The 115,343-nt window shown below is 55.0% G+C and carries 98 protein-coding genes, 7 tRNA genes and 3 pseudogenes (1 of these 108 cut by a window edge); 42 read left to right on the top strand and 66 right to left on the bottom strand.

Annotation, left to right across the window (positions count from 1 at the left end):
* Window positions 1-194: 194 nt before the first annotated feature.
* Window positions 195-479 (bottom strand): YfcZ/YiiS family protein, encoded by a 285-nt coding sequence (locus M2422_RS20780; RefSeq protein WP_045888684.1) that lies wholly within the window; start codon window positions 477-479, stop codon window positions 195-197.
* A 372-nt stretch (window positions 480-851) separates the two neighbouring features.
* Here M2422_RS20780 and fadL point away from each other — a divergent pair, with 372 nt between their 5' ends.
* Window positions 852-2,135 (top strand): long-chain fatty acid transporter FadL, encoded by a 1,284-nt coding sequence (fadL, locus tag M2422_RS20775; RefSeq protein ID WP_064672903.1) that lies wholly within the window; start codon window positions 852-854, stop codon window positions 2,133-2,135.
* 44 nt (window positions 2,136-2,179) lie between these two features.
* Here the strand turns inward: fadL and mlaA are convergent, their stop codons facing one another.
* Window positions 2,180-2,932 carry a phospholipid-binding lipoprotein MlaA gene (mlaA, locus tag M2422_RS20770; protein ID WP_023312585.1) on the bottom strand — a complete coding sequence of 251 codons (753 nt, stop codon included), beginning with the start codon at window positions 2,930-2,932 and terminating at the stop codon, window positions 2,180-2,182.
* 315 nt (window positions 2,933-3,247) lie between these two features.
* Here mlaA and M2422_RS20765 point away from each other — a divergent pair, with 315 nt between their 5' ends.
* Entirely contained in the window at window positions 3,248-4,177 is a 930-nt protein-coding gene (locus M2422_RS20765) for a formate/nitrite transporter family protein (protein WP_029740160.1), read from the top strand.
* A 75-nt stretch (window positions 4,178-4,252) separates the two neighbouring features.
* Window positions 4,253-4,324: transfer RNA gene (locus tag M2422_RS20760), tRNA-Arg, on the top strand.
* Between the two features lie 49 nt (window positions 4,325-4,373).
* Here the strand turns inward: M2422_RS20760 and M2422_RS20755 are convergent.
* The 25 genes and pseudogenes from M2422_RS20755 to M2422_RS20635 all read right to left on the bottom strand — a co-directional run bounded on the left by M2422_RS20755 (window position 4,374) and on the right by M2422_RS20635 (window position 35,737).
* Window positions 4,374-5,705 (bottom strand): VasL domain-containing protein, encoded by a 1,332-nt coding sequence (locus M2422_RS20755; protein WP_259142177.1) that lies wholly within the window; start codon window positions 5,703-5,705, stop codon window positions 4,374-4,376.
* A gap of 103 nt (window positions 5,706-5,808) precedes the next feature.
* Complete coding sequence (locus tag M2422_RS20750) at window positions 5,809-6,279, bottom strand: hypothetical protein (protein WP_064672905.1); 471 nt, start codon at window positions 6,277-6,279, stop codon at window positions 5,809-5,811.
* Between the two features lie 14 nt (window positions 6,280-6,293).
* A complete protein-coding gene (tssE, locus tag M2422_RS20745; protein ID WP_064672906.1) occupies window positions 6,294-6,749 on the bottom strand; it encodes a type VI secretion system baseplate subunit TssE in 456 nt (151 codons plus the stop codon).
* Window positions 6,749-7,294: a type VI secretion system lipoprotein TssJ gene (tssJ, locus tag M2422_RS20740; RefSeq protein WP_074399142.1), complete on the bottom strand. Its 546-nt coding sequence runs from the start codon at window positions 7,292-7,294 to the stop codon at window positions 6,749-6,751. Before tssJ ends, tssE begins: the two co-directional genes overlap by 1 nt.
* Window positions 7,272-8,357, bottom strand: a complete 1,086-nt coding sequence (gene tssG / locus M2422_RS20735; RefSeq protein ID WP_064672907.1) for a type VI secretion system baseplate subunit TssG — start codon at window positions 8,355-8,357, stop codon at window positions 7,272-7,274. The genes tssJ and tssG overlap by 23 nt, the downstream gene beginning before the upstream one ends.
* Window positions 8,321-10,075, bottom strand: coding sequence for a type VI secretion system baseplate subunit TssF (gene tssF, locus M2422_RS20730; protein ID WP_064672908.1), 1,755 nt, complete (start codon window positions 10,073-10,075; stop codon window positions 8,321-8,323). Before tssF ends, tssG begins: the two co-directional genes overlap by 37 nt.
* A 63-nt stretch (window positions 10,076-10,138) precedes the next feature.
* A pseudogene (locus M2422_RS20725) lies at window positions 10,139-10,411 on the bottom strand (PAAR domain-containing protein); the annotation flags it as partial.
* Between the two features lie 31 nt (window positions 10,412-10,442).
* Window positions 10,443-12,044, bottom strand: a complete 1,602-nt coding sequence (tssA, locus tag M2422_RS20720; RefSeq protein WP_064672909.1) for a type VI secretion system protein TssA — start codon at window positions 12,042-12,044, stop codon at window positions 10,443-10,445.
* On the bottom strand, window positions 12,044-15,487 hold the full coding sequence (locus tag M2422_RS20715) for an ImcF-related family protein (RefSeq protein WP_231113497.1): 3,444 nt from the start codon (window positions 15,485-15,487) through the stop codon (window positions 12,044-12,046). Before M2422_RS20715 ends, tssA begins: the two co-directional genes overlap by 1 nt.
* A complete protein-coding gene (locus M2422_RS20710) occupies window positions 15,471-16,646 on the bottom strand; it encodes a hypothetical protein (RefSeq protein ID WP_064672911.1) in 1,176 nt (391 codons plus the stop codon). The genes M2422_RS20715 and M2422_RS20710 overlap by 17 nt, the downstream gene beginning before the upstream one ends.
* A 139-nt stretch (window positions 16,647-16,785) precedes the next feature.
* A complete protein-coding gene (locus M2422_RS20705) occupies window positions 16,786-17,601 on the bottom strand; it encodes a DUF4123 domain-containing protein (RefSeq protein ID WP_134211261.1) in 816 nt (271 codons plus the stop codon).
* A 710-nt stretch (window positions 17,602-18,311) separates the two neighbouring features.
* Complete coding sequence (locus M2422_RS20700; RefSeq protein ID WP_064672913.1) at window positions 18,312-19,055, bottom strand: putative type VI secretion system effector; 744 nt, start codon at window positions 19,053-19,055, stop codon at window positions 18,312-18,314.
* Window positions 19,052-19,267 (bottom strand): hypothetical protein, encoded by a 216-nt coding sequence (locus tag M2422_RS20695; protein WP_064672914.1) that lies wholly within the window; start codon window positions 19,265-19,267, stop codon window positions 19,052-19,054. The genes M2422_RS20700 and M2422_RS20695 overlap by 4 nt, the downstream gene beginning before the upstream one ends.
* Window positions 19,268-19,380: 113 nt before the next feature.
* The gene (locus M2422_RS20690; protein WP_064672915.1) at window positions 19,381-20,343 is read right to left on the bottom strand and encodes a putative type VI secretion system effector; all 963 of its coding nucleotides are present in this window, start codon (window positions 20,341-20,343) and stop codon (window positions 19,381-19,383) included.
* The gene (locus M2422_RS20685) at window positions 20,340-23,135 is read right to left on the bottom strand and encodes a T6SS effector BTH_I2691 family protein (RefSeq protein WP_064672916.1); all 2,796 of its coding nucleotides are present in this window, start codon (window positions 23,133-23,135) and stop codon (window positions 20,340-20,342) included. Before M2422_RS20685 ends, M2422_RS20690 begins: the two co-directional genes overlap by 4 nt.
* 45 nt (window positions 23,136-23,180) lie before the next feature.
* Complete coding sequence (locus tag M2422_RS20680) at window positions 23,181-23,447, bottom strand: PAAR domain-containing protein (protein ID WP_064672917.1); 267 nt, start codon at window positions 23,445-23,447, stop codon at window positions 23,181-23,183.
* Window positions 23,448-23,464: 17 nt separating this feature from the next.
* Complete coding sequence (locus M2422_RS20675) at window positions 23,465-25,837, bottom strand: type VI secretion system Vgr family protein (RefSeq protein WP_064672918.1); 2,373 nt, start codon at window positions 25,835-25,837, stop codon at window positions 23,465-23,467.
* Window positions 25,827-28,487 (bottom strand): type VI secretion system ATPase TssH, encoded by a 2,661-nt coding sequence (gene tssH / locus M2422_RS20670; protein ID WP_064672919.1) that lies wholly within the window; start codon window positions 28,485-28,487, stop codon window positions 25,827-25,829. Before tssH ends, M2422_RS20675 begins: the two co-directional genes overlap by 11 nt.
* Window positions 28,488-28,645: 158 nt before the next feature.
* Complete coding sequence (gene hcp, locus M2422_RS20665) at window positions 28,646-29,137, bottom strand: type VI secretion system effector Hcp (protein ID WP_023325816.1); 492 nt, start codon at window positions 29,135-29,137, stop codon at window positions 28,646-28,648.
* 5 nt (window positions 29,138-29,142) lie between these two features.
* Window positions 29,143-30,849, bottom strand: coding sequence for an OmpA family protein (locus M2422_RS20660; protein ID WP_064672920.1), 1,707 nt, complete (start codon window positions 30,847-30,849; stop codon window positions 29,143-29,145).
* A complete protein-coding gene (tssL, locus tag M2422_RS20655) occupies window positions 30,846-31,535 on the bottom strand; it encodes a type VI secretion system protein TssL, short form (RefSeq protein ID WP_064672921.1) in 690 nt (229 codons plus the stop codon). The genes M2422_RS20660 and tssL overlap by 4 nt, the downstream gene beginning before the upstream one ends.
* Entirely contained in the window at window positions 31,532-32,872 is a 1,341-nt protein-coding gene (gene tssK / locus M2422_RS20650) for a type VI secretion system baseplate subunit TssK (protein ID WP_064672922.1), read from the bottom strand. The genes tssL and tssK overlap by 4 nt, the downstream gene beginning before the upstream one ends.
* 17 nt (window positions 32,873-32,889) lie before the next feature.
* A complete protein-coding gene (gene tssC / locus M2422_RS20645; protein WP_134211255.1) occupies window positions 32,890-34,434 on the bottom strand; it encodes a type VI secretion system contractile sheath large subunit in 1,545 nt (514 codons plus the stop codon).
* Window positions 34,435-34,466: 32 nt separating this feature from the next.
* Entirely contained in the window at window positions 34,467-34,964 is a 498-nt protein-coding gene (gene tssB / locus M2422_RS20640) for a type VI secretion system contractile sheath small subunit (protein WP_033146135.1), read from the bottom strand.
* A 632-nt stretch (window positions 34,965-35,596) separates the two neighbouring features.
* The gene (locus tag M2422_RS20635; RefSeq protein ID WP_162531704.1) at window positions 35,597-35,737 is read right to left on the bottom strand and encodes a hypothetical protein; all 141 of its coding nucleotides are present in this window, start codon (window positions 35,735-35,737) and stop codon (window positions 35,597-35,599) included.
* 12 nt (window positions 35,738-35,749) lie between these two features.
* On the opposite strand from M2422_RS20635, the gene lpxP reads away from it, so the two are divergent.
* Both lpxP and ypdK read left to right on the top strand, forming a co-directional pair.
* Window positions 35,750-36,670 carry a kdo(2)-lipid IV(A) palmitoleoyltransferase gene (gene lpxP / locus M2422_RS20630; protein WP_024907634.1) on the top strand — a complete coding sequence of 307 codons (921 nt, stop codon included), beginning with the start codon at window positions 35,750-35,752 and terminating at the stop codon, window positions 36,668-36,670.
* A 357-nt stretch (window positions 36,671-37,027) separates the two neighbouring features.
* A complete protein-coding gene (gene ypdK / locus M2422_RS20625) occupies window positions 37,028-37,099 on the top strand; it encodes a membrane protein YpdK (RefSeq protein ID WP_099458937.1) in 72 nt (23 codons plus the stop codon).
* Window positions 37,100-37,151: 52 nt separating this feature from the next.
* Here the strand turns inward: ypdK and alaC are convergent, their stop codons facing one another.
* Window positions 37,152-38,390 (bottom strand): alanine transaminase, encoded by a 1,239-nt coding sequence (gene alaC, locus M2422_RS20620; protein ID WP_023308710.1) that lies wholly within the window; start codon window positions 38,388-38,390, stop codon window positions 37,152-37,154.
* Window positions 38,391-38,776: 386 nt separating this feature from the next.
* Here alaC and M2422_RS20615 point away from each other — a divergent pair.
* Both M2422_RS20615 and M2422_RS20610 read left to right on the top strand, forming a co-directional pair.
* A pseudogene (locus M2422_RS20615) lies at window positions 38,777-40,482 on the top strand (LytS/YhcK type 5TM receptor domain-containing protein).
* Window positions 40,483-40,485: 3 nt separating this feature from the next.
* The gene (locus M2422_RS20610) at window positions 40,486-41,217 is read left to right on the top strand and encodes a LytTR family DNA-binding domain-containing protein (RefSeq protein ID WP_033146137.1); all 732 of its coding nucleotides are present in this window, start codon (window positions 40,486-40,488) and stop codon (window positions 41,215-41,217) included.
* A 35-nt stretch (window positions 41,218-41,252) separates the two neighbouring features.
* Here the strand turns inward: M2422_RS20610 and glk are convergent, their stop codons facing one another.
* Window positions 41,253-42,218, bottom strand: coding sequence for a glucokinase (gene glk, locus M2422_RS20605; RefSeq protein WP_064672926.1), 966 nt, complete (start codon window positions 42,216-42,218; stop codon window positions 41,253-41,255).
* Window positions 42,219-42,423: 205 nt separating this feature from the next.
* Between glk and M2422_RS20600 the strand changes: the two genes are divergently transcribed.
* Entirely contained in the window at window positions 42,424-43,659 is a 1,236-nt protein-coding gene (locus M2422_RS20600; protein WP_047060687.1) for an ion channel protein, read from the top strand.
* Here the strand turns inward: M2422_RS20600 and ipdC are convergent, their stop codons facing one another.
* Window positions 43,660-45,318, bottom strand: a complete 1,659-nt coding sequence (ipdC, locus tag M2422_RS20595; protein WP_033146139.1) for an indolepyruvate decarboxylase — start codon at window positions 45,316-45,318, stop codon at window positions 43,660-43,662.
* A 184-nt stretch (window positions 45,319-45,502) separates the two neighbouring features.
* Here ipdC and mgrA point away from each other — a divergent pair, with 184 nt between their 5' ends.
* Both mgrA and M2422_RS20585 read left to right on the top strand, forming a co-directional pair.
* Window positions 45,503-46,501, top strand: coding sequence for an L-glyceraldehyde 3-phosphate reductase (mgrA, locus tag M2422_RS20590; protein ID WP_048980091.1), 999 nt, complete (start codon window positions 45,503-45,505; stop codon window positions 46,499-46,501).
* A 127-nt stretch (window positions 46,502-46,628) separates the two neighbouring features.
* Window positions 46,629-46,982, top strand: coding sequence for a DUF2502 domain-containing protein (locus M2422_RS20585; RefSeq protein WP_023308717.1), 354 nt, complete (start codon window positions 46,629-46,631; stop codon window positions 46,980-46,982).
* A gap of 32 nt (window positions 46,983-47,014) precedes the next feature.
* Here the strand turns inward: M2422_RS20585 and M2422_RS20580 are convergent, their stop codons facing one another.
* On the bottom strand, window positions 47,015-48,253 hold the full coding sequence (locus M2422_RS20580) for an Nramp family divalent metal transporter (protein WP_064672927.1): 1,239 nt from the start codon (window positions 48,251-48,253) through the stop codon (window positions 47,015-47,017).
* 349 nt (window positions 48,254-48,602) lie between these two features.
* Here M2422_RS20580 and M2422_RS20575 point away from each other — a divergent pair, with 349 nt between their 5' ends.
* The gene (locus M2422_RS20575) at window positions 48,603-49,790 is read left to right on the top strand and encodes a NupC/NupG family nucleoside CNT transporter (protein ID WP_008501591.1); all 1,188 of its coding nucleotides are present in this window, start codon (window positions 48,603-48,605) and stop codon (window positions 49,788-49,790) included.
* 44 nt (window positions 49,791-49,834) lie between these two features.
* Here M2422_RS20575 and M2422_RS20570 read toward each other — a convergent pair whose 3' ends face one another.
* The 3 genes from M2422_RS20570 to M2422_RS20560 all read right to left on the bottom strand — a co-directional run bounded on the left by M2422_RS20570 (window position 49,835) and on the right by M2422_RS20560 (window position 52,433).
* On the bottom strand, window positions 49,835-52,027 hold the full coding sequence (locus M2422_RS20570; RefSeq protein ID WP_064672928.1) for an EAL domain-containing protein: 2,193 nt from the start codon (window positions 52,025-52,027) through the stop codon (window positions 49,835-49,837).
* Between the two features lie 213 nt (window positions 52,028-52,240).
* A tRNA-Ala gene (locus tag M2422_RS20565) sits at window positions 52,241-52,316 on the bottom strand.
* A gap of 41 nt (window positions 52,317-52,357) precedes the next feature.
* Window positions 52,358-52,433, bottom strand: a tRNA-Ala gene (locus M2422_RS20560).
* 217 nt (window positions 52,434-52,650) lie between these two features.
* Here M2422_RS20560 and M2422_RS20555 point away from each other — a divergent pair.
* Together M2422_RS20555 and M2422_RS20550 are read left to right on the top strand one after the other, a co-directional pair.
* Window positions 52,651-53,013, top strand: a complete 363-nt coding sequence (locus M2422_RS20555; RefSeq protein ID WP_033146143.1) for a YfeC-like transcriptional regulator — start codon at window positions 52,651-52,653, stop codon at window positions 53,011-53,013.
* 1 nt (window position 53,014) lies between these two features.
* On the top strand, window positions 53,015-53,398 hold the full coding sequence (locus M2422_RS20550) for a YfeC-like transcriptional regulator (protein ID WP_033146144.1): 384 nt from the start codon (window positions 53,015-53,017) through the stop codon (window positions 53,396-53,398).
* 52 nt (window positions 53,399-53,450) lie between these two features.
* Here the strand turns inward: M2422_RS20550 and gltX are convergent, their stop codons facing one another.
* Window positions 53,451-54,866 (bottom strand): glutamate--tRNA ligase, encoded by a 1,416-nt coding sequence (gene gltX, locus M2422_RS20545; protein ID WP_033146145.1) that lies wholly within the window; start codon window positions 54,864-54,866, stop codon window positions 53,451-53,453.
* A 258-nt stretch (window positions 54,867-55,124) separates the two neighbouring features.
* On the opposite strand from gltX, the gene M2422_RS20540 reads away from it, so the two are divergent.
* From M2422_RS20540 to M2422_RS20520, 5 genes are all read left to right on the top strand, one after another.
* A tRNA-Val gene (locus M2422_RS20540) sits at window positions 55,125-55,200 on the top strand.
* Between the two features lie 41 nt (window positions 55,201-55,241).
* Window positions 55,242-55,317: transfer RNA gene (locus M2422_RS20535), tRNA-Val, on the top strand.
* Between the two features lie 29 nt (window positions 55,318-55,346).
* Window positions 55,347-55,422 (top strand) — tRNA-Val (locus tag M2422_RS20530).
* A 4-nt stretch (window positions 55,423-55,426) separates the two neighbouring features.
* Window positions 55,427-55,502, top strand: a tRNA-Lys gene (locus tag M2422_RS20525).
* A 188-nt stretch (window positions 55,503-55,690) separates the two neighbouring features.
* Window positions 55,691-56,029, top strand: a complete 339-nt coding sequence (locus tag M2422_RS20520) for a FlxA-like family protein (RefSeq protein ID WP_064673717.1) — start codon at window positions 55,691-55,693, stop codon at window positions 56,027-56,029.
* Here M2422_RS20520 and M2422_RS20515 read toward each other — a convergent pair.
* On the bottom strand, window positions 56,026-56,961 hold the full coding sequence (locus M2422_RS20515; RefSeq protein WP_064673779.1) for a LysR family transcriptional regulator: 936 nt from the start codon (window positions 56,959-56,961) through the stop codon (window positions 56,026-56,028). The two genes, M2422_RS20520 and M2422_RS20515, sit on opposite strands and share 4 nt — an antisense overlap.
* An 89-nt stretch (window positions 56,962-57,050) precedes the next feature.
* Between M2422_RS20515 and M2422_RS20510 the strand changes: the two genes are divergently transcribed.
* Window positions 57,051-58,046, top strand: a complete 996-nt coding sequence (locus tag M2422_RS20510) for a bile acid:sodium symporter family protein (RefSeq protein WP_033146147.1) — start codon at window positions 57,051-57,053, stop codon at window positions 58,044-58,046.
* Here M2422_RS20510 and M2422_RS20505 read toward each other — a convergent pair.
* The 3 genes and pseudogenes from M2422_RS20505 to zipA form a co-directional block, all read right to left on the bottom strand.
* A pseudogene (locus M2422_RS20505) lies at window positions 58,043-58,258 on the bottom strand (DUF3820 family protein). The gene M2422_RS20510 and the pseudogene M2422_RS20505 overlap by 4 nt on opposite strands.
* Window position 58,259: 1 nt before the next feature.
* Entirely contained in the window at window positions 58,260-60,275 is a 2,016-nt protein-coding gene (ligA, locus tag M2422_RS20500) for an NAD-dependent DNA ligase LigA (protein WP_064673718.1), read from the bottom strand.
* 69 nt (window positions 60,276-60,344) lie between these two features.
* Window positions 60,345-61,328 carry a cell division protein ZipA gene (gene zipA, locus M2422_RS20495; RefSeq protein ID WP_064673719.1) on the bottom strand — a complete coding sequence of 328 codons (984 nt, stop codon included), beginning with the start codon at window positions 61,326-61,328 and terminating at the stop codon, window positions 60,345-60,347.
* A 230-nt stretch (window positions 61,329-61,558) separates the two neighbouring features.
* Here zipA and cysZ point away from each other — a divergent pair, with 230 nt between their 5' ends.
* The 5 genes from cysZ (at window position 61,559) to crr (ending at window position 66,352) form a co-directional block, all read left to right on the top strand.
* Window positions 61,559-62,320, top strand: coding sequence for a sulfate transporter CysZ (gene cysZ, locus M2422_RS20490; protein WP_039263698.1), 762 nt, complete (start codon window positions 61,559-61,561; stop codon window positions 62,318-62,320).
* 163 nt (window positions 62,321-62,483) lie between these two features.
* Window positions 62,484-63,455, top strand: coding sequence for a cysteine synthase A (gene cysK / locus M2422_RS20485; RefSeq protein WP_014884739.1), 972 nt, complete (start codon window positions 62,484-62,486; stop codon window positions 63,453-63,455).
* A 317-nt stretch (window positions 63,456-63,772) separates the two neighbouring features.
* Window positions 63,773-64,030, top strand: coding sequence for a phosphocarrier protein Hpr (ptsH, locus tag M2422_RS20480; RefSeq protein WP_000487600.1), 258 nt, complete (start codon window positions 63,773-63,775; stop codon window positions 64,028-64,030).
* Between the two features lie 44 nt (window positions 64,031-64,074).
* Window positions 64,075-65,802 carry a phosphoenolpyruvate-protein phosphotransferase PtsI gene (gene ptsI, locus M2422_RS20475; protein ID WP_023332954.1) on the top strand — a complete coding sequence of 576 codons (1,728 nt, stop codon included), beginning with the start codon at window positions 64,075-64,077 and terminating at the stop codon, window positions 65,800-65,802.
* A gap of 40 nt (window positions 65,803-65,842) precedes the next feature.
* The gene (gene crr / locus M2422_RS20470) at window positions 65,843-66,352 is read left to right on the top strand and encodes a PTS glucose transporter subunit IIA (protein ID WP_003861316.1); all 510 of its coding nucleotides are present in this window, start codon (window positions 65,843-65,845) and stop codon (window positions 66,350-66,352) included.
* A 44-nt stretch (window positions 66,353-66,396) separates the two neighbouring features.
* Here crr and pdxK read toward each other — a convergent pair whose 3' ends face one another.
* From pdxK to M2422_RS20420, 10 genes are all read right to left on the bottom strand, one after another.
* Window positions 66,397-67,233 carry a pyridoxine/pyridoxal/pyridoxamine kinase gene (gene pdxK / locus M2422_RS20465; protein ID WP_064673720.1) on the bottom strand — a complete coding sequence of 279 codons (837 nt, stop codon included), beginning with the start codon at window positions 67,231-67,233 and terminating at the stop codon, window positions 66,397-66,399.
* 5 nt (window positions 67,234-67,238) lie between these two features.
* Window positions 67,239-68,150: a cysteine synthase CysM gene (cysM, locus tag M2422_RS20460; protein WP_064673721.1), complete on the bottom strand. Its 912-nt coding sequence runs from the start codon at window positions 68,148-68,150 to the stop codon at window positions 67,239-67,241.
* 113 nt (window positions 68,151-68,263) lie between these two features.
* A complete protein-coding gene (gene cysA / locus M2422_RS20455) occupies window positions 68,264-69,358 on the bottom strand; it encodes a sulfate/thiosulfate ABC transporter ATP-binding protein CysA (RefSeq protein WP_008501607.1) in 1,095 nt (364 codons plus the stop codon).
* Window positions 69,348-70,223 (bottom strand): sulfate/thiosulfate ABC transporter permease CysW, encoded by an 876-nt coding sequence (cysW, locus tag M2422_RS20450; RefSeq protein WP_023308733.1) that lies wholly within the window; start codon window positions 70,221-70,223, stop codon window positions 69,348-69,350. Before cysW ends, cysA begins: the two co-directional genes overlap by 11 nt.
* Complete coding sequence (gene cysT, locus M2422_RS20445; protein WP_004123378.1) at window positions 70,223-71,056, bottom strand: sulfate/thiosulfate ABC transporter permease CysT; 834 nt, start codon at window positions 71,054-71,056, stop codon at window positions 70,223-70,225. Before cysT ends, cysW begins: the two co-directional genes overlap by 1 nt.
* Window positions 71,056-72,069 (bottom strand): sulfate ABC transporter substrate-binding protein, encoded by a 1,014-nt coding sequence (locus M2422_RS20440; protein ID WP_064673722.1) that lies wholly within the window; start codon window positions 72,067-72,069, stop codon window positions 71,056-71,058. The genes cysT and M2422_RS20440 overlap by 1 nt, the downstream gene beginning before the upstream one ends.
* 172 nt (window positions 72,070-72,241) lie before the next feature.
* The gene (locus tag M2422_RS20435; protein ID WP_064673723.1) at window positions 72,242-73,141 is read right to left on the bottom strand and encodes a Dyp-type peroxidase; all 900 of its coding nucleotides are present in this window, start codon (window positions 73,139-73,141) and stop codon (window positions 72,242-72,244) included.
* A gap of 92 nt (window positions 73,142-73,233) precedes the next feature.
* Window positions 73,234-73,809: an RpoE-regulated lipoprotein gene (locus M2422_RS20430; RefSeq protein WP_064673724.1), complete on the bottom strand. Its 576-nt coding sequence runs from the start codon at window positions 73,807-73,809 to the stop codon at window positions 73,234-73,236.
* 63 nt (window positions 73,810-73,872) lie between these two features.
* Window positions 73,873-74,322, bottom strand: coding sequence for a DUF2919 domain-containing protein (locus tag M2422_RS20425; RefSeq protein ID WP_064673725.1), 450 nt, complete (start codon window positions 74,320-74,322; stop codon window positions 73,873-73,875).
* A complete protein-coding gene (locus tag M2422_RS20420; protein ID WP_064673726.1) occupies window positions 74,309-74,734 on the bottom strand; it encodes a GNAT family acetyltransferase in 426 nt (141 codons plus the stop codon). Before M2422_RS20420 ends, M2422_RS20425 begins: the two co-directional genes overlap by 14 nt.
* A 212-nt stretch (window positions 74,735-74,946) precedes the next feature.
* Between M2422_RS20420 and amiA the strand changes: the two genes are divergently transcribed.
* Together amiA and hemF are read left to right on the top strand one after the other, a co-directional pair.
* Complete coding sequence (amiA, locus tag M2422_RS20415) at window positions 74,947-75,822, top strand: N-acetylmuramoyl-L-alanine amidase AmiA (RefSeq protein WP_023308739.1); 876 nt, start codon at window positions 74,947-74,949, stop codon at window positions 75,820-75,822.
* Window positions 75,822-76,721, top strand: a complete 900-nt coding sequence (gene hemF, locus M2422_RS20410) for an oxygen-dependent coproporphyrinogen oxidase (protein ID WP_064673727.1) — start codon at window positions 75,822-75,824, stop codon at window positions 76,719-76,721. The genes amiA and hemF overlap by 1 nt, the downstream gene beginning before the upstream one ends.
* 35 nt (window positions 76,722-76,756) lie before the next feature.
* Here hemF and maeB read toward each other — a convergent pair whose 3' ends face one another.
* Window positions 76,757-79,036, bottom strand: coding sequence for an NADP-dependent oxaloacetate-decarboxylating malate dehydrogenase (gene maeB, locus M2422_RS20405; protein WP_064673728.1), 2,280 nt, complete (start codon window positions 79,034-79,036; stop codon window positions 76,757-76,759).
* 289 nt (window positions 79,037-79,325) lie between these two features.
* Here maeB and tal point away from each other — a divergent pair, with 289 nt between their 5' ends.
* Together tal and tkt are read left to right on the top strand one after the other, a co-directional pair.
* On the top strand, window positions 79,326-80,276 hold the full coding sequence (tal, locus tag M2422_RS20400; RefSeq protein ID WP_033146157.1) for a transaldolase: 951 nt from the start codon (window positions 79,326-79,328) through the stop codon (window positions 80,274-80,276).
* Between the two features lie 19 nt (window positions 80,277-80,295).
* Window positions 80,296-82,284, top strand: coding sequence for a transketolase (gene tkt, locus M2422_RS20395; protein WP_064673729.1), 1,989 nt, complete (start codon window positions 80,296-80,298; stop codon window positions 82,282-82,284).
* A 96-nt stretch (window positions 82,285-82,380) separates the two neighbouring features.
* On the opposite strand, the gene M2422_RS20390 is transcribed toward tkt, so the two are convergent.
* The 3 genes from M2422_RS20390 to aegA all read right to left on the bottom strand — a co-directional run bounded on the left by M2422_RS20390 (window position 82,381) and on the right by aegA (window position 86,162).
* Window positions 82,381-83,424 carry a DUF1176 domain-containing protein gene (locus tag M2422_RS20390; protein WP_064673730.1) on the bottom strand — a complete coding sequence of 348 codons (1,044 nt, stop codon included), beginning with the start codon at window positions 83,422-83,424 and terminating at the stop codon, window positions 82,381-82,383.
* A gap of 101 nt (window positions 83,425-83,525) precedes the next feature.
* On the bottom strand, window positions 83,526-84,119 hold the full coding sequence (nudK, locus tag M2422_RS20385) for a GDP-mannose pyrophosphatase NudK (protein WP_064673731.1): 594 nt from the start codon (window positions 84,117-84,119) through the stop codon (window positions 83,526-83,528).
* 66 nt (window positions 84,120-84,185) lie between these two features.
* Entirely contained in the window at window positions 84,186-86,162 is a 1,977-nt protein-coding gene (gene aegA, locus M2422_RS20380) for a formate-dependent uric acid utilization protein AegA (protein WP_064673732.1), read from the bottom strand.
* Window positions 86,163-86,314: 152 nt separating this feature from the next.
* On the opposite strand from aegA, the gene narQ reads away from it, so the two are divergent.
* Window positions 86,315-88,009 (top strand): nitrate/nitrite two-component system sensor histidine kinase NarQ, encoded by a 1,695-nt coding sequence (gene narQ, locus M2422_RS20375; RefSeq protein WP_064673733.1) that lies wholly within the window; start codon window positions 86,315-86,317, stop codon window positions 88,007-88,009.
* A 142-nt stretch (window positions 88,010-88,151) separates the two neighbouring features.
* Window positions 88,152-91,265, top strand: coding sequence for a multidrug efflux RND transporter permease AcrD (gene acrD, locus M2422_RS20370; protein WP_064673734.1), 3,114 nt, complete (start codon window positions 88,152-88,154; stop codon window positions 91,263-91,265).
* Between the two features lie 109 nt (window positions 91,266-91,374).
* Here acrD and ypfM read toward each other — a convergent pair whose 3' ends face one another.
* Window positions 91,375-91,434, bottom strand: coding sequence for a protein YpfM (gene ypfM / locus M2422_RS20365; RefSeq protein ID WP_015572204.1), 60 nt, complete (start codon window positions 91,432-91,434; stop codon window positions 91,375-91,377).
* Window positions 91,435-91,821: 387 nt separating this feature from the next.
* Here ypfM and M2422_RS20360 point away from each other — a divergent pair, with 387 nt between their 5' ends.
* Genes M2422_RS20360 through M2422_RS20350 form a run of 3 tightly spaced genes read left to right on the top strand, consistent with a single transcriptional unit; the run spans window position 91,822 to window position 93,532 of the window.
* Window positions 91,822-92,172 carry an ArsC family reductase gene (locus M2422_RS20360; RefSeq protein ID WP_064673735.1) on the top strand — a complete coding sequence of 117 codons (351 nt, stop codon included), beginning with the start codon at window positions 91,822-91,824 and terminating at the stop codon, window positions 92,170-92,172.
* Window positions 92,173-92,182: 10 nt separating this feature from the next.
* Window positions 92,183-93,310 (top strand): succinyl-diaminopimelate desuccinylase, encoded by a 1,128-nt coding sequence (gene dapE, locus M2422_RS20355; protein ID WP_039263709.1) that lies wholly within the window; start codon window positions 92,183-92,185, stop codon window positions 93,308-93,310.
* Between the two features lie 24 nt (window positions 93,311-93,334).
* Window positions 93,335-93,532 (top strand): YpfN family protein, encoded by a 198-nt coding sequence (locus tag M2422_RS20350; RefSeq protein WP_014171111.1) that lies wholly within the window; start codon window positions 93,335-93,337, stop codon window positions 93,530-93,532.
* A gap of 78 nt (window positions 93,533-93,610) precedes the next feature.
* Here M2422_RS20350 and ypfH read toward each other — a convergent pair whose 3' ends face one another.
* From ypfH to dapA, 6 genes are all read right to left on the bottom strand, one after another.
* Window positions 93,611-94,306 (bottom strand): esterase, encoded by a 696-nt coding sequence (gene ypfH / locus M2422_RS20345; protein ID WP_039263710.1) that lies wholly within the window; start codon window positions 94,304-94,306, stop codon window positions 93,611-93,613.
* A 73-nt stretch (window positions 94,307-94,379) separates the two neighbouring features.
* On the bottom strand, window positions 94,380-96,326 hold the full coding sequence (locus M2422_RS20340; RefSeq protein ID WP_259142120.1) for a tRNA(Met) cytidine acetyltransferase TmcA: 1,947 nt from the start codon (window positions 96,324-96,326) through the stop codon (window positions 94,380-94,382).
* Window positions 96,326-97,195, bottom strand: a complete 870-nt coding sequence (locus M2422_RS20335; protein WP_029739971.1) for a neutral zinc metallopeptidase — start codon at window positions 97,193-97,195, stop codon at window positions 96,326-96,328. The genes M2422_RS20340 and M2422_RS20335 overlap by 1 nt, the downstream gene beginning before the upstream one ends.
* 120 nt (window positions 97,196-97,315) lie before the next feature.
* On the bottom strand, window positions 97,316-98,029 hold the full coding sequence (gene purC / locus M2422_RS20330) for a phosphoribosylaminoimidazolesuccinocarboxamide synthase (protein ID WP_023332985.1): 714 nt from the start codon (window positions 98,027-98,029) through the stop codon (window positions 97,316-97,318).
* A 109-nt stretch (window positions 98,030-98,138) separates the two neighbouring features.
* On the bottom strand, window positions 98,139-99,173 hold the full coding sequence (bamC, locus tag M2422_RS20325; RefSeq protein ID WP_045399727.1) for an outer membrane protein assembly factor BamC: 1,035 nt from the start codon (window positions 99,171-99,173) through the stop codon (window positions 98,139-98,141).
* A 16-nt stretch (window positions 99,174-99,189) separates the two neighbouring features.
* Window positions 99,190-100,068: a 4-hydroxy-tetrahydrodipicolinate synthase gene (gene dapA, locus M2422_RS20320; RefSeq protein ID WP_196350706.1), complete on the bottom strand. Its 879-nt coding sequence runs from the start codon at window positions 100,066-100,068 to the stop codon at window positions 99,190-99,192.
* A 145-nt stretch (window positions 100,069-100,213) separates the two neighbouring features.
* Between dapA and M2422_RS20315 the strand changes: the two genes are divergently transcribed.
* Together M2422_RS20315 and bcp are read left to right on the top strand one after the other, a co-directional pair.
* The gene (locus tag M2422_RS20315) at window positions 100,214-100,783 is read left to right on the top strand and encodes a glycine cleavage system transcriptional repressor (protein WP_045888584.1); all 570 of its coding nucleotides are present in this window, start codon (window positions 100,214-100,216) and stop codon (window positions 100,781-100,783) included.
* Window positions 100,783-101,253, top strand: coding sequence for a thioredoxin-dependent thiol peroxidase (gene bcp / locus M2422_RS20310; protein ID WP_032659360.1), 471 nt, complete (start codon window positions 100,783-100,785; stop codon window positions 101,251-101,253). The genes M2422_RS20315 and bcp overlap by 1 nt, the downstream gene beginning before the upstream one ends.
* A 96-nt stretch (window positions 101,254-101,349) precedes the next feature.
* Here bcp and M2422_RS20305 read toward each other — a convergent pair whose 3' ends face one another.
* Complete coding sequence (locus M2422_RS20305) at window positions 101,350-102,414, bottom strand: AI-2E family transporter (RefSeq protein WP_033146172.1); 1,065 nt, start codon at window positions 102,412-102,414, stop codon at window positions 101,350-101,352.
* 221 nt (window positions 102,415-102,635) lie between these two features.
* On the opposite strand from M2422_RS20305, the gene bepA reads away from it, so the two are divergent.
* Window positions 102,636-104,099 carry a beta-barrel assembly-enhancing protease gene (bepA, locus tag M2422_RS20300; protein ID WP_033146173.1) on the top strand — a complete coding sequence of 488 codons (1,464 nt, stop codon included), beginning with the start codon at window positions 102,636-102,638 and terminating at the stop codon, window positions 104,097-104,099.
* Between the two features lie 18 nt (window positions 104,100-104,117).
* A complete protein-coding gene (gene arsC, locus M2422_RS20295; RefSeq protein ID WP_023308762.1) occupies window positions 104,118-104,474 on the top strand; it encodes an arsenate reductase (glutaredoxin) in 357 nt (118 codons plus the stop codon).
* On the opposite strand, the gene M2422_RS20290 is transcribed toward arsC, so the two are convergent.
* The gene (locus M2422_RS20290) at window positions 104,471-105,295 is read right to left on the bottom strand and encodes a helix-turn-helix domain-containing protein (RefSeq protein WP_064673737.1); all 825 of its coding nucleotides are present in this window, start codon (window positions 105,293-105,295) and stop codon (window positions 104,471-104,473) included. The genes arsC and M2422_RS20290 overlap by 4 nt on opposite strands.
* Before the next feature lie 146 nt (window positions 105,296-105,441).
* Between M2422_RS20290 and celB the strand changes: the two genes are divergently transcribed.
* The 3 genes from celB to M2422_RS20275 are packed head-to-tail and all read left to right on the top strand — an operon-like array spanning window position 105,442 to window position 109,142.
* Entirely contained in the window at window positions 105,442-106,761 is a 1,320-nt protein-coding gene (gene celB / locus M2422_RS20285; protein WP_045355335.1) for a PTS cellobiose transporter subunit IIC, read from the top strand.
* Between the two features lie 3 nt (window positions 106,762-106,764).
* Window positions 106,765-107,721 (top strand): N(4)-(beta-N-acetylglucosaminyl)-L-asparaginase, encoded by a 957-nt coding sequence (locus tag M2422_RS20280; protein WP_064673738.1) that lies wholly within the window; start codon window positions 106,765-106,767, stop codon window positions 107,719-107,721.
* The gene (locus M2422_RS20275; protein ID WP_064673739.1) at window positions 107,721-109,142 is read left to right on the top strand and encodes a M17 family metallopeptidase; all 1,422 of its coding nucleotides are present in this window, start codon (window positions 107,721-107,723) and stop codon (window positions 109,140-109,142) included. The genes M2422_RS20280 and M2422_RS20275 overlap by 1 nt, the downstream gene beginning before the upstream one ends.
* A gap of 89 nt (window positions 109,143-109,231) precedes the next feature.
* Here M2422_RS20275 and M2422_RS20270 read toward each other — a convergent pair whose 3' ends face one another.
* From M2422_RS20270 to M2422_RS20255, 4 genes are all read right to left on the bottom strand, one after another.
* Complete coding sequence (locus M2422_RS20270) at window positions 109,232-109,933, bottom strand: DnaA inactivator Hda (RefSeq protein WP_211438414.1); 702 nt, start codon at window positions 109,931-109,933, stop codon at window positions 109,232-109,234.
* Window positions 109,934-110,029: 96 nt separating this feature from the next.
* Window positions 110,030-111,319 carry a uracil permease gene (uraA, locus tag M2422_RS20265; RefSeq protein WP_029739962.1) on the bottom strand — a complete coding sequence of 430 codons (1,290 nt, stop codon included), beginning with the start codon at window positions 111,317-111,319 and terminating at the stop codon, window positions 110,030-110,032.
* Window positions 111,320-111,402: 83 nt separating this feature from the next.
* Window positions 111,403-112,029, bottom strand: a complete 627-nt coding sequence (gene upp, locus M2422_RS20260; protein WP_023308769.1) for a uracil phosphoribosyltransferase — start codon at window positions 112,027-112,029, stop codon at window positions 111,403-111,405.
* Between the two features lie 226 nt (window positions 112,030-112,255).
* Complete coding sequence (locus tag M2422_RS20255; protein WP_064673740.1) at window positions 112,256-113,686, bottom strand: 6-phospho-beta-glucosidase; 1,431 nt, start codon at window positions 113,684-113,686, stop codon at window positions 112,256-112,258.
* 266 nt (window positions 113,687-113,952) lie between these two features.
* Here M2422_RS20255 and purM point away from each other — a divergent pair, with 266 nt between their 5' ends.
* Both purM and purN read left to right on the top strand, forming a co-directional pair.
* A complete protein-coding gene (gene purM, locus M2422_RS20250; RefSeq protein WP_008501643.1) occupies window positions 113,953-114,990 on the top strand; it encodes a phosphoribosylformylglycinamidine cyclo-ligase in 1,038 nt (345 codons plus the stop codon).
* A protein-coding gene (gene purN / locus M2422_RS20245) for a phosphoribosylglycinamide formyltransferase (RefSeq protein WP_023308771.1) crosses the window boundary here: on the top strand, window positions 114,987-115,343 show its 5' portion. The gene runs 285 nt beyond the window's last position; only the first 357 of its 642 coding nucleotides appear in the window; its start codon is at window positions 114,987-114,989; its stop codon lies beyond the right edge, outside the window. The genes purM and purN overlap by 4 nt, the downstream gene beginning before the upstream one ends.

Raw genomic sequence — 115,343 nt, 5'->3', positions numbered from 1 at the left:
CCTGATAATAGTCTTAACCATTTTTTTACATTCAGCCAATCGGGGAAACGAAAAAGTGCGAGCTAAAACACAGAGAAGAAAAAGAAAATGCCCCCAAGGAAAAAGCAAAACGGTAACCCACAGGTTACCGTTTTTAGTGTTTGCACCCTCTCCCGTGGGAGAGGGCTGGGGGTGAGGGCATCAGGCCGCAGAGATTAACGCAGGCCCAGCTGGAAAATCAGCGTTTCTGCTTCGCAGGCGAAGATAAAGTCGATGTCCAGCTTCACGCCGCCTTCCACTTCGGTAAAGGTAGACTTGATTTCACACGGATCGGATTCAACGTCACGCGCACGCTTGCTCAGAGCGGTCAGGGTCTCTTCCGCTTCGGCACGGTTGGTGAATACACGGCTGTAAGAGGCGGTGCAATCGGTGTTGTCCATGATAGTCCCAACATCCATACAGCAGCAAACCGGGGTTTCATCAGCACTGCATTTACTCATAGCTCAATTTCCTCTGTATTCGCGCAGCGCGCGAGATAGACACGATGCTGATATTTTACGCCCCGGAGCGGGCGCTCTCCAGCCGTTAATGGCGCAAAATCGGATAAGTGACCAATATCACACTAAAAAATGATCTAAAACAAAAACCACCCTTTTGGGTGAGTCGCGATGGTCACAATTTTGCCAACCAGATCTCGTTTCACGAAACATGTTTGAAAATATTAATAAACAAACTTGCAACATTCCGGCTGGTCAGACCTATACTCTGGCCACTGGTCTGATTTGTCTGTCATACCTCAGACCCTACACTTCGCGCTCCTGTTACGGTATGTAACAATTATTGAATAAAAATAACTCAATGAGGTTATGGTCATGAGCCAGAAAACCCTGTTCAACAAGACTGCGCTGGCAGTCGCAGTGGCACTCGTCTCCACTTCCGCCTGGTCAGCGGGCTTTCAGTTAAACGAATTTTCTTCCTCTGGCCTTGGCCGTGCGTATTCCGGGGAAGGCGCTATCGCTGATGATGCGGGTAACGCGAGTCGTAACCCCGCGTTGATCATGATGTTCGATCGTCCTACTTTCTCTGCCGGTGCGGTTTATATCGATCCTGATGTCAACGTTTCTGGTAAGTCGCCTTACACGGGTGCGAGCCTTAAAGCGGACAATATTGCCCCAACAGCATGGATCCCAAACCTGCACTTCGTTGCGCCTATCAACGAACAGTTTGGCTGGGGTGCATCCGTAACGTCTAACTACGGTCTGGCTACCGAGTTCAATAACAACTACCCGGCTGGTGAATACGGCGGTAAAACAGACCTTACTACGCTGAACCTCAACCTGAGCGGTGCGTATCGCCTGAACGATAACTGGAGTTTTGGCCTGGGCTTTGATGCCGTCTACGCTGATGCCAAGATCGAACGTTATTCCGGGGAACAGACTGCTCGCCTGCCTAAAAACAGCAATAAAATTGCCAGTCTTGAAGGTGATGAGTGGGGCTATGGCTGGAACGCCGGTATCCTGTACGAGCTGGATAAAAACAACCGTTGGGGCCTGACCTATCGTTCCGAAGTGAAAATTGACTTCGACGGCGATTACAAGAGCGGTATCCTGACGCCTGTGAACAATCTGGTTCCAGGTGCGGGCACTACCATTCCTTGGGGAACGTCCAACCAGACCGTTCCGGGTTCACTGTCGCTGCATTTGCCAGAAATGTGGGAAGTCTCCGGTTACAACCGCGTTGCACCACAATGGGCTATTCACTATAGCCTGGCCTATACCAGCTGGAGTCAGTTCCAGGAGCTGAAAGCGACCGGTACCAATGGTCAAACGCTGTTCTATAAGGACGAAAGCTTCCACGACGCCTATCGTATAGCGTTGGGTACCACCTACTACTACGATAAGAACTGGACTTTCCGCTCCGGTATCGCATTTGACGACAGCCCGGTTCCGGCAGATAAACGTTCCATTTCCATTCCGGATCAGGACCGCTTCTGGTTAAGTGCTGGCGCGACCTATGCGTTGAACGAGAATGCATCCATCGATGCGGGCGTATCTTATATGCACGGTCAGAAAGTGACGTTCAAGGAAGGTCCGTACGAGTTTACCTCTGAAGGTAAAGCCTGGCTGTTCGGTACGAACTTCAACTACGCGTTCTAATCGCGCTGGAATCAAAAAAGGTGAGCATTGCTCACCTTTTTTATTTACTCCGAATCGATATCTTTTAGTTCGTTTTCGATCGCCTTCGCGTTTGGATTCTCTTCCGGCTTCAGCTTGCCGCCGTTGGCAATAAAGTCATGATTCTGGAAGTACGCTTCACGCACCATAATGTACGGGTCAGAAGACTGGCGCAGCAGACCATCAGAGTCGAGCAGTTGCGCGCGGGTTTCAATCCCTTCCACCGTCCATTTACCCACCGACAGCGGCCAGGTCAGCCACGAAAGGACCGGATACAGCGTATCCACCATATCGCCGCCATCATCACGGAGGGTGAAGCTACCATAGAACGGTAAATGCACGTACGGACCATACCCGACGCCATAGTGTCCCATCGTGCTGCCGAAACGGTGTGGCTGTTCACGCTGCAGTTTCTGGTTAGCCATACCTGCAACATCAATAAAGCCACCCATACCCAGAATGGAGTTCAGGAAGAAGCGGGTAAAGTGGACCATCCCCTGATACGGGTCGCCCTGCAGGAAGTAGTTCACCATTACCGCAGGCTCTTCGAGGTTGCTGGTAAAGTTACTTAACCCGTTACGCGCGGGTTGTGGAACATAATCGCGCCATGCTACTGCCACCGGACGAACCACATACGGGTCCAGTACGTTGTAGTTGAAGCTATACATTGAGCGGTTAAATCCTTCGAGAGGATCGGAGCGTCCCGTTTGCTCACCGGAGCTGGCGCAGCCCACAAGCATCGTCGCGCCAAGCGCAAGCGCCGACAGCCGAAGTTTCATAAATATCTCCCTGTTCAGTATGGCTATCGTTGATTGCCATCCGTAACGGAGCCGTTGACGCTCCGTCTGTAAACGTGCAAGCGATTGTAACAGCACGTTTACCGATGTCTATGAGCACAATTACGGGCAGTAACCACCGTGACTCTGATCTCAGCATAGCCTGGCTTTTGGAATTCGTTTCGCTGGCAATTTTATAATGACTTTGAAAGAGATGTATCACCTTTGTTGTCATTGCCGCCAATTTAAGAGCATCCCCACAGGCATCCCGATAAAAGCCGCTACGCTTAACAGAAAGATCAACCTCCGGGAGCAGATATGAAAGATGTAGGCGAAGAAAAAATTGGCGAGAGCACTGAGGAGCTTGAAATTGAAAGCGAGGAGAAAGCGCGCGGCGAGAAGATAGAAATTGATGAAGATCGCCTCCCCTCCCGCGCAATGGCCATCCACGAGCATATACGCCAGGATGGTGAAAAAGAGATGGAGCGCGACGCGATGGCCCTCTTCTGGTCAGCCATTGCTGCCGGACTCTCAATGGGCGCATCTCTGCTTGCGAAAGGGATATTTCATGTGCAGCTGGAAGGCGTACCCGGTGGATTTTTACTGGAAAACCTCGGCTATACCTTCGGCTTTATTATTGTCATCATGGCCCGCCAGCAGCTGTTTACCGAGAACACGGTGACCGCCGTTCTGCCGGTGATGCAAAATCCCACACTCGGTAATTTCGGTTTATTGATGCGGCTCTGGAGCGTGGTTCTGCTGGGTAATATCATCGGCACGGGCATCGCGGCATGGGCGTTTGAATATATGCCGATCTTTGATGAACCCACCCGGGATGCGTTTGTGAAAATCGGCATGGACGTAATGAAAAACACGCCGGTCGAGATGTTCTCAAACGCCATCATCTCAGGCTGGATTATCGCCACGATGGTCTGGATGTTTCCTTCAGCGGGAAGCGCCAAAATTGTGGTGATCATATTGATGACCTGGCTGATTGCGCTGGCGGACACCACGCATATTGTGGTCGGTACCGTTGAAATCCTCTATCTGGTCTTTAACGGTACGCTTCACTGGAGCGATTTCTTCTGGCCGTTTGCCCTTCCGACGCTGGCAGGAAACATTTGCGGCGGAACGTTTATCTTCGCGCTTTTAAGCCATGCCCAAATTCGTAACGACATGTCGAACAAACGCAAAGCTGAGCTTAAGGCACGGGAAAATGATGATAAATCGACAAAAAAATCGACCTGAATGGTGACTCTTTGAGCAGTCAGGCGGCGATGTGCTTAACGCAAAGTGTAAATAAGGCTATACTCGTGCCGCCTCGTCCCCTTAGTTAAATGGATATAACGAGCCCCTCCTAAGGGCTAGTTGCAGGTTCGATTCCTGCAGGGGACACTTTACCCTCCCGCTTTTTCCAGCACATTCGTCTGTCTACCGCCAGAATTCACTGAGCAGAAGAATCCTGTTTTATTTGAGCGTAACGCGTTGCCAGCTGTTTAAGACGCAACTCCAGTTGAGTCTTTTCTGCTTCAGGAAGCGCATCTCCTGCTGGATGCTGTGACAGGCGCCTGAGTTGTTCTTCAGCCGGTATCGTCTGGTTAAATGACTGTATAGTCGAAAAAACTACCGATTTAAGCTCGCTTACCGTGATGTATTTTCCTTTTTGCTCGTCCAGACTACTCAGCCGATGACTCAGTTGCTGAAGCGTCATCATTCCCTGATACCAGCTGTTCATTGCGTCGACAGGTAACGCTGCCGCGTTAAATTTTTGCTGCCACTGCATTGTGAGCGGTTTCGCCTCCTCCGGCCATAATGTCTGGAGCTGCTTTAACAGCTGAAGGCTGTAGGAAAGATTCCAGTCAGGAGGCAGTTTATCCAAGCGGGCAAGCTGCTGCTGCGTGTCTGTGATAAACGTGGACGGTAAAGTACCTCGCAGTGTTAACGCGTCTTGCTGCACAGGCGTGAGCACTTCAGGTAACGGAGCCAGAGAGGCAAAAGCCTGAGTCGCCAGGGGGTCGGGTCTGGACAAAGAAGCCCATCCCCACGCCACAGCGAAGCACACCACCAGCGTGGAACACATCCCGGTAATAAAGGGCTTCCACTGTCTGACAGGCACGGGGGCTGTCGTACGATCCTCCCCATTCGGCTGATTTTCCTGATGCACAACATATACCCATTTCACTTCTTCGATCGGTTCGGCTTTCTCCAGAGTCGATTCGCTATCGGGCTTCATGTTCACATTCAAATCGGACTTGTCATTACTCCTTTCCAGCCGTTCAGCACTTGAACGTATCAACGTTCGTAACGTATCGAACTGGCTAAGGTGTTTAAGCTCAAAGCGCTGGAGCACCGCGCTCAGGCTGGTAAGTAACGCTTCAGCACGATAAAGCTCACTAAGATGGCTGCTGTTGAATGGCAGCATACGCATGCGCTGCTGCAGGCGCTGGCTAAGGCCGCTAAGGATTTCCATACGAGCGTGTTGCGTCTTCGGCCATAAGATGTCCCACTGGTGGCTAATCAGGGCCTCCAGAATCGCCAGCCCTTCATTCAGGCCAGCTAATCCAGACAGGTGAGTACGAGCAAGGGTGTACCAGGCTGCTGTCTGCAACTCCACACCGTTCTGTTCAAACATTGAGAGACAGAGTCTTTGGACATATTGCCAGTTCACATCAGGGCGAGCAGGATGTGTAAGCTTACTGAGTTCGTCGCTGAGGGCGGCATAATCTGGCAGCGTACGCGGGTCGCCGCCGGTTTTTAACGTTATATGTGTGGTCATTCTGCAGGGCCTGCATATCCGTGTCGGTTAATTTCGTCAGTTGATGTGTAAGGCAGTTTCGCGTGTAAAAACGCAATGAGTAATGAAGGAATGAATGTTATTGCTAGGGCAGCAGCGCTAAAATCAGACCGAAAAAAACACCTTCATCAAATAGTTGTCCTGACTGAGGTGACGTATCAGGGGGAGTAAAGATCCAGTCATATACGCTCCCCACCCGCATTAACAGGCGTCCTTGAGAAATCGCGCTGTACCCGGAAAAAAAAGTCACCTCGACACAGCCTGCAACTCCCTGTCCATACAGAAATATCGGCATAAACTTAACCGCCCGGTTACCATAACGCAGGACGATACCGGAAATATCAAAAGCCCCGCCCTCCACCAGCAGGTCCGGAACGTATACCGTCAGTGGCTCTGCATTCAGTCCGGTATCTGACAGCCAGGCGTCCATTTGCTCCTGAAGCTGAGCCATTCGCATGCGAAACTCTGCAATATCGGCCTGGCTCTTGCTAGCTGCGGGAACAGGTGAAGGTTGTCGCGCCTGCAACTTCTTCAGGAACTGTGATTTTACTGACATGGTGTTAACTGACCTTATATACGAGGTGTTGTGTCGAGATACTGCTGTTGCCTGAGATGCCGCAACAGGACCCGTCCTTCGGGCATAAACTCAGTCCCGTAGCGCACCAGGCCAATCCCTTTAAGTTCAGCGTCAATGGCATAGCGCAGCTCGCCGGGAATGTTCTGCTCAAGCAGAACAACGTCTATCTTTTTCAGGCGCGGTTCATACTTGAGCAGGACGGCAGACAATGTGCCCATGAGCTCATGGGCCGTTCCCGGCATGCCCTGCAGGATTTTTGTCATCTCGGGCAGCCCGTAATCAGGCAGGTGCGCCAGCGTGCCGGCGCGACAGTTGAGAACGCGCTGCATGTTATCCAGAACCGAAAGGATGACCTGATTTTCTTCACTGACCTGTTTAAGGTCGAGGCCACCGCTAAAATTTCCGGTTAGCATTTCATACAGCGAAGGCGTGTTATGTCCCTGGGGCATCAGTCGTCCTTAAGCGGTTGCAGCGTCAGATGGTTCTCGCCGGCTTCCAGAATGCGCGGTTTATCGGGATCCAGATCGCTGCGCTTGATAACCTGCTTCCAGGTGTCGTTGGTCATGTCCGGATGGCGGAACAGCCCTACCACCGCGACAAACTTCGCCTCTTCTTCCATCGGCATATCAAGGCTTGCATCACCCCCCGGTTTTACCACGATATTACGACTGGCCAGCATGTCGTCTTTCAGAATACTGACATCATCCTGAAGCAATTGCTGATAAACCGTCTTATCAAAGGTTTTGCGGTCTTTGAGTTGGTAAACCCTAACCACGACAGGCTCAGACAGCGAGTTATTTTCGCGAGAGTCGGTGTTCAGAGCTTCGCGCGCGGTGAAATCCAGATGCAGGATTTTAATTTTTTTATAGAACACAGAATTAAACGCCGATTTGGTACCGTCGGTAACGCTCTGCGTCACCCCGCAACCGGTCAGAATAAGCGCCATGAGAGGCATCATCCAGCGCGCGGTTTTAGTTAAATTTGTACGTGACACGTCGGTTTCCTTGTTGTGGTTTCGCGGGCTCCAGCCCGCTGTAATAGCCCAGTTCTGTCGTAAAGGTTTCAGGAATGTCATCAGGATGGCTATCATCTTCTGCTCCCAGCACGCCGTTCATTCCCAGCCAGAAAGGGTTCTCACCCAGCGGGGGTACGGCCAGCAGTCGAACAGACGTCGTCAGGGTTATTCTGGCCTTAAACCGCCAGCCCAGATACACCCGCAGCATCACCAGGAAATCCATGTACAACTGGCCATCCGGTTTCCAGCCTTGCGCCTCATGTTCGTTGTCCGTCGCAAGCGCAATCAGCAGCTGGCTGCCGGCATCCATCGCTTCGTCACCCAGCGGCGTATTGCCATCAAGCAGAAAATCTTCGTCACCGTAAAAACCCAGCGGCCTGTCGATCTCTACAGGCCGCAGACAATACGGACTCACCTGCACCGTCGTATCGGGGGCCAACAGGCTCACCAGTGCCTGCATCCCTTCCTGAGTTTTGCCCGGTTGTTGCAGAACTCCCAACAGGGCCAGAAAGCGCGACACTGGCGTGGCAATGTGATTTGCCGTGCCCGGTATTCCAAGCCCCACCAGACCCAATAACGACTGCGAAATGTTGTCGGTTCCGCCGGGCTCAAACGTGGCCGGATAGGAGTATTTACGCCAGACGCGGTAAAACTGCGTCAGGATGCGATGACTGAAAATATCCAGAAAGCCCTGCAGCGCCTCATGCCCTTCGCGATGCTGGGTGATGTCATCGAGATACGCCGTTGGTAATGGGGAATCGACCCCGTACATCCCCATAAAGGTCGTACGGATAACCGGCGGCTTGCTGTCATCGTCTTCATCATGTTCGACAGCCTTCAGTTCACTGACCGGAAACCCCATTCCAGGGTGCGGTGCAAAGCGTACCGGGTCATCTGCGGGGTGGCTGGTCGATCCCATCAGCGGCCTGCCAGGATTGTTTTTCTCCAGCAGCTGACATAATCGATAGAAGTTAATGCGGTGAAGGTCGGCTTCCAGCCGCGGTGTCAGCCGGGAATGCGGCGGTTGTGCTTCTCTTCCCATTCCAGGCGCTCTCCGGTTGGTTGCAGGATAATAATCAGGCGGTTAAACAGATAGATGTCGGTGTAGAGCGCGAAGAAGCGGCTTAGCATCTCGCCGAACAGGCAGATGTCGCCGCGCCCGGCAAAGCCGTAGCTGTCTAGCGTCACTTCAATCTGCACGCCGCGTACCAGGTATCCCTGCTCAAATCGCTCAGTTTCACTGTGCTTCACGTCGATGATGGCTTCCAGACGACGGCGGTTCATCTCGCTGTCGGTCCACTCGTACAGCGCGAGGGTACCGCGCAGCACATCGGCGTTATCCATCATCGACAGGAACCCGCTGCCGAGGTGACTCAGCACGCGCCAGTGGAAACGGTCTTGCGCAGGTGGATAACAGGGCAGTGTCGGCGCACACAGGTTACGCACGACGATGCTGGCCGACGTAGTTTTCATCACCGTATCGAGCACGGTACTTTGCAACGCCCGTCGCGGCAGCTGGCCGTTGGTACCGGTGAGCGTCAACGACAAGCTTTCATCTTCAGGAACGGTGTGATTATCAAATGCTTCTCCACCCAGAATAAGCCAGGTATTGTACAGCCCTGACGAACCTCGCCGCACGCGGGTGTGGTAGTAATATTCCGGGGCTTCATGGCGCATCATTCCGCCTTTGTGGCGGAAGCTTGAGAACGGCACGTAGGTATGCTGGCTCGATGACATCACCGAATCGACCGCGTAAATCTCGGTATGCCCATCCTGCACGCGCATCGGGCGCAGCATGTATTCGGTCTGCAGAGAGTTAAGCGTCAGCGGATCAGATTCCAGCGGGAACAGGTTAATCACCGGCACGCAGTTCAGGCGCAGGTGTTTTTCGGTAAAGTTAAAGTCATGCTCCCAGCGTTCTGCCAGCACCACGTCGATTTCAAACCAGGGAAGCTCAGCCGGGAAGTTGACGCCATCCAGTCCACGCAGGCCAGTGAACATGAATTTTTCGCGAAAGGTGAAGTACTCCAGCAACAGCTGATATCCGCTAAAGCTGCTGTTGCCCTTCGGCCACAGGTCATCGTCATCGCCAAATCCCAGCGCGGCGAAGTACCCGTCGAGCGGTCTTCTGTCCATGTCACCCGGCATCCGCAGCCACAGGCGAGCAACATTCATGGTGAAGGCTTCATGCATGGCGCAGGCGAGAGGTGCGTCAGCATTGAAGTAGAACGGGATCTGACTGAGATCGACACGGCTCCAGTCCGCCAGATGGCTGCAGTTAAAGCGCAGGTTGATGACCGAACGCCCGTCAGGGTCAGTAGACAGGCGAGCGTGTTCCAGCGACAGCGGCTGGAGAGTTATCTCTTTAGTTGTGGTGTACCGACAGCGCGTACCCTTTTCACCAATCGGCCGCGAGTTAATCTCGAAACCTTTGACAATACGCATCTGCTCTTTCATTTCTCGCCAGTCAGGGGTGAACTCCACCACCGACATCGACGGTATGGTGCGCAGGTAATGCGGCCACAAAAGGCTGACCAGCCCTTCGGTCAGTTCTGGAAGGTCATCATCAAGCTTCTCTCGAAGCCGCCCCATCAGAAAGGCAAAGCCTTCGAACAGGCGCTCTACGTAAGGGTCGCGCGCGCCGGCTTTATCGAGATTGAGCATTGCTGCCTGCTCGGGGTGAGCACGGGCAAACTCTTCACCGGCTTCCAGCAGGTAGCGCATTTCAGCGTCATAATAACGCAGGGTTAAATCGTCCATAAGAACCTGAGTGTTGTGTGACCATCCGGCTAAGCGTGCCGGTGAAGAGTGAAGGCTTTAAGCTTCGTAGGTGCGTTCCCGATGGGAGGGTATTAACGTCGCCGCGCACGGGCATCCACTTTTACTGTGTAACGTGCCCGCAAACTTCCGACCATTCACTAAGTTTTGTGGAATAGCGCCAATAATTTTATAAGTGCCGGCATGTTTCCCACACGTCACACTGTCCTGTTCGCGTGTAACTGGGATCCCCTCAATCGTGTTAGTTGGATCGCCCTCGAGGATCTTCCCTCCACAGGTGGTTTTATCCCCCTGCACCAGATAGTAACCTTTCGCCATTTGTCATCCTCCTTGCAAAATTCAGTTCACGCTAACCACACAGCACCGCAGCACTGGCAGGATCAAGTACGATAAGACCAGCCAGAAGCAAATCCATCTCTGGCTGAAGCCGTGCTTTGTCGGTTTCGCTGCGGGTGGCTTTTATACGCAACAGTCTGAGGCGACGCGATTTCACTTCAAACAGCAGCGCCGGTGTCCACTGCGTAAGGGTGATTGATTCCGCCGCACCATCAAGTTCACCCAGCAGATGCAGCGCCAGTTCATTCCTGCCCTTCTGCTCCGCCACGCGAGCCATCAGCAGACGCAGCAGCCATTTGTCTTTCGTGGAGTCCGTACCCGGGCGTGTCTGCAGCCAGTGGAGTGTGGCATCCAGGCCATCCGTATCTGCTTTTTCCAGCGCTTCCGGCTCGAGGGCCAGGATATCGTTATCCTCCACGCTCACGGTACTGACCTGCTCATCACGCCAGCCGGACATATCGTCCAGTACGCTCTGGTTTATCCAGTTCAGAGTGACCTCATCGGCAAACGGCGTACCGTCATTAAAGGCCAGCGTTTCAAGCCCGGTGAGGCGTCGCAGCAGCCCTTTCAGATCGGCGATGATAATGTCGGCCAGCACATCTTGCCCCAACTTCACCAGAGCCTGATGGATATACCACTGCAAATCCAGCCAGAGGTGGTTGGCGCCACGCGAGAAGGTGCTGTCCGCATGTTCCAGTATCTCCAGCCAGCTCTGCTGCAGGTACAACCGTTTGAGCATGGCCCTTTGGTCAGCACGCGGCGGTTCAATGCGCGTTTTCCCCTCGGCATCAGGTGCAGGGATCGCTCTCAGCGTGTCATGACGCAGGCTTTTCATCAGCCGGTGTGCGGAAAGCCATCCATCGGGTTGTTCACGCAAATACCCCGCAAGGGTACGGGCCTGAGTCAACAAATCCTGACCGGACGTGATGCGGCTCAGGGCTGGAGCGTCATGCTCTGTCGTGTGTGCAGAGGTCTGTGACTGAGGGGTGTTACTGGCGTTCTGTGGAACCAAAGCATCCACGCCACCGGCCTTCATCAGGCGGGACTCCAGCGCGCTGTAAAGCGCATTCAGATCCGGACAGGACGCTTCTGGCTCAGCGTCCAGACTGCTGTGGATGAGCAGCAGCGCACCGGTAGTGCGCATAGCATCGTCGCGTACCACTTCAGGCCACAAGGACAGACTATCAAGCAGACGAGAGCCTGCAAGCCACTCCAGCGCCGGTTTACGGCTTCGCTCCCGCTGCGGATAAAGCTGTGCTCCGTAGCGTTGCAGTAATCCCGCCAGCAGTTCAAGCCCTTCGGCAAAGCCAGCTTCTCCGTCCTGGTGCAGACGGGCCCAGCAGTAATAGGTCGCAATACGGATATCTTTGGCGGTGGTGGTCAGCAGTTTTTCAGCAAGCGTACAAATCAGCCCGGTATCGATGCCGGAGAGTTTATTGACCTCCTCTCTTATACGCTGGAAATCATCGTCATATCCCGGCTCTTCCCCAGCAGGACGGGTATCGCTGATAGGGGAAAGCCAGGGATGCCAGCGTTCCGTGCGCGCCTGCGCCTGCTGCCGCAGCTCAGTTTCGTCCGCCTGACAAGCGGCAACCAGATTCTGAAGAGTGCTCATTATTCGATTCCATCCATGTCACTGATTTCCGTATTGGCCATCAGAGCCTGGGCCGTGGCCGCGCTGTCAACGCTGAAAATCTGGTCCGGCAGCGTGAAGCCGCGCAGTGCCAGTAATGCCAGCGGCCCGCTGCCCAGCTGTGAACGCAACACCCACTGCAGCGTACTACCATCCGGGGCGGTAAAACTCACCATCCACTGACTGCGGTCAAGCTGCTGCCGTTTGCCCTGATCCAGCCAGCGAATAAAGCCCCAGGTCCCTCGGTAATCCCCGAACAGACGCGCGCCTGCATTGACGGAGGTCCATGTCAGCATCGTTCCTGGTTTGTAAGTGTCCCCCGGCCAGCGGAAGCTTTGCCAGTCGGCCATCTGGTTGAAGTAGTGCAGCTTTTGTCCATCAATTGTTAGCTGCGTCTCCACTACCCGCGGCACAGGACGCGCCTGCAGATCAAAGCTGATGCCCTGACTACCATCGGTAAACAGAATGTCTGACAACTCGCTCAGTTGGTTAATGGCCCGCAGGAAGGCCGGGTTAAAGCTCAGCCCCTGGCTGTTGACCTTATCCGGTACCCACTGGCTGCCTTCTTTGTGAAGCACTCCATTGAGTTCTGTGGTCAGGAATCGATCTATGCGCCCACTGTCTTTACGGATAAACTCTGCCAGCATCGGCAAAGAGGCGTCACTCTTGCTCGCAGCGAACGGGAAGCGCCCGTCAAAGGCGGTGCGCCAGTTCGCCGCCACGGAGCGGCTCCATTTGTCATTCAGGCTCGCCGCCGACGGCTGGAGTACGGTCTCCCAGGCCTGGGTCAGCGGCTGCACAAACATCGTGCTACCAAAACCACTCCACTCTTCACCAAGGCTTGCCGAAATCAAACTGCCATATTGCTGGGTGTCGGTCAGATCCACACTTTTTCCCTGAAATACGGTCTGCGCCAGGGTTTGCATCATCTCCTGCGGATCTGAGGCACTGGCCACCTGCTGCAAGCGAAGACGCACGCGGGTGATACGGGTCAGATAGGTCTGCAGGCTCAGTGAGTTGTCAGCCGACATGACGTTGCTGCCCGTGTTTTTGCCGAGAAGCTGAAGCAGCGGACCGAAAGTTTCATCCAGTGGTCCCTGTGGACCTGTCGCAGACTGGTCAATTGCGGGTTTGTCTTTTCCACCAACCAGATCTTTTGCCGATTTGATAATGGAGTCCGAAAGGCCTTCGCTTTGCTGGCCGGTCTGCCCCTGCCAGGCGATGGTGTTCATCAGGGCAATCAGTGGAGACTGGCGGATATCACTCATTAGCGTCAACTGGTCGGTCACATCGGCAATATTGTTCGCAGAATTCCAGCGCAGACTGTTAAGGAAGTTCAGCCAGCTGCCGGCAAAGTCAGTGAAGTAACGCTCTGTCAGGCGTGCTTTGAGCGCTTCCGGCGACATGTCCGCCGATACGGCTTTACGGGAATCGCTCAGCACCCAGTCGATTTCATCCCGTCGGGAATTTGCGGCCTTTTCGATGGCCTGCTGAATCCCACCTTCCCATGCCTGACGGGTGAACATGCCCGGCACCACTTCCTCGGTGGTGAACAGTCGCCGCGCATCGGTCCCGCTGGTCATGTCTTCCAGAGACACATCGGCAAAGTTACGACGCACGGATTTGAGCATATTCTCGTACAGCGTGCTTTCTGCATTCCGGCGGCCAATCTGCTGTAACAGCACCTGGCGGCTCTGGCTGACCAGCTGTTCATCCGGCTTGATTTTCCACTGTGGCTGCTTTGGCAGTTCAGAGATATAGAAGGACCATAAATCCGGCGACAGGCTTTGCCACAAACTGGTGGAAACACCCATTCGTGTCGGCTGCACGGTTTTCATAGCTTGTGCATAAAACGCGCCGTCGACTTTATCCGGACGGGCCATCATCAGCCAGGCTTTAAGCTGGTCATAACCTGGTTTCGCCAGCTGTGCACGCTGGTCGCTGTTTGGCGCTGAGTTGATCAGGGCGGTGAGCTTTTGCGCCAGGGCAGCATTTGCCGGGTCGCGTATTAGCCGGTTATTCGCCACGCCGTACCAGGGCAGCATTGAGTTGAGCAACTGCTGATTATGGTCAAGACCGAAGCGCTGATACCACGGTGTGCCCTCCTGAACATTGTGCAAAAGGCGGCCTGCATCGTTTCGCAATTCATACAATGCCGTCAATTGATAATCAGAAGAGGAAGGATGTTCCACCAGAGCTCTGGCTTTGTCCGATATTGAAGATATCTGCCCATAGTTCATAGCAAAGGAGAGCAATAGACCCGCCGCCCAGAGACCTACTACCGCCATGATGCTCCATGCCAGCGTCTGCTCCCAGGCCATACCCACGCGACGGCCACGTACCCGGGTGCAGTCTTCTGTTACTCCCTGCCATACAGCCGAAAGTGTCAGAGCATGTTTATATGCAGGTCTGACGTCGTGTTCTGTACTATTTTTGTCCCCCTCTTCACCAGGCTGCTCTGGCGTCGTGACCAGGCTGAACATCAATCCCCGTAACGGAACGCGTTGTTGTGAACTATAAAGCCACGGCACCAGACGGGATGACCAAAGTTTACTCCCCCCCTGCTCAAGCTGCCGGGCCAGTTGCAACAGAAAATCATACTGACGTTTTTCAGCAATCTGGGAAACCCCCTGTTCCCGCAGTTGAGGAAGCAGTTCATTGAGCTGTTTTGCCACATTCTCCGGCATCGCCCGCAACGGCAGGGTGATACCGACAGGCTGCGATTTACGTCCTGCCTGCGACCATTCGCTGCCACAAAGCTGCCACAACCAGACGGGAGCAGAATAGCGCAGCGCTTCACTAATTTTCTCAAGCCCCCGGAGGTCATTGTCGCTCATCTGTTGAGTAAGATTCTGACCTTCGCCTATCACCCTGACAATTCCATCCAGCGGCCGACCACGGCGCAGTTTACGCAGAAAGACATATTTTTCACTTTCCGCCTCGGGGGGCAGGCTACCGCCGTGTATCAGAACAGTGCGATCCCCTTCAAGCCACTGGCTTTCCTGCAAACCTGGTACAAGCTGTTCAATTGCCGCTTCATCGCCAGTTACTAACACCAGGCGGATTTTGCTTCGCCAAAAAAATCCATAACGTCGATAGAGATAAGCCTTTACAGAGTCCTCTTTGTTGGGTTTTTTATATTTATTACGAAAGTTGGTTCTTCCGGATTCTCCTACCCTATTCGACTGAAAACGAGGCTCTCTTTGATAGAACCACACGCCGAAATTCATCAGCATCAAGAATACTGAGAATAAAAACATGCATAAGAACCAAAGGCTCATCTTTTCTTTAGGTGATATCCATCCAAAGATACCTCCATAGTAATAACATCCGATAAAAGTCAGAATACCAAAAATAATGAGGCAAGAGATAAGGCCAATTACTCTCCATCTTGCTGAGATATTCAATTTAATGCTCCCTGCCATTATCAGACGGTTTAACAACATTAAAGACATAATCATTGCCAACACTGGCGATCATCAAAATCGGCTCTTTGTTTTTTGCAGATATAAAAAAGGCCAGAACAAACACCAACCAGAAATGGATATCCCCTAATTTACCCAGCATTAGATCTAAATGCTGCGTCTCATACTCCCATCCAACATTCATAGATATGCATGAGGTTCTTAATACATCTGAAACACCCCGGACGTCGTCCACATTCATGTTACTAAAGAGTACTCTTGACGACCTGAGAACATCTGGCTGATAAGTAATCATGTAGTCAAACTCTTGCTTAGTTAAAGCTTTACTGCACGTCATAGGTCGTAAAGCCATACCAGAACATTCTTTTTCAAGTATTTTCTCTTGATTAGTCACAACCAAAATCGAGGCAAACTCTGTTGCATCAGGATAATACTTTTCAATACCTTCAACATTTGCAGATATTATTATTGACACCCGGCCGACTTTAATATTGGATAGCATGTCAAAATTTTGCTCTAGCGTACCATCCCAAAAATAATAATTATCTAAGCAACTTTCAGAAAGACCAATTGCAGCCCAACATTCTTTAAAGGTAGAGAAAGTAATGCAACTTCTACCATGAGTAAATATAACATCAAATACACACGATTTACTTAGCCTTATCAAAGTTGTTCTGACAGATGCTAACAACTCATAAATCAGTTGTTCTTCAGTGTATGCATCATTATTGTGACCGCGCAACTTCAATTGTTGCTCATTATATATATCAACAAAACTAGACGATGCTATATCTATTTTTGATACCACGGGAGGAAGAAATAAATTACAGGTTGAGATATGAAACTTTTTACTGGCCCATTCAGTCCAGTTTTCCTTGGTTATTTCCGCCTCATGCTCTCTCGCTTCGAAGGCGGACAAACAAACACCATAATAATAAACCCTAACAGAAAGCAGAACGCAAAATACAAATAAACATAGAGCATACAACAAGAAAAATAATTCCAACAATTCGTTCCCTTCTTCAGGAAGAATTATTTTAGCCCCTCCCCAAATTATCCCTAAAACCGCTAAAACACATAAAAAAGATAAAAACCATCTTCTCCATTTTATTTCCTGGACTTTGTCGCCAGGAGGAATTATCTGTAGCGGCCAACTCATATCTTTCTCCATCGCTGGTAATGGCGCACCTTTCTAAAACTATAAAAAATTTAACAACGTTCACTATCAACTCTGAATTTTGCATCTGCGTATGACTGGAGGTTTTATTGCGAGTATTAATTAGATACTTATCAAGCACCTAATCCAGATAGAATGGTCGCTGTGAGAGCAACACATCAAGTCCAAACTCAGTAATATCATTATCAGATAGAGAAAATGATGAATAAAAATACCGCAACGCGGGATATAATAATTTAACCGCCTCACATTCACTGAGTTTGTCGACGACGTTCATTTTTCGGTATGCACGTAAAATATTATTAACAATCGACACTCTATTTATTTCTTCCAGATCGGAAGCGGTTAGCCCAAGGGAGTAATTTAATTTTCTCTTGCATTCGCCATCACCATCCACAGCATGAACAACACCATCGCCATTAAGATAAGTCCATGTATCAATATTGCTCAACAACTGTTGCTTTTGCCAACTATCCAGAACACACATCAACGGACTAAATACTGATGGGTCAAAATAACGAAGTAATATATCACCAACCGATTGAATCGATTGCACTGAAAATAAAGCAATTTGCTCAGCAAGCTGCTCTCCTGTTAATTCTGTCGAGATCCATGCACAGACGCTACGTCCTTCTCCTGAAGCAAGCCGCTCTATTCTCAACTCATTTAAAGAATGATAAATGCTACTATTAAATAACTCTTCATCCTTTTCATCGTTTGTAGTAAGAGAAAATAGATAAAGTGGCAAAGTGCCGCGAAACTCACTCTGATGGAATGTAACAGAATAAGATTCATGCTTTTCAAGCAAATCATATAAAAAAACATCTGACTGATATTGTTTTAATGATGAATCTATCAAAAGAAAGCATCTTCCACTTTTACCAAAAGCAGCATTGGTGATTTTAATTTTTATATTTTGAAAAAAATCATTATACATAACCACCCCTAATGAGACTTATATTGAAAAAACCCTGTTATAACTATTAAAAACACTATCCATGTGAGTAAAAAATATATCTTCACTTATTCTAATTAAGTATATTTTTTTATTTATTGAAATCAGAACTCACTAAGCAAATAATTCATATAGACACGCACATTTGAAATGAAAAAACCAATCTCCATATCAATTACGATCAAGCCGCTCAATCCTTTCAATAGTTCAAAAGGATGACCCAAATATATTTATGTTAATTGATAGCAAAAATGCGCTCCTCTAAATAAATTTCCAAACACGCATTTCTTACACCATATCTGCAGCTCTTCGTCTGAAATCCAGGTCTCCACAACATGCAGCAAAGTTATTGCCACCATCACTTCCCAGGTCACTAAAATCGCCAGAACTCTGACTCCAAAATATCTGTAAACCTTCCCATTATATATTTCCGTTAGTTTACTTATAATAAAAAGAAACAGAATATTCGCTTTCTTAATTAATAGCAATACCAGTATTCAAATAAGTAGCCAAATTTACGCGTTGGCCGTGGAGTATGAGAGCGGCTTGATGGCTCATGCCATTTTCCTTTTTTTCTCTGAAGCTTCTCTCTTTTCTTAGTTATTTCTTTCAGGTTCACACGGGTAACGTCCTTCATTTCCAGCAACTGAAATATTTCCTCAGTCAGCTTGCAACAGGTGGAGAAATAGGATTTATAAGCAGCGATTGCAATCGCTCCAGTAAAAAATAAAAGCCAGCCCTAACATCATCATGAGAAAAAAATATTCCTTCCAAAAATCCAACTCTCCCCAACCCTCTTCATTCAAAGACTTAACAAGGCAAACAGATGCAAACATAAACATGATTATAGCTGTTAAAATAAACATATTTTTAATCCGCCAAAGCATATGCGCAATATGCCCCATATCACATTTCGGACATACAGACACTATCCGCTCTTCCGGTAACGCAATGGCATAAACCTCATAATGATCATGCTGCCATTCAACAATCATGTCCACATCATCGCCAGCCTGAACACAGGTAACCCCCACCCAGCCGCGGAAGGGCTTGCCATTAATTAGCCCCTGCACATATTCTGCCGAATCATTCGAAGATTCGCTTTCAGCCATCATTACAGCACCGACTCCCGGGCTCCCTGCAACAATCGCCGCTGCCGCCACCGCACCTCTCTGCCCATCAGTTATCTCAGGCACTGAGTGGGTCCGGTAGGCATCGGCACCAAAATACTCCCTGAATCTCTCATACCGAAAAGCTTCCAGGTGCCCTGAAATTTTCTCCAGAGGACCATAAGGCGGCAATACCGGCGGAGGGGGAAGCTCCCGCGTCCACGGCCTGCCGTTCATCACTTCGATTTCCTGTTTTGTTCGCAGGTCTGATAATTTCTCTGGCTCAACAAACCAGGAGCATATCTGATGCTGCGCTTCTGAATTCATGAAATATCCTTTATCGCTGCTTCCAGGGCTTTATTCTGGTCTGCCACACTGCGGTTGCATGGTGCTGCGCCAAACACGCATTTCTCACACCATATCTGCAGCTCTTCGTCTGAAATCCAGGTCACCACAACATGCAGCAAAGTTATTGCCACCATCACGTCCCAGATCACTAAAATCGCCAGAACTCTGAATCCACTATATCTGTCTGCCATTTTTCAGAAATACATTTTGCACCAGAGACATGACTAATGGAGTTTGTTTTACCATCGCAAATTCGCACTCGGCATTACAATAATGACAGGAATCACAACTGTATTTTATTTAGCTAGTAGTAAAACCAGCTTTCATCGGAATAAATGAACTTCCCGCTGGGACAGGCTGGTTTGCTTTTATCATTTGGGTCATGCCATCTTCCATTATCTTTTAATTGCTGCTCACGTTGTTTTGTCAGCTTGTTGAGATTTACTGTTGAAACATCCATCACCCCCATCAAATGAAAAATTTCCTCTGCCAGTTTACAGCAAGTGGAAGCACAGGCTTTATAAGCAAAGAATGCAATTAACCCTGAGACCCCCATCCCTCCCAAAAACACCATAACATACAACCAAAAATATATGGTTATAAATGACACAAGCCCCTGCCAGGCACCATCAATCACTTCACTAAGAACTCCCGTAAAAAGTATCATAAAAAGAAGAATTCCCGTGAGAATAAACATATTTTTAATCCGGCAGAGCATATGCGCAATATGCCCCATATCACATTTCGGACATATGGATACTATCCGCTCTTCCGGTAACGCAATGGCATAGACCTCATAATGGTCATGCTGCCACTCGGCGATCATGTCTACGTTATCTCCCGCTTTTAGTCGGGTTACCCCCACCCAGCCGCGGAAGGGCTTGCCATTAATTAGCCCCTGCACATATTCTGCCGAATCATTTGAAGATTCGCTTTCAGTCATCATTACAGCACCGACTCCCGGGCTCCCTGCAACAATCGCCGCCGCCGCCGCCGCACCTCGCTGCCCGTCAGTTACCTCCGGCACAGAGTGGGTCCGGTAGGCATCGGCATCAAAATACTCACTGAATTTCTCATAGCGAAAAGCTTCCAGTTGCCCTGAAATTTTCTCCAGAGGACCATAAGGCGGCAATACCGGCGGAGGGGGAAGCTCCCGCGTCCATGGCCTGCCGTTCATCACCTCAATCTCCTGCTTTATACGCAGGTCTGCTAATTTCTCTGGCTTAACAAATCGGGAACATATCTGATGCTGCGCTTCTGAATTCATGCTATATCCTTTATCGCTGCCTCCAGGGCTTTATTCTGGTCTGCCAAACTGCGGTTGAAGGGTGCTGCGCCAAATACGCATTTCTCACACCATACCTGAAGCTCATCATCCGATATCCAGGTCACCACCACCTGCAGCAAAGTTATTGCCACCATGGCTTCCCAGGTCAGTAAAATCGACAAGATTCTGACTCCAAAATATTTTTTTACCAGTTTGTCGGCTATATATTTACCACCTAATCCGATTATTTTTGATACTTTCTCTTTACTTTTAACTTCTAAAACAGAACTTATAGCCTCCAGCAGAAGACCAACTGATTTTGTGACAGCAAGGGCATCCACAATTGTTTTCAACCCCATCACACCCATCAGGCAAAAACGATTATTCTGAAACTCGGACCGTAATGAACACCAATCCGTGTATAACGAAATCGCCGAAGCAAACCCACCTGCAGCCGCCCCAACGCCCTTGACCCATGCTACCGTAAGCTTACCGGCTTCCAGCCCTTTTTCTATTGCCGGTAAAATAACCGTCGTCCCCTGGCTCACTATCGCCAGACCGCTGGCCAGCAGGCTCGCCAGCGGCTTCTTCTCATCCCTGACCTGTCCGCACAGGTAGATAAAATCCATCGCGTTCAGCACCAGCAACAGGCTGTTTATCCGTGCCAGCCGGTATTCGCCCCTGCCTTTTTCTGTTGAAAAATACTCTTCCAGCCTGCTGCTCATCCTCTGTCTATTCGCGGTGACGTCATTCCGGTTTGCCATAAAGCGTTCGCTGTGGCGGATACCTTCCAGCACCGTCTGGCGTAACGCCGGGGCATCCCGGAGGTACTCATTCACTAACGTGTGGACGGTCTCTGACGGTATCCCTGCTCTTACCATAAATATCAGCCTGAACGCCGTGGTTGCCAGCTTCTCGCCCGCCTTATCCACCCGCAGAATACGGCTTATCCTGTCTCCCACCGTGACAATAAACGCATCCGTACTGAAGAGCTGCACTTCCAGTTTGCTGGCATTTTCCTGCAGTCCCTTCACCACCGTGGACAGCGATTTCTGGTAATACCCCACCAGATTTTTCATGTTGCCGACCTGCTGCATCAGGGCGGCCGTCATGGCGGTCGCCGTCAGCGGAGAGACGTCTTCGTCTTTTTTTGCTTTTACCGTTGCCAGATACGGCTCCAGCTCGCTGATTAACTGCGGGCTATTGGCCGCCACGTGCCGCCACAGCAGGTTCTCACGGTTTTTAGCGCTGTACGTCTTCCACCAGCCGTCTATCTTTGCGGCACCTGCCGGACAGCTGTTAATCCCGTGCATCGCCATCCCCACCGCTGACTGGTAGAACAGCCCTGCCCGCTGCGCCTCACAGTGTAAATCATCCAGTACTGCCAGCAGCAGCGGCGCACTGAGCCAGTTCACCACGCTGACGATACGCTTCTGGAAGATAGCGTTAACCGTGTCAACCAGGCTCGTGTAGCAGGTATCAAAATTCGCCTGTCGGGCAGTGTTGAGCTTTTCCTGATAGGGTACCCAGCTTCTGGCCCGGGCATCAGTAAAGTTCTGTGGGCGTTCCGCCAGCTCCTTATCCACCTGCGCTTTAATGGCTGCTACCTTCTGCTGGTGAAGCGCCAGCGGCTCCGGCGGATCCAGCAAAACATTTTCCGGGTAAGTGACTGTCACATTTTGTGCGCGCCACGCCCTGACCAGCCTGTCGTCAGCTCTTATTTGCGTCAGTACGTCTGGCTTGCCCTGAAAACGTTGCTCCAGCGTTTTCAGACGGGCATCAAGATATTTATCCGACAACATCGCGCTTCCGGGCTGAGCAAATCGCTCCAGCACCTCCTCACCACGTGCCTGCGCTTTGTCAGCCAGCATCGTTTTTAATGCATCAAGACTGGTTTTTGTGGCGAACTCAAGCTCCCGCTCCTGCAGAAACTGCGCCTGACGCCCCAGCACATCCTGACTCCACCCGTTTAGCTCATGGACAATCCCCACCGGATCCCAGAGTGGAAGCAGCAGCGGCGTCATCCCCTTACTTCGGTTTTGCATGGCCGTAACCGTCGCCGCTGCACAGCCGCTGCGTTTTTTTGCCCAGGGATACAGGCTGGACTGCATTTTCACCACATCATTATTGACCCGCCAGGGATCATCCACCGTCGGATCCCAGAGCGACGATACCCGGCTGACATTTACAATTTTCGCATCATCCGGACCGGGCAGCAGCCCTGAAACAGAAGGCATCTGATAGTCCAGCACCTGGTTCAGGCTTGCTTCTGTGACATCGCTCCCTGTTTTGGTGCGCTGGGCCCCCGACACCGAAGGTATAACTTTCTGCATTCTCTCACTGCGGACTTTGGAGTCTGAGCGGTACCGTTCAAGCGTCTCCTGTTCCCACGGATACTGGCTGAACGCAAACCACACATTGCCGCACTTATCCGGTGACTCAATGCTCATAAACTCAACGTTTTGCGCAATATGTTCGCCCGTTTCACACAGCGCCTTATCCACCGGGGCGGGGTTAGATGCCACCTGCTGCAGCCACAGTGAGCCATCCGGCGCAACGCTGTAGCACTGCCAGTAATGGGTGCCCTGTTTCCCTTTTTCATAGAAAACGTAAAGATAACCCTGACGAAGCGCACGGAGGGTGTACTTTTCGTTATTGTCAAGGGCAATGCCGGTAATGCACGGATCGTTCGCCCATCCCGGTAAAGCAGTATTAATATTTTCCGGCACAACGGCATAGCGTACGGGCAGTACCGTCAGGCCTTTTGTTGTGCATAATCCCTGACATGCCATATTCACGTCCTTTATTCAGTAAGCCTGAAAATAAAAACGGCTTAATTAGCCAGTGAAAAAATTAGAGCCTGCAATCACCTTATGGCCGGAACACTGGCAAAGCACACGGTCCTGATCCTGAACCAGAAGTATGCCATTACTGACAATACCCACGGCAGTGGCCTGGATGGGGAATGTCCCTTTACAGACAGTACAGATAGCTTTATCATTATTTTGCGCCACCTGCCTTCCCCCACTGAAATAACTCGCAGTTGCAGAAATTATTTTTCCATTACTCGTACTGTCACCCAAAACAGCTAATTTTCTTGTCATCTTTTTCCCCTCAGTTATTAGCTAAGCATAACTACAGCCCCTTGCTGTTGGGCTGCAGAAATGATCCCAGCTTTGCAGCCAGAAGGTAGCGAAAGCGTTGAATTTAAAGTCGCCGCAGACTGCTGTTGAACTGCAATGCATTTCAACGTAACGTTTTTCCCAGTACCAACTTCAACCCCCGCATCACTTAACCGTATAAATGACCCACCACAAACCAAAAAGATTTCTTTCTTAGCTGATATAACAACACTGTTGTCTGAACTGGCGACTGAAAGATTTTCTTTAGCAAATAAATTCAGTGCGTCAGACTGTGCCTGAATGTCTACTTTTCCCTCTGAGGCATACATTTTTATTCCCAGTTTATGTGCAAATAAGCTCAGAATATCGCCCACCGCCAGAGTAAATTTTTTGGCAATGCTAATATCTGCATTTTGCCCAGCAGTAACAATTAGATTTTCCCCCGCCGAGACTTGTACACTCGCTGGAGTGACCTGCGCAATTCCTGAAGGAGCGGACAGAAGTAACGCTTGCTGCTTAAGATCACTAAGCGTTTGATTCATTAATGCTGTCTGTTTCTCAAGGTCGGCTAATTCCGCCTGGGCTGCCTGAGCGGCGTGACGTAATCCAGAAGTCACCTCTCTGGCAGCGTCAAGTTCTTTGAGCGCAGCCTGCATTTCGCGCTGAAGTCCTTGCGCCTTTGTCTGCCCGTCAGCGCTGATAAACAGCCCTTTCTGCGCCCGTATCGCGCCCCAGCTGTCCGTCCTGAGCTCAAACCCCTCACCACGCTGCTGTTTTTCGCTGTCGACCAGGTGACCGAGATTCAGCTGGCTCTTGCCACCGTACTCGGTGCTGACCTTGATATGCTCTTTTCCGCGCTCGTCATCAAGGCGGATTTTGTTGTTCGCCGGGGTACGCAGGACGTTGCGTTTGTAATTACGGATAGTGACGTGGTCGCCGTGGGCCGAGTCGTGCAGCACGCCGGAGATGTACGGCCTGTCCGGGTTACCGTCCTCAAAGCCAATCGCCACTTCGGCGCCCGCCAGCAGCGGCAGGTGCAGGCCGTAGGTGTCGCCGGCATACGGGCGGGACTGGCGCACCCACAGGCTCTCGAACCCGGTTTCCCAGCTGTCCCTGTCAAACAGCATGTTGACGCGGTAGCGGCCGTCCTTATCGATATGGCCGTAGGTGTCATTTTCGGTGGTGCTGGTGACGCGTGCCGGCAGCGTCCCGGCCATCACCGGGCGTGAGCCAGGTTCCGGGCGGAAACCAAAATCGGTGCTGTCCGGAATGCCGTAAAAATCAACCGCAAAGTCCTTATCACGGCGGGCATATGTGTGCATCGCCGTGATAACCACGCCATGCGCAAACACGTCAGCCACTTCATACCCGCCGGTGACTTTCAGCAGCATCCCCGGAGAGAGCGCCGGACTGCTGGTGATGGCCCGGGTCTGCGTCTGGCCATTCAGGTAACGCTCATGCCGGATGCGGGCATAAAACGCACCGGACTCGGGCGCCGGATTGAGGTCATACGCGCTGCCCGGCGTCAGATAATTATCGGCATAGTGGTACGCTTCCCCGTACGTGGTCGCGTCCCCCCGGGTGACGTCAACCAAAGTATTCATATTCTCCGTGGCCTGACGGTAGTTGTAGTCGCGGGTGCTGACCTGCTTCTGCACCACGCTGTGATGACTCTCCATCCCCCACACCGAGTCCACACCCTGTGAATGCTGGCCGGACGGCGGCACCGACGGCAGGCTCAGGCCTTTCTCGTAACCCTGCTGGCTGTCGTAAAATTCCACCACATCAATATTCAGGCGCGTGTCGGTGGTGAAGCGAAACCAGATGCCCACTTCGCCCAGCAGGCGGGTGATGAAGTGCAGATCGTCCTCGCCGTACTGCATCACCTGCTCACGGCGCGGATACTCTTTTGTGAGCGAGAACAGAAAATCCTGACCGCGCATGCCGTGACGCTCGCGCAGGATTTTCTCCACAATTTGCGGGACCGACATGTCCTGGTAAATGGCGTTCTGGTGCGAACGGTCAAGCAGTGCCAGACGGGGCCGGAGCGTCAGGGCGTAATGGGTTTCATCTTTTGAGGTGCCGAGACGTTCAAAACCGGTCACCACTCCCTGAATCACCCGCAGCGGCTGCTGGATTTTGATACCGTAACCCTGGTCAACCGGGGCCTGCAGCGTCAGCGAGCCGGGCTTCATCAGCATCATCTCTTTGCTGATGCCGTGGTCGCGGCTGGTGAACTCAACACGGTAGCTGAATGGTCGGCTCAGGGCTTCGTCGCCAACAAAAGCCAGCACATCGGGTTCGGCTTCACAGCCTTTCACCACGAGCAGGTGGTGGTTGTGGCTGTATCTGATCGGAGGATTAGTGCTCATACGTTACCCCCTGACTCCATTCAAATTCCAGGCCGATCCCTTCTTCATCATCCCAGCCAAGGCGTAACGACGCTGGTTTCTGTTTTGCGGCCATGTGGGTGAGCAATTGCTGACTCAGCACCGGCAGAATTTGTTGATTCAGCAGACTGTCAACGTTACGCGCCCCCGTATCCGGCAGCAAGCAGGTTGTGGTCAGCGCGTCATAGAGACTCTCGTCAATTTGCGTGGTCAGCCCGTAGTGGCGGTGCAAGCGCTTGCTGACCTGTGACAGTTTCATTTCCACAATGGTACGCATGGCTGCTTCAGCCAGCGGACGGTAAATGACCGTCTGGAAGCGGGCGAGTAACGCGGGCTGGAAATGATCTCGCAGGATTGGGCGCAGCAGTTCATGGAGGTCCCCTTCGGTGACATTCGGCTTTTCATCGAGCAGCTGCATCAGGTAGTCGCTGCCAAGGTTGGAGGTCATGAGGATTACGGTATTGCGAAAGTCGATTTCGCGCCCTTCGCCGTCGCGCATAAATCCGCGGTCGAAGACCTGATAGAAGAGGTTCATCACGTCACGGTGCGCTTTTTCCACTTCATCCAGCAGCACCACGCTGTACGGACGCTTGCGCACAGCTTCGGTGAGGATACCGCCCTGGCCGTAACCCACGTAGCCCGGCGGCGAGCCTTTCAGCTGGGAAACCGTGTGCGCTTCCTGGTATTCAGAAAGGTTAATCGTAATGAGTGACTTCTCACCGCCGTACATGACATCGGCCAGCGCAAGCGCTGTTTCGGTTTTCCCCACGCCGCTCGGTCCTACCAACAGGAATACGCCCAACGGACCGTTCTCGGACGTAAGGCCTGTTTTTGCCGCACGCAGACGCCGGGCGATAGCCTCAAGCGCCACATCCTGCCCAACCACACGTTTACCGATTTCATTTTCCAGAGTCAGCAGTTCGGTCTGCTCGTCCTTCATCAGTGATGACAACGGCACGCCTGTCCAGTCGGCAATCACGTTGGCAACGGTGCGGACATCCACATCCAGGGAGAGCAGCGGGTTGCTGCGCTGCATCTCGTTAAGCTCCTGTTGCAGCCTGTGAGTCTCACGCTGGCGTGATATATCCTGACGGCTTTCGCGTAGCTGCTCGGTGAGTTTTATCTCCTGACCGTACTGGGTTTCCAGTTCGTCGAGTGTCACTATCTGGCGCACCTCTTCCTGCTCAATCTCGCTTAAACGCTCGGCATGACACTGATTGCCAATGGCGATATCTTCCAGTAACGCCTGCTTCTCCATGTCGAGCGCAGCGATACTCGCGCGAAGTCGGGTTAGCTGTTCCGGTACGGTGTCGAGGCTCATACGCACGCGTGCGGCAGCGGTGTCCAGCAGATCGACCGCTTTATCAGGAAGCTGACGCCCGGTCAGATAACGACGTGAAAGAGTAACTGCCGCACGAACCGCATCGTCGGTGATATGCACATTGTGGTGTTCGGCATAGCGGGATTTCAGGCCACGGAGCATCAGGCAGGCAGTGTCATCGTCAGGCTCATCCACTTTTACCATCTGGAAACGACGTTCCAGGGCGGCGTCACGCTCGAAGTATTGTTTGTATTCAGACCAGGTGGTGGCCGCAATAGTACGCAGTTCGCCACGCGCCAGCGCCGGTTTCAGCAGGTTGGCCGCATCTGCACCACCCGCCTGATTACCTGCGCCAATGATGGTATGCGCTTCATCAATAAAAAGCAGAACAGGTACAGGCGATTGCTGCACCGCGTCGATGACGTTTTTCAGACGCTGTTCGAACTCACCTTTCACGCCCGCGCCAGCCTGCAGCAGACCCAGGTCAAGGGTGCGGAGAGTGACCGTTTTGAGGGATTCCGGCACATTACCCTCGGTTATACGCAACGCCAGACCTTCAACCAGTGCAGTTTTCCCCACGCCCGGCTCGCCGACCAGGATCGGATTGTTTTTACGGCGGCGGGAAAGGATGTCCACCATCTGGCGGATTTCTGTGTCGCGGCCAAACACAGGATCGATCTTCCCTTCCTTCGCTTTGGCAGTGACATCAAGGGTGAATTTATCCAGCGCGTTCTGCAGCGCAGGGCTCAGTTCCCCCTCTTTCATTTCCACACCAGCCGGACGCCCGACAAATTCCATCTCACCACCGTGGTTCTGCGCCAGTTCAGCTTCGCGCTGCATTTCCAGACGTTCATCCGATTGCGCATCCAACAAAGGCCGCAGGCGCTCCAGCTGGCTTTGAGCAAGCGTTAACAACGGCCAAAGGCCGTCACAACGTGCCAGTTTTGGTTTTTCCACCAGGGCCATCAGCAGATGGACGCTGCGAATGTGCTCTTCGCTATTAAGGGAGGCAATCATCCAGGCTTCCTGCATCAGCGTCTGAATGGCATCAGACAGCTGGGGGCGATGGCGCACGGAGCGAGGTTGTCTGTCGAGCCAGCCAAGCAAATCCTGCCAGATGCCATCCATATCCCATTCATAGCGACGCGCCAACACCGTCAGGTCACCTTCCCCCTGCTCCAGCAGTTTTAGCAGCCAGTGCTCCGGCAAAATTTCCGCATGGGCGCGGGTCTGGCAGAGCGACGCCGCGCCTTCCATCGCACGGGCACAGTAAGGGTTCAGACGACGTAACAGGATGGCTGGATTTTCCATGAGATTCTCTCTTTGTCGGTTCCTGGACACGCTACCGCCCCTCGCTGTTCACCAAAGCGCATAAGGTCAGGCAGGCAGATTGTTTTTTCTTTGCTGAGTGCCCGCATCTCAGGCATTCAGCAAAAAACTGCGGACAGGAAAACCTGCCCGCATCAGGATTACGCCGTGGCGCGTTCGTTCCAGGAGTCGGAATGAATGATGTTGCCGTCTTTGTAGGTCCAGGTGATTTTTTCGTAACGCAGTTCAACGCGTTCAAGGTGGTTGTGCTTCTCTTTAGAAGGATCCTTGATGTCATACATTTCAGGATTCACTTTCACTACCTTCACGTTTTCCAGTTTGGTGTTGAAGTACTCCACTTCCTGGCCCGCGTCGTTGATTTTGTACCACTTGAACTCAGCGGATTTTAGGGTCTGACCCGTGGTCACCGCCTTGTACAGGTACGGGCTGGAGGAATCGATTTCCTTCGTGAACAGGAACGGCGTGTGGATGCGGGTGCCGGTCAGCTTGCCGGTATTGTTGTCGGTCGGGATGTACAGGTTATGCTCCTGTGCAACCACTTCGATGCTGCCTTCACGATCCTGAACGTCAACAGACCCTTTGATGTCCGCGCCGCCGTCGTCCTTCAGCCAAAGATAAACAGGAATTGCCATGTTAATTACTCCGTTTTATTTTCTGAGACGCCATCATCCTGCGATGGCGCCATGTGTTTGCCGGGTATCTGACAGGCACTTGCCTGCGGTACCAGACTGATTTCGACACGGCGGTTAAGCGCACGCCCTTCCGGGGTGTCGTTGGTTGCGACAGGGCGGCTTTCGCCATAGCCCTGCACCGCAAAACAGCTTTCCGGCACGTCGCCGGTGTCACGCATCCAGCTGCGCACCGCTTCGGCACGTTTCAGAGACAACGTCTGGTTTAGTTGCGGATTGCCGGTGTTATCGGTATGCCCTGACACGACAATCAGCCAGCCGGGCTTCGCTTTGATGCCAACCAGTGAATTCACCAGCATTTTGGTGGAACCCGCCTTCAGCTCGAACTTGCCGGAATCGAACAGTGACATGCTGTCGAGCCTCACAATTTTCGGCACCGGTTTTGGGGTTGGCTGCGGTTTAGGAGGCGGCGGCATATACGAGCGGATCGCTTCCAGAAGGGGCATCCGTAGACGTTCCCCCTGATAAAGCCCCAGACCCAGTCGGGCCGGTACGCCGTTACGTGCATAGTCATCCAGCAGCGCCGCATTCTCACGAAGGGCCGCTACGGCGCTAGCCTTCGGGCCGTAGTCATCCATGGAGAGGCTGTCATAACGGGCTATATCGAAGCTCACGCGATGCAGCAGCTGGCGATTGTTCCAGCCACTGCTGAGCAGCGCGGCGATGGTCGCCAGTGTGAAAAGGCCAAGGGCACAGCGCCAGGTGCGGGCCCCGGGAGTGAGTCCACTTCTCTCCGGTAGCAGCGGCAGGATGAAATCCGGTAAGGGTGAGATCACCGTACTGTCCGTCCCCCTGGGCTGCCAGCCGGTCACCTGCTGCATGGCAGTATGACGCGATAACCACGCCGTCCAGGCTGATGATGCAAGGCTTCCGGCAAGAATCGGTCCCATTCCCCACAGCAGCGCTGCAGGTGCAATGGCCGGAACATCAGGATTATCATCGATGAATACCGCCTGGACATGCTGATGGAACCACCTCATCAGGCTGTTCATCAGCACCTGCTGCTGCATCACAGGCGCACCGCCAGTGGAGACCCACGCGGCAATTGAACAAGGCGCACTCGACTCACGCCAGACGGTCCACCCTTCACCCGGCATAGCGGCCTGCCAGAGCATGTCATCCGTCATCGCGCTGCCGATCTGACCATTCAAAATCAATGGCACAGAATGTCCTGTTTCTTTACGCAACTGGCTGATTTGCCAGCGCAGAGCCAGCAGACGACTTGTCAGGGCTTCACTGTCAACGTGTTTCTGCGGGCAGACACTGACCATCACTGACATCTGACGTCCCCAGTCCGGACGCTGCCACAGTACCTGACGGGCAACCTGCTCCAGATCCTGATGATCCTCAACGCGGATCCAGCATCCCTGCGTGACGATGAGTACTGCTGACTGCTGAGGCCAGGTCAGCGGCAGATCGCCACAAACCAGCACCACGGGCTGACGGTAAGTGGCTTCAGGAAGGTCATCCAGAAGCAGGGTGACGTCATGCTCCGCACAAGGTTTGGCGATATACCAGGACACGATGATGAATCCGAGCATCACCAGCAGAACGAGCACTGAAGCCAGCCGGGATACCGGCAGAAAAGCCAGACAGACCACTGCGCTCAGCAGGGCTGCCCACAGCGCAAGCCCGCGCTGTTGTGCAGGACTCATTTTATGGCTCCCGGCAGCAGGGTCAGCAGCATCTGATCGAGCCAACGATCCAGTCCCCACCAGAGCGCGGCAAGAACAATCACGCATAGTCCAATACGTGCAGGCCATGATGCGAGCCATCCGCCCATTCCCCACCCGGCACGGCTTTCTGCCAGAACAGGGTGGGTCTGCGGATAGCTGAACGGCGCGACATGTTCACTGAGCGCGCTGACCAGCTTCTGGCGTTCAGGATCGTTCAGCGAGCGGAAACTTCCCAGAAATCCAAGCATCATTACCCGCTGGAAGCAGGTCAGTACGGCATTGTCTGGTGCAGGTTCACGCAGGACATCGCGCATTCTGTCGCACAGGGTGTCGCCGGCGTCCATCGTGCCGAGGAAGTGTCCCTGCAGGGGAATGTCATACCACTGCACACAGGCGTCATCCTCCACACCTCGTCCTTTGACCGCCTCGTCAAGCAATGCACATTGTGCAGTGAGGATATGCTCACAGCTGGCTTCGTCGAGTTCACTCGCTTTCAGTTCGCGCTGAACGCGCTCCACGTCAGCGATACAGCGCTCCCACAAAATCCGACCTTCACCTTCCTGAAACTGCGGTCCATGGCGAAGGCTAATGACCTGCAGCCAGGTATCCTGCAGCAGGGCGTCAATATCAACAGATACGGCAGCGCCGTGTTTACGTTCACTCATGTTCTCAGTACCGCAAAGAGTTCAAGTTCAGGCTCGCCCAGCATGCCCGGGACGTAAAACATACACGACCCACTTTGGAGCATCTCAGTCGCCAGAGGATGGGAGAGATCGAGACTGAAATACTGATTTTCCAGGCGCAGCGGAATGGCGGCTGGTACATGGCGCAATGGCATCAACGGCACGCCCACGCGGGAAGAGTTGACGATCCCCCGCACATGGTCAGGACTGCCCACCTTACACTGACGCGGGAACTGTTCCTGCAGTTGCGCTACCGGGATCGGCGAGCGAACAGAGAGATAGTAATCAGCCCCTTCGCGCAGACGCGGGTCATGCAGTCGAGCCTGCCAGAAGTGCAGCCGTGGGTCATAGTCGAGTGACAGGGCCACCACGCGGGACGGTAAGCTGGCTTCAAGCAGATCGCCAAGCAAATCGAACAGCGGCGGAAAAACTGTATTGAGTTGCTCGTGGTGCCAGATCGGTATAGCGCTCACCTGATGTTCCAGAGAGAAAGTCAGCAGGCTCCCTGCCAGTCGAGAAAGTTCCGGATAAAGCCGCTCCGGCGGGCTTTGCAGGTTCCGCTGGAACTGGCCAAGCACGGGCTCAGCGCTGTTCAGCGCGTTGAGCAGCCAGAACAGTGATACATCGGCCACGGCGAAGTCTGCCATTCGTTCATTGCTTTCACGCCGCATCGCCATTAGACGGCACAGACGGGCCCGCAGTTGAGTCATGAGTTGTTCAAGCTGGGTAACCAGCCAACGGCTGCCCTGGAGAGTCAACAGTGGAGGAAGAAACGTCTCATCTAATTGCCATGTACCCTGCGAGTCTTGCTGCAGTCGGGCGACCGGACAAATCAGGTAATCGCTGTTGTTCTGACGCGCAAAACGCAGGGTCAGTTCGGGCTGCATTACGGCAATCTGACGGGTGTCATCTCCATAGGCATTGCGCACATCCCGCCAGCGCTGACGATATCGCACCGGACGCTCGGCTACTTCTTCGGGTTTCAGACAGTTGCCGCCGTTCGACCGCAGTAGTGGGAGTGCCAGTACCACCGTCACCTCCTGCGATTCGCTTTCAAGCGACAGGACCGGAGGCAGAGTATCGGCATTATCTGTATCAATCAGCGTACCGTCCTGAAAACGGACATGCAGATGATGGGCCTGCAGACGTCCAAGCCTGAGAGCTTCCGGTTCGAAGGTGGCATTAATTACCCCCCATGGACAGGAGAGGCCCAGCCGGGCAATACATTCGGCAGACCAGGCCGCATACGCGACCTGTTGCTGAAAATGCTGGGGAGAGACCATAATGCCCCTACCCCATAACGGTTGTTCCGTTTTCATCGGCTTCCTGCCTGTTTTTACGATTTCGCTTTCGGCATCTGGGAAACCAGCGACAGATTGACGTCCATGCCCTCCACCTGGAAGTGCGGAACGGCGTACAGCTTCACGCGGAAGAAGCCCGGGTTGTCTTCGATGTCTTCCACTACCACCTTCGCGTCGCGCAGCGGGTGAGAAGCCTGCAACTCGTCGCCCGGATCGGTCATTTCGGTCACCAGGCTGCGGACCCACGTGTTCAGCTCCAGTTCAAGCAGTCGGCGGTCCTTCGTGGTACCAATGTTCTCGCGCTGAATCAGCTTCAGGTAGTGGGCGATACGTGACAGCAGGAAGATGTACGGAAGACGGGCGTTGATGCGGCTGTTCGCCGTCGCATCAGCGGTGTCATACAGCGCCGGTTTCTGAGTGGAGTTGGCTGAGAAGAAGCACGCGTAGTCGCGGTTTTTGTAGTAGGACAAAGGAATGAAGCCCAGATTCGCGAATTCGAATTCGCGGGTTTCGGGAATCATCACTTCGCTCGGGATTTTTACCTGGTTGCCGGTACCGAGATCGTACAGATGGATAGGCAGGTCCTGAACCGCACCACCAGCCTGCGGGCCACGGATTTGTACACACCAGCCATTATTGATAAAGCTGCGCACCATATTGGACGCGAAGGCAAACGATGCATTGGTCCACAGGTATTTGTCGTGATCGGGACCTTTGACTTCTTCGACATAGTTGAAGCTGCGAACCGGAACGGTGTCCGGGCCATACGGTAAACGTCCCAATACGCGCGGCATGACCAGGCCGATGTAGCGAGCGTCATCAGTATCGCGGAACGATTTCCACTTGATGTACTCTGCGCGGTCAAAATAATTACCAATATCTTTAATCGCCGCGACGTCTTCCATGGACTCTTTAAGGAAGAATTTCGGGCCTGCTGAGCCGATAAACGGCATATGTGCAGCAGCGGATACCTTAGAGATGTTGCGAAGCAGAGCGATATCCTGCGCTGAAGCATCAAACTCGTAAGCGGAAATCAGTGCCGCAATCGGCTCGCCGCCTGGAGTATCATATTCATCAATGTAGGTGTGTTTATACAGACCACTCTGGATGATTTCCGGGGTATCTTCAAAGTCCTGCCGCAGGTCTTCTTTGGACATACTCAGAAGCTCAATTTTCACGTTCTGGCGAAAATCTGTTTTATCAATCAGTGATTTCACCCCACGCCACAGGCTTTCGACCGCCTGAAACTCGTCATGGTGCATAACCGCGTCCAGCTGGCGGCTGATCTGGTAATCGAGCTCAGCGATGTGATGATCGATAAGGCTTTTATCCAGTTTTTCGACCTTCGCGCCTGCTTTGGTCAGACATTCCAGAAAAACCTGCATACCTGCAGTCAGACGCTCATCAGCGGTTGCATCTGACATCGCCTGCGCATCTTGCCAGAGGTCTAACGCGCTCAACTCGGAGACAGGATTGAGATTGATTTTCTCAAACAGGGAGGCGTAAACCCCACCCGCAGCAGGACGTTCCAGCACCACGCTTTCACTACCGGCAATATTATTTTGTACAGACATGAGCATTCCTTGTTTAATCCGTTAAAACAGCGTGATGGTTACGATTTTCTTGATGCCAGTGCGGATAGTTCGTTTCGCAGTTCAGCACTAAGGGACTGGTCCAGGAGGATTTTTTCCAGCTCTTTTCGGAAAGTCTGGTTATCCAGCAAATTGGCCTTCAGATCGCGAAGCAAGTTGCGCATCGCCAACATCGCCTTCAGCTGCGGTATCTGAGCAGCCACCTGCTCTGGCGTGAAATCTTTCATGCTCTGGAAAGTCAGCTGAACATTTTCCTCACCACCATCATCAGAGAGCGTATTTTTAACGGTTAGATTAAGTTTTGGGGAGTATTCAGAAAGAACACTGTCGAAATTATTTTTCGTGATGTTAACTTTCTCACGCTCAGATATTTGAGCAGACTCTTGTCCATTACTGAAATCACCCGCAACCAGTAATTTCAGCGGTAATTCCATTTTCTTGCTTGCCCCGCCTGTATGCAGGTCAAGCTTCAGGTTAATACGTGCCTTAGGCACCTCATTCTGAAAACTGTCAGCCATCTCATCATCCCTCTTTGTTTTTGCTACGCCAACTTCACGGTATCGTTCTTGATGCGCAATATTAGAATAATGATCGATGCAAAATCAAATACACAGATCATTTATCCGTAATGAGAAATTTCTTAAGAATTTTCCACTATTATATTATTACGGATTATCCGTTCAGCTCAGGGAAAGACACTGCTTTTTTCACGCAAAGCGAATATTTGTACCGTAAGAAGGATCGCAGCCAGAGAGATGCTAATAAAACCATCTTGTTTTGATTTGCATCACAACATGATATTAAAAAAAGATGAAGGAACGGCAACAGGTTATTGCAAGCAGATAAATGACAGAGGTTAATGAATGAAGAAGAGTGACGAATTGATTGATAACATGAATAATAAATAAGAATTTTCACAAAGAAAATTCTTATTTATTATTCGAAGGAAAATAAAATGTAGATGCGGGTCCGAAAATAAACACTGCTGCTCTTTTGTCGGCCCACTCCTCCTTGCGCAAAGACTTCAGTTCTCCTCTCAGGCATGAGAACTGCTCTCCCTTCTGGAGTTTATACAGTGTAAAATCAAACACCTCCCGGATCGCCGCTTTTTTAATCAAAAACGAGTAATAGCACATATCGTATAACGGTGCTACATTACGCCGCCCGCCCAAATCAGCAGTGGCCAGGCAACGCCGCCGTAAAGTTCGGTAAAGCCTGCAACCATCACCTTGAAGAACGGTCTTATCGGCACGTCGTATCGCAAACTCTGCGCTACCTTTACAGGCTTCACATAGGTTCTACTATTTTGTCTCAATCCAAATTTCAACGTGCGTTTTTACACCCGCGTTACTGGTTTACATGGTTTGGCCTTGGCGTACTCTGGTTGCTGGTTCAACTTCCGTACCCTGTCCTGCGCTTGCTGGGGTCAAAACTGGGCAGCGCTTCCCGCGTTTTCCTGAAACGTCGCGAATCCATCGCGCGTAAAAATATTGAGCTTTGTTTTCCGCAGTACAATGCAGAGGAGCGTGAGAAACTCATCGCTGAAAACTTCAAGTCTATCGGCATGGCGCTGCTTGAAACCGGCATGGCATGGTTTTGGCCAGATGAACGTGTCCGCAAATGGTTTGACGTGGAAGGCCTGGATAACCTTAAACGCGCGCAGATGCAAAAACGCGGCGTGATGGTCGTCGGCGTTCACTTTATGTCGCTGGAGCTGGGCGGCCGCGTGATGGGGCTTTGCCAGCCAATGATGGCAACCTACAGACCGCACAACAGTGCGCTTATGGAATGGGTGCAGACGCGAGGCCGTATGCGTTCCAATAAGGCGATGATCAGCCGTAATAACCTGCGCGGTATGGTCGGTGCTCTCAAGAAAGGAGAAGCCGTCTGGTTTGCACCCGATCAGGATTATGGACGTAAAGGCAGCAGCTTTGCGCCTTTCTTTGCGGTGAAAGACGTTGCTACGACTAACGGCACCTTTGTCATTTCGCGTCTGTCTGGTGCCTCCATGCTGACCGTGACGATGGTGAGAAAAGCAGATAAGTCAGGCTACCGCCTGCACATCTCCCCGGAAATGGCTAACTATCCGGAAAACGAGTGCGAAGCGGCAGCGTTTATCAATAAAGTCATCGAAACTGAAATCATGCGCGCGCCAGAGCAATATCTGTGGATGCATCGTCGTTTCAAAACCCGCCCTCTTGGCGAAGCCTCGCTCTATATTTAGCCCTTCATGAAGGTTAGTTTCGCTAAGAAACTAACCTTTTCAATCACCTGTCTTCCCGCTGAGTAACTGTCTTTCAATGCGTCGCCCAAAGTGAATTTATTGCGAAGTGAAATCAAACTGTCGCCGTTCCACGACACTCGTAAGTGACGGAAATTATTTAAAAAAATCCCTCTTGTCACCCCTCATTTTTAAGCGTACATTAGCGCCGTCTGGCAACAGGAAAGCACAGAATTCTGAGCTGGAGTTAACGGCATAACGGGAAAATTCTCATTTCCGTTTTGACCGGATTTCAGTTCTCTATAATCAGGTGGACTCTGTTTTTAAATGCGTACCACAAGATACGCGGAGCGATGAAACGTGAAATATTTCTTTATGGGCATTTCGGTGATTGTTTTAGTCTGGGCCGGAACCTTTGCCCTGATGATCTAGTGAAGAACATGCAGTCAAAAAAACAGGAGCCATCGGCTCCTGTTTTTTTATGTCATGACGACGCGGGATGTTCAGCGACGCTCTTTGAGGTCAGAAGACCGTCGGCCCGGAACATACTCTTGATGCCCCTCACCGCCTGACGAATACGGTCGCTGTTTTCAATCAGGGCAAATCGCACATGGGTGTCGCCATAATCACCGAATCCAATGCCAGGCGAGACACACACCTTTGCATCCTGAAGCAGCTTTTTAGCAAACTCCAGCGATCCCATCGCCGCATAGGGCTCCGGAATTTTTGCCCAGACGTACATAGACGCCTTCGGCATTTCCACCATCCAGCCCGCTTCATGCAACCCTTTTACCAGCACGTCGCGGCGGCGCTTATACTGGGCGGCAATCTCGTGGACGCACTGCTGGTCGCCTTCCAGGGCAGCGATAGCGGCGACCTGCAGCGGCGTGAAGGTACCGTAGTCGTGGTAACTCTTAATGCGCGCCAGGGCACTCACCAGCGTTTTGTTACCCACCATAAAGCCAATACGCCAGCCCGCCATGTTGTAGCTTTTCGACAGGGTGAAGAACTCTACCGCCACATCACGCGCGCCCGGGACCTGCATAATCGACGGAGCTTTCCAGCCGTCATAGACGATATCTGCATAGGCTAAATCGTGAACCACCAGCACGTCATAACGCTTGGCCAGCGCAACCACTTTCTCGAAGAAATCAAGCTCCACGCACTGCGCCGTTGGGTTCGACGGGAAACCGAGGATCATCATCTTGGGTTTCGGATAGCTTTCGCGAATCGCACGTTCCAGTTCGTTAAAGAAATCGACACCTTCCACAAGCGGCACAGAACGGACCTGCGCCCCGGCAATCACCGCGCCGTAGATATGAATCGGGTAGCTTGGATTAGGGACCAGCACCGTGTCGCCATGATCCAGCGTGGCCAGCATCAGGTGTGCCAGCCCCTCTTTCGAGCCGATGGTGACAATCGCTTCACTTTCCGGATCGATATCAACCTGATAGCGATCCTGATACCAGCGCGAGATCGCGCGACGTAACCTGGGAATACCGCGAGAGGTCGAGTAGCCGTGCGTATCCGGGCGCTGGGCAACCGTGCAGAGCTTTTCAACGATATGCGGTGGCGTTGGGCCGTCAGGGTTACCCATGCTGAAATCGATAATATCTTCGCCGCGCCGACGCGCAGCCATTTTCAGTTCAGCAGTGATATTGAAAACATAAGGGGGGAGACGATCGATACGCGTAAAACGGCGTTCAGGACTGAATTCAGCCATAGATTCCTCAGATTAACGTTAGCGCCCGGACCGTCCGAGCGACGCTGCCACTGATGTGGCATGACTAGAAAATAACCTGAAAAAAATCATGCTGTCGAGAGGGAAATAAAAAAAAAGCGATCGACTAAAAAGCGGAACCCGGCTGCGCCTAAAAGCGGAAGCCCCTGTTTCGGGAACGGCTGTCTGATAGCTGTTATTTAACAGGATGATATCAAACCAGTTACCTGACGATGCGCCGATAAGAAAAAAACAGGACGCCTCGGTCATCGCCAGATAATCCCCTTTCAAAATTATGGTTTTTCCTCATTTGATAAACCTGACGGATAGCTGGTCAATACGCGCCAGGTTTTTTATCATGGTTCTTTCCCGTTTTCCCAGGTCTACTCGTGCACGAAATATTCACTATGCTGCTGGCGGTTTTTGACCGTGCGGCATTAATGCTGATTTGCCTGTTCTTCCTCATTCGCATTCGCCTGTTTCGCGAGCTGCTGCACAAATCAGCCCACTCGCCAAAAGAGCTGCTGGCCGTTACCGCCATCTTTTCGCTGTTCGCCCTGTTCAGCACCTGGTCCGGCGTGCCGGTAGAGGGTTCGCTGGTTAACGTGCGCATTATCGCCGTCATGTCCGGCGGGATTTTGTTTGGTCCGTGGGTGGGCGTCATCACCGGTCTGATTGCCGGGACGCACCGCTATCTGATTGATATCGGTGGCGTAACGGCGGTGCCGTGCTTTATCACCAGCATTATCGCCGGGGTGCTTTCCGGCTGGATCAGCCGCAAAATCCCGAAAAAACAGCGCTGGCGTGCCGGGATCGTCGCAGGCATGGTGTGCGAAACGCTGACCATGATCCTGGTCGTCGTCTGGGCCCCCACCACCGCGCTGGGGCTGGATATCGTCTCGAAAATCGGTATTCCGATGATCCTGGGCAGCGTGTGCATCGGTTTATCGTGCTGCTGGTGCAAAGCGTTGAAGGGGAAAAAGAGGCCAGCGCCGCCCGTCAGGCCAAGCTGGCGCTGGATATCGCCAACAAAACGCTGCCTCTCTTCCGCCACGTTAACGCGGAATCGTTGCGTCAGGTCTGCGAGATCATTCGCCATGACATCCACGCTGACGCCGTCGCCATCACCAATATTGACCACGTGCTGGCCTACGTTGGCGTCGGGGAGCACAACTATCGCGACAACGATGACACCATAAGCCCGACCACCAGACAGGCGATTAACTACGGTAAAATCATTATTAAAAACAATGATGAAGCCCACCGAACGCCGGAAATTCACTCGATGCTGGTCATCCCGCTGTGGGAGAAAGGCGTCGTGACGGGCACGCTGAAAATTTATTACTGCCACGCGCATCAGATCACCTCGACGCTGCAGGAGATGGCCATCGGCCTGTCGCAGATAATCTCCACCCAGCTTGAGGTTTCGCGCGCGGAACAGCTGCGCGAGATGGCAAATAAGGCAGAACTGCGCGCGCTGCAGAGTAAAATCAATCCCCATTTCCTGTTTAACGCGCTGAACGCTATCTCCTCGTCCATTCGCCTTAATCCGGACACCGCGCGCCAGCTGATTTTTAACCTGTCGCGCTATCTGCGCTACAACATCGAGCTGAAAGATGACGAGCATATCGACATCAAAAAAGAGCTGTATCAGATCAAGGACTACATCGCTATTGAGCAGGCCCGCTTTGGCGACAAGCTCACGGTCATTTACGATATTGATGAAGAGGTCAACTGCGTGATCCCGAGCCTGCTTATTCAGCCGCTGGTCGAAAACGCGATTGTTCACGGTATTCAGCCCTGTAAAGGCAAAGGCGTCGTCACCATTAGCGTCACCGAAAGCGGCAACCGGGTGCGGATTGCCGTGCGCGATACCGGCCACGGGATTGATCCAAAAGTCATTGAGCGCGTGGAGTCTAACGAGATGCCGGGGAATAAAATCGGTCTGCTGAACGTGCACCACCGGGTCAAGCTGCTTTACGGCGACGGTCTGCATATTCAACGTCTTGAGCCGGGCACCGAAATTGCTTTTTACGTCCCGAATGAGCGCTCGCGCGCGCATACGACGACATCACTGTTGCCCCAGGTGGAGTAACCCATGAAAGTTATCATCGTAGAGGATGAATTCCTGGCTCAGCAGGAGCTCACCTGGCTTATCAAAACCCACAGCCAGATGGAGATTGTGGGCACGTTTGATGATGGACTGGACGTGCTGAAATTTTTGCAGCATAACCGGGTCGACGCCATTTTCCTGGATATCAATATCCCGTCGCTGGATGGCGTATTGCTGGCGCAAAACATCAATCAGTTTGCCCATAAGCCGTTTATCGTTTTCGTTACCGCCTGGAAAGAGCACGCGGTAGAGGCCTTCGAGCTGGAGGCGTTTGACTATATTCTTAAGCCTTATCAGGAGTCGCGGATTGTCAGCATGCTGCAAAAGCTGGAGGCCGCCTGGCAGCAGCAGACCGCTCCCGCTAGCGCCACCCCAACGGTACGCGAAAACGACACCATTAATCTGGTCAAAGACGAGCGCATCATCGTGACGCCGGTTAACGATATCTATTACGCCGAAGCGCACGAAAAGATGACGTTTGTCTATACGCGGCGGGAATCGTACGTGATGGCGATGAACATTACCGAATTCTGCAGCAAGCTCCCGGCTGCCCACTTTTTCCGCTGCCACCGGTCGTTTTGCGTGAATTTAAATAAGATCCGCGAGATCGAACCGTGGTTTAACAACACCTACATTTTGCGTCTGAAGGATCTGGATTTTCAGGTGCCGGTAAGCCGCAGCAAGGTGAAAGAGTTTCGTCAGCTGATGCACCTGTAAAGAAAAGGCCCTCTCCTGCGGGAGAGGGCTCTGCATCAGAGGATTTGACCGAGAACCTGACGCAGATGGGCCCCGGAACCCAGCAGCCCCGGGTTGTCATGCACGATCAGATAAACCGGAATGTCCTGCACGTAGCTTCTGAAACGCCCTTTATCTTCAAACCCGCCGCGGAAGCCCGAGGCTTTAAAGAAGTCGAGGAAGCGCGGTACGATCCCGCCCGCGATATAGACTCCACCGAAGGTGCCCAGCGTCAGCGCCAGGTTGCCGCCGAAACGTCCCATGATCACGCAGAACAGCGACAGGGCACGACGACAGTCAATGCAGCTGTCCGCCAGCGCGCGTTCGGTGACGTCTTTCGGCTGCAGGTTTTCCGGCAGACGGCCGTCTGATTTCACAATCGCCCGATACAGGTTCACCAGCCCCGGACCTGAAAGGACGCGCTCGGCGGAGACATGGCCGATCTCAGCGCGTAACTCTTCGAGGATAATCCCCTCTTCTTCGCTGTTTGGCGCAAAGTCTACGTGGCCGCCTTCACCCGGCAGGCTCACCCAGCGCTGAGCAACATGCACCAGATGCGACACGCCGAGGCCTGTACCGGCCCCGTAAACCGCAATCGGCTTGCCTTCGACCGGTTCAGCGCCGCCAAACTGGATCAGATGCTCTGGCTTCAGCATTGGGATCGCCATGGACACCGCGGTAAAGTCATTGATGATTTCAAGATGGGAAAAACCGAGGTTTTTTTTCATCTCGGCGATAGAGAATGCCCAGGTATGGTTGGTCATTGCGACCCAGTCGCCGGTTATCGGGCAGGCAATCGCGATGCAGCCGTCTTCAACGCTCACCTGATGCTCTTCCAGATAGACGCGGACAACGTCCTCAAGGCTTGGATAATCCAGCCCGGAATAGGTTTTCGCCCGGGAAATCTCACCGCTATTAACATCGCACAATGCGAGGCGCGCGTTCGTGCCGCCCACATCACCTACCAAAGCATACTTTGTCATTCTTCTACTGCTCCGCTAAAGTCAGAATAAATCTTTGGGACACTGTAAATTCAAGGCGTGATAACAACAACGGCCATAAGGTGAATGCCCATGGATTATCGATCTTCGTCACAGAATAACTTTACCGTTTCAGCACCTTTTGCACTATTGCCATAAAGCTTAATGTGCAAAGTAACGTAATGCCGTTTTGTACAAGGAAATCATCATGCTCCACCCGCGAGCCAGAACCATGCTGTTGCTGGCAATTCCGGCGCTAATTATTGGCGTGGCCTCAAGTCTGGTGCTCATTGTCGTGATGAAAGTCGCGTCGGTGCTGCAAGCCATGTTATGGACAGCGCTTCCGACAAAACTGGGGGTCAATGCTGATTCCCCTGCCTGGATCGTTGTGATGCTGACGTTAACCGGTATTGCGGTAGGCCTGGTGATCCGTTTCAGTCCCGGCCATGCCGGCCCCGATCCGGCGCAGGAACCGCTGATTGGCGCCCCGGTTCCCCCTTCGGCACTGCCCGGACTGCTCATTGCGTTGATTATCGGTCTGGCCGGCGGCGTCAGCCTGGGGCCGGAGCATCCGATTATGGCGGTGAATATTGGCCTGGCGGTTTTCCTCGGTTCACGCATTTTGCCCCGCGTCGGCGCGCTGGACTGGACCATCCTCGCCTCCGCAGGCACCATCGGGGCACTTTTCGGCACGCCTGTCGCTGCCGCACTGATCTTTTCTCAGACGCTCAGCAGCAATAACGACGTCCCGCTGTGGGATAAACTCTTTGCTCCGCTGATGGCAGCAGCCGCTGGCGCGCTGACGACCAGCCTGTTTTTCCATCCCCACTTCTCACTCTCTCTCCCCCACTACGGCCAGATGCAGATAGCCGATATTTTCAGCGGCGCCATCGTCGTCGCGATCGCCATCGCGCTGGGAATGGTAGCGGTATGGTGTCTTCCTCGCCTGCACCGCCTGATGCATAAACTCAAACACCCGGTGTTAGTTCTGGGGGCTGGTGGTTTGATCCTCGGTATTTTAGGGGCAATCGGCGGGACGGTGACGTTGTTCAAAGGTCTGGATGAGATGCAGCAGCTGGCCTTCAGCCAGGTGTTTAGCGTCTCCGACTATCTGCTGTTTGCCGTGATTAAGCTGGCCGCGCTGGTGGTGGCTGCAGCCTGCGGTTTTCGCGGTGGACGCATCTTCCCGGTGGTCTTTGTCGGTGTAGCGCTGGGGCTGATGTTGCACGAACACGTCGATGCGGTGCCTGCGGCCATTACCGTCTCCTGCTCTATTCTGGGGCTGGTTCTGGTGGTCACGCGTGACGCCTGGCTCAGCCTGTTTATGGCGGCGGTAGTGGTACCCGATTCGACGCTTTTCCCCCTGCTCTGTATCGTGATGTTGCCCGCCTGGCTCCTGCTGGCGGGCAAACCGATGATGATGGCCTGGCGAAACGACAAGTAATCAGGCGCTATTGCGCGCTTCCAGCGCTTTAGTAATCGCCCCCAGCAGCGGCGGGATATCGGCTTTCGGCAGCATCACCTCAATTAGCGAGAGCCGCTCGTGGTGCGCCACTTTCTCAAGGACATCCGCCAGCTGCTCCGCTTCACTGACCCGCCAGCACTGGGCCTGAGGATCAAGGCTCAGGGCCTGCGGGATTTGCGTCCAGTTCCATAGCGCAATGTCGTTATATCGCTGTTCCGGCCCGTGGATCGCTCTTTCCACCGTGTACCCTTCGTTGTTAAGGACCAGAATAATCGGGTGTTGTTTATCGCGCAGCATCGAGCCAAGCTCCTGGATGGTGAGCTGCGCTGCGCCATCCCCAGTCAGCACAATCACGCGCCGGTTTGGGCAGGCGGTTTGCGCGCCAAACGCTGCGGCCAGGGTGTAGCCGATCGATCCCCACAGCGGCTGGACGATAAAATTCACATCAGCCGGAAGACGAAGGTCGATCGCGCCGAAGGCCGAGGTGCCCTGATCCGCAAGGATGATGTCTCCAGGGCGGATAAACGTCTGCAACGTTTTCCAGAAATTGTCCTGCGTCAGCGAGCCATCCGGCTGCGGATATTCCATCGCGCTTTGAGACGACGGTACCGGCGCATCGTGCACGTGCAGTTTACACAGCTCTACCAGCGTTTCGATTGCCTGAAGCATGGGGATGCCGGTAAACCAGACGTCACCGACGCGTGACGCATGAGGCTGAACTTCAATTGTTTGTGACGGGGTTAGCTGATGCGTGAAGCCGGCGGTCAGGGTATCGGTAAATCGCGTCCCGATGCACAGCACCGTGTCTGCCCCTTCAATCGCCTCTTTTACCGCACCGGCGCTCGCCGAACCGCTGTAGGTGCCGTAAAAACCGGCGTGACGCTCGTCAAATATGCCTTTACCCATCAGCATGGTGGCGTGTGCCATCGGCACGTCCTTGACCCATTTCTGTAGGGCATGCTTCAGGCCATGGCGCAGGACAAGGAAATCGGCCAGCAGCGCAGTACGCTTGCTCATGGCCAGCCTGTTCTCAGCGGCATCCCGGAACGCCTTCAGGCAGGCGCTATCGGCATGCGCGTGTTTGAGAGTGAGAGCGTTTACAGGAGGCGTGGCGGCTTTTTTTGCCACATCCGCAGGCAGCATCAGATAGCCGGGGCGACGCTCCCGGAGCATGGTAGTTAATACCCGGTCAATCTCATAACAGGCGTTTTGTTCGGTCAGGATCGCCTGTGCAACGGTGATCGGTTCGCTCATATGGTAAAAATGACGAAACTCACCGTCGCCCAGCGTATGGTGCAGCAGCTCCCCTCTTTGCTGTGACGCCGTACCCGGCGCGCCCACAATATGCAGTACCGGAACGTGCTCAGCGTAGCTGCCCGCAATGCCGTTCATCGCACTTAACTCTCCTACGCCAAATGTCGTCAGCAGCGCGGCAAAGCCCTTACATCGGGCGTATCCGTCCGCGGCATAGGAGGCGTTTAACTCGTTGGCACAGCCCACCCAACAGATATCCGGGCTGTCTATCACATGGTCGAGAAACTGCAGGTTATAGTCGCCCGGCACGCCAAACAGATGATCGGCTCCACAATCTGTAAGACGGTCCAGCAGGTAATCGGCGACGCAGTATGGGGTACGCATGAACAGGTATCCTTCTAATGTTGACCTCACCTTGAGTATTAAATAAGCGTGATGACTGTCCAGAATTGGCGATAAGAAGAGCATGGAAAGAATGCTTTACAAAAAAGGCTGCGCTATGCTGCTTTTTTTCGCGTTAATGTAAACGCATACACTGATTTTTTCTTCAGCGCCAGAGGTCATGAGAATGGGTTATCAGCCGGACAAAAATCGTTATCGGACAATGGAGTATCGTCGCTGCGGGCAAAGCGGACTCAGGTTGCCCGCCATCTCGCTTGGGCTGTGGCATAACTTTGGCGACACCACGCTTATCGAAAACAGCCGTCAACTTTTACAGCGCGCGTTCGATCTGGGCATTACGCATTTCGACCTTGCCAACAACTATGGCCCGCCACCGGGATCGGCCGAACGTAATTTCGGTCGTATTTTGCAGGAGGATTTCCTGCCCTGGCGCGACGAGCTGATCGTCTCTACCAAAGCAGGTTATACCATGTGGGATGGCCCTTACGGCGACTGGGGGTCACGCAAATATCTGCTGGCAAGCCTCGATCAGAGCCTGAAGCGCATGGGGCTGGAGTATGTGGATATCTTCTATCATCACCGTCCTGACCCACAAACGCCGCTGCTGGAAACCATGAAAGCGCTTGACCATGCGGTGCGCCAGGGAAAAGCCCTGTACGTCGGGTTATCCAACTACCCTGCAGAACTGGCCCGCAAGGCGATTGATATCCTTGACGATCTCGGTACGCCCTGCCTGATCCACCAGCCGAAATACTCCCTTTTTGAGCGTGCGCCGGAAGAGGGGCTGCTGAACGTGCTGCAGGAAAAAGGGGTCGGCTGCATTCCCTTCTCGCCGCTGGCCGGTGGACAACTGACCAACCGCTATCTGAACGGCATTCCGGCAGACTCACGCGCGGCAAGCGGCAGTCAGTTCCTGAACCCTGACCAGATCACCGAAGAGAAGCTGCAGAAGGTAAGAAAGCTGAACGCCATGGCGGAAGAGCGCGGCCAGAAGCTGTCCCAGATGGCGCTGGCCTGGGTATTACGCCATGAGAACGTGACGTCAGTGCTGATTGGGGCAAGTAAAACGGCCCAGATTGATGATGCCGTGGGGATGCTGGAAAACCGCCATTTCTCTGCGGAAGAACTTGTCCGTATTGACACGATCCTGAACAGCTCAAAATAGAATCACTTTTAGCAAAAAGTGCTCTCGCTCAGGAATTCGGAGTTGAGGCGATGAAACGAGGCTTTACCAACTCGTAATATTGCGTTAACAGGCCCCGCAAGGGCCCCGATCGTGAAGGAGAAAGAGTATGTTCAGGTCACTGATTCTTGCAGCGGTATTACTGGCTTCAGCCCCGCTGATCGCCAATGCGGGCGAAATCACCCTGTTGCCATCAGTAAAATTACAAATTGGCGATCGTGACGACTACGGCAGATACTGGGACGGTGGCTACTGGCGCGACCGTGACTACTGGAACCGTCACTATGAGTGGCGCGGAGACCGCTGGTGGAAACATGATAACGGCAGACACCGCGGCTGGTATAAAGACAACGCGTATGAGCGCGGCTACCGTGAAGGCTGGAACGATCGTGACGACCGTCGCGGCGGCTGGGATCGCGGCGGGAAAGGACGCGGCCACGGTCATGGCCACGGTCACCATTAATGCAAAAAGGAGCCTCCCGGCTCCTTTTTCTTTTAGAGCCCCAATGCGGTGCCAATAAGCAGCCACAGGTTCAGTGCCACTACCACCACCACGATTGCCCACCCGGTCCGTTTCACCAGCGTTGAGTTAACCAGTTCGCCCATCAGGGTTTTGTTGCTGGTAAAGATCAGCAGCGGCACCAGCGCCAGCGCGATACCAAAGCTCAGCAGCACCTGGCTCATGACCAGAATTCTCGTAGGATCAAGCCCCATCAGAATCACGATAAATGACGGGAGCATGGTGACGGAGCGACGAACCCACAGCGGAATATGGAAGCGGACAAACCCCTGCATCACCACCTGGCCTGCCAGCGTGCCCACTACCGTAGAAGAGAGACCGGCAGCCACCAGGCTGAGACCAAATATCGTGGCGGCAGCATGGCTCAGTAAGGGCTCCAGCGTGAGATAGGCCTGGTCGAGATCGGCAATACCGGTGTGGCCGTTAAAGTGGAAAGCGGCGGCTGCGGTAGCCATCATCGCCAGATTGACAAACCCCGCGATGGTCATGGCAATCGCCACGTCCCATTTGGTGGCGGAGTAACGCTCTTTGCGCGTTCCACCATGGAGATGCTGGGTCAGCGAGGAGTGCAGGTAAATCACATGCGGCATGATGGTCGCCCCCAATACCCCGGCGGCCAGGAACACCGCTTCCGAGGTTGGCAGGCTTGGTATTGCCATACCTTTACCGAGCTGCACCAGATTCGGCTGTGAGAAAATCAGCTCGACGATATAGGCCGCCGCGACAAACAGAAGCAGACCGCCGATAACCTTCTCCAGCGGCTTTTGACCCCGACGCTGCAGCATCAGGATCAGGAAAGTGGCAATCCCGGTCAGTACCGCCCCCTGCAACAGCGACACGCCCAGAATCAGCTTAAAGCCGATCGCTGCACCGATAAATTCAGCGAGGTCAGTGGCCATGGCGATAATTTCCGCCTGGACCCAGTAGAGCCAGACGGCCGGACGCGGATAATGGTCGCGAATTTGCTCCGCCAGGTTTTTACCCGTGGCAATCCCCAGCTTTGCTGAGAGCATCTGAATCAGCATCGCCATCAGGTTAGCCCAGACGACCACCCACAGCAGCTGATAGCCGAAGCTGGCCCCGGCCTGAATATTGGTCGCAAAGTTACCTGGATCGATATAGCCAATGGCAGCGATGAACGCAGGTCCCATTAATGCGAACCGCAACTTGCGCGCGGCTCTGCCACTGCTACCCTCTACGCGACTGTTTGTCATTTCTGCCTCTGAAATATAGCCTTTGCTATGTTTAATGCTATCAAAATGAGAATGATTATCAAGATCATTTGTGATGTTTACAGTGATTTCTCTGATAGCTTTGAACGATAGACGGGCGGGTAAGTGGGGCGATCTAACAGAAACTAAAAATCGCGCGCGCTTTTGTGAAGACTAGCACACAAACTTAACTTTTCACTCATTTACCTAACATAACAAAAATGTATTGTGGATCACTATTTTTGAGACTCGTCACAGGATGTAACTATAGTGTGTCCTCGATCTCGTTTTCTTTTCGCTTGTTACATAGAATGTGCACGAAAATTAAACCTGCCTCATATTTGGAGCAAATATGGACCGCGTCCTTCATTTTGTCCTGGCACTTGTTGTCGTTACTGCACTTGCATTGCTGGTCAGCACAGACCGCAAAAAAATTCGTATCCGTTATGTTGTCCAGCTGCTGGTCATTGAAGTTTTACTTGCGTGGTTCTTCCTGAACTCCAACGTAGGCCTCGGCTTCGTGAAAGGCTTCTCCGAAATGTTCGAAAAACTGCTCGGATTCGCCAATGAAGGGACCAACTTTGTCTTCGGTAAAATGAACGACGAAGGTCTGGCGTTCTTCTTCCTGAAGGTTCTCTGCCCTATCGTCTTCATCTCCGCGCTGATCGGTATCCTGCAGCACATCCGCGTTCTGCCGTTCGTTATTCGTGGAATTGGTTTCCTGTTATCCAAAGTGAACGGCATGGGCAAGCTGGAATCCTTCAACGCCGTCAGTTCCCTGATCCTCGGTCAGTCTGAGAACTTCATCGCGTATAAAGATATTCTCGGCAAAATGTCCCGCAACCGCATGTACACCATGGCGGCAACCGCAATGTCTACCGTGTCCATGTCTATCGTGGGCGCGTATATGACCATGCTGGAGCCAAAGTATGTTGTTGCGGCGCTGGTTCTGAACATGTTCAGCACCTTTATCGTTCTGTCGCTGATCAACCCGTACCGCGTTGACGCAAGTGAAGAGAACATTCAGATGTCAAACCTGCACGAAGGCCAGAGCTTCTTCGAAATGCTGGGTGAGTACATTCTGGCGGGCTTCAAAGTGGCGATTATCGTTGCCGCCATGCTGATCGGCTTCATTGCGCTGATTTCTGCGCTGAACGCCCTGTTCGCCGCGGTGCTGGGTATCTCCTTCCAGGGTATTCTGGGCTACATCTTCTACCCGGTTGCCTGGGTGATGGGTGTTCCGGCTCACGAAGCGCTGCAGGTGGGCAGCATCATGGCAACCAAACTGGTTTCTAACGAATTCGTTGCGATGATGGATCTGCAGAAAATTGCCAGCACGCTTTCTCCGCGCGCGGAAGGCATTCTGTCCGTGTTCCTGGTCTCCTTCGCGAACTTCTCGTCCATCGGGATTATCGCGGGCGCGATTAAAGGTCTGAACGAAGAACAGGGCAACGTGGTTTCTCGCTTTGGCCTGAAGCTGGTTTACGGCTCTACGCTGGTGAGCGTCCTGTCTGCTTCTATCGCGGCACTGGTACTCTAACGTTTAGCGTTAAACAAAAACCGGGAGCCTGGCTCCCGGTTTTTTTATGCCCGCAATTCTTCCAGCGGTTTGGGTTTGCCTATCAGGTAGCCCTGCAGGTAATCCACGCCGAAGCGAAGCAGCATCTCGCGCTGCGCCGGTGTTTCGACGTATTCCGCTACGACGCACAGCGATTTCGTCTTCGCCAGATTACACATCGACTGCACGATCATCGCATCCATATCATCGGTACAAATGTCTTTAATAAAGCAGCCGTCAATTTTAATGATGTCTGCCTGCAGGCGTCTGAGGCGCTCGTAGTTGGCGTAGCCGGTACCAAAATCATCTATAGCAATCCGGAAACCGTAATCCCGCAGTTGCTGAATATTGTGGATGCTGCTGCCTGAATTTGAGAAGGCCTGCTCTTCGGTAATCTCAATCACGACGGACTGAGGCGCAACGCCGTAGCGTTCAAAGAGCGCACAAATCTCGGACGCCACCTCTTTTTGCATCAGCGTAAGCGGCATCAGATTAACGGAGAAACGAGCGCCAGCCTGCGTTGAAGGGTGATCGCGCAGCCACAGCAGTAATTTCTCCATGACGCACATATCAAACCGGTGGCTAAGGTTGAACTGGGCAATCAACGGAATAAAGCGGTCAGGAGTGAAGATCTCGCCCTCGCTCTCCATACGCGCCAGAATTTCGTAGTAGCCGCTCCCGTCCGCCTTCTGGATCGGTTGCGCGTATAAATGGAACTGGCCCGCCTCCAGGGCATGCTTAATCCGCGCCAGCATCAGGACTCGCTCTGTCGTTTGCCCTGATGCCGCCTCGAGGCTATTCGTGAGCGCAAGCACGTTGTTTGCTGCTCCGCAGGATTGCTCGGCCAGCCAGCTCAGCTGCCCCAGCGTGTGGTGCAGTTTTTCGCCGTTTTCGACCATTCCCCAGGACGCACCGAATTCAATATCCAGCCCGGTGTTGTTCCAAAAAATCTTACGGCTGTTCAGTCGATCAACCATATGCTGGAGGCGCTCAGCGGTTCCCGGGCCCAGTAATACCAGCACAAGCTCGCTTCCGGGAAGCTGGAAGAGCGTCTCATCTTTTTGCAGGAGAGGCTGCAGCGACGTGGCGATCGTACGTTTGCAATGGACCCGCATCAGGATCCCATAATGGCGGCTCAAAAATTCCAGGTTATCCATACGCAGAATACTCACTTTTGCATCCGGGTGAATCTCAAGATAATCCTCCAGCGCACGAATATTGGGCAATCCGGTCAGCGGATCGGTGAGCGCCCTCCCCTGCCAGCCCCGCTTAAGCCACTCGCTGCGCTGGTAAATGCGCGACATGTAAAGCAGACAGATCGCGAATGAGATAAGCACGGACAGAATAAAAGAGAGCGAATGGCCCGATTCCACCCCGTTAAGGAAATTGTAGTTGTAGGTCAACAGCAGGAGCGCAGATACAGCCCACAGCAGAGAAATCAACGCATAGGTCAGTCGGCTTATCGCTAAGGTAAAAAGAATAAAAATCAGCGGCATCAAATAGCCCGCAATGACGGGAGATTCAAAAGGACCACATAAAATGACGAGAATGAAACTTAATAGCACCAGCCAGGCAAAAATATATAATGAATTCTTGTGAAAAAACACGGGCTTCACGCTTCGTCGCCAGAAACTTATTGCATAACGGGGATTAATTATCATTCTTAACGGGTAATAGAACATCATGGTAAAAATCAATGCCGCGCATATCAGGCTTTGTATATCCACAACGTTATAAATTACCGTCCCTTCGCCGAAAAAGGTCGAAATTGTCACCGGAAAATCAAACAAATAGCCCGCCAAATACATCGACAGCTTAATCCCTATTGGCACCATAAAACCGAGCCAGAATATCCGCAATCCGATGTGCTTGTTAGGGATGGAGTAGCGCCAACGCTTACCCAGCATGATGCGCAGAAGGCCGCACGCCGCGAACAACGCAAAGGTCTGACAGAACAGTAATACTGAATATTGTAGCGGTGCTAAATTTACATAGAATAAATTAGTGACAGTAAAACCTAACAAAATGGGAAGAATAGCCCTGCGCCCAAATAGCAGAATTACCGCCAGCATTACGCTTAAAGGTAACCATGCTAAATAAACGTCGTGACCATTAACAATTGCGCGGGGAGAGAGATAACGGGAGACAGGTACCGCAATCAGGCATAAAGCCAGAGCAATCATAAATATCTTTACATTATTGTAAGTTTTTCTATTCATTAACCTGGGCGTTATTTTCCGAGAGAATTATTGACCGGATGGATAATAGGTTTATTAATTGCGCGAATCAAGTTCAAGTCTATTTTTAGACTGGTTTATTGATGTCGATTGAGGTGAGGTACGGGAATACCTTCTTTTTGATAACAAAATACGGTGGCGGGTGTTACAAACACATAAAAAAAACCCTCGTCTTTTGACGAGGGTTTACAATTTTGGTGGAGCTAAGCGGGATCGAACCGCTGACCTCTTGCATGCCATGCAAGCGCTCTCCCAGCTGAGCTATAACCCCACATGTGACTTTACTGACCGCACTCTGTTGGGTTCAGAGTTTGGTGGAGCTAAGCGGGATCGAACCGCTGACCTCTTGCATGCCATGCAAGCGCTCTCCCAGCTGAGCTATAGCCCCATCGTAAAGCTGTCATGTTGACGGGCGGCATAATATGAATTCCACCGCGGAGTGTCAACGGCAAAATCAATCCCAGCCATTCAATCGCCGAAAAATCATGCAAATGAATCACTTTGCGAGCCTGCTCGCAGTCAGGAGTTAAGCCTGTCACGTTTTCACGTAAAACGGTGCTATAAAATGAGCCGTTAATTAACCCCACTGATATTCAGGAAATTGCATGATCAAGGAACGAATGACGCCAGAAGAGTTAGCCCTCCTCACTGGCTATAGCCGCCAGACCATCAATAAATGGGTACGCAAAGAGGGTTGGATTACATCACCAAAACCAGGTGTCCAGGGCGGGAAAGCTCGCCTGGTACATGTGAACGAAAAAGTCCGTGACTTTATCCGCAGCGCACGTCGGGCAACTGAAACGTCCGAACTGCCAGAAGGCGTCAGTCATGATAGTTCGCTTCACACGCTGCTCCTGACGCTGGCCAATGAAATGACGCCGGAAGAGCAGAAGCAGATGACATCGCTGTTAATGCGGGAAGGGATTACCGGATTGTTGCAACGTTTAGGGATTCGCGATCAGAACTGATATGAAAAAATTACGCAGCAAAATGACCACGGAAGAGCTGGCGGAGAGTTTGGGCGTTGCCAGACAAACGGTTAATCGCTGGATACGCCAGCAGGGATGGAAAACCGAAGGCCTCAACGGCGTGAAGGGTGGTCGCGCGCGGCTCATTCATATTGATGCGCGCGTGAAGGAACATATTATGAGCCTCCCGGCGATCCGTAACCGTCAGGCGGTTTACCATCTCGCTGAGGTCACCGCTTCATACAGTGAACCCTCTTCAAACCTGTCTCCGGGCATTATTGAGACGCTGGAGAGTATGACTCAGCCAGAGCAGAGGCGTCTGGACGCCTTATTGAAACGCGAAGGCATACACGGCTTTCTGACGCGGCTCGGTCTCACGGAATAAGAGGCATAAAAAAACGGCAGGTTAACCTGCCGTTTTTTTATCTGAGGCCTAATTACTGCTGATTTTCGCGTTCAGCAATAAAGTCCAGCGCCTTGTTAATGCGCGCTACGCTGCGTGACTTGCCGATGGCGTGAACCGTCACATCCAGTGCCGGAGACTGACCCGCCCCGGTTACCGCAACGCGCAGTGGCATGCCGACTTTACCCATACCGACTTCCAGCTCGTCTGCCGTCGCCTGAATGGCGTGATGCACATTCTCAGCGGTCCACTCGGTAAGGGCCGCCAGCTTGTCGCGCACCACTTCCAGCGGCTGACGCGCAACCGGACGGAGGTGTTTCTTCGCGGCGTCCGCGTCGAACTCTTCAAACTCTTCATAGAAGTAGCGGCAGCTTTCGGCAATCTCTTTCAGCGTTTTGCAGCGCTCGCCGAGGAGTTTCACCAGGTCCGCCAGCTCAGGGCCAGTGCGGGTATCAATATTTGCCTGCTCAATATGCCACTGCAGATACGTCGCCACATATTCTGGCTGCATGGTGTTGATGTAGTGATGGTTCAGCCACAGGAGCTTGTCGGTATTAAAGGCGCTCGCTGATTTGCTTACAGAGCTCAGAGAGAACAGCTCGATCATCTCTTCGCGACTGAAGATCTCCTGGTCACCGTGGGCCCAGCCCAGACGCACCAGATAGTTCAGCAGTGCTTCCGGCAGATAACCGTCGTCGCGATACTGCATAACGCTTACCGCACCGTGACGTTTAGACAGTTTTTTCCCGTCATCGCCGTTGATCATGGAGACGTGCGCATAAACTGGCACAGGGGCGTTCAGCGCCTTCAGGATGTTGATCTGACGTGGCGTATTGTTGATATGGTCTTCACCACGGACAACGTGAGTAATTTCCATATCCCAGTCGTCAACCACAACGCAGAAGTTGTAGGTTGGAGAACCGTCGGTACGACGGATGATCAGATCGTCCAGCTCCTGGTTGCTGAATTCAATTGGGCCACGGATCTGGTCGTCAAAGATCACCGAGCCCTCTTGCGGGTTAGCAAAACGCACCACGCAAGGCTCATCTGCAGCATGCTCGCTATGGTCGTGGCGGCAGCGGCCGTCATAACGCGGCTTTTCACCGTTCGCCATCTGCGCTTCACGCAGTTCATCCAGACGCTCTTTAGAGCAGTAGCACTTATACGCCGTGCCCGCGACCAGCATCTCATCAATGACGGCGTTATAGCGGTCAAAGCGTTTGGTCTGGAAGTAAGGACCTTCATCCCATTCCAGATTCAGCCAGTTCATCCCATCCATAATGGCTTCAATTGCTTCTGGCGTGGAGCGCTCAAGATCGGTGTCTTCAATACGCAGCACGAACTCACCTTTGTTGTGGCGTGCGAAAAGCCAGGAATAGAGAGCGGTACGTGCACCACCGACGTGCAGATAGCCTGTCGGGCTCGGCGCGAAGCGAGTTTTGATTTTCATGAAATGGCCTTACGTTATAAAGATGCCGGCAATCGGCAAATCCTGGGGAAAAAACGATGGGCAATATTCTATCACTGTGGGGGGATTCCTCAATGTTGATCCCTTTATCGTGACCGAGTTTGCGATTTTTGTTTAGAAATCATGCGTCATTGCCCGTTTCGCGATCGTTTTGTTTAATTTTACGACGAACGAATAAAAACTTTAGAAAATGCGTTGACTCATTTTCAACTCTCCCTATAATGCGACTCCACACAGCGGGGGTGATTAGCTCAGTTGGTAGAGCATCTCCTTTACACGGAGGGGGTCGGCGGTTCGAGCCCGTCATCACCCACCATCTACTTCGGTAGGCCCGCAGTGTAGATAAGAATTGAGATTGGGCGATTAGCTCAGTTGGTAGAGCATCTCCTTTACACGGAGGGGGTCGGCGGTTCGAGCCCGTCATCGCCCACCATTCTCACCTTATCGCAGCAGTTCCGAAATGGGCGATTAGCTCAGTTGGTAGAGCATCTCCTTTACACGGAGGGGGTCGGCGGTTCGAGCCCGTCATCGCCCACCATTTCGGGTCGTTAGCTCAGTTGGTAGAGCAGTTGACTTTTAATCAATTGGTCGCAGGTTCGAATCCTGCACGACCCACCAATGTAGAAAGGCGCCCTAAAGGCGCCTTTTTGCTATCTGCAGTTTGTCTACTTCCGCCTTCCAGTACACTTTCACCGCATCATCAATACTGATTGTGTATCAATGTAACTCCCTGCCAGATATGGCAGTTTTGCTCAAGCTAATCCCGTTGGTGCCGATACCTCTGTTTTATAACGCGAGGAAAAAGTATGACGACCATTCAGGCTTCAACCCAACAGATTCAAACCAGCGGCGCGAGTGGAACTTCGAGCAGTAACGATATCGCTACGCAAATCACCCGCATTCTCGACAAGATCAAAAAGCTGACTCAGCAGTTAAAAGAGCTGGCGAACAGCCCCATCAGCACCGATGAGAAGAAAAAGCAGCAGGAACTTATTCAGACCCAGCTCAAAGTGCTGCAGGCACAGCTCGCCGCGCTGCAGCGCCAGCAGGCCGAAGAGGCCCAGAAGAAGCAGGATCAAAAGCTGGGCAAAGTGGAAGGGGTGAATACCCCTTCAGACAATAATCATATTGATATCTACATCTAATCTTCTGATGCGTTAAACAGTGGGTCGCGTATGCGGGCTTCGGTTAATCGTTGTGCCTGGATACGCACCACTTCCCAGATAGCCTGCGCCGCCCCCGAGAGTGAGCGATTTTTTCGCCGCACCAGCATCAGCTTTCGCTCAACAACGGGCGTTAATCGCCTGACGGCCAGCCGGCTTCCCTGCGGCAGGGGAAGCGCCAGGGCGGGCAACACGCTGATGCCAATACCGGCTTCCACCATCGGAAAAAGCGTCGCCGGGTGACCAATCTCCTGCACGATCGTTGCCTTTACGCCCTGATTCACCAGCGCGGAATCAATCAGCGGACGACTGCCCGAGGCATAATCCTGTAAAACCAGGTTCGCGCCCGTCAGAGACTGCCAGCTGATTTCCGGCAACGTGGCCAGCGGGTCGTCGTCACGGCAGAGCAGCAAGAATGGCTCGGAAAGTACGCTTTCACACGCCAGATCGCTCGCCTGGCCGGGATCGATAACAATACCAAAATCCACATCTCCCTGGCGGATGCTCTCCAGCACCCACTGCTGCGGCCTGTCATGCAGGACAAAATCAATGTCCGGGTAGCGATGACTTCCCTCGGCAATACACTGAGGGATAAGGTGCGCAGAGATTGTCTGGCTGGCCGCGACGCGCACGGTCCCCGAAAGCTGCTGCCCCAGCCTCCCCACGTCTCTGAGCGTGCTGTTCAGCTCATCCAGCAATCGTTCAAGACGCAGGGCGAGCTGCTGCCCTGCTTCGGTCAGCACCACTTCACGGGTTGTGCGGTCAAGCAACTTCACCCCGGTCTGATTCTCAAGCTCTTTCACGCTGTGGCTGACCGCCGACTGGCTCAGGCCAATCATCTCCCCTGCCCGGCTAAAGCTGCGGGCGTGAGCGACGGTGACGAAAATACGAAGCTGGCGTAAGGAGTAATTCATCTGTTTCATTCATGAATGGATGCAATAAATCAATTTTATTTCTCAAATGGAAAAAAGCACAATAGCGACATCTGTTTTCAGGAGTCATTATGAAACTATTTCGTATTGTTGATCCGTTTACGCTCACCCTGGTGGTTACCGTTTTACTGGCCTCGTTCTTCCCCGCCCGCGGGGGCTTCGTCCCGTTTTTTGAAGGGCTGACGACGGCCGCCATCGCACTGCTGTTCTTTATGCACGGCGCAAAGCTCTCGCGCGAAGCGATTATTGCCGGCGGTAGCCACTGGCGGCTGCATCTCTGGGTGATGTGCAGCACGTTCATTCTGTTCCCAATCCTCGGAGTGCTGTTTGCCTGGTGGGCGCCGGTTAACGTCGACCCGGCGCTCTACACCGGTTTCCTGTATCTCTGTATTCTGCCGGCTACCGTACAGTCCGCCATTGCCTTTACCTCTCTCGCCGGAGGGAACGTTGCGGCCGCGGTCTGCTCGGCATCAGCATCCAGCCTGTTAGGGATTTTCGTTTCCCCGCTGCTGGTGGGCCTGCTGATGAACATGCACGGCGCGGAAGGCAATCTCGAGCAGGTTGGAAAAATTTGCCTGCAGCTGCTGCTGCCGTTTGTCCTGGGGCATCTATCCCGTCCATGGACCGGGGCGTTCGTGGCTAAGCACAAGAAATGGATCTCAAAAACCGACCAGTCGTCGATTCTGCTGGTGGTCTATTCCGCCTTCAGTGAAGCGGTTGTGAACGGGATCTGGCATAAGGTGGGCGCAGGTTCGCTGCTGTTTATCGTGGTGGTCAGCATCGTCCTGCTGGCGATTGTGATTGCGGTAAACGTCTTTGTGGCACGCAGGTGCGGCTTCAGCAAAGCGGATGAAATCACCATTGTGTTCTGCGGTTCGAAAAAGAGCCTGGCTAACGGTATCCCGATGGCCAATATTCTATTCCCGACCTCGGTGATTGGGATGATGGTGCTGCCGCTGATGATTTTCCACCAGATCCAGCTGATGGTCTGCGCGGTGCTGGCGCGTCGCTACAAGCGCCAGACCGAAAAGCTGGCGCAGGAAGAGACCCGCGCCGCGAAGGCTTAAGGACGTTTTAGGGGCTGAACCAGCTGGGTCAGCCCCTCGGTTTTGATCAGTAACGTGATAGCCATCAGCTCGCCCAGTCGCCCTGCCGGGAATTCATCCTTACGGGCAAACCACAGCAGATACTCCTCCGGCAAATCAATCAGCCTGCGGCCCTTTTATTTACCGAACGGCATCTCCGTATTGGCTATTTCAACGAGCTGTTCTTTCTCCACGTTACTCTCCTAACAGACGCATCATTTCCGCTTCATCGATAACCGCAATGCCGAGCTCCTGGGCTTTTGCCAGCTTCGAACCCGCCGCTTCCCCGGCGATCACCAGGTCGGTTTTCTTCGACACGCTGCCCGCCACTTTGGCCCCCAGCGCCACCAGGCGCGCTTTCGCATCGTCGCGTGAAAGCTGGCTCAGGCTGCCGGTCAGGACGACCGTTTTACCGGCGAACGGACTGTCGATCTCTTCGGCGTTAACCACCACTGGCGCGGGCCACCTGATGCCCTCTTCCAGCAGCTTGCCGATAACTTCACGGTTGCTCTCTTCGGCGAAGAAGTTAAATACGTGCGTGGCGACCACAATGCCAACGTCAGGGACTTTCTGCAGCTCGTCGATGCTTGCCTTTTCCAGCGCCTCCAGCGTACCAAAGTACGCCGCCAGGCCCGCTGCCGTCGCCTCACCCACTTCACGAATGCCCAGCGCGTACAGGAAGCGGGCAAAGGTCGTCTCTTTGGCGGCTTCCAGCGCGTTAACCACATTCTGGGCTGACTTTGGCCCCATGCGATCCAGACCGGTCAGTTTACCTGCCGTCAGCCTGAAGAGATCCGCTGGCGTATGGACATACTCTTTCTCAACCAGCTGATCGATAATCTTGTCGCCCATGCCGTCGACATCCATCGCCCGACGGGAGACGAAGTGCTTCAGCGATTCTTTACGCTGCGCACCACAGATTAAGCCCCCAGTACAGCGCGCCACCGCTTCACCTTCCACACGCTCAACGTCGGAGCCGCACACCGGGCAGTGGGTCGGGAAGACGATCTCGCGCGTATCGGCAGGACGTTCCGACTCCACGACGTTAACCACCTGCGGGATAACGTCGCCCGCGCGGCGAATCACCACTTTGTCACCAATGCGCAGGCCGAGGCGTTCGATTTCATCGGCGTTATGCAACGTGGCATTACTCACCAGCACGCCCGCAACCTGCACGGGCTCCAGACGGGCGACCGGGGTAATCGCCCCCGTACGGCCAACCTGGAACTCCACATCGCGAACGACGGTCATCTGCTCCTGAGCAGGGAACTTAAACGCCACCGCCCAGCGCGGCGCGCGCGCCACAAAGCCTAGCTGCTCCTGCAGCGCCAGAGAATTCACCTTGATGACGACGCCATCAATATCAAAACCGAGCGTCGGACGGTCCTCTTCCACCTTGTGGTAGAACGCCAGCACCGCTTCCGGCGAGTCGCAGAGCTGAACGCGGTTGCTCACCGGCAGGCCCCACGCTTTAAACTGCAGCAGGCGTCCGAGGTGCGTATCCGGCAGCTCGCCGCCCTCCAGAATACCGACGCCGTAGCAGAAGAAAGTAAGCGGTCGCTTCGCGGTAATACGCGGGTCAAGCTGGCGCAGAGAGCCTGCCGCCGCATTACGCGGGTTAGCAAACACCTTCCCGCCGGTGCGACGCGCCTCGTCGTTAATTTTCTCGAAGCCCGCCTGGGGCAGGAACACCTCGCCGCGCACTTCCAGACGCGCGGGAATGTTTTCACCCTGCAGCTTCAGCGGGATCGCGCGGATGGTACGCACGTTGGTGGTGATGTCTTCGCCCGTCGTACCGTCGCCACGCGTTGCGGCACGCACCAGCACACCGTTTTCATAGAGAAGACTGACCGCCAGGCCATCCAGCTTGAGCTCGCAGCACCAGGTGAGGGAGTCGCTGCTTTTCAGACGATCCTGCACGCGCTTGTTAAACGCGAGGAAGCTCTCTTCATCAAATACGTTATCCAGCGACAGCATCGGCACCTCATGGCGCACCTGGCTGAAAGCGCCAAGCGGCTCAGCGCCGACGCGCTGGGTGGGGGAATCCGGCGTGATAAGCTCCGGATGCTGCGCCTCTAATTCGCGCAGCTCGCGCATCAGGCGGTCATATTCGGCATCCGGGACTTCCGGCGCGTCCATAACATGATAGAGGTATTCATGATGGCGAAGCGTGGTTCGCAGTTCAGTGAGTTGTTGTTCGATTGAGTCCATATCGCACCATCAATGAGAAAAAACCCCCGACAGGCGGGGGTTGAGGAGGAGTTGAAGTAAACGCGACGATTACGCGTTAGCTTCCTTAACTTCGCGGATGCGGTCCTGATACTCGCGCAGCTTCTGCGGGGTCATCATTCGACGCTGATCGTCGAGCACCACGCCGCCGACTTCGTCAGCGATGTGCTGAGCGGACTGCAGCATCAGCTTAAAGTTTTGCAGTTCATCGCCGTAAGAAGGCACCTGCATAAAGATAGTGACGCCCGGGGTCACGAAATCACCGGTCATTTCCGGATCAAAGGTGCCAGGGTTAACCATGTTGGCCAGGCTGAACAGCGCCGGACCGCTACCGTCAGGGCTCAGGTGACGATGGAAAATGTTCATATCGCCAAACTTGAATCCTGCCTGTTGAATACTGTTGAGCAGCACGTCACCGTTAAGATGGCTGCCGTGATGCGCGGCCACGTTCATGATGATCACCGCTTCTTTACGCTGCGGTTTTTCAACAACCGGCTCTGGTTCTACAACGGGCTCAGGCTCAACGTGCGGAGCCGGAGCAGGCTGAGGCGCAGGCTGTACGTGAACAGGCTGCTGCGGTTGTTGTACCGGCTGAGCAGGATGTTGCTGCACGGGCTGCTGCACCGGTTGCTGTTGAACCGGCTGTGGCGCAGCAGGCTGCTGATAGACAGGCTGTTGCGGCGGCTGGCGCACCGGTTCTTCCACAGGCTGCGGCGCTGGCTGGCGCGGCTGTGCAGAAGCATACGGCGGTTGATACTGGTGCTGCGAAGGACGAGGCGCTTCATGCTCCCCATGGCCTGCGCCGGGCGCAGTATTGACCCGATGAACACGAACTTCACCCACGCCGTCGTCATCGCTGCCGTCGATGTCATCTTCACTGTCATCGTCGTCACGACTGGACTTCATGCGCTTCAGTGGGCGATCGCGAAACATCGAGGAACGCTCTTTACGGCTGGTCCAGAAACCATGTACCAGTAAAGCGATTATGGCGATCGCGCCAACAATGATTAATATCAGACGCAAATCCTGCATCATTATATTCTCTGTTGTTCTAACACCTTGCCACCACGGCAAACATTTACTCACTAAGAGTATTTGCCGTTTACGTCAAGTGCAAGTGTGTGCAGAGCATTCACAGCATAAAGATGAAGGAAATCGTGCTTTTTGCTGGTTTTTCGAACATTTCCGAACTGGTCATTGCTCCGTAAGTGGATAATATAGGCGGGCAATTCCACTGGTTGTGTAAAAAGGAGTACAGCCTGGCTATGGTTTCAACATCTTCTTCTCCCCCGCGCAGCGGCGTCTGGTATTTTTCTCAGGGCTGGAAACTGGTCTCCCTGCCGGGGATTCGACGCTTCGTGATTCTGCCGCTGTTGATCAACATTATTCTGATGGGCGGCGCGTTCTGGTGGCTATTCACAAAGCTGGAGAGCTGGATCCCGTCGCTGATGAGTTACGTTCCGGACTGGCTGCAGTGGCTTAACTACCTGCTCTGGCCGGTGGCGGTGATCTCCGTGCTGCTGGTGTTTGGATACTTCTTTTCGACGATTGCCAACTGGATAGCCGCACCGTTCAACGGTCTGCTGGCGGAACAGCTGGAAGCGCGGCTTACCGGTGCGACGCCGCCGGACACGGGCGTGCTGGGGATCATGAAAGACCTGCCACGCATCATGAAGCGCGAGTGGCAGAAGTTTGCCTGGTACCTGCCCCGCGCGGTCGTGCTGCTTATCCTCTATTTTGTGCCAGGCATTGGCCAGACGGTGGCGCCGGTGCTGTGGTTCCTGTTCAGCGCCTGGATGCTGGCCATCCAGTACTGCGACTATCCGTTCGATAACCACAAGGTGCCGTTTAAAGAGATGCGCACTGCCCTGCGAAGCCAGAAGGTCGCGAACATGCAGTTTGGCGCGCTGACCAGCCTGTTCACCATGATTCCCTTCCTGAATCTGTTCATCATGCCCGTCGCCGTCTGCGGCGCGACGGCGATGTGGGTCGACTGCTACCGTGCTAAGCACGCGTTATGGAAATAATGCAAAAATGTGTAAAGCAGGGGTGGCTTATGCCGCCCCTTATTCCATACTGATCCCCATTATTTCCTTGCAGTATATAGATATGCGAATTCCTTACTTCCCCCTACCTGCTCAACAGGTATGCTGGGTCGGTATCCCAATTTCATACAGTTAAGGACAGGCCATGAGTAAGATTTATGAAGACAACTCGCTGACTATCGGTCATACGCCCCTGGTTCGACTGAACCGTATCGGTAATGGACGCATTCTGGCGAAGGTCGAATCACGTAACCCGAGCTTCAGCGTAAAATGCCGTATCGGTGCAAACATGATTTGGGATGCTGAAAAACGTGGCGTACTGAAGCCTGGCGTTGAGCTGGTGGAACCGACCAGCGGTAACACCGGTATCGCTCTGGCCTATGTGGCCGCCGCGCGTGGCTACAAGCTGACGCTGACCATGCCAGAAACCATGAGCATTGAGCGTCGTAAGCTGCTCAAAGCGCTGGGCGCGAACCTGGTGCTGACCGAAGGCGCGAAGGGCATGAAGGGCGCCATCCAGAAAGCTGAAGAGATTGTGGCCAGCGATCCGGCGAAATATCTGCTGCTGCAGCAGTTCAGCAACCCGGCTAACCCGGAAATTCACGAGAAGACCACCGGTCCGGAAATCTGGGAAGATACCGACGGCCAGGTTGACGTCTTTATCTCCGGCGTAGGTACCGGCGGTACGCTGACCGGCGTGTCACGCTATATTAAAGGCACAAAGGGTAAAAAAGACCTGATCACCGTTGCCGTTGAGCCAACTGACTCACCGGTTATCACCCAGGCACTGGCGGGTGAAGAGCTTAAGCCAGGCCCGCATAAAATTCAGGGTATTGGCGCAGGCTTCATTCCGGGCAACCTGGACCTGAAGCTGATCGATAAAGTGGTGACTATCACTAACGAAGAAGCCATTTCTACCGCGCGTCGCCTGATGGATGAAGAAGGCATTCTGGCGGGTATCTCTTCCGGTGCGGCCGTTGCGGCAGCGCTCAAGCTTCAGGAAGATGAAGCCTTTACCAACAAGAATATTGTGGTTATCCTTCCTTCTTCGGGCGAGCGTTACCTGAGCACCGCACTGTTTGCCGATCTGTTTACCGAAAAAGAACTGCAACAGTAGTGCCAGCATGTTAATAACGCGTAAAAAAGCACCTTTTCAGGTGCTTTTTTGTGGCCTGCTTCAAACTTTTGCCCCTCCTGGCATTGCTTCACCCCGTTGGGTCTGGTATTTAAACCAGCAATTATTTTGATGCGTGAAATTAATCGGTGAATGAAATAGCCTTGCTGAATCGATTTTATGATTTGGTTCAAGTCTTGCTTTCGCTGCATAATGTTTAATGACGATCGAAACGTCAGCGCTAACAATACAGGCTAAAGTTCAGTCGCCAGGCTAGACTTTAGTTCCACAACACTAAACCTATAAGTTGGGGAAATACAATGTTCCAGCAAGAAGTTACCATTACCGCTCCGAACGGTCTGCACACCCGCCCTGCTGCTCAGTTTGTTAAAGAAGCAAAAGGCTTCACTTCTGAAATCACTGTGACTTCCAACGGCAAAAGCGCGAGCGCAAAAAGCCTGTTCAAACTGCAGACTCTGGGCCTGACTCAGGGCACCGTTGTCACCATCTCTGCAGAAGGTGAAGACGAGCAGAAAGCAGTTGAGCATCTGGTAAAACTGATGGCTGAGCTCGAGTAAGTTTCCGGGTTCTTTTAAATATCAGTCACAAGTAAGGTAGGGTTATGATTTCAGGCATTTTAGCATCCCCGGGTATCGCTTTCGGCAAAGCACTGCTGCTGAAAGAAGACGAGATCGTCATCGACCGGAAAAAAATTTCTGCCGACAAGGTTGATCAGGAAGTTGAACGTTTTCTGAGCGGTCGTGCCAAGGCATCTGCGCAACTGGAAGCAATCAAAACTAAAGCTGGCGAAACTTTCGGTGAAGAAAAAGAAGCCATCTTCGAAGGGCACATCATGCTGCTCGAAGATGAGGAGCTGGAGCAGGAAATCATAGCCCTGATTAAAGATAAAGGCATGACGGCCGACGCGGCTGCGCATGAAGTTATCGAAGGTCAGGCAACTGCCCTGGAAGAACTGGATGATGAATACTTGAAAGAGCGTGCGGCTGACGTACGTGACATCGGTAAGCGCCTGCTGCGCAACATCCTGGGTCTGGCCATCATCGACCTGAGCGCGATTCAGGATGAAGTCATCCTGGTTGCCGCTGACCTCACCCCGTCTGAAACTGCACAGCTGAACCTGAAAAAGGTCCTCGGTTTCATCACCGACGCGGGTGGCCGTACCTCGCACACCTCTATCATGGCGCGCTCTCTGGAACTGCCTGCCATCGTGGGTACCGGTAGCGTCACCTCTCAGGTGAAAAACGGCGACTATCTGATTCTGGATGCCGTAAACAATCTGGTTTACGTCAACCCAACCAATGAAGAGATCGATAAACTGCGCGCGGTTCAGGAGCAAGTTGCGACTGAAAAAGCGGAACTCGCTAAGCTGAAAGACCTGCCAGCCATCACCCTGGACGGCCATCAGGTAGAAGTGTGCGCAAACATCGGTACCGTCCGCGACGTTGATGGCGCTGAGCGCAACGGTGCGGAAGGCGTAGGTCTCTATCGTACAGAATTCCTGTTCATGGACCGCGACGCGCTGCCAACGGAAGAAGAGCAGTTTGCTGCCTATAAAGCCGTGGCTGAAGCGTGTGGTTCTCAGGCGGTTATCGTCCGTACCATGGACATCGGCGGCGACAAAGAGCTGCCGTACATGAACTTCCCGAAAGAAGAGAACCCGTTCCTGGGCTGGCGTGCAATCCGTATCGCGATGGATCGTAAAGAGATCCTGCGTGACCAGGTTCGCGCGATCCTGCGTGCCTCTGCTTTCGGTAAACTGCGCATCATGTTCCCGATGATCATCTCTGTTGAAGAAGTGCGTGCACTGAAGAAAGAGATCGAAATCTACAAACAGGAACTGCGCGACGAAGGTAAAGCGTTTGACGAGTCAATCGAGATCGGCGTGATGGTGGAAACACCTGCGGCGGCGACCATTGCGCGTCATTTAGCCAAAGAAGTTGATTTCTTTAGTATCGGCACCAATGATTTAACGCAGTACACCCTGGCAGTTGACCGTGGTAATGATATGATTTCACATCTCTACCAGCCAATGTCACCGTCCGTACTGAACTTGATCAAGCAAGTTATTGATGCTTCTCATGCAGAAGGTAAATGGACTGGCATGTGTGGTGAGCTTGCAGGCGACGAACGTGCTACACTTCTGTTGCTGGGTATGGGTCTGGACGAATTCTCTATGAGCGCCATTTCCATCCCGCGCATTAAGAAGATTATCCGTAACACGAACTTCGAAGATGCGAAGGTGTTAGCAGAGCAGGCTCTTGCTCAACCGACAACGGACGAGTTAATGACGCTGGTTAACAAGTTCATTGAAGAAAAAACAATCTGCTAATCCACGAGATGCGGCCCAAATTACTGCTTAGGAGAAGATCATGGGTTTGTTCGATAAACTGAAATCTCTGGTTTCTGATGATAAGAAAGACTCCGGAACTATTGAGATTGTTGCTCCGCTCTCCGGCGAGATCGTCAACATCGAAGACGTGCCGGATGTAGTGTTTGCTGAGAAAATCGTTGGTGATGGCATTGCTATCAAACCAACTGGCAACAAAATGGTTGCTCCAGTTGACGGCACCATCGGTAAAATTTTTGAAACCAACCATGCGTTCTCTATCGAATCTGATAGCGGTATCGAACTGTTCGTTCACTTCGGTATCGACACCGTTGAACTGAAAGGCGAAGGCTTCAAACGTATCGCGGAAGAAGGCCAGCGTGTTAAAGTTGGCGACCCGGTAATTGAATTCGATCTGCCACTGCTGGAAGAAAAAGCCAAGTCTACCCTGACGCCGGTTGTTATCTCCAACATGGACGAAATCAAAGAACTGATCAAACTGTCTGGCAGCGTCACCGTGGGTGAAACCCCGGTTATCCGCATCAAGAAGTAATTCTTGCCGCACAGAAAAATGGCGCCTTCGGGCGCCATTTTTGTTTATACCGGTAGGATAAGCTCGTCGTAGCCCTTCGACTGGGTATAGAGCATCACGTCAGTCACCCGATCGCCGGCCATGCGAATGGCATCGGCAACGGTTTTCCCCTCAACAATTCCGCTCACCAGCTCTGAACAGAACAGGTCGCCCGTCCCTTTCAGATCGGTTTCTACGCGCGGATGCGCGCTGACGGTCACGCCTTCATTCGTCACCAGCACCACGTGGATGTTTTCCGGGTCATCGGTCACCGGCGCGCTGGTGATCGCCACCCATTTCAGGCTATCGGAGAGCAGTCCCTGCGCCGCCGAGATGGCGCTTTCCGGCGTACGGCACGGTTTGCCGCTTAACACTTCCAGCTCATAGACGTTTGGTGTGATCCCCTGCGCCAGCGGCAGCAGGTGTTCCCGATATGCCTGCGGGATCTCAGGCTTCACGTACATTCCGCTGTCGATATCGCCGATAACCGGGTCGACCAGCACCAGCAGGTCAGGATGCTGCGCTTTGACCGCCTTCAGCCATTGAGCCAGCAGGACGATCTGGCTGGCGCTGCCCATATAGCCGGTGGTGACCGCTTTAAGCTCGCGCAGGATCTCGCGTTCTTCCAGTGCCTTAAGATAGCCGCTGAACCACTCGTCGGGGATCACCCCACCATAAAACGTATCGTAATGCGGCGTGTTGCTAAACAGAACCGTCGGCACGGCGGTGACGTTCAGCCTGTGGGTACGAATATTCGGTACCGCAATGCTGTTCCCCACGCTGCCGTAAACCACCTGCGACTGCACGGCGACAATGTCGGTTTGCTGCGCCCGGGTGTTATCCCGGAATAGAATCATCTCCATGACGCTTAAATCCCCGCCCCCTGCGAATAACTCTCTTCACCAAAGACGCCGGTAGACAGATAGCGATCGCCGCGATCGCAAATAATCGCCACCACTACCGCCCCCGGGTTTGCCTGCGCTACCCGAATCGCCCCCGCTACCGCGCCGCCCGAGCTGACGCCGCAGAAGATACCTTCGCGCACGGCCAGCTCACGCATGGTATTTTCCGCCTCGCGCTGGTGAAGATCCAGCACCTGATCCACCAGCTGCGCATTAAAGATGCCGGGCATATACTCCGCCGGCCAGCGGCGAATCCCCGGAATGCTGCTCCCCTCTTCCGGCTGGAGGCCAACGATGGTGACGGTTTTTTCCTGCTCGCGCAGAAAACGCGATACCCCGGTAATGGTGCCGGTGGTGCCCATACTAGAGACAAAATGGGTTATACGCCCGTCGGTTTGCTGCCAGATTTCCGGGCCGGTGGTGGTGTAGTGCGCGTACGGGTTGTCCGGATTGTTGAACTGATCCAGCAGTTTACCTTCACCGCGCCCGGCCATCTCCAGCGCTAAGTCGCGCGCGCCTTCCATTCCCTGCTCTTTGCTCACCAGAATCAGCTCGGCCCCGTAGGCACGCATCGCGGCGCGGCGTTCCTGGCTCATGTTGTCCGGCATCAGCAGCTTCATGCGGTAGCCTTTCAGCGCAGCAATCATCGCCAGGGCGATGCCGGTGTTGCCGCTGGTGGCCTCAATCAGCACGTCGCCTGGCTTAATTTCTCCGCGTTTTTCGGCCTGGACAATCATCGACAGCGCCGCACGGTCTTTCACCGACCCCGCCGGGTTATTGCCTTCGAGTTTGACCCAGATTTCGCTGCCGTTGTCCGGACCCGTGCGCTGAAGCTTGACCAAAGGAGTGTTGCCGATGGTGTGTTCTAATGTATTCATGATCGCTGTCCAATAAAAAGCCCGGTGGCGCTTCGCTTACCGGGCCTACAGACGTCATATTGTAGGCCGGGTAAGCGCAGCGCCACCCGGCAAAACTACGTAATCCTAACCTATCAGGCTGACTCCGCCAGAGCAATATCCTCGCGCGTCTCGATGCGCTCCTTCCCGTGATAAATACGGGCGTGCTGCAACCCAACAAACAGGCGCTCACCCCGGTGCGGCGGCACGTCGTCGCGCATGACCACGGTCAGCGGCTCGGTATACCAGCCCAGCGGCTGTACCACTAATTGGGTGTAGTGACCTTTAGGGCTAGCTTCCAGCACCTGCACCGGCAGCGGTGAATCCAGGCTGGTTCGGCGGCTCACGTCCACTTCCCACGGACGCAGGAACAGATCGACCGGCCCCTGATGCGCGGAGGTATAGCCCAGCGGCCAGCGATGCGCGCCAACGTGGAACTGTCCGCCGCGAATAGTGCCCTGCAGACGGTTTACCTCGCCCATAAACTCCAGCACGAAGCGGGTCGCCGGTTCACGCCAGAGCTGCTCCGGCTCGTCAACCTGCTCAATGTTGCCCTGGCTCATGACCACCACGCGATCCGCAACTTCCATCGCCTCTTCCTGATCGTGGGTCACGAAGACGCTGGTGAATTTCAGCTCTTCATGGAGCTGACGCAGCCAGCGGCGCAGCTCTTTACGCACCTGCGCATCCAGCGCGCCGAAGGGTTCATCCAGCAGCAGAATTTGCGGCTCAACGGCCAGCGCGCGCGCCAGCGCCACGCGCTGTTTCTGCCCGCCGGACAGCTGGGCCGGGAAACGATCCGCCAGGTGAGCCAGCTGCACCATCTCCAGCAGTTTGGTCACTTTCGCCTTAATAGTTGCCGCATCCGGACGTTCGCGACGCGGCAGCACGGTCAGGCCAAACGCGATGTTGTCGAACACGGTCATGTGGCGGAACAGCGCGTAGTGCTGGAACACAAAGCCTACTTTACGATCGCGGGCGTGCAGACGGCTCACGTCGGTGCCGTGGAAGCGGATGTGCCCGCTGGTCTGATGCTCAAGCCCGGCGATAATACGCAGCAGCGTGGTTTTGCCCGAGCCGGACGGCCCCAGCAGCGCCACCATTTGTCCGGAAGGGATATCCAGCGAGATATCATTCAGCACCTGGGTGCGACCAAAAGACTTCTTAATATTGGCAATCTCAATGCTCATGATTTCCCTCCTGATGCTGACGTTTTTCCTGATTTTCTAAACGCCACTGCACCACACTCTTCAAAAACAGGGTCAAGATGGCCATCAGCGTCAGCAACGCTGCGGCAGTAAACGAGCCGATGGTGTTGTAGTCCTGCTGCAGCAGCTCAATCTGGAGCGGCAGCGACAGGGTTTCACCCCGGATGGAGCCGGAGACGACGGAAACGGCACCGAACTCACCAATCGCGCGGGCGTTGGTCAGCACCACGCCGTAAAGCAGCGCCCAGCGGATATTTGGCAGCGTCACGCGACGGAACATCTGCCAGCCAGACGCGCCCAGCAGCACCGCCGCTTCGTCTTCGTTGCTCCCCTGGCTTAACATCACCGGCACCAGCTCACGCACCACAAACGGACAGGTCACGAAGATGGTGACCAGCACCATGCCCGGCCAGGCGAACATGATCTGCAGGTTATGCTCGTCCAGCCAGCCGCCCAACGGGCCGTTGGAGCCGTAAAAGAGCAGGTACACCAGACCCGCCACCACCGGCGATACGGCGAAAGGAATGTCCAGCAGGGTCAGCAGCAGCTGACGTCCCGGGAAGTTAAAGCGGGTTACCAGCCAGGCCAGCAGGGTCCCGAACACGAGGTTCACCGGCACGGTGATCAGCGCAATCAGCACGGTCAGCCAGATGGCATGCAGCATATCCGGGTTCGCCAGGTTTTCCAGCGCGGGCATCAGGCCCTTGCTGAATGCCTGAACAAAGATATAAACCGTCGGCACGACGAGAATGAGGGCGGAAACCAGTACGCCCGCCCCAATCAGAAACCATTTACCCCAGTTGATGCGGGGTGCATCGTATCGCTTCAATTGCGTAACTTCCGCCATCAGTGACCTACCACACGTCGACCAAAGCGACTTTGCAGAGTGTTAATTGAGTACAGCAGCAGCAGCGACGCCGCCAGGATCACCGAGGCAATCGCGCTCGCCGCCGGATAATCAAACTCCTGCAAACGGATGAAAATCATCAGCGAGGTGACTTCTGTTTTCCAGGCGATGTTCCCGGCGATAAAAATCACCGCGCCGAACTCACCGAGGCTGCGGGTAAACGACAGCGCGACGCCCGCCATCAGCGCCGGAGAGAGCTCCGGCAGAACCACCTTGCGGAAGCTCTGCCAGCGCGTGGCACCCAGCGTTTCCGCCGCTTCTTCGTATTCCGGCCCCAACTCTTCCAGCACAGGCTGCACGGTACGGACTACAAACGGGATGCTGGTAAAGGCCATCGCCACCGCGATACCGAGCCAGGTGTAGGTCACTTTGATGTCAAATTTCGCCAGCCACTCGCCGTACAGCCCGTTCACGGAGAAGAGCGACGCGAGGGTTAAGCCCGCCACCGCCGTCGGTAGCGCAAACGGCAGATCCATCAGGGCGTCAAGCAGCGTGCGGCCCGGGAAGCGATAGCGGGTTAAGATCCACGCCATCAGCAGGCCAAACACGCCGTTAAAAATGGAGGCGACAAACGCCGACAGCAGCGTCACCTTATAGGCCGCCACCACCTGCGGGTTGGTGACCACGTCCCAGTATTGCGCCCAGCTCATCTGAGCAAGCTGCATCACCAGCGCGCTGAGCGGCAACAGCAGGATCAGGCAGACGAACAGCAGGCTGGTCCCGAGGCTTAAGGTAAAACCCGGCAGCACGCGTTTTGTCGAAACTGCAAACATTACTTATGCCCCGCCGCCAGCAGTTTGTCTAACTCACCGCCGCTGGCAAAATGCGCTTTCATCACATCAGGCCAGGAGCCGAAATGATCTTCCACGCGGAACAAATCGGTCTGCGGGAACTTATCTTTCAGCTTGTTCATTACGTCCGGGTTATTCACGCGGTAGTAGTAATCGGTAATGATGGTCTGCGCCTGCGGGCTGTACAGGTAGTTGAGATAGGCTTTTGCCGCTTTCTCGGTACCGTTCGCCTGCACGTTTTTATCCACCCATGCCACCGGGAACTCGGCCAGGATGTTGGTTTTCGGGATAACGACCTCGAAGCCCTGCGCTTCGTACTGTTTGCGGATGTTATTCACTTCCGATTCAAAGCTGATCAGAACATCGCCGAGACCGCGTTCCGCGAAGGTCGTGGTCGCCCCGCGGCCGCCGGTATCAAACACTTCGACGTTTTTCAGGAACTGGGTCATGAACTGCTCGGTTTTGGCTTTATCGTTACCGTCAGCCTTGTCCGCCGCGCCCCACGCGGCTAAATAGGTATAACGCGCGTTACCGGAAGTTTTTGGATTCGGGAAAATCAGCTTCACGTCGGAACGCACCAGGTCGCTCCAGTCGTGGATATTCTTCGGGTTGCCCTTACGCACCAGGAAGCCCATGGTGGAATAGAACGGGGAACTATTGTTCGGCAGTCGGCTCTGCCAGTCTGCCGGGATCAGCTTGCCTTTGTCGTGCAGGATCTGCACGTCAGTCAACTGGTTGTAAGTCACCACATCCGCTTTCAGGCCCTGCAAAATCGCCAGCGCCTGCTTGGACGACCCGGCGTGGGACTGCTTAATGGTCAGCTTGTCGCCGTTATTATCTTTCGCCCACTGCTGTTCAAACGGTGGATTAAGGGCGGCAAACAGCTCGCGGGAGACGTCATACGAACTGTTCAACAGTTCAGTCGCCTGCGCCTGTGCCACCAGCAGTAAACCTGCCAGCGCCAGAGTTCCTTTTTTCAGTACAGTAACGGCCATTGCGCACCCTTATAAATGTGATGACTATCTTATAGTCATAATATTTATAACGGGGATGAAAGGAGTAACGGTTTTATATACCGTTTGGTGATTTAGAAGCAGAAAAGGGAATAAGGGTGAGGCCTGATGCCCTCACCCCGGCCCTCTCCCATAGGGAGAGGGAGAAAGGCCATTACAGCGCCAGCAGACGCTCAACGGACGGCGCAAAGTAGTAGCCGCCGGTCACCGGTTTGGTGAAGCGCAGCATGGCGTCGCGCTTGCCGTCGGTATCACCGAACATGCTCAGCAGCTGCTGCTCAATGTTATACAGGCGCGCGCAGTACGCGCAGAAGTAGAGGCCGTGCGTGCCGCTTGCCGTGCCGTACGGCAGGCTCTGGCGAACAATCTTCAGCCCTTTGCCATCTTCTTTGAGGTCAACGCGGGTCAGGTGAGAGGTCACAGGACGGTCGTCGCCGTCGATCTCTTCGTTGGCTTCTTTAGTGCGGCCAATCATCATCTCCTGGTCGTGCACGCTCATGCGGTTAAGCTGCTTGAGGTTGTGCTCCCAGCGCTGAACGAACACGTAGCTGCCGCCCGCGTCCACGCCGTCTTTGATTACCGCGACTTCACGACGCGTCTCTTCGCCTGCCGGGTTTTCGGTCCCGTCGACGAAGCCGCTCAGATCGCGCTCTTCCACCCAGCGGAAGCCGTGAACCTCTTCCTGCACCTCAATGCTGTCGCCAAAGGCCGCTACTGCCGCCTGGGCAACGGAGAAGTTCACGTCGTGACGCAGGGAGAGAATGTGGATCAGCACGTCGTACTGGGTCGCCGGAGCCAGACCTTTGCCGTAAGGGATGAAGTCTTTCAGCTCATCCGCCCCTTCGCCACCGCTCAGCTGACGCCAGACGTTATTGCCAAAGGCAACAACGGCGCCGAGGTGCGCTTCCGGGAATTTGGCCTGGAAGGTGGCCAGCTTATCAACAAACGCTTTACTGGCCGCACGCAGGGCATCCACGTCCCCTTTAACATTGGCTTCAATCCAAATCGCCGCGCGGCAATGTTCTGGCAAAATGCCACTCTGAACCTGAGACATCGCTCCTCCTGAAATAAAGATGCCACGTCAGCGTGGCATTGATGGCGGCTATTATACCCGGATTTCAGCGAGGCGGTTTGTTCAGGCGCAAATTACTGCTTCCAGAGTATTTTGCTCACTTTCCAGCTCCTGAGCGTGTCGTCGGACGGCATCAGACCTTCCGGGCCGCTCCAGGTTCCGGTGAAGACATAGCTGATGTGCTGGCTGCCTTCAGCCTTACATTCCACCGCGACGTTGTCGTCAGACGGCAGGCTGGTGCAGTTGCCAAAGGCCTGCTTATAAAGGTCGCTAAACGGCGTACCCACCTTCACACCGCTCGCCGTCGGAATATCGTCATCCATCACAGCGATACGGTTTACGGTGCCTTTGTCACCGTTAATCACCAGCGCCAGCTTGTCGCCCTTCAGCGCTTCGTAATAGCGAACAATATTGCCATTCTCCGTTTTCATGCCGCTGCGCAGGCGGTAATCGCCGCTGAGCGCATCCTGAATGGCGTCCTGATCCAGCGACGTCGCGGCGGTAATTTTCCCCACGCCCTGCTCGGTCACTTCCGTTGATGAGCCAAACCAGTTCCACGGATACGCGGCGGACCAGTTAATGGAGGAGAGCGTCGAACAGCCGGTCAACGCCAGCGGGAGAGCGCATAAAAGTAAACGCAGCGATTTCATTGAAACGTCCTTTCTTGTTAAATCAACGCTTGTTGGAGTGCGACATCGGCAAAAAGTGCCGGATTAATCATCCTGATGCGCAAAACAGGCGCGAAGACGCGGGTTGGTCAGCAGCCACAGCAGCGCCACAATATCGGCAACCACCAGCGCAACGCCGGTGCCCGTCAGCGGTTCACCGTACCACCAGAGTACCGGCTGCCAGAAGAGCAGCGTAACCTGGGCGAGGATCAGCAGCCAGCGAAGCGCGCGCCAGAAACGTGGGATCGCATGCCGTCGTCCGCTGCACAAAAAAGCGACCACCGCCGGTACGCCCGGCAGCAAGCCGAGCCAGAAGGCGTCGTGATCGGGATAAAAGAGATTCAGCAGCGTGTCGCCCTGCCCGCGCGACGCGGCGGCCATCACAAACAGTACCCAGGTTCGAGCCTGGAGCAGCAGAACGCACCAGAATAAAAAGGGCAGCCTGACGCGGCCCTGCGCGTCATAGTCTGCCGGATGGATCTCAGTACTCTTCATCTTCGATCAGACGCTTTCCTAAACTCAGCACGTCGGAATGCTCGTAGCCCAGACGCTCATACATGCCCAGCACCACGTCGTTATCTTCCCGCACCATGATCTGGATTTTCGGGCAGCCGCGGGCGATCAGCTTCTTCTCGAGCCGGTTCAGCAGCGCATTGGCAATGCCGCGGCCACGGTATTCCGGGTGGACGCCAAGATAATAGGCCGAGCCGCGGTGGCCGTCGTAACCGCCCATTACCGTCCCCACAACCTCGCCATTGACTTCCGCGACCAGAAACAGAGTGACGTCGTGATTCACCTTACGTTCGATATCCATTTCCGGATCGTTCCACGGACGCAGCAGATCGCAGCGCTCCCAAAGGGTGATCACCTCTTCGAAATCTTCCTGGCGAAAAACGCGTATCTCCATGGTATTAACCGCCTTTTCGGGTTTAAAAACAGTGATTATGGCGCGAAGCTCGCCTTTCGCCAATAACCGGGGAAAATCTCGCCAAAATTTGGCATAATGTCACTTTGTCACGTATTGAAATGAAAAGTAAAACAATTCTCAACATGGACTGTCGTAACGGGAAACACGATACGATATAACACCAGGACCCCATTTTTTAGTATTCAGGCCGCATGAGCACATTCAAACCATTAAAAGCACTCACATCGCGTCGTCAGGTTCTCAAAGCGGGGCTGGCGGCCTTAACGTTAACGGGCATCGCAAAGCAGGCTCAGGCAAAAGACGAGAGCACGCTCAAAACCAGTAACGGACACAGCAAACCGAAAACCAAAAAGCCGGGCGCGAAGCGTCTGGTAATGCTCGACCCGGGCCACGGCGGTATTGATACCGGCGCCATCGGCAAAAACGGGTCAAAAGAAAAACACGTCGTGCTGGCAATTGCAAAAAATGTGCGCGCAATTTTACGCAGCAACGGCATTGACGCCCGTCTGACGCGCTCTGGCGACACCTTTATTCCGCTGTATGACCGCGTTGAGATCGCCCACCAGCACGGTGCGGATCTGTTTATGTCGATTCACGCCGACGGCTTTACCAACCCTTCTGCGGCCGGCGCCTCGGTGTTTGCACTCTCTAACCGTGGCGCCAGTAGCGCCATGGCAAAATACCTCTCCGACCGCGAAAACCGGGCGGATGAAGTCGCCGGGAAAAAAGCCACCGACAAAGATCACCTGCTTCAGCAGGTGCTGTTCGACCTCGTGCAGACGGATACGATTAAAAACAGCCTGACGCTCGGCTCGCATATTCTGAAGAAGATTAAGCCAGTGCATCGTCTGCACAGTAAAGGCACCGAGCAGGCGGCATTCGTGGTGCTGAAGTCGCCGTCCATCCCGTCCGTGCTGGTGGAAACGTCCTTTATTACCAACCCGGAAGAAGAGCGGCTCCTCGGCACCACGGCGTTTCGTCAGAAGATCGCCAACGCTATCGCCTCCGGCATTATCAGTTACTTCAACTGGTTCGATAACCAAAAAGCGCACTCCAGGAAACGTTGATGAAACCCGATGCTCAACTGGTCAAAACCTTCCTGCTGCAGCTGCAGGATGAGATCTGCCAGAAACTGGCTGCCGCAGACGGCGGTGAATTTCAGGAAGATAACTGGCAGCGCGAGGCCGGAGGCGGCGGGCGCAGCCGCGTGCTGCGAAACGGCGGCATCTTCGAACAGGCAGGCGTGAATTTTTCCCACGTTCACGGCGACGCCATGCCCGCATCTGCGACGGCGCATCGTCCTGAACTGGCGGGCCGTAGCTTCGAGGCGATGGGCGTTTCGCTGGTAGTGCACCCGCACAACCCGTTCGTGCCGACGAGCCACGCCAACGTGCGCTTTTTCATTGCGGAAAAACCAGGCGCCGACCCGGTCTGGTGGTTCGGCGGCGGTTTCGATTTAACGCCATACTACGGCTTCGAAGAAGATGCCGTGCACTGGCACACCACCGCGCGGGATCTTTGCCTACCGTTTGGCGAAGACGTCTACCCGAAATTTAAAAAGTGGTGCGATGACTACTTTTACCTGAAGCACCGCGACGAGCAGCGCGGCATCGGCGGGCTGTTCTTTGACGATCTCAACACGCCTGATTTTGATACCGCGTTCAGCTTTATGCGCGCGGTAGGCGAAGGCTATACCGACGCCTATCTGCCCATCGTCGAGCGCCGTAAAAATACCGACTACGGCGTGCACGAGCGAGAGTTCCAGCTTTACCGCCGCGGGCGCTACGTGGAGTTCAACCTGGTGTGGGATCGCGGGACGCTTTTCGGTCTGCAGACCGGCGGGCGCACGGAGTCGATTCTGATGTCGATGCCGCCGCTGGTGCGTTGGGAGTACTGCTACGAACCAAAAGAAGGCAGCCCGGAGGCTGCCTTGCGTGAGTTTATTCAGGTTCGGGACTGGGTGTAGCCCTTATGCCCTCTCCCTTTGGGAGAGGGTAAAAATCACAGCGGCTGCGTCTGCGCCTCAACCACCGCCAGCGCCACCATATTCACGATACGACGCACAGAGGCAATCGGCGTTAACACGTGCACCGGTTTCGCCACGCCCATCAGTACCGGCCCTACGGTCACCCCTTCAGAGCTGGAGACGCGCAGCAGGTTGTAGCTGATACGCGCCGCTTCCACGTTCGGCATAATCAGAATGTTGGCCGATCCCTTCAGCGGGCTGTCCGGCATACGTTCGTTACGGATGCTTTCCACCAGCGCGGCATCGCCGTGCATTTCCCCGTCAATCATCAGCTCCGGCGCACGCTCGCGCACCAGCTCCAGCGTCTGACGCATTTTGCAGGCCGCCGCGGATTTAGACGAACCAAAGTTAGAGTGCGACAGCAGCGCCACCTTCGGCTCGATACCAAAGCGACGCACGGTCTCGGCGGCCATCACCGTGATTTCCGCCAGCTCGTCCGGGGTCGGATCGTCGTTAACGTAGGTGTCCGCAATAAAGGTGTTGCCGCTCGGCAGCAGCAGCGCGTTCATCGCCCCGGCGGTATGGACGCCGTCGCGATAGCCGAAGATCTCCTGCACCACGCTAAAGTGCTCGTGGTAGTCGCCGATGGTGCCGCAGATCAGCGCGTCCGCCTCGCCGCGATGCACCATGATCGCGCCGATCACCGTCGTGTTGCTGATCACCGCTTTCTGCGCCTGCTCCTGGGTGATCCCCCGGCGCTTCATGATCGCGTAGTATTCGCTCCAGTACTCTTTGAAGCGCGGATCGGATTCATTGTTAACGATCTCGAAGTCGATGCCCGGCTTAATCTGCAGGCCAAGCTTCTGGATACGCATTTCAATCACGCTCGGACGACCAATCAGGATCGGCTTCGCCAGGCCTAAGGTGATCAGCTCCTGGGTGGCGTGCAGCACTCGCGCCTCTTCCCCTTCCGCCAGCACCACGCGCTTCGCGTCGGCGCGGGCCTGAGAGAAGATCGGCTTCATGAACAGGTTCGTTTTGTAGACGAACTCGGTGAGCTTATCGACGTACGCGTCGAAATCATGAATCGGACGCGTCGCCACGCCGGAGTCCATCGCCGCTTTGGCCACCGCTGGTGCAATTTTAACAATCAGACGCGGGTCGAACGGTTTTGGAATGATGTAGTCCGGGCCGAAGCTCAGATCCTGATCGCCGTACGCGGACGCAACCACTTCGCTCTGCTCGGCGTGCGCCAGCTCCGCGATGGCGTGAACGGCGGCAAGCTTCATCTCTTCGTTGATCGCCGTTGCGCCAACGTCCAGCGCGCCGCGGAAGATGAACGGGAAGCAGAGCACGTTGTTGACCTGGTTCGGGTAGTCCGAACGGCCGGTACAGATGATGGCGTCTTCACGCACCGCTTTCGCCAGCGGCGGCAGGATTTCCGGTTCCGGGTTCGCCAGGGCCAGGATCATTGGCGCACGCGCCATCTTCTTCACCATCTCCTGGGTCAGCACTTTCGGACCCGAGCAGCCGAGGAAGATATCCGCGCCGTCAATCACGTCGTCCAGAGTGCGTTTACCGTCGTCGTCGACCGCGTACGCCGCTTTGGTTTCAGCCATGTTCGGCTCGCGGTCTTTATAGATAACGCCCTTGGAGTCGCAGACCACAATGTTGTGTTTCTGCATACCCAGCGCCACCAGCAGGTTCATACAGGCGATGGCCGCGGCGCCTGCGCCAGAGACCACCATGCGCACGTCGGAGAGATTTTTCTCTACCACGCGCAGGCCGTTCAGAATCGCGGCGGTGCTGATAATCGCGGTCCCGTGCTGGTCATCATGGAACACGGGAATGTTCATACGCTCGCGCAGCTTCTGCTCGATATAGAAACATTCCGGCGCTTTGATGTCTTCCAGGTTAATCCCGCCGAAGGTCGGCTCCAGCGCGGCCACCACGTTGATGAATTTGTCAGGATCGAGTTCGTCCACCTCGATATCGAACACGTCGATACCGGCGAATTTCTTGAACAGTACCCCCTTCCCTTCCATCACCGGCTTACCGGCCAGCGCGCCGATGTTGCCCAGCCCCAGCACCGCCGTGCCGTTAGAGATCACGGCGACAAGGTTGCCGCGCGCGGTGTATTTGTAGGCCGCCAGCGGGTCTTTTTCGATTTCCAGACACGGGGCTGCGACGCCCGGCGAATAGGCCAGCGCCAGATCGCGCTGGGTTGCCAGCGGCTTGGTTGGGGAGACCTGGATTTTGCCCGGGACAGGGAACTCGTGAAAATCGAGGGCACTCTGTTTCAACTGCTCATCCATCTTATTTTTCCTTTCACGTATCGGTCAAAAGGGTGACGTAAGCGATCCTGATGCACACCCTGGTGTGCCGCCTAGTATCGCCTCAGGCCGCCTCCTAAACTTTGAAGGCAGCCAAACTCTCACCATCACACATTAAAAATTGTTATCAATTTATAACAGCCATGTTACCCGTCTCAAAAGCAATGCCTCCCCCGTCTGCTATGCTTTTTTGTTAAGTCCATCATGATTTTTCCAGAAGTGTGAACTAACGCACTCATCTAACTCTTTTATTTCCAAGGAGTAATTATTTATGAACCAGCTAGACGGCATCAAAAAATTCACCACCGTGGTTGCAGACAGCGGCGATATCGAGTCGATTCGCCACTATCAGCCGGAGGACGCGACCACTAACCCTTCGCTACTGCTCAAAGCTGCAGGGCTCGCCCATTTTAGCCATCTGATTGATGACGCCATTGCCTACGGTAAACAGCGCGGGAAAACGCAGGAGCAGCAGGTCGCCGAAGCCAGCGACAAGCTGGCGGTTAATTTTGGTGCGGAAATTCTTAAAAGCATCCCGGGCCGCGTCTCGACCGAAGTCGACGCCCGCCTCTCGTTCGATAAAGAAAAGAGCATTAATAAGGCGCGTCGCCTGGTGGAACTGTACGAGGAGCAGGGGATCGATAAATCACGCATTCTGATCAAGCTGGCCTCCACCTGGGAAGGCATCCGTGCGGCAGAGGTGCTGGAAAAAGAAGGCATCCACTGCAACCTGACGCTGCTGTTCTCGTTTGCCCAGGCGCGCGCCTGCGCTGAAGCGGGCGTATTCCTCGTCTCGCCATTTGTCGGGCGCATCTACGACTGGTATCAGGCGAAACAGCCGATGGATCCGTACGTGGTGGATGAGGATCCGGGCGTGAAATCGGTCCGTAATATCTACGACTACTACAAACAGCACCGCTATGAAACCATCGTGATGGGGGCCAGCTTCCGCCGTACCGAGCAGATCCTCGCCCTGGCAGGCTGCGACCGTCTGACCATCTCCCCTAACCTGCTCCAGGAGCTCCAGGACAAAGAAGAAACGGTGATCCGCAAGCTGGTGCCGACCTCCACCGTTCTGCCAAAACCGAAAGCCATGACCGAAGCGGAATTCCGCTGGGAGCACAATCAGGACGCCATGGCCGTGGAAAAACTGGCGGACGGCATCCGCCAGTTCGCCGTCGACCAGCGCAAACTTGAAGATCTTCTCGCCGCCAAACTTTAACCTTGCCACGGAGTGAACTATGTCCCGTAAAGAGCTAGCCAATGCCATTCGCGCCCTCAGCATGGATGCCGTGCAAAAAGCCAATTCCGGCCACCCCGGCGCGCCGATGGGCATGGCTGATATTGCCGAAGTGCTGTGGAACGACTTTCTGAAGCACAACCCCAATGACCCGACCTGGTACGATCGCGACCGCTTTATTCTCTCCAACGGTCACGCCTCAATGCTGCTCTACAGCCTGCTGCACCTTTCCGGCTACGATCTGCCGCTTGAGGAGCTGAAAAACTTCCGCCAGCTGCACTCCAAAACGCCGGGGCACCCGGAAATTGGCTATACCCCGGGGGTGGAAACGACGACCGGACCACTCGGTCAGGGGCTGGCCAATGCGGTCGGGCTGGCGATTGCTGAACGCACGCTGGCGGCACAGTTTAACCAGCCGGACCACGAGATTGTCGACCACTACACCTACGTGTTTATGGGTGACGGCTGCCTGATGGAGGGGATTTCCCATGAGGTCTGCTCCCTGGCGGGCACGCTGGGGCTCGGCAAGCTGATTGGCTTCTACGATCACAACGGCATCTCCATCGACGGGGAGACCGAAGGCTGGTTTACCGACGACACGGCAAAACGCTTTGAAGCCTACCACTGGCACGTGGTGCACGAGATCGACGGCCACGATCCTGAAGCGGTGAAAAAAGCGATTCAGGAAGCGCAGAGCGTGAAGGATAAACCGTCCCTGATTATCTGCCGCACGGTCATCGGCTTCGGCTCGCCGAACAAGGCGGGCAAAGAGGAGGCGCACGGCGCGGCGCTGGGCGAGGAGGAAGTCGCGCTGACCCGGCAGAAGCTGGGCTGGAAACATCCGCCGTTTGAGATCCCGAAAGAGATTTACAGAGCCTGGGATGCCCGTGAGGCGGGTGAAAAGTCCCAGCAGTCCTGGAACGAGAAGTTTGCCGCCTATAAAAAAGCGCACCCGGATCTCGCCGCCGAGTTTTCCCGCCGCATGAGCGGCGGCCTGCCGGAGGACTGGGACGATAGAACCCAGGCGCTGATTGAAAACCTGCAGTCCAACCCGGCGAAAATCGCCACCCGCAAGGCGTCGCAAAATACCCTGAACGCAATCGGCCCTCTCCTGCCCGAACTGCTCGGCGGCTCGGCGGATCTGGCGCCCAGCAACCTGACCATCTGGTCGGGCTCAAAATCGCTGAAAGAGGACATCGCCGGGAACTACATCCACTACGGCGTGCGCGAGTTTGGGATGACCGCCATTGCCAACGGCATCGCCCATCATGGCGGGTTTGTGCCGTACACTGCCACCTTCCTGATGTTCGTCGAGTATGCCCGTAACGCGGCGCGCATGGCGGCCTTAATGAAGGCGCGGCAGATTATGGTCTACACCCACGACTCCATCGGACTCGGGGAAGACGGGCCTACTCACCAGGCGGTTGAACAGCTGGCAAGCCTGCGCCTGACGCCGAACTTCAGCACCTGGCGTCCGTGCGATCAGGTCGAAGCGGCGGTGGGCTGGAAGCTGGCGGTGGAACGCCACAACGGCCCAACGGCACTGATCCTGTCACGCCAGAACCTGGCGCAGATTGAGCGAACCCCGGAGCAGGTGAAAAATATCGCCCGCGGCGGCTACATCCTGAAAGACAGCGGCGGCAAGCCGGACGTGATCCTGATTGCGACCGGCTCCGAGGTGGAAATCACGGTTAAAGCGGCGGAGAAACTGACTGCCGAAGGACATGCGGTGCGCGTGGTGTCCCTGCCCTCAACGGACATTTTCGACGCCCAGGACGAGGCGTACCGGGAATCGGTCCTGCCGTCCAGCGTCGCGGCTCGCGTGGCGGTGGAAGCCGGTATTGCCGACTACTGGTACAAATATGTCGGGCTCAAAGGGGCGATTGTCGGCATGCGAGGCTACGGCGAGTCCGCCCCTGCCGACAAGCTGTTCCCGTACTTCGGCTTTACCGTTGAGAACGTGGTGGAGAAGGCGCTGAGCGTGATCTAGTGGGGTCTGCGTTGCCGGGTGGCGGCTACGCCTTACCCGGCCTACAAAACCGCCAAACCGTAGGCCGGGTAAGCAACAGCGCCACCCGGCATAAAACTACCGCGTGATCCACAGCGTGGGCCAGGCATCTGGCCCGTTCCAGTTGTCGCAGCTGGGCTCCTCGGCGTAGCGCACCAGGCGGAAGCGCTGGCCGTCAAAACGCCAGCGCGTCTGGATCCCGCAATCGCCCAAACCGCGCCCCAGCGCGAGCGTTGTCAGCTCGCGCGTCTTTTCATCGAAGCTGGCGTTCATCAACTCCATTTCGCTCGCGTCGCCTGACGGCGTAAACGGCAGACGCAGCCTGACGCTGCGCGCGGTGAACGGTTTTTTACGCGATACCAGCCACGCCAGATCGACCGTGTTATAGGCCCCCGCCTCGCAGCTGACGATCAGCAGCGCTTTGTCATCGGTTAACGCGGTGACGCGCACTTCCCGGCGGTTAGGATCCAGCGAGCACTGGCTGGTGTTCATCCGCCCGGTACCATAGTCCAGCAGGTCGTTCAGTTCGGCGTGGGAGAGCGGCGTCGGGGTCGGGTTGACGACCGCCACCTTTTTAAGGGCAGGAGCAGGCGGAACGCTTAACGGCGGATCGTCACCTTTCTTGATCCACGCGGTTTCGCTGCCGACGCGCTTTTGCTGCGCATCAATGAACAGCAGCGCGGCTTTCAGACCGCTCAGCGAAATAACCTGCTTGCCGTCGCGCAGGGTCAGGGCCTTCCCTTCCTGGATGTTTTTCAGAAAGGCGGTGATGGTAGCCGCATCGTCCGTTTTAAGATGCCAGGGCGTGAGCTGCCAGCGCTGTTTGTCCAGCTTCAGGGGAACGTTATCCAGCAGCAGCCGGGGGGCAATCTCTGGCTCTTTTACCGAGGGCGTATCAAGGCCGCCGAGATCGATACGCAGCGTGGCGTCCGTTTTCGCCCCGGCGCTACGGGTGAGCGTCATGACCAGACCACGGTGTTCACCGGTATTGCGTGCGAGGCAAAAATTCTGGTTATTGCAGGTTACCTGCCAGTCGGAGAAGGCTTGCTGGGCAGGTGCAGCCCGCACCTGCGGCGCGAGGAGCACACAAAACAGGTAAAACAAAAAGACGCTGTAGCGCATGAATGACACAATCCCGGAACGAAAACGCTTAACTGGGCAGTATCTTCGTGTTCCCGCCGGGGTTGCTCAATCGGATTTATCAGATATACCCGAAAAACAGGCTATATCCGTTCGAAAGTGGTGTTCATCAGCCCGGTTGTCTGTAAATACTGCAGTAATATCACCGCTTTACCATCCCTGATTTCGCCTGAACGCACCATCTCCAGCGCCCGGGCAAAAGGAAGCTCCAGCACTTCGATATCTTCATCCTCCACGCCACCGCCCCGGTGAGTGCGCTGCGCGTCGCTGTATTCCGCAATGAAGAAATGCACAATTTCCGTTACGCCGCCCGGCGACATAAACAGCTCGAAGACCTTTTTGACCTCGCCCACTTCGAAGCCGGTCTCTTCCACGGCCTCTTTGCGGATACAAACTTCCGGCTCATCATCATCGAGCAGGCCCGCGCAGGTTTCAATCAGACGTCCGTCAGGGTTGCCATTAACCCATGTCGCCACCCTGAACTGACGGATCAGCACCACGCTCTGCTTTTCACGGTTATAGAGCAGAATGGTTGCCCCGTTGCCGCGGTCGTAGACCTCGCGTTTGTGCCGGATCACCTCACCGTTGTTACGCGTAAGATCATAGGTGATGTTACGCAGGACAAAGTAGTTTTCAGAGAGAATTTTGTCTTTGATAACGTCAATTTTCAGGGTCATACGGGCTCCACAACACAATGAGTCGTCTTATACTACGCCGTCAATCCCGCTTTGTCGCCCGCCGGTTTAATGATGATTTGGGGCGTTAACCCCAAGCCAGTCGAGTATCCCCTGCGCCGCATGACGCCCTTCCGCCATTGCGGTCACCACCAGATCCGCGCCGCGTACCGCATCGCCCCCGGCGAAGATCTGTGGGTTAGTCGTCTGGTAACGGTAGCGGCTCTCGACGGAGGCAACGATCCGCCCCCGGTCGTCCGTTTCGACACCCTGCGCCTGCAGCCACGGCATCGCGTGCGGGTTAAAACCAAACGCCATGATGACCGCATCAGCGGCCATCACGAACTCGCTGCCCGCCACGGGAACCGGTCGACGCCGTCCCTGCGCGTCCGGTTCACCGAGCTCGGTACGCAGCATTCGGATACCGTTGACCTTACCGTTCGGATCCAGCGTCAGCTCAACCGGCTGGACGTTAAATTCAAACGCCGCGCCCTCTTCTCGGGCGTTCTTCACCTCTTTCTTCGAGCCCGGCATATTGGCCTCATCCCGACGATAGGCGCAGGTCACCTTTGCCGCGCCGTTGCGTAACGCGGTGCGGACGCAGTCCATCGCGGTATCGCCCCCGCCAAGCACCACCACGTTTAAGCCCTGGGTATCGATAAACGGTTCGCTGGCCGTCGACTCCAGCCCCATAACATGGCGCGTATTACCTACAAGGAAAGGCAGCGCGTCATAAACCCCAGGCGCGTCTTCATGCGGGATACCCGCCTTCATCGAGCGGTAGGTTCCCACGCCAATAAACAGGGCGTCGTACTCGTTCTTTAAATGCGACATCGACACGTCCTGGCCCACCTCGCAGTTCAGCTCGAAGCGGATCCCCATCGCGGTAAATATCTCTCTGCGCCGCGCGAGCAGCGATTTGTCCAGCTTGAATGCCGGGATGCCAAAGGTCAGCAATCCGCCAATTTCCGGATGCCGGTCATAGACAGTCACACTCGCGCCGCTGCGCGCCAGCACGTCGGCGCACGCCAGCCCGGCGGGCCCCGCGCCGACGATCGCGACACGTTTACCTGTCGGCGTGACGGCGGACATATCTGGCCGCCAGCCCATCGCCAGCGCCCGATCGGAGATATAGCGCTCAATGTTACCGATGGTCACGGATCCCGCCTCTTCACGTATTGTGCAGGTACCCTCGCATAATCGGTCCTGCGGACAGACGCGGCCGGTAATTTCAGGTAAACAGTTGGTCTGATGTGAAAGCTCGACCGCGCCGGCGATATCCCCCGCGTTGAGGCGCTCGATCCACTGCGGGATGTGGTTATGCAGCGGGCAGGTCCATTCGCAAATGCTGTGCTCGCCGCATTTCAGGCAGCGCGACGCCTCGCGGGCGGCCTGCTCGTCCCGGAACGGCAGGTAAATTTCGTTAAAATGGCCCACGCGTTCTGCGGCAGCCAGCTTGTCGGGCTCGCCGCGTGGCGGGGTTGTTTGCATCTGATGCAGTTTGGTGTGCGAAGCGTCTTCTCTGACGACCTCCGCATGCCAGGGCTGCGCCTCCAGGCAGGCCGTGCGCTGGCGGCGCGATTTCGCCAGAGTATCAAGGACAGCAGGCGTCGCCAGTGAGAGGACATCTGCCGGGCAATTTTCGATACAGGCCGGGCCGTGTAGCCGCGTCAGACAGAGATCGCATTTATTCGCCGAGGCCTTCACGTCGCCGCTGTCGAGCGGGGTGACGATAATCTCCATCGTGCCAAACGGGCAGGCCACCACGCAGGCCTTACAGCCGATGCATTTTTGTTGATTCACCTGTACGCTGTCATCGCATTTGCTGATGGCGCCGTTCGGACAGCTTTGCGCGCAGGGCGCATTTTCACAGTGATGGCAGGTGACGGGGCTACTCTTCTCGCCGGACCTCAGGACCGTAATGCGGGGATGAAAATCGCGCTCGTTCAGGACGTGCTGCTCATCGTTGTGCGCCATCACGCAGGCCACTTCGCAGGCGCGACACCCGATGCACTGCTGGCTGTTAGCCATAATAAAACGATTCATAACCACACCTGTTTTTGGTTCAATAACCTTATTCTTTGTATGAATATGGTATTTACGCATCACGGCGCGATCGGGCAATGTTCAAATGCCCGGAATGCCGAATTATTTACAGTGAACCTGTAGCAGATCAATTTTATTCAGAGAGCCGTTCTGTGACCGTTAAACGACCCGTTTCCGGAAGCCTTGCCTGGGCTTTCTTTTCGATAATTGCCTTATCCGTGCTGACCAGCACCGTCGCGCTGCTGACGCTAGCCAGCAGCCAGCGTGACGCCGAAGCCATTAATATCGCGGGTTCGCTGCGCATGCAGAGCTATCGTCTGGGCTACGAGATGCAGCGCAACAGCCCTGCCCTTGCCGCGCATCGCGACAGCTGGCAACGGACGCTGAGCGCGCCTGCCCTGCAGAAGCTGAACCGCTGGTACGTCCCGGACAATGTTAAAGCGCGCTACCAGCAGCTGCACGTGGCCTGGCTGGAGATGGATGCGCGCATCGCCCGCGGCGACAGCGCGTGGTATCAAACCCACATTGAGGATTTTGTTGGCCGCATTGATGCCTTTGTGCTCGCCCTTCAGCACTACACCGAACATAAAATTCAGACGGTGACCCTGCTCTCGCTGGCGGGCGCCCTCGGGATCCTGCTGCTGACGCTATTTACCCTGCGACGCATCCGTCGCCAGGTGGTGTTGCCGCTTAACAATCTGGTGGCGGCCAGCGAACGGATTGAGCGAGGGGAATTTGCAACCCCGGCGCCGGATACCGCCCTGCCGAACGAGCTGGGCCAACTCTCCCGCGCCTTCAACCACATGTCCGCCGAGCTGGCTACGCTCTACCGTTCGCTCGAAGCCTCGGTCGCGGAAAAGACGCGGCATCTGCATGAAGCCCACCAGCAGCTCGACATGCTGTTCAAGTGCTCGCAGGCGCTGAATACCGGCCAGATAGACAGCCACTGCTTTCGGCATATCCTGCAGATTGTCCATGACTATACGCAAATGAATTATCTCGAACTGCGCACCAGCGACGACTGGCGGCTGTCTGAAGGGACGGAGTCACATGGCATTCCTTTGCAGCACCTGCCGGTACTGATGCAGGACACCCTTTATGGCGAGCTGCGCTGGCAAAGCGAGACGGACAGCGTTCCCCTTCCGCTGATGAGAAGCGTGGCGACCATGCTCGGGCGCGGGCTGTACTTTAACCAGGCGCAAAAACATTACCAGCAGCTGCTGCTGATGGAAGAGCGCGCCACCATTGCCCGCGAGCTGCACGATTCGCTGGCGCAGGTGCTGTCGTATCTGCGCATTCAGCTTGCGCTGCTCAAACGCGCCGTGCCCGAGGAAAATACCCCGGCGCAGACCATCATCACCGACTTCTCCCGCGAGCTGAACAATGCCTGGCAGCAGCTGCGCGAGCTGCTTACCACCTTCCGCCTGACGCTGAACCACGCGAACTTACCCGCGGCGCTGCAGGAGTCCCTCGACGTCCTTCAGAGCCAGACGCAGGCGAAGCTGCATTTAGACTGCCGCCTCTCCTCGCTGGCGCTGGACGCGCAAAAGCAGGTGCATTTGCTGCAGATCGTGCGTGAGGCCGTGCTGAACGCCATTAAGCACGCGCAGGCCAGCGAGATCACCGTAAGCTGCGTGACCGCACCGGACGGTACGCACAGCGTCAGCATACGCGATAACGGCATCGGGATTGGCGAAGCCAGCGAGCCGCCGGGACACTACGGCCTGAACATTATGCGCGAACGCGCGCAACGGCTCGGCGGAATGCTGCACTTCTCGCAGCCGCAAAACGGCGGCACGCTGGTCAGCGTGACGTTCCCGGTGCCCGCGCCGTTAACGGGTAAATAACGGTAAAGGAGGACGCGCAGGAAAAAACGCATGATAATTTACATTATCTCCTTTATTTCTCCACGTTTGACCTGAGCCTTACCGCTAAAGTTATGCGGGCAATAAACAATAATGACGTGCAGCAAAACGAGGTCACTCTTTCATGGCGAATTTTTTCATCGATCGCCCCATTTTTGCCTGGGTGCTTGCCATCCTGTTGTGTCTGACAGGTGTCCTGGCGATTACTTCACTTCCTGTTGAGCAATACCCCGATCTGGCACCGCCTAACGTGCGCGTAACGGCAAACTACCCCGGCGCTTCCGCTCAAACGCTGGAAAACACCGTGACGCAGGTTATCGAGCAGAACATGACGGGTCTGGATAACCTGATGTACATGTCCTCACAAAGTAGCGCCACGGGCCAGGCGACGGTTACCCTGAGCTTTAAGGCGGGCACGGACCCGGACGAAGCGGTGCAGCAGGTGCAAAACCAGCTGCAGTCGGCCATGCGCAAGCTGCCCCAGGCGGTGCAGAATCAGGGCGTGACCGTGCGTAAAACCGGTGATACCAACATTTTAACCATCGCGTTTGTCTCGACAGATGGCTCGATGGATAAACAGGACATTGCGGACTACGTCGCCAGTAATATTCAGGATCCCATCAGCCGTATCAACGGCGTCGGGGATATCGACGCCTATGGCTCACAATACTCTATGCGCATCTGGCTCGATCCCAACAAGCTGAACAGCGTCCAGATGACGGCAACCGACGTGACGAATGCCATCAAGGCCCAGAACGCCCAGATTGCGGTGGGGCAGCTGGGGGGAACGCCGTCCGTCGATAAGCAGGCCCTGAACGCCACCATCAATTCGCAATCCCTGCTGCAGACGCCGGACCAGTTCCGCAACATCACCCTGCGCGTGAATCAGGATGGGTCGGAAGTGCGTCTGGGCGATGTCGCCACGGTGGAAATGGGGGCGGAAAAATATGACTACCTGAGCCGCTTTAACGGCAATCAGGCCTCCGGTCTGGGGATAAAGCTTGCCTCCGGCGCAAACGAAATGGCCACGGCAAAACTGGTGTTAGACCGTCTGGACGAGCTTTCACAGTATTTTCCGCACGGGCTGGAGTACAAAGTCGCCTACGAAACCACCTCCTTCGTTAAAGCGTCGATCGAGGACGTGGTGAAGACCCTGCTGGAAGCCATCGCGCTGGTATTCCTGGTGATGTACCTGTTCCTGCAAAACTTCCGCGCGACGCTGATCCCAACCATTGCCGTCCCCGTGGTGCTGCTGGGGACCTTTGCGGTGCTTTACGCGTTCGGGTACAGCATTAACACCCTGACGATGTTTGCGATGGTGCTGGCGATTGGCCTTCTTGTGGATGATGCCATCGTGGTGGTTGAAAACGTCGAGCGCATCATGAGCGAAGAAGGACTCTCGCCGCGCCAGGCGACGCGCAAATCCATGGGGCAAATTCAGGGGGCGCTGGTCGGTATCGCGATGGTGCTGTCGGCCGTCTTTATCCCGATGGCCTTCTTTGGCGGCACAACAGGGGCGATTTACCGTCAGTTCTCAATAACCATCGTCTCGGCGATGGTGCTCTCCGTGCTGGTGGCGCTGATCCTCACCCCCGCGCTGTGCGCCACCATTCTGAAACCGCTGCACAAAGGGGAGCAGCACGGGCAAAAAGGGTTCTTCGGCTGGTTTAACCGGATGTTCAACCGCAATGCCGCGCGGTATGAATCTGCCGTCGGTGGCGTGCTCCATCGCAGCCTGCGCTGGATGATGATTTACGTTGTGCTGCTGGGCGGCATGGTCTGGCTGTTTATGCATCTCCCCACCTCTTTTCTGCCGATGGAAGACCGCGGCATGTTCACCACCTCGGTGCAGCTCCCGAGCGGCGCAACGCAGCAGCAGACGCTGAAAGTGGTCCAGAAAGTGGAGCAGTACTTCTTCACCAAAGAGAAAGATAACGTTGTGTCGGTCTTCTCCACCGTGGGCTCTGGCCCGGGCGGAAACGGGCAGAACGTCGCCCGCATGTTCGTCCGCCTGAAGGACTGGGACGAGCGCGATACCCGAACGGGAACGTCATTTGCCATTATTGAACGTGCGACCAAAGCCTTTGCGCATATTAAAGAGGCGCGCGTCTTCGCCAGCAGCCCGCCGGCGATAAGCGGTCTGGGCAGTTCCGCCGGGTTTGATATGGAGCTGCAGGATCACGCCGGCGCGGGCCACACGGCGCTGATGGCGGCACGCGATAAGCTGTTAGCGCTGGCGGGCAACGATCCTGGCCTGACCCGCGTTCGCCATAACGGTCTTGACGACAGCCCGCAGCTCCAGGTGGATATCGATCAGCGTAAGGCGCAGGCGCTAGGCGTGTCGATCAACGATATCAACGACACCCTGCAAACGGCGTGGGGCTCGAGCTATGTGAATGACTTTATGGATCGCGGCCGCGTGAAAAAAGTGTATGTCCAGTCCGCCGCGCCGTTCCGCATGCTGCCGGATGATATAAACCGCTGGTTTGTCAGGAATAACGCTGGCGGCATGGTGCCGTTCTCCGCGTTTGCCACCTCGCGCTGGGAGAGCGGTTCGCCGCGTCTGGAGCGCTATAACGGCTACTCTGCGGTTGAAATCGTCGGGGAAGCTGCGCCGGGCGTCAGTACCGGTACCGCTATGGATACCATGGAAAAACTGGTCCAGCAGCTGCCCGCCGGTTTTGGTCTGGAGTGGACGGCCATGTCCTACCAGGAGCGTCTCTCCGGGGCACAGGCTCCCGCACTTTACGCGCTCTCTCTGCTGGTGGTCTTCCTCTGCCTAGCCGCACTGTATGAAAGCTGGTCGGTACCGTTCTCGGTCATGCTGGTCGTGCCCCTTGGCGTCATCGGTGCGCTGCTGGCGACCTGGATGCGCGGCCTCGAGAACGATGTTTACTTCCAGGTGGGTCTGCTCACCGTGATTGGGCTATCGGCGAAAAACGCCATTCTGATCGTTGAATTTGCCAACGAGATGAATGCCAAAGGCCACGAGCTGATGGCCGCCACGCTGCACGCCTGCCGTCAGCGCTTACGCCCGATCCTGATGACGTCGCTGGCGTTTGTCTTTGGCGTACTGCCGATGGCAACCAGTACGGGTGCAGGCTCCAGCAGCCAGCATGCCGTCGGGACGGGAGTGATGGGCGGCATGATTTCGGCCACCATCCTGGCCATTTACTTCGTGCCGTTGTTCTTTGTGCTGGTGCGTCGTCGCTTCCCGCTAAAGGAACGCGCTGAGTAAGTGATTGAAATAAAAAAAGGCGGCTTTATCGGCCGCCTTTTTATTGTGTGATTAATTCACACTATGGTTATTTTACTTATTTTAGTGCTCTTGCAATTCTTGCTGAATGTCATTTACGAAGCATGCCTTCGATAAAATCTTTCCAGTTCCCCAGTTCACGTTCAATCATAACAACCTCTCTTATTATTATGCGCATTCTACAAAAACGGACCATCATTGTGAAGACTATTTAACCAATTGCTGTGATTGTACCCCACGTCCTGCGGGGATTTATGATAAATATGAACGGAGAGGCCTCAATTTTTTGTGACGGCTAGCAATATTTTGAAATAACCCTCCGAACGGGTGAGTTTTATTTTACCCGCTGAGTTTATTCGAAATTTAAACTTTATGGACATCTATGCTTAAAGGATGAAAGAATATTCAGCGTACAGATGTGAGTTGAATTAAGAAGAAGCGTAAATCCAGTCGATTCCTGAATGTGTTATATTCCACTTAAGGATATATCTTCGAATTTACTGAACATTTAATCATCATTAGGTCAAAAGGATTCACCATGGTTGTGATGTACGGCATTAAAAATTGCGACACCATCAAAAAAGCCCGCCGCTGGCTGGAAGCAAACGACGTGGAGTATCGCTTTCACGATTACCGTGCAGACGGGCTTGATGCAGAATTTCTGCATAGCGCGATCGGCGAGCTGGGGTGGGAAGCCCTGCTGAACACCCGCGGCACCACTTGGCGTAAGCTGGACGAATCTCTGCGCGCCAGCATCAACAACGCCGACAGCGCGGCAAAACTGATGCTCGACATGCCGGCAATTATCAAACGCCCATTGCTCTGCGCGCCAGGGCAGCCTATGCTGCTGGGTTTCAGTGAAACCCTTTATTCCGACTTTTTTCGTTGAGGTGTAGTTTATGTCATGCCCGGTCATTGAGCTGACTCAGCAGCTTATTCGCCGTCCTTCCCTTAGCCCGGACGACGCAGGTTGTCAGGCACTTATGATTGAGCGCCTGCGTGCCATCGGTTTTACCGTTGAACGCATGGATTTTGGCGATACTCAGAACTTCTGGGCGTGGCGCGGACAGGGCGAAACGCTGGCCTTTGCCGGGCATACTGACGTCGTTCCCGCCGGTGACGCGGATCGCTGGATTAACCCGCCGTTTGAACCGACCATCCGCGACGGCATGCTGTTTGGTCGCGGCGCGGCAGACATGAAAGGCTCGCTGGCGGCGATGGTCGTGGCGGCAGAGCGCTTTGTGGCTCAGCATCCAAACCACAAAAACCGTCTGGCGTTTTTAATCACCTCCGACGAAGAAGCCAGCGCCCATAACGGCACCGTGAAGGTTGTTGAAGCGCTGATGGCGCGTAACGAGCGTCTCGACTACTGCCTGGTCGGTGAGCCGTCCAGTACCGAAGTGGTGGGCGATGTCGTCAAAAACGGGCGCCGCGGCTCGCTGACCTGTAACCTGACCATTCACGGCGTTCAGGGGCACGTGGCTTACCCGCATCTGGCCGATAACCCGGTCCATCGCGCTGCGCCGATGCTGAGCGAACTGGTGGGCATCGAGTGGGATAAAGGCAACGAATTCTTTCCACCAACCAGCATGCAGATTGCGAACGTCAAGGCCGGGACCGGCAGCAATAACGTGATCCCGGGTGATTACTTCGTCCAGTTTAACTTCCGCTTCAGCACCGAACTGACCGATGAGATGATCAAGGCGCGCGTTATCGCGCTGCTGGAAAAATATCACCTGCGCTACACCGTGGAGTGGTGGCTTTCCGGCCAGCCGTTCCTGACGCAGCGTGGCAAACTGGTGGATGCGGTGGTGAACGCCATCGAGCACTATAATGAAATTAAGCCACAGCTGCTGACAACGGGTGGCACCTCAGACGGACGCTTTATCGCCCGTATGGGCGCCCAGGTTGTCGAACTGGGTCCAGTGAACGCAACCATTCATAAAATCAATGAGTGTGTCAATGCGGCAGATTTGCAACTGCTGGCCCGTATGTATCAACGTATTATGGAGCAACTCGTCGCCTGACGAACGCTCTGAGAGGAATAGCGAATGGATTGGCTTTCAAAGTACTGGTGGATTCTGGTGTTGGTTTTTCTGGTTGGCGTACTGCTGAACGTGATTAAAGATCTTAAGCGCGTTGACCATAAAAAATTTCTCGCCAACAAACCGGATCTTCCCCCGCACCGTGATTTTAACGACAAGTGGGACGATGACGACGACTGGCCGAAGAAGGACCAGAAGAAGTAATCCCCTCACCCCCAGCCCCTCTCCCCAGAGGGGCGAGGGGAGCCATGTTCCCTCCCCCTTAGAGGTGAGGGGAAATAATCACATAAACTCTACAATATCATCGTTATCCGGCTTACCGCCGCTGAGCGCTTCATCAAAGTAGTGCTTCGGTACGGTATAGCGCAAACGATCGAGCGCGAACTGCATGCTACGGTCGTCAATCGCGTGGCCCAGCTCGTCAACGATATCCAGCGTCACGTCCCCACCTTCGCGAATCAGCGCTTCCTGAGCGGCAACCGCATGCGATAGCTCAATCACCCGGTCTTCACCACCGTGGATCAGGTGGATCGTGGTCTGCGTGGTCGCGCTTGTCGGTAACGTCGCAAAACGGCCGTTAAACGCAATGACGCGTGACGCCAGACCCGGCTGCGCTTTTACGCTTTCCAGCGACATGATTGACCCCTGCGAGAAGCCAATCAGCGCGGTCGCGTCGGCACCCACGCCGCTCTGCTGCTGCCAGTAGCGGACGATGTCGATAAAGGTGGGCATGATGGCGTCGATGCGAGCCTGACGGTTCTCTTCCGTCACGCCCTGAACAGAGAACCACTGGCGTCCGTTCGGACCGCATGGCTCTACGCCACCGATGCTGACAATCAATGCCTCCGGAAAAACGGGCGCAAACCAGCTGCCAATCTGACCCATATTGACGGCATTATCGCCAACGCCATGAAACAGAAGCAGTAACTGTTTAGCCGGTTTGTCAGGGCTTTGAACAACAAAATGGTCGTGTTTCATGGTGGTCTCCTTAATAGATGACCTGGATTCTACGCCTCCCGACGTGAATGACCATGCCACTTTACTGAAGAAGTCATTGAAAAAATTGCCATTGCAAAATGTCTTCTTTCAACTGCTGGCTACGGAGATAATCAAGACTTTCAATCGCTTGCGCGGTTTCATTTCGCAACGTTGCCAGCAACGCTTTTCGCCCGACGTCTTCCGTTTTTCCGTCCATTTTCCCGCGCAGGGCCGGAAGCGGCATATCCACGGTTAACAACAGCCGCGTCAGTGCGGCAACCGAGGTTGAAAACGCCCGATGAGCAAAAGCAAACCCCGCCAGCTCCAGCCAGTCGTCATTATTAAGGGTAGCTTCCCAGCCGTCTTCCACGGGGATCTTTTCACCGTTCCAGGCCGATAGCACCCGCGCATCGCGCTTCAGACGACGCTGCGCCTGTTCACACAGCTGACGCCCGGCCTCGCTCTGGGGCAGCAAGGCCATCGCGGTGTAGCAGCCGCTGCTGGCTTCACGATGGCTGCCCATCCGCACCAGCACAAACCCACATTGCTGCCAGAAACGCAACAGCTCATCGGTATAACCAAAGCTCACCGACAGATAGTCTTCGCCGCTGGCGCCGCGAACAAGCGCCTGGCCAATCCCTTCCCGCTGACGGTGAGGATGTACGGCAATGCGGGTCACCCGTCGTCCTCTGAGCGTCGCCGCCAGCGGAGAGCCGCCGTGCGCCGCAAGAGACTGCGCCACCAGGTTACCGCGCGGACGCCGGTATCCTGCCCACACGGCGCGGCTAAGCTCGGGGGAGAGCCCGCCCTCCTCCACCAGCCAGAGCGCCCCGGCGATAACCGGATTCGTTTCGGCAACGGCAAACTGCTGCCCGGGCGCGTCCATCATGCGGCGTAAATCGAGCGGCGAGGTACGATAATGCGCCGCGCAGAGGAGCTCGTATACGCTCGCTGCAAGCGCCGGGCGGCTTTCCCATGCCGTCGGCGTCAGAGACGTTAAACGCACCTCCCCTTCCGGGCGTCGGTCAATCAGCGTATCGTCAAACAGCAGCGCGCTGGCAACAACCCGCTCAAGCGGGCAGCCCGCCGCCCAGCGTACCGGTGTAGATAAGCTGTAGCGCTGCAGCCCGGCAAACCGACCGCAGAATTTAAGCAAGAATCCCCGGCCCGTCCCCTCATATCCCTGCACCGTGGTGGTCAACAGCACGCGAGGGAAACGGGCAACTAGCTTTTCAAGCAGAGGTCCGGGGATCGCAGCGGCTTCATCGACAATTAGCCAGTCAGCCCGGTGTGAAGAGGCAAGCAGCGCGTCCGGGGCCATAAAATGAAAACGCTCTCCGGCAAAGCGGGCGATGATATCCGTCGCCCCCTTCGACGGTGCGGTAACCACGGCGCTGCCGGCAATGCGGTTCAGCAGCATTCCCGCCAGGGCTGATTTTCCTCGCCCGCGCGCGGCGGTGACGGCCACGATGCCCTCCGGCATCCCCAGCAGCACATCCAGGATCTCAGCCTGCTCGCGCTGCGGTGCGCCGCTGGCAGGCTGCCAGTCTGGCGCGTCGGGTAAAGGCGGAAGGGATAACCCGCAGCCCTGAAGCCAGACAATCGCGTCGGGATCGGCGGCAATCGTCCGGCAGAAATGGTGGACAAAATGCGGCGTGGCTATCGCTTCGGCGCCGTCGCTCCAGCGCAGTGAATCGCTGTCTGGCAACCCGGGCCACGCGTCGAGCGGCGGAACCCGCAGCACCAGAAGGCTTCCGGCGCTCAGCGTTCCGCTCAGGGCGGCAAACGCGGCGACATCAAACCCGGCGCTGGCGTCAAAAACGGCATGCCGGAACTCGCGTCCCAGCAGGCCGCTGATGGCTTTTGAAGGATGTTCGTCAAGCCTTACCCAGTCTCCGGGCAAGGCGTCACGCAGGGTCAGCGCCTGGATTAACGTCCACTGCGCCTCGCCGCTGAGCACCACCAGCCGACGATGGCCGGTGCGCTCAAGCTCGCTTATCAGCTGTTCAAACTCCAGCATTACATCGCTTTGCCGAAGGTATTACACTGCGCCGGATCGCCGCTGTCGAAGCCGCGTTTGAACCAGCTATAGCGCTGCTGTGAGGTACCGTGAGTGAAGCTGTCCGGCACGACGCGTCCCTGGCTCTGCTGCTGAAGACGGTCGTCACCGATAGCCTGAGCGGCATTTAACGCCTCCTCAAGATCGCCGGATTCCAGCACGCCCTGCTGCTGCATGCTGTGGCCCCAGACGCCCGCGAAGCAGTCCGCCTGCAGCTCCATCTTAACGGAAAGGCGGTTCACTTCCGCCTGAGACGCATTTTGCTGAAGCTGGCGCACTTTTGGCTCAATCCCCAGCAGCTTTTGCACGTGATGGCCGACTTCATGCGCGATCACATAGCCCTGGGCAAAATCACCGTCGGCGCCAAGCTTGCGTTTCATGTCATCGTAAAAAGAGAGATCGATATAGACGGTGCCGTCTGCCGGGCAGTAGAACGGCCCCATAACAGATTGCCCGGTACCGCATCCGGTGCGGGTTGCCCCCCGGTACATCACCAGCTTCGGCTGCTGGTAGGTACGCCCCATCTTCTCAAACAGCTGACTCCAGGTGTCTTCTGTTGTGGCGAGAATAACGGAGGTAAATTTGGCCGCTTCATCTTCATTCGGGCTGATGGAGCGCTGAGAATGCTCCTGCTGTTGCAGCGGCTGACCGGTCATTAAACCGGTGAGATCGACGCCGTAATACCCCGCAACCAGCACGACAATCAGCAGGATGATACCGCCCTTGCCGCTGGGTAACCGGAAGCCTGGCCCACCCATTGAAGGACCGCCGCCGCCATCACTACGTCTGTCTTCTACATTGTCACTTTCACGACGCCCTTGCCAGCGCATAACCACCTCGAACTATTCCATTTATAATAGCTATGATCGTAGGCGGTTAACGGCAAGATTACCATAGGAAACAAAGGTAAGACGCCAAAGGATGGGAACATCCTTTGGCAAGTGAGGGAGTTAGTCGAGCTTAACGCCTAAACGGTGAGCAACCGCTTCGTACGCTTCAATCAGGCCACCCAGGCTCTGACGGAAACGGTCTTTGTCCATTTTATCCAGGGTTTCTTTATCCCACAGGCGGCTACCGTCCGGTGAGAACTCATCGCCCAGCACCACTTCGCCTTTGAACAGACCAAACTCCAGCTTGAAGTCGACGAGGATCAGGCCCGCGTCATCAAACAGTTTTTTCAGCACGTCGTTGGCTTTGTAGGTCAGCTCCTGCATACGCGCAAGGTTCTCTTTGCTCACCCAGCCGAAGGTTTCGCAGTAGGATTCGTTGACCATCGGGTCGTGCATCGCATCGTTTTTCAGGAACAGGTCGAACAGCGGTGGATTCAGTTCGATACCTTCTTCAATGCCGAGACGCTTCACCAGGGAGCCCGCCGCACGGTTACGAATAACGCACTCAACCGGAACCATATCCAGTTTTTTCACCAGACATTCCGTATCGGACAGCAACGCTTCCATCTGGGTCGGGATACCCGCTTCGGCCAGTTTGGTCATAATGAAGTGGTTGAACTTGTTGTTCACCATGCCTTTACGATCGAACTGCTCAATGCGTGCGCCATCCCCTGCTGACGTATCATTGCGGAACTCGAGCACCAACAGATCCGGGTTTTCCGTGCTGTATACGGTCTTCGCTTTGCCACGATACAACTCAGCTTGCTTCTGCATCTTCATTACTCCTGGTGTGATGATTTGTGTTCAAAACTGGGCATATTATGCCACGCACACGTTTGCGTGGCACGAAAATAAAAAGGGCTGGATTCACCAGCCCTCGTATTTATTTGCTGAATGCTGCCTGGAAGACAGCGACCAGCGCATCGTTCTGCGACTGGGTCAGCGTGTGACCTTTTGGATCGATAAACTGCAGACTGCTGCGGTTATCAAGGTCGCCTACCTGAATCTTGTAGTCACCGGAGGCAAGCTGAGGATCTTTCGCGCCCAGCTCCTGCCATGCGCTGTCGGAGAGCGGCTTATACGTTGCCGTCATGCTGCCGGTTGAACGCGTGCTGTCGGTCACTTTCATGCCCACTTTTTCCAGCGTCGCTGGCAGACGCTGCCAGGTCTGGTTAAACGGTGCACGCACCACCAGCATTGGCAGGCCGGTATCATCCGCACCGCTTTGTACATCAAAGGTCGCGCCGTTACGGCTCTGCGCGGCGTTGGCGGCATCGGTAGCGGTCTTATCCAGACCCGCGGCAATCACGTTCAGCATTTCGGTGCTGTAACGCTGCAGGGACGCGGCATCCGCAACCGGTTTACCCGCCTGCTCCAGGTTCAACAGCTTAACGTTGACCGCCTGCTGGTAACCCTGTGGTTTTACGGAGACTTGATAGCGACCGCGGTACTGCTGGTCTTCATCCAGACGATTCCATTCGACCCAGTCGGTGGTTAACGTCTGGCTGGCGTCATCGCGTTTATCGATAGTGTAGTTCTTCGACTGAATGACGCTGACAACCTGCGGCCACAGCGAGCTACCGCGCGCGCTCTCAACCATCAGAGACGCCGTATCACCGGTGAACTGGGTACGCGCCCCGCTGACCAGCGCCAGAGGTTGTGCTGGCGGACGAATATCAAGCGCTTTACCGACCAGGCCGCTGCCGTTGGTCACGGGAATATTATAATCGCCGTTCTGAATCGGCAGGATCATACCAGCCGGTGCGTGAAGTTCAGCAAGCGGGGTCGCATCCAGATAGGATTCATCACCGCTCACCTGGCGCTTGTAGCGCGAATCTGAACTACAGGCAGCGAGCAGCATAACAAGCGAAACACTCGCAACCTTCGCCAGGCGCGACTTCTGTACTGAATAAGCCATCAAATCTCCCTAAACTCTACAGCAAACCGGCATGCTTCAGCGCCGCCCTGACGATGTCACGACCGTGGTCGGTAATCGGTGTCATTGGCAGACGCAGCGTGTCGGATGCTACAAGTCCCAACTCCTTACATGCCCATTTCACTGGGATCGGATTGGGTTCGACAAATAATTTATTGTGCAGCGGCATCAGACGCTGATTAATGACACGCGCTTCATCAAAGTGACCGGCTGCGGCCAGTTTGCACATTTCTGCCATATCGCGCGCCGCAACGTTTGCCGTTACGGAGATCACGCCATGACCACCGAGCTGCATAAAGTCCAGCGCGGTCGCATCATCACCACTCAACAGGATAAAGTCGTCTGAAACCAGCTCTTTGAGCTGATGAACGCGGCTTAAGTTCCCTGTCGCCTCTTTAATACCGATAATATTTTTTACTTCCGAGAGACGACCAACGGTTTCCGGCAGCATATCGCAACCGGTACGGGACGGCACATTATACAGAATTTGTGGCAAGTCAGTATGTTCAGCGATGGCTTTGAAGTGCTGGAACAAACCTTCCTGAGTAGGACGGTTGTAATAAGGGGTCACCGTCAGACAGCCAACGATGCCGCTGTCGTTAAAACGCTTGGTCAGGCTGATAGCTTCTGCGGTTGCATTAGCGCCTGTCCCCGCGATGACCGGAATACGTCCGTCAGCCAGTTCCAGGGTCAGCATCACCACATCGCCGTGCTCGTCGTGGCTCAGCGTTGCGGATTCACCGGTAGTCCCTACCGAAACGATCGCCGAGGTTCCGTTGGCGACATGGTAATCAATGAGCTTCTTCATGCTTGACCGGCAGACATTACCTTTTTCATCCATCGGTGTAACAAGCGCGACAATACTTCCCGTGAACATGAGCCATCCTCTGTGCGAACAAGAGCCTCAATGTTACGTTTGGAACTGTAATAAAAGCAAGCGACCTGAGGCTCTCAGGCGGTTGTATGCATGTTTTTTTTATGCTTTCCTTAGGAAGACTTAACCATGCAAAGGAAGAACAGGTTTGACAACCTCATCACAACATTACCTGGTTATCACTGCGCTGGGTGCCGACAGACCGGGTATCGTGAACACCATCACCCGTCACGTAAGCAGCTGCGGCTGTAATATCGAAGACAGCCGTCTGGCGATGCTTGGCGAAGAGTTCACATTTATTATGTTGCTTTCCGGGACATGGAACGCCATTACGTTGATTGAATCGACCCTGCCGCTGAAGGGGGCCGAACTGGATTTGCTGATTGTCATGAAGCGCACCACTGCGCGTCCGCGTCCGGCACTGCCTTCTACCGTCTGGGTACAGGTTGAAGTGCCTGATTCACCGCATCTGATTGAGCGTTTCACTGCGCTTTTTGACAATCATCAGATGAATATTGCCGAACTGGTTTCCCGTACGCAGACAAGCGATGACCAGGGTCTTCCGGTGCTGTTTATTCAAATTACCGCGCACAGCCCTGCCTCACAGGATGCGTCAAATATCGAGCAAGCGTTCAAAGCCCTCTGTACAGAATTAAACGCGCAGGGCAGTATAAGCGTCGTCAATTATTCGCAGCACGAACAGGATGGAGTTGAGTAATGAACCCACTGAAAGCCGGTGACATCGCACCGAAATTTAGCTTACCGGATCAAGACGGCGAGCAAGTAAATTTGACCGACTTCCAGGGACAGCGTGTTCTGGTCTATTTCTACCCGAAAGCCATGACCCCCGGCTGCACCGTACAGGCCTGCGGCTTACGCGACAACATGGACGAGTTGAAAAAAGTCGGTGTGGAAGTGCTGGGTATCAGCACGGATAAACCAGAAAAGCTGTCACGATTTGCTGAAAAAGAGCTGCTGAACTTCACGCTGCTTTCTGATGAAGATCATCAGGTGTGCGAGCAGTTCGGCGTCTGGGGCGAGAAGACGTTTATGGGTAAAACCTACGACGGCATTCACCGCATTAGCTTCCTGATTGACGCTGACGGTAAAGTTGAACATGTGTTTGACGACTTTAAAACCAGCAACCACCACGACGTGGTGTTGAACTGGCTGAAAGCAAGCGCCTGATAAACAGCAAAACGGCAACCCAGGTTGCCGTTTTTAGTGTTTTCCCCTTCTCCCCGTGGGAGAGGAGCGGAGTGAGGGCATCAGGCCGCACAAAAACTACTTCTCTTCCACCGCCGGCACATCCGGCCACGCGTGGACCACGGCCTTAATCAGCGTCGCCAGCGGAATCGCAAAGAACACGCCCCAGAATCCCCACAGCCCGCCGAAAATCACCACGGACAAGATAATCACCAGCGGATGCAGGTTCACCGCTTCGGAGAACAGCACCGGTACCAGCAGGTTACCGTCCAGGCCCTGAATAATCAGGTACACCGCAAAGCAGCTCCAGAACTCTGTCCCCAGCCCAAACTGGAACAGCGCGACCCCAACAACCGGAATGGTCACCACAAACGCGCCGATATACGGAATCAGGACCGACAGACCCACCAGCACCGCCAGCAGCAGCGAGTAGTTCAGGCCGAAAATCAGGAAGCCAATCCAGGTGGCTACCCCCACGACAATCATCTCCAGCACCTTGCCGCGAATGTAGTTGGTGATCTGCTGGTTCATCTCTTCCCAGACCTGCCCTGCCAGCCCGCGGTTGCGCGGCAGAATACGGCGCACGGCGTTGAGCATCTGATCTTTATCTTTCACCAGGAAGAAGACCATCAGCGGCACGAGCACAAGGTAAACCGCCAGCGTCAGCAGTCCGACCAGCGAGGCCAGAGAGTACTTCACCACCGAATCGCCCATCGTCATGATGCGGGCGCGCATATTTTCGGCCATCGCGTCAATAATCCCGGCATCCATCAAGGCCGGGTAACGGCGCGGCAGCGTGGCGGCAAAATCAGAGAGTTTATTCAACATGCCGGGCATATCGCGGATCAGGTTAATTCCCTGCTGCCAGGCGACCGGCATTACCACAAAGGCCATTAGCAGCAGGATGCCGACAAACAGCACCAGCACGATGCTGGTCGCCCACCGGCGGGAACAGCCGATGTGTTCCAGGCGCGCCGTCGGCCACTCCAGCAGGTACGCCAGCACAATCGCCACCAGCAGGGGAGCGAGCAGGCCGCTGAAGAAGAACAGAATACCGAACCCGGCAACCAGAATAACCAACAAAGCAATGGCTTCCGGGTCGCTGAACCGACGCCGGTACCACTGCATTAACATTTCGAGCATACAACCCTTCCCTGAATCGAATGGCGGGAGTGAGACGGTGGATTGTATCTAACTGTCACAAAAAAGACTTTCGCTTTTTGTATCCCGATCGCAATCCGCAAAAGCCTGATGAATGGGATTTTCTTCATGCTGTAACACGGCTACACTCGCAGAGCAGCAGAGATGAACGTTATGCCGGTTCATCGGTCAAATTAGCACATCCAACATACAGGACAGTGGTTATGTTCAGGCAGTTGAGAAAAACACTGGTTGCAACACTGATTGCCGCGGTGACGGTCGGTCAGGTGTTGCCCGCTTTTGCTGACTCGTCCGATTCATTGCCGGACATGGGCACCACAGCAGGAAGCACGCTCTCTATTGGGCAAGAGATGCAAATGGGGGATTACTATGTTCGCCAGCTGCGCGGCAGCGCCCCGCTGATCAACGATCCTTTGCTGGTACAGTACATTAACGGGCTGGGGATGCGTCTGGTTTCGCACGCCGACTCGGTAAAAACGCCCTTCCATTTCTATTTAATCAATAATGACGAAATCAACGCCTTCGCCTTCTTTGGCGGAAACGTGGTGCTGCATTCGGCGTTATTCCGTTATTCCGACAACGAAAGCCAGCTGGCCTCGGTAATGGCGCACGAAATTTCGCACGTCACCCAGCGCCACCTGGCGCGCGCCATGGAAGACCAGAAACGTAACGCCCCCCTCACCTGGGTGGGCGCGCTGGGCTCCATTCTGCTGGCGATGGCCAGCCCGCAGGCCGGGATGGCGGCCCTGACCGGTACGCTGGCTGGAACGCGCCAGGGAATGATCAGCTTTACCCAGCAAAATGAACAGGAAGCGGACCGCATCGGGATTCAGGTGCTGCAGCGTTCGGGCTTTGACCCGCAGGCCATGCCGAGCTTCCTCGAAAAACTGCTCGATCAGGCGCGTTACTCTTCCCGTCCGCCGGAAATCCTGCTGACGCACCCGTTACCCGAAAGCCGCCTGTCGGACGCGCGTAACCGTGCTAACCAGATGCGTCCGGTGGTGGTCCAGTCTTCGCAGGATTTCTACATGGCGAAGGTGAGAACGCTGGGGATGTACAATTCCGGGCGTAACCAGCTCACCAGCGACCTGCTGGATACCCTGGCGAAAGGCAACGTGCGTGAGAAAAACGCCGCGCAGTATGGTCAGGCGCTCCAGGCGATGGAAGCCAGCAAATACGACGAGGCGCGCAAAGCGCTGCAACCGCTTCTGGCGGCCGACCCTAACAACCCGTGGTACCTCGATCTGTCGACGGATATCGATCTGGGCCAGAAGAAAACGGCCGATGCGATCAACCGTCTGAAAGGGGCGAAAGACGTCCGTACCAACCCGGTGCTGCAGCTTAACCTGGCGAACGCTTACTTACAGGGCGGTCAGCCTGGCGAAGCGGCGACCATTCTGAACCGCTATACCTTTAACAATAAAGACGATCAAAACGGCTGGGATCTGCTCGCTCAGGCGGAAGCCCAGCTCGGCAACCGCGATCAGGAGCTGGCGGCGCGTGCCGAAGGTTTTGCCCTGGTGGGCCGCCTCGATCAGGCGATTTCCACGCTCAGCAGCGCCAGCGCGCAGGTCAAACTCGGCAGCCTCCAGCAGGCCCGTTACGACGCGCGTATCGATCAGCTGCGCGGCCTGCAGCAGCGCTTTAAGCCGTACGAGAAGATGTAATAAAGGAGAATTCACGTCATGACAGACGCCGTAAAAATTTATCACAACCCTCGCTGCTCCAAGAGCCGCGATACCCTGAGTCTGCTGAAGTCTAACGGCGTTGAGCCGGAAGTGGTGCTGTACCTCGACACCCCACCTGACGCGCAAACCCTCCGCCAGCTGCTGCACATGCTGGGAATGGGCAGTGCAAGAGAGCTGATGCGTCAGAAAGAAGATCTGTATAAGTCGCTTAACCTGGATGACAGCCGTCTCACCGAGGCTGAGCTGATCCAGGCGATGGTTGAAAATCCAAAGCTGATTGAGCGCCCGATAGTAGTGGCGAACGGCCAGGCGCGCATTGGACGCCCGCCGGAAGACGTGCTCGAGATCCTCTAGTCCTTATGCCGCAGCGCTTCCAGAAAGGCCTGCGGCGTACTCTCTCCCAGCTTTTTCTGCGCTTTTCCCCGGTTGTAAAATTCGCACAGCTGGATCAACAGCTCGCCTGCCGGTTCACTGTTCAGACGTGGGATGATTTCACATAGCGGTAGATCAACCTGAACGGCGCGGTATTGCTGTGGATGCGCTGTCACGTTGATATTACGCTCCTCAAGCTTCACCTCGAAACCAAAAGTCTCAACAGATTGAATATCAGCCGGACAGGCTTCCAGAGCGTCATTCGCCCAGTGGGCCAGCAGCTGCGGAGAAATGCCCGCGTACAGCCGGGCGTAGCACCAGCCGCTCACGGGTTCACGCGCCCACAGCAGATGCTGTTCCCCGCCATCGTCCATATGCAGCGACAGAGGCTGATGATGTAACAGGAGTTTTTGCGGCACGATACCTGCCTTCAGCGCCTTTTTTCCCTGCAACGTCGCGCCCTTCTGCTTTATCGAAGCCGGTTTGAGGTAGCGGTTCAGGGTCGCGCGGGACACGGCGATCCCGAGTCCGCTATTGACCATCTGCAGCAGGTCGTCCAGCGGGGCGCCAGTGATATCCCGCAGGGCATTGACCAGCGCAACCTGCTCCTGTCTCAATGCTTTGTGTATCACTTTTGGCATCGTGTGATTATCCGAAACCTGCTCGCGGTTGCGCCAGCGCCTGACGGTAGTGACCGAAATACCCAGCTCGGTAGCCAGCTCCCTGTCGCTTTTATCTGACTGCTGTAGATAGCGACGGATGCGCGGCGTCGTGGTGGCATTAGCATGCAGTTTAATTTCCATCGCAGAATCCTTAAAACCAATCTCATGAGATTTATACTACACCAGCGATTGCTTTGTGACCGATTTCACCTTTCGCTCGCCGCGCTTCACTGATAATCCCCAGACATAACACAAACAACACCCCTCAATCTTGTACGGAGTTCACAATGAACAATGTTCTGGGATTTCTTGAAGCAAAACTGATGCCGCTGGCGGCCAAAACGGCCCAGCAGCGTCACCTCGGGGCCATTCGCGGCGCCTACGTGTCATTCATGCCGTTTATCATCGTCGGCTCTATTCTGCTGGTGATCTCGTCGTTCCCGAATCAAGCCTATCAGCAGTTTATGTCTCAGGCCTTTGGTGAGAGCTGGAGCGCCATTATTGAAATCCCGTTCAACGCGGTGTTCTCCACCATGTCGCTGTTCATCAGCTTCCTGGTGGCCTTCCGCCTGGCGGAACACTACGGTGAAGACCGCATCTCCTGCGGTATCCTGGCGCTGGTCGCCTTTCTCATCCTGACGCCCTTTATCAAAGTGGCGGAAAACGGCGGTATTACCGTCATTCCGGTGGAGTGGATTGGCAGCAAAGGGCTGTTCGTGGCGATGATCGGTTCCCTGCTGTGGACGGAGCTGTTCTGCTGGCTCAAGCGCAAAAAACTGGTGATCAAAATGCCGGACGGCGTGCCTCCGGCGGTGCAGGAGTCGTTCGCCGCGCTGATCCCGGCCCTGCTGGTGATGATTCTGGTGCTCGGTATCCGCATCGTGTTTGAAAACACCCACTACAACACCATCCACCAGTTTATTTACGAAGTGGTTGCCACGCCGGTGCGCCACTACGGCACCTCTTACTTTGGCGCGCTGATGACGGTGTTCAGCATCACCATTCTGTGGTCAGTGGGCATTAACTCCGGCTCGATGATCAACGGCATCATTCGCCCGCTGTGGATGGAGAACCAGACCGACAACATCGCCGCGATTCAGGCAGGCACGACGCCGCCGCACATTATCACCGAACAGTTTTTTGACATGATCTGGATGGGCGGCGCGGGGGCCACGCTGTCGCTGGTGATTGCGATGCTGATTTTCGCCCGCAGCAAAAACATGCGTGAAGTGGCGCGCCTCGGCGCCGGGGCATCGGTGTTTAACATCAACGAACCGATCCTGTTTGGCCTGCCGGTGATTATGAACCCGATAATGCTTATCCCGTTCAACCTGGTGCCGCTGGTGCTGGTCACCGTGCAGTATGCGGCGATGAAGATTGGCGCGGTTGCCGTCACCACCGGGGTGTTTATTCCCTGGACGCTGCCGCCGGTTATCAGCGGCTTTATCGTTACCGGACACCTGAGCGGCAGCGTCATGCAGCTTATCAACCTGCTGATTGGCGCCATGCTGTACCTGCCTTTTATGCGTATCGTGGACAAACAGTACCGCGCGGCGGAAATGTCCACCGTTACGCAAACCGACACTACCCTTGCAAAACAGGAGTAAAGCATGTGGGGAATTATCGCGACCTGGAGAATGGCGCTTGAAGGCGTTACGGAGTCTGCGTCTGCGCTGGCTGCGGGTAAACCGGTCTTTGCAGCGGTTGTGGATGCCGTCGCCGCCGTCGAAGACTTTCCGTTTTATAAATCCGTCGGCTACGGCGGGCTGCCCACCGAAAATGGCGAAGTGGAGCTGGACGCCGCCTACATGGACGGCGATACGCTGGCGTTTGGTGCCGTGGGCAACCTGGTGGATATCGCCAACCCGGTGCGCGTGGCGCATGCGTTAAGCCGCCAGCGCTACAACAGCCTGCTGGTCGGCCAGGGCGCGCGGGAATGGGCGCTGAGCCAGGGCTTTGCCGACAAAACTATGCTCACTGACCGCGCCATGCAGCACTACCGCAAACGCTGCCGCGAAACGCTGGATAAGGGCTTAAGCCCTTACGACGGGCATGACACCGTCGGCATTATCGGCCTTGATAAACAAGGGTCAATGAGCGTCGCCACCTCCACCAGCGGCCTGTTCATGAAAAAACGCGGTCGACTCGGGGATTCACCCATTATTGGTTCCGGCTTTTACTGCGACAGTGAAACCGGCGCGGCCACCGCAACGGGCGTCGGTGAAGATCTGATGAAAGGCTGCACCAGCTACGAAATTGTCCGCCGCATGGCGCAGGGTATGACGCCCCAGCAGGCGGCGGATTCGGTGGTGTTCGAGCTGGAAGATAAGCTGATGTCGCGCTTTGGCCGCGCGGGCGATCTTTCCGTGGTGTGCATGAACAACAGGGGCGAATTCGGGGCCGCCACCAACATCAAAACCTTCTCGTTTGTGGTGGCGACGGCTCGCCAGCCCCTCACCGTTTTTCGTACCGAACGCCTGCGGGAGAAAACGCATTATTACGCCGTAGACGATGAATGGATGCAGGCCTACGCCGCGCGGATCCGCGCGCCGATTGAGGAGTCATGATGATCACGTATCAGTTTATCACCGCGCTTTCTGACGCGGCTCCGCAAAGCCATTTGATTGCGTCCGCCTCCTGTACGCATTTGCCCGAAACGGCGCTTGTCGCGGAAATGCGCGAGTCTGCCAGCATCGCTGACACCCGCTTTGGCTGCGCCCCGTTTGCCCGGATCACTCTGCTGCCGGAAGCCCTCTGGCAGGATAGCCTGACCGAAGGATTGCTGACGGCGCTGCGCCCGCTGCTGGCCTCGCCCGTCAGCCCCGAGCTGATACTGGACGTTACCGATATCGACGATGTGGTGCTGGCGCAGGTGCTGCGTTTTCTCTTTAATCAGGCGCACAGGCTAAGCGACCTGAAGCTGAAGAAAACGGATGAATCGGCGGTACGCCTTACGCACATCTCCGCCCTCTGCCTGCCGGAACAGCAGGCAAAACTGGAGGGTGTCTTCCGCCAGCAGCAGGCCATCGCCCGCGGCATGGTCGCGGCGCGACGTCTGGCGGATACCCCGTCCGACCGCTGCACGCCGCAGTTTGTAGTGGAAGAGGCGCAAAGGCTCTGTGCCGCCTTCCCCGCCCTGCGCTGCGAAGTGCTGAACGAAAAGGCTATTGCTGAGCAGGGTCTGGGGCTGCTGCACGCCGTTGGCAAAGGGGCGACCTGTCCGCCGCGCCTGCTGGCGATCCATTATGACGGCGTCAACGACGGCCCGGTGCGCTGCTATGTGGGAAAAGGCATTACCTTCGATACCGGCGGCCTGTGGCTGAAGGAAGGCGCGGGCATGTACACCATGAAATACGACATGTGCGGTGCGGCTAACGTGCTGGGCCTGATGCTGACCGTGGCAGAGCTGGCGCTGCCCGTGCGCATCATGGGCGTGCTGGCGCTGGCGGAAAACGCCATCGGCCCGGACGCCATGCAGCCCGGAACGGTGGCGACGGCCTGCAACGGCACCACGGTTGAAATCAACAACACCGATGCCGAAGGCCGGCTGGTGCTGGCGGACGCCATCGCCTGGGCCAGCCAGCGCCATCCGCAGGCGCGCTATATTATTGATATGGCGACCTTAACCGGTGCGGTCGTCAAAGCGCTTGGGTATGAATTGAGCGGATTAATGACGCAGGATGAACCGCTACGTGCGGCGCTAACGCTGGCGGGTAAGCAGAGTGGCGATGAAGTGTGGTCCCTGCCGCTGGATGCGCGGCTGAAAAAACAGACCGACAGCGCCATTGCCGATCTGTGCAACACGCCGACCAACAATGCGGCAATCAGCGCGTCGGCGGCGTGGCTGCTGCACCACTTTTGCCCGCCGACCATTCCGTGGGCGCATCTGGATATCAGCGGTACGGCGCTGTGGCGAGAGAGCGGAAGGAGCGTGGCATCGGGAAGACCGATCCCGATGCTGGTGGAACACCTGATGGGAGATCTTTAGCCGGGTGGCGGCTACGCCTTACCCGGCCTACAAAGGGCGGCAGGTTTTCGTAGGCCCGGTAAGGCGCAGCCGCCACCGGGCGAACAAACTCAAAGCTTGAGAATATCTTTCACAAACGGAATGGTCAGCTTGCGCTGGGCGGTAATGGAGGCGCGATCGAGCTGATCGAGCGTGTCAAACAGCGTGCGCATTTCGCGATCCAGTCGTTTAAGCAGGAAACGCCCCACGTCCTCCGGCAGCTCAAACCCGCGCTGCTTTGCGCGCAGCTGTAACGCCTGAAGCTTATCTTCATCCGACAGCGGCTGGAGCTTGTAGATTTGCCCCCAGTCCAGACGAGATGCCAGATCCGGCAGCCCCAGATTGAGCTGTCTCGGCGGACGATCGCCGGTGATCAGCAGCCGGGTTTTGCCCGACTCCAGAATGCGGTTGTAGAGGTTAAAGATCGCCATTTCCCACGGCTCGTCCCCCGCCACGCATTCGATATTATCGATGCAGACCAGCGAGAGATGTTCCATTCCCTCCAGCACCTCAGGCACGAACCAGGTGCGTTTATCCAGCGGCACGTAGCCTACCGCATCACCGCGCGCCGAAAGCTCCGCGCAGGCGGCATGCAGCAGATGGCTGCGCCCCGCGCCTTCGCGTGACCAGATATAGATGTATCCGCTGTGATCCTGGCGCAGCACGTTTTGCAGTGCAGCCAGTAAAGAGGGGTTATCACCCGGCCAGAAACTCGCGAAAGTTTCGTCGTCAGGGAGATAGAGTGGCAGAGAGAGCTGTGCCGGTCCGTTCAGAAATACCTCAACCAGAGATCCTACGTAAAATCGGAATGGAGTTTAACACGGAACCTGCAAGGAGAGAACCGGGCGATCCCTCGCCCGACTTTTCGATCAATGTGGTGCTTTTTCGCTGTCGTCCGCGTCGAGAATTTCTTCTTCCGGGCGGATGACCGAGATCAGCTTGAAGATCAGGCTCAGGCCCACGCCGACGATGGTCGCCAGCGCCATGCCCTTCAGCTCGGCCGCACCAATGTGCACCTTCGCGCCGCTCACGCCGATGATCAGGATAACGGAGGTCAGGATCAGGTTTTGCGCCTTGCTGTAATCCACTTTGGATTCAATCAGCACGCGAATACCGGAGGCGCCGATCACGCCGTACAGCAGCAGAGAAACGCCGCCCATTACCGGCACCGGAATGATCTGAATCGCTGCCGCCAGTTTACCGACGCAGGAGAGCAGAATGGCGATGATCGCCGCGCCGCCGATAACCCAGGTACTGTAGACGCGGGTAATCGCCATCACGCCGATGTTCTCACCGTAGGTGGTGTTTGGCGTCGAGCCGAAGAAACCGGAGATGATGGTGGAGAAACCGTTCGCAAACATGGAGCGGTGCAGACCCGGGTCGCGGATTAAATCGCGCTTAACGATGTTCGCCGTCACCACCAGGTGGCCGACGTGCTCCGCAATCACCACCAGCGCCGCAGGCAGAATGGTGAAAATAGCAAACCATTCAAAGCGTGGCGTATAGAAGGTTGGCAGCGCAAACCAGTGGGCCTGAGCGATCGGGGTGGTGTCCACCACGCCCATCGCGAAGGAGAGCGCATAGCCCGCCAGCACGCCGATCAGGATAGGGATAATCGCCATGAAGCCGCGGAACAGCACGGAGCCAAACACCGTCACGCCCAGCGTTACCAGCGAGATGATAATGGTTTTGGAATCCGGTGACTGGCCGTCAGCAGGCAGCAGACCGGCCATATTCGCCGCGACGCCCGCCAGCTCAAGACCGATGACGGCAACGATGGCGCCCATCGCCGCAGGGGGGAACATCACGTCCAGCCAGCCGGTACCGGCTTTCTTCACAATGAAGGACACCACGCAGAACAGGACGCCACACATGATAAAGCCGCCCAGCGCGACTTCATAACCCAGCGGCAGCAGCAGTAACACCGGCGAGATAAAGGCGAAGCTCGACCCGAGATACGCCGGGATTTTGCCTTTACAGATAAAGAGGTACAGCAGCGTACCGATGCCGTTGAACAGCAGCACGGTGGCCGGGTTAATGTGGAACAGGATTGGCACCAGCACGGTTGCGCCAAACATGGCGAACAGGTGCTGCAAACTAAGCGGGATAGTCTGTAAAAGCGGCGGTCTTTCACTCACCCCGATAGCACGGCGCGTCATAGTGTTTTCCTCTGTGTAGTATTGTTGGTGTTTTATTCAAAAAAAAGCCGACTATCAAAGTCGGCTTATTTATCGTTATTCGATTATTTCGTACCAAAGATCTTATCGCCGGCATCGCCGAGCCCCGGGATGATGTACCCGTGCTCGTTCAGGCCCTGGTCGATAGAGGCGGTATACAGCTCAACGTCCGGGTGCGCTTTTTCCAGCGCCGCGATCCCTTCCGGAGCGGCAACCAGTACCAGCACCTTAATGCTGTTACAGCCCGCGTTTTTCAGCAGGTCGATGGTGGCGATCATTGAGCCACCGGTCGCGAGCATTGGGTCAACCACCAGCGCCATACGCTCGTCGATGTTAGAGACCAGCTTCTGGAAGTAAGGAACCGGCTCAAGGGTTTCTTCGTTACGGTAGATCCCGACCACGCTGATACGCGCGCTTGGCACGTGCTCCAGCACGCCTTCCATCATGCCGAGACCGGCACGCAGAATTGGCACCACGGTAATTTTCTTACCTTTGATCTGCTCAACCTGCACCGGGCCGTTCCAGCCTTCGATGGTGACTTTTTCTGTTTCCAGATCAGAGGTCGCTTCGTAGGTCAGCAGGCTGCCGACTTCAGATGCCAGTTCGCGAAAACGCTTCGTGCTGATGTCATGCTCACGCATCAGGCCCAACTTGTGTTTAACGAGTGGGTGTTTCACTTCCACAATCTTCATTCTCTTTCTCCTCTGAGGTGGCGTCCGCAAAAAAATCGCGGGATTATACCGCTTTTTTCGGATTAGGCCATACCCATGTTGCTTGACGTATATCAAGCAAAGTGATTTAGAGACAAAAAAACCGGAGGCGAGACTCCGGCTTGGGTGCGGGGTTCTGCCCGGTGGCACTGCGCTTACGCGGCCTACGTGTAGTGTAGGTCGGGTAAGCGTTAGCGCCACCCGACAATTACAGGTTCTCGCCGTTGCTCGCAATCACCTGCTTATACCAGTCGAACGATTTCTTTTTACTGCGGTTCAGCGTGCCGTTCCCTTCATTGTCTTTATCCACAAAGATAAAGCCGTAGCGTTTTTTCATTTCGCCCGTACCGGCAGACACCAGGTCGATGCAGCCCCACGGGGTGTAGCCCATCAGCTCCACGCCATCTTCCACCACCGCTTTTTTCATCTCGCGGATATGGGCGGCCAGATAATCAATACGGTACTGGTCGTTCACCGTGCCGTCGCTCTCCTGCACGTCGATCGCGCCAAAGCCGTTCTCAACGATAAACAGCGGCAGCTGGTAGTGATCCCAGAACCAGTTCAGAGAGTAGCGCAGCCCGACCGGGTCAATCTGCCAGCCCCAGTCGGATTTCTGCACGTACGGGTTAGAGACCAGGCTCTTGCTTTCGTCGTAATCCAGCTGCGGGTTGTCCGCCGTCGCTTTGGTGGCGAAGGACATGTAGTAGCTGAAGCCGATGTAATCGACGCAGCCCTGCTTCAGCGCGGCTTTATCTTCTTCGGTGATATCCAGCGCGAAACCGCGACGTTCGAAGTAGTTGAGCAGGTGCTGCGGGTACTTGCCGCGCACGTGCACGTCGGTGAACCAGTAGCGGCGGTGCATGGCGTTCATCGCCATCATCATATCGTCCGGCGCGCAGGTCAGCGGGTAGATAGGACACATGGCAATCATGCAGCCAATCTGCAGCGACGGGTTAATCTCTCGCCCCGCCTTCACCGCCAGGGCGCTGGCCACCAGCTCATAGTGCGCCGCCTGGAACATCACCGGCTCGCGGTCTTCACCCGGCGCGTACTTCAGCCCGGAGTTCGTGAACGGCGCAAAGTCTTCGTGGAAGTTAGCCTGGTTGTTGATCTCGTTGAAGGTCATCCAGTACTTCACCTTATGCTGGTAGCGCTGGAACACCACTTTTGCAAAACGAACGAAGAAGTCGATCAGCTTACGGTTGCGCCAGCCGCCGTATTCCGTAACCAGATGGAAAGGCATCTCGAAGTGAGACAGGGTGATAACCGGCTCGATGCCGTACTTCAGGCACTCGTCGAACAGATCGTCATAGAATTTCAGGCCAGCCTCGTTAGGCTCAAGCTCGTCGCCTTTCGGGAAGATCCGCGTCCAGGCAATAGAGGTGCGGAAGCATTTGAACCCCATCTCGGCAAAGAGTCTGATGTCTTCTTTATAGCGGTGGTAGAAATCAATGGCTTCATGGTTAGGATAATTTTTCCCCTCCAGCACGCCGTTGGTGATTTCACGCGGCACGCCGTGCGCCCCCGCGGTCATCACATCGGCGACGCTCACGCCCTTGCCGCCCTCTTTCCAGCCGCCTTCCAGCTGGTGCGCCGCAACGGCCCCGCCCCACAGAAAACCTGCTTTAAATCCCGACATTCGCTTTCCCTCATTCTGCGTTATTTTCTGCAAAAACAATTACAGAAACCGGTTTCATTTCGATGATGTGCAAAGGGCGTAGCTGTTGCAAGCAGTTCTCAGAAACCGGTTTCATTTTCGTGAACAGAGTCAAGTTTGGCTGCATTCACGAGGTACACAGAAAAAAAGATCCCCACGTCCAGAATAGGCTCGCAAACGTTTGCCTGGACTGTTAGAATTGCGCCGATTTTTCTTACTAGCTATGCAATCGCGTGGGGATTTAAGCCGTGACCAACAAAACTTCTCTCAGCTACAAAGATGCCGGTGTTGATATTGACGCAGGTAATGCGCTGGTTGACCGAATCAAAGGTGTGGTGAAAAAAACCCGCCGCCCGGAAGTGATGGGTGGTCTGGGTGGCTTCGGCGCACTGTGCGCGCTGCCGCAAAAATATCGTGAACCTGTTCTGGTCTCGGGTACTGACGGTGTAGGCACTAAACTGCGCCTGGCGATGGATTTAAAACGTCACGACACGATCGGTATCGATCTGGTCGCGATGTGCGTGAATGACCTGGTGGTACAGGGCGCAGAGCCGCTGTTCTTCCTCGATTACTACGCGACCGGCAAACTGGACGTGGATACCGCTGCCAGCGTGATTAACGGTATCGCCGAAGGCTGTCTGCAGTCCGGCTGTGCGCTGGTCGGTGGTGAAACCGCAGAAATGCCGGGCATGTATCACGGCGAAGATTATGACGTCGCGGGCTTCTGCGTCGGCGTAGTAGAAAAATCAGAAATTATCGACGGCAGCAAAGTGGCCGATGGCGATGTGCTGATCGCGCTCGCCTCCAGCGGCCCGCACTCCAACGGCTACTCCCTGGTGCGTAAAATCCTCGAAGTGAGCGGCTGTGACCCGCTGACCACCGAGCTGGACGGTAAACCGCTGGCTGACCATCTGCTGGCGCCGACCCGCATCTACGTGAAAAACGTGCTTGAGCTTATCGAGAACGTCGACGTTCACGCTATCGCTCACCTGACCGGCGGCGGCTTCTGGGAAAACATCCCGCGCGTCCTGCCGGATAACACCCAGGCGGTGATCGACGAATCCTCATGGCAGTGGCCGGCCGTATTTAACTGGCTGCAGACCGCAGGCAACGTGAGCTCTCACGAAATGTACCGCACCTTTAACTGCGGCGTGGGCATGGTTATCGCCCTGCCGGCAAGCGAAGCGGATAAAGCGGTTAAGCTGCTGACTGAAAAAGGTGAAAACGCGTGGAAAATCGGTACGATTAAAGCTTCCGATTCCGAACAGCGTGTGGTCATTGAATGAAAAACATCGTGGTGCTCATTTCCGGCAACGGAAGCAATTTGCAGGCCATCATAGACGCCTGCAAGCAGAAGAAAATCAATGGCACCATTCGGGCAGTTTTCAGCAACAAGGCCGACGCGTTCGGCCTTGAGCGCGCGCGGGAAGCGAACATTCCCGCGCACGCGCTGGAAGCCAGCCAGTTCGCCGGGCGTGAAGCCTTTGACCGCGAGCTGGTGCATGAGATTGATGCCTACGCGCCGGACGTGGTCGTGCTGGCGGGCTATATGCGTATTCTGAGCCCGGCCTTCGTCGAACACTTCGCTGGTCGTCTGCTGAATATCCACCCTTCCCTGCTGCCGAAATATCCCGGCCTG

It is taken from the genome of Enterobacter sp. SLBN-59 (assembly GCF_024807915.1).
GTDB lineage: Bacteria > Pseudomonadota > Gammaproteobacteria > Enterobacterales > Enterobacteriaceae > Enterobacter > Enterobacter asburiae_B.
The sequence above is the reverse complement of the archived record's forward strand: the minus strand, read 5'-3'. Positions and strand labels throughout refer to the sequence as shown.

What these genes read in the sequence shown, in the direction of transcription:
- M2422_RS20520 (WP_064673717.1), top strand. Translation starts at nt 55,691, where the DNA reads ATGACGACCATTCAGGCTTCAACCCAACAGATTCAAACCAGCGGCGCG.
- cysZ (WP_039263698.1), top strand. Translation starts at nt 61,559, where the DNA reads ATGGTTTCAACATCTTCTTCTCCCCCGCGCAGCGGCGTCTGGTATTTT.
- ptsI (WP_023332954.1), top strand. Translation starts at nt 64,075, where the DNA reads ATGATTTCAGGCATTTTAGCATCCCCGGGTATCGCTTTCGGCAAAGCA.
- aegA (WP_064673732.1), bottom strand. Translation starts at nt 86,162, where the DNA reads ATGAATCGTTTTATTATGGCTAACAGCCAGCAGTGCATCGGGTGTCGC.
- M2422_RS20680 (WP_064672917.1), bottom strand. Translation starts at nt 23,447, where the DNA reads ATGACAAGAAAATTAGCTGTTTTGGGTGACAGTACGAGTAATGGAAAA.
- alaC (WP_023308710.1), bottom strand. Translation starts at nt 38,390, where the DNA reads ATGGCTGAATTCAGTCCTGAACGCCGTTTTACGCGTATCGATCGTCTC.
- M2422_RS20550 (WP_033146144.1), top strand. Translation starts at nt 53,015, where the DNA reads ATGAAAAAATTACGCAGCAAAATGACCACGGAAGAGCTGGCGGAGAGT.
- M2422_RS20695 (WP_064672914.1), bottom strand. Translation starts at nt 19,267, where the DNA reads ATGGCAGACAGATATAGTGGATTCAGAGTTCTGGCGATTTTAGTGATC.
- M2422_RS20585 (WP_023308717.1), top strand. Translation starts at nt 46,629, where the DNA reads ATGTTCAGGTCACTGATTCTTGCAGCGGTATTACTGGCTTCAGCCCCG.
- M2422_RS20335 (WP_029739971.1), bottom strand. Translation starts at nt 97,195, where the DNA reads ATGCGCTGGCAAGGGCGTCGTGAAAGTGACAATGTAGAAGACAGACGT.
- purC (WP_023332985.1), bottom strand. Translation starts at nt 98,029, where the DNA reads ATGCAGAAGCAAGCTGAGTTGTATCGTGGCAAAGCGAAGACCGTATAC.
- M2422_RS20255 (WP_064673740.1), bottom strand. Translation starts at nt 113,686, where the DNA reads ATGTCGGGATTTAAAGCAGGTTTTCTGTGGGGCGGGGCCGTTGCGGCG.
- ipdC (WP_033146139.1), bottom strand. Translation starts at nt 45,318, where the DNA reads ATGCGTACCCCATACTGCGTCGCCGATTACCTGCTGGACCGTCTTACA.
- M2422_RS20420 (WP_064673726.1), bottom strand. Translation starts at nt 74,734, where the DNA reads ATGGAGATACGCGTTTTTCGCCAGGAAGATTTCGAAGAGGTGATCACC.
- dapE (WP_039263709.1), top strand. Translation starts at nt 92,183, where the DNA reads ATGTCATGCCCGGTCATTGAGCTGACTCAGCAGCTTATTCGCCGTCCT.
- M2422_RS20510 (WP_033146147.1), top strand. Translation starts at nt 57,051, where the DNA reads ATGAAACTATTTCGTATTGTTGATCCGTTTACGCTCACCCTGGTGGTT.
- M2422_RS20350 (WP_014171111.1), top strand. Translation starts at nt 93,335, where the DNA reads ATGGATTGGCTTTCAAAGTACTGGTGGATTCTGGTGTTGGTTTTTCTG.
- cysW (WP_023308733.1), bottom strand. Translation starts at nt 70,223, where the DNA reads ATGGCGGAAGTTACGCAATTGAAGCGATACGATGCACCCCGCATCAAC.
- tssH (WP_064672919.1), bottom strand. Translation starts at nt 28,487, where the DNA reads ATGGAAAATCCAGCCATCCTGTTACGTCGTCTGAACCCTTACTGTGCC.
- bepA (WP_033146173.1), top strand. Translation starts at nt 102,636, where the DNA reads ATGTTCAGGCAGTTGAGAAAAACACTGGTTGCAACACTGATTGCCGCG.
- M2422_RS20715 (WP_231113497.1), bottom strand. Translation starts at nt 15,487, where the DNA reads ATGGCAGGGAGCATTAAATTGAATATCTCAGCAAGATGGAGAGTAATT.
- amiA (WP_023308739.1), top strand. Translation starts at nt 74,947, where the DNA reads ATGAGCACATTCAAACCATTAAAAGCACTCACATCGCGTCGTCAGGTT.
- tssE (WP_064672906.1), bottom strand. Translation starts at nt 6,749, where the DNA reads ATGCCCCAGGGACATAACACGCCTTCGCTGTATGAAATGCTAACCGGA.
- ligA (WP_064673718.1), bottom strand. Translation starts at nt 60,275, where the DNA reads ATGGACTCAATCGAACAACAACTCACTGAACTGCGAACCACGCTTCGC.
- M2422_RS20305 (WP_033146172.1), bottom strand. Translation starts at nt 102,414, where the DNA reads ATGCTCGAAATGTTAATGCAGTGGTACCGGCGTCGGTTCAGCGACCCG.
- tssK (WP_064672922.1), bottom strand. Translation starts at nt 32,872, where the DNA reads ATGAAAACGGAACAACCGTTATGGGGTAGGGGCATTATGGTCTCTCCC.
- M2422_RS20580 (WP_064672927.1), bottom strand. Translation starts at nt 48,253, where the DNA reads ATGACAAACAGTCGCGTAGAGGGTAGCAGTGGCAGAGCCGCGCGCAAG.
- crr (WP_003861316.1), top strand. Translation starts at nt 65,843, where the DNA reads ATGGGTTTGTTCGATAAACTGAAATCTCTGGTTTCTGATGATAAGAAA.
- tssG (WP_064672907.1), bottom strand. Translation starts at nt 8,357, where the DNA reads ATGGGAAGAGAAGCACAACCGCCGCATTCCCGGCTGACACCGCGGCTG.
- upp (WP_023308769.1), bottom strand. Translation starts at nt 112,029, where the DNA reads ATGAAGATTGTGGAAGTGAAACACCCACTCGTTAAACACAAGTTGGGC.
- M2422_RS20780 (WP_045888684.1), bottom strand. Translation starts at nt 479, where the DNA reads ATGAGTAAATGCAGTGCTGATGAAACCCCGGTTTGCTGCTGTATGGAT.
- mlaA (WP_023312585.1), bottom strand. Translation starts at nt 2,932, where the DNA reads ATGAAACTTCGGCTGTCGGCGCTTGCGCTTGGCGCGACGATGCTTGTG.
- tssA (WP_064672909.1), bottom strand. Translation starts at nt 12,044, where the DNA reads ATGAGCACTCTTCAGAATCTGGTTGCCGCTTGTCAGGCGGACGAAACT.
- M2422_RS20425 (WP_064673725.1), bottom strand. Translation starts at nt 74,322, where the DNA reads ATGAAGAGTACTGAGATCCATCCGGCAGACTATGACGCGCAGGGCCGC.
- M2422_RS20340 (WP_259142120.1), bottom strand. Translation starts at nt 96,326, where the DNA reads ATGCTGGAGTTTGAACAGCTGATAAGCGAGCTTGAGCGCACCGGCCAT.
- celB (WP_045355335.1), top strand. Translation starts at nt 105,442, where the DNA reads ATGAACAATGTTCTGGGATTTCTTGAAGCAAAACTGATGCCGCTGGCG.
- M2422_RS20600 (WP_047060687.1), top strand. Translation starts at nt 42,424, where the DNA reads ATGCTCCACCCGCGAGCCAGAACCATGCTGTTGCTGGCAATTCCGGCG.
- tssF (WP_064672908.1), bottom strand. Translation starts at nt 10,075, where the DNA reads ATGGACGATTTAACCCTGCGTTATTATGACGCTGAAATGCGCTACCTG.
- M2422_RS20755 (WP_259142177.1), bottom strand. Translation starts at nt 5,705, where the DNA reads ATGACCACACATATAACGTTAAAAACCGGCGGCGACCCGCGTACGCTG.
- M2422_RS20705 (WP_134211261.1), bottom strand. Translation starts at nt 17,601, where the DNA reads ATGTATAATGATTTTTTTCAAAATATAAAAATTAAAATCACCAATGCT.
- ptsH (WP_000487600.1), top strand. Translation starts at nt 63,773, where the DNA reads ATGTTCCAGCAAGAAGTTACCATTACCGCTCCGAACGGTCTGCACACC.
- M2422_RS20430 (WP_064673724.1), bottom strand. Translation starts at nt 73,809, where the DNA reads ATGAAATCGCTGCGTTTACTTTTATGCGCTCTCCCGCTGGCGTTGACC.
- tssL (WP_064672921.1), bottom strand. Translation starts at nt 31,535, where the DNA reads ATGAGTGAACGTAAACACGGCGCTGCCGTATCTGTTGATATTGACGCC.
- mgrA (WP_048980091.1), top strand. Translation starts at nt 45,503, where the DNA reads ATGGGTTATCAGCCGGACAAAAATCGTTATCGGACAATGGAGTATCGT.
- arsC (WP_023308762.1), top strand. Translation starts at nt 104,118, where the DNA reads ATGACAGACGCCGTAAAAATTTATCACAACCCTCGCTGCTCCAAGAGC.
- cysT (WP_004123378.1), bottom strand. Translation starts at nt 71,056, where the DNA reads ATGTTTGCAGTTTCGACAAAACGCGTGCTGCCGGGTTTTACCTTAAGC.
- M2422_RS20275 (WP_064673739.1), top strand. Translation starts at nt 107,721, where the DNA reads ATGATCACGTATCAGTTTATCACCGCGCTTTCTGACGCGGCTCCGCAA.
- M2422_RS20750 (WP_064672905.1), bottom strand. Translation starts at nt 6,279, where the DNA reads ATGTCAGTAAAATCACAGTTCCTGAAGAAGTTGCAGGCGCGACAACCT.
- acrD (WP_064673734.1), top strand. Translation starts at nt 88,152, where the DNA reads ATGGCGAATTTTTTCATCGATCGCCCCATTTTTGCCTGGGTGCTTGCC.
- M2422_RS20660 (WP_064672920.1), bottom strand. Translation starts at nt 30,849, where the DNA reads ATGAGTCCTGCACAACAGCGCGGGCTTGCGCTGTGGGCAGCCCTGCTG.
- M2422_RS20440 (WP_064673722.1), bottom strand. Translation starts at nt 72,069, where the DNA reads ATGGCCGTTACTGTACTGAAAAAAGGAACTCTGGCGCTGGCAGGTTTA.
- gltX (WP_033146145.1), bottom strand. Translation starts at nt 54,866, where the DNA reads ATGAAAATCAAAACTCGCTTCGCGCCGAGCCCGACAGGCTATCTGCAC.
- M2422_RS20610 (WP_033146137.1), top strand. Translation starts at nt 40,486, where the DNA reads ATGAAAGTTATCATCGTAGAGGATGAATTCCTGGCTCAGCAGGAGCTC.
- M2422_RS20570 (WP_064672928.1), bottom strand. Translation starts at nt 52,027, where the DNA reads ATGAATAGAAAAACTTACAATAATGTAAAGATATTTATGATTGCTCTG.
- M2422_RS20555 (WP_033146143.1), top strand. Translation starts at nt 52,651, where the DNA reads ATGATCAAGGAACGAATGACGCCAGAAGAGTTAGCCCTCCTCACTGGC.
- M2422_RS20710 (WP_064672911.1), bottom strand. Translation starts at nt 16,646, where the DNA reads ATGAGTTGGCCGCTACAGATAATTCCTCCTGGCGACAAAGTCCAGGAA.
- M2422_RS20435 (WP_064673723.1), bottom strand. Translation starts at nt 73,141, where the DNA reads ATGTCTCAGGTTCAGAGTGGCATTTTGCCAGAACATTGCCGCGCGGCG.
- nudK (WP_064673731.1), bottom strand. Translation starts at nt 84,119, where the DNA reads ATGACCCTGAAAATTGACGTTATCAAAGACAAAATTCTCTCTGAAAAC.
- M2422_RS20700 (WP_064672913.1), bottom strand. Translation starts at nt 19,055, where the DNA reads ATGAATTCAGAAGCGCAGCATCAGATATGCTCCTGGTTTGTTGAGCCA.
- bamC (WP_045399727.1), bottom strand. Translation starts at nt 99,173, where the DNA reads ATGGCTTATTCAGTACAGAAGTCGCGCCTGGCGAAGGTTGCGAGTGTT.
- M2422_RS20765 (WP_029740160.1), top strand. Translation starts at nt 3,248, where the DNA reads ATGAAAGATGTAGGCGAAGAAAAAATTGGCGAGAGCACTGAGGAGCTT.
- tssB (WP_033146135.1), bottom strand. Translation starts at nt 34,964, where the DNA reads ATGGCTGACAGTTTTCAGAATGAGGTGCCTAAGGCACGTATTAACCTG.
- M2422_RS20675 (WP_064672918.1), bottom strand. Translation starts at nt 25,837, where the DNA reads ATGAGCACTAATCCTCCGATCAGATACAGCCACAACCACCACCTGCTC.
- tal (WP_033146157.1), top strand. Translation starts at nt 79,326, where the DNA reads ATGAACCAGCTAGACGGCATCAAAAAATTCACCACCGTGGTTGCAGAC.
- cysM (WP_064673721.1), bottom strand. Translation starts at nt 68,150, where the DNA reads ATGAATACATTAGAACACACCATCGGCAACACTCCTTTGGTCAAGCTT.
- tkt (WP_064673729.1), top strand. Translation starts at nt 80,296, where the DNA reads ATGTCCCGTAAAGAGCTAGCCAATGCCATTCGCGCCCTCAGCATGGAT.
- M2422_RS20290 (WP_064673737.1), bottom strand. Translation starts at nt 105,295, where the DNA reads ATGGAAATTAAACTGCATGCTAATGCCACCACGACGCCGCGCATCCGT.
- bcp (WP_032659360.1), top strand. Translation starts at nt 100,783, where the DNA reads ATGAACCCACTGAAAGCCGGTGACATCGCACCGAAATTTAGCTTACCG.
- hemF (WP_064673727.1), top strand. Translation starts at nt 75,822, where the DNA reads ATGAAACCCGATGCTCAACTGGTCAAAACCTTCCTGCTGCAGCTGCAG.
- M2422_RS20690 (WP_064672915.1), bottom strand. Translation starts at nt 20,343, where the DNA reads ATGAATTCAGAAGCGCAGCATCAGATATGTTCCCGATTTGTTAAGCCA.
- glk (WP_064672926.1), bottom strand. Translation starts at nt 42,218, where the DNA reads ATGACAAAGTATGCTTTGGTAGGTGATGTGGGCGGCACGAACGCGCGC.
- M2422_RS20575 (WP_008501591.1), top strand. Translation starts at nt 48,603, where the DNA reads ATGGACCGCGTCCTTCATTTTGTCCTGGCACTTGTTGTCGTTACTGCA.
- M2422_RS20360 (WP_064673735.1), top strand. Translation starts at nt 91,822, where the DNA reads ATGGTTGTGATGTACGGCATTAAAAATTGCGACACCATCAAAAAAGCC.
- tssC (WP_134211255.1), bottom strand. Translation starts at nt 34,434, where the DNA reads ATGCTCATGTCTGTACAAAATAATATTGCCGGTAGTGAAAGCGTGGTG.
- cysA (WP_008501607.1), bottom strand. Translation starts at nt 69,358, where the DNA reads ATGAGCATTGAGATTGCCAATATTAAGAAGTCTTTTGGTCGCACCCAG.
- uraA (WP_029739962.1), bottom strand. Translation starts at nt 111,319, where the DNA reads ATGACGCGCCGTGCTATCGGGGTGAGTGAAAGACCGCCGCTTTTACAG.
- zipA (WP_064673719.1), bottom strand. Translation starts at nt 61,328, where the DNA reads ATGATGCAGGATTTGCGTCTGATATTAATCATTGTTGGCGCGATCGCC.
- M2422_RS20685 (WP_064672916.1), bottom strand. Translation starts at nt 23,135, where the DNA reads ATGGCATGTCAGGGATTATGCACAACAAAAGGCCTGACGGTACTGCCC.
- dapA (WP_196350706.1), bottom strand. Translation starts at nt 100,068, where the DNA reads ATGTTCACGGGAAGTATTGTCGCGCTTGTTACACCGATGGATGAAAAA.
- M2422_RS20390 (WP_064673730.1), bottom strand. Translation starts at nt 83,424, where the DNA reads ATGCGCTACAGCGTCTTTTTGTTTTACCTGTTTTGTGTGCTCCTCGCG.
- maeB (WP_064673728.1), bottom strand. Translation starts at nt 79,036, where the DNA reads ATGGATGAGCAGTTGAAACAGAGTGCCCTCGATTTTCACGAGTTCCCT.
- pdxK (WP_064673720.1), bottom strand. Translation starts at nt 67,233, where the DNA reads ATGGAGATGATTCTATTCCGGGATAACACCCGGGCGCAGCAAACCGAC.
- ypfH (WP_039263710.1), bottom strand. Translation starts at nt 94,306, where the DNA reads ATGAAACACGACCATTTTGTTGTTCAAAGCCCTGACAAACCGGCTAAA.
- M2422_RS20515 (WP_064673779.1), bottom strand. Translation starts at nt 56,961, where the DNA reads ATGAATTACTCCTTACGCCAGCTTCGTATTTTCGTCACCGTCGCTCAC.
- cysK (WP_014884739.1), top strand. Translation starts at nt 62,484, where the DNA reads ATGAGTAAGATTTATGAAGACAACTCGCTGACTATCGGTCATACGCCC.
- fadL (WP_064672903.1), top strand. Translation starts at nt 852, where the DNA reads ATGAGCCAGAAAACCCTGTTCAACAAGACTGCGCTGGCAGTCGCAGTG.
- M2422_RS20280 (WP_064673738.1), top strand. Translation starts at nt 106,765, where the DNA reads ATGTGGGGAATTATCGCGACCTGGAGAATGGCGCTTGAAGGCGTTACG.
- hcp (WP_023325816.1), bottom strand. Translation starts at nt 29,137, where the DNA reads ATGGCAATTCCTGTTTATCTTTGGCTGAAGGACGACGGCGGCGCGGAC.